Origin of the sequence: Vogesella sp. LIG4 (genome assembly GCF_900090205.1) — a bacterium.
GTDB lineage: Bacteria > Pseudomonadota > Gammaproteobacteria > Burkholderiales > Chromobacteriaceae > Vogesella.
Map to the genome: position 1 here is coordinate 2792928 of NZ_LT607802.1, position 111492 is coordinate 2904419.

The 111492-nt window shown below is 64.0% G+C and carries 106 protein-coding genes and 1 pseudogene (1 of these 107 cut by a window edge); 75 read left to right on the plus strand and 32 right to left on the minus strand.

Annotation, left to right across the window (positions count from 1 at the left end; translation table 11 throughout):
- Positions 1-11 precede the first annotated feature (11 nt).
- The 5 genes from PSELUDRAFT_RS20120 to PSELUDRAFT_RS13150 all read left to right on the plus strand — a co-directional run bounded on the left by PSELUDRAFT_RS20120 (position 12) and on the right by PSELUDRAFT_RS13150 (position 6257).
- Positions 12-125, plus strand: coding sequence for a DUF3138 family protein (locus PSELUDRAFT_RS20120; RefSeq protein WP_369800119.1), 114 nt, complete (start codon positions 12-14; stop codon positions 123-125).
- A gap of 245 nt (positions 126-370) precedes the next feature.
- Positions 371-1840, plus strand: a complete 1470-nt coding sequence (locus PSELUDRAFT_RS13135) for an amino acid permease (RefSeq protein ID WP_157725124.1) — start codon at positions 371-373, stop codon at positions 1838-1840.
- 212 nt (positions 1841-2052) lie between these two features.
- Positions 2053-2529, plus strand: a complete 477-nt coding sequence (locus PSELUDRAFT_RS13140; RefSeq protein ID WP_088967264.1) for a FecR domain-containing protein — start codon at positions 2053-2055, stop codon at positions 2527-2529.
- The gene (locus PSELUDRAFT_RS13145; protein WP_088967265.1) at positions 2526-3116 is read left to right on the plus strand and encodes an OmpA family protein; all 591 of its coding nucleotides are present in this window, start codon (positions 2526-2528) and stop codon (positions 3114-3116) included. The genes PSELUDRAFT_RS13140 and PSELUDRAFT_RS13145 overlap by 4 nt, the downstream gene beginning before the upstream one ends.
- A gap of 18 nt (positions 3117-3134) precedes the next feature.
- Positions 3135-6257, plus strand: a complete 3123-nt coding sequence (locus tag PSELUDRAFT_RS13150) for a CHASE2 domain-containing protein (protein WP_088967266.1) — start codon at positions 3135-3137, stop codon at positions 6255-6257.
- A 3-nt stretch (positions 6258-6260) separates the two neighbouring features.
- Here PSELUDRAFT_RS13150 and PSELUDRAFT_RS13155 read toward each other — a convergent pair whose 3' ends face one another.
- From PSELUDRAFT_RS13155 to PSELUDRAFT_RS13175, 5 genes are read right to left on the minus strand one after another with little or no spacing between them, the layout of a single operon-like run.
- A complete protein-coding gene (locus PSELUDRAFT_RS13155) occupies positions 6261-7013 on the minus strand; it encodes a proteasome-type protease (protein ID WP_088967267.1) in 753 nt (250 codons plus the stop codon).
- Positions 7010-7804 (minus strand): transglutaminase family protein, encoded by a 795-nt coding sequence (locus PSELUDRAFT_RS13160; protein ID WP_088967268.1) that lies wholly within the window; start codon positions 7802-7804, stop codon positions 7010-7012. The genes PSELUDRAFT_RS13155 and PSELUDRAFT_RS13160 overlap by 4 nt, the downstream gene beginning before the upstream one ends.
- Before the next feature lie 9 nt (positions 7805-7813).
- Complete coding sequence (locus PSELUDRAFT_RS13165) at positions 7814-8326, minus strand: arsinothricin resistance N-acetyltransferase ArsN1 family B (protein WP_179947544.1); 513 nt, start codon at positions 8324-8326, stop codon at positions 7814-7816.
- Positions 8323-9246: an alpha-E domain-containing protein gene (locus tag PSELUDRAFT_RS13170; RefSeq protein ID WP_197693863.1), complete on the minus strand. Its 924-nt coding sequence runs from the start codon at positions 9244-9246 to the stop codon at positions 8323-8325. The genes PSELUDRAFT_RS13165 and PSELUDRAFT_RS13170 overlap by 4 nt, the downstream gene beginning before the upstream one ends.
- Positions 9247-9248: 2 nt before the next feature.
- Positions 9249-10676, minus strand: coding sequence for a circularly permuted type 2 ATP-grasp protein (locus tag PSELUDRAFT_RS13175; protein WP_088967269.1), 1428 nt, complete (start codon positions 10674-10676; stop codon positions 9249-9251).
- A gap of 254 nt (positions 10677-10930) precedes the next feature.
- Between PSELUDRAFT_RS13175 and PSELUDRAFT_RS13180 the strand changes: the two genes are divergently transcribed.
- On the plus strand, positions 10931-12529 hold the full coding sequence (locus PSELUDRAFT_RS13180; RefSeq protein ID WP_088967270.1) for a diguanylate cyclase: 1599 nt from the start codon (positions 10931-10933) through the stop codon (positions 12527-12529).
- A gap of 267 nt (positions 12530-12796) precedes the next feature.
- On the opposite strand, the gene PSELUDRAFT_RS13185 is transcribed toward PSELUDRAFT_RS13180, so the two are convergent.
- Positions 12797-13399, minus strand: a complete 603-nt coding sequence (locus PSELUDRAFT_RS13185) for an FMN-dependent NADH-azoreductase (protein WP_088967271.1) — start codon at positions 13397-13399, stop codon at positions 12797-12799.
- A gap of 122 nt (positions 13400-13521) precedes the next feature.
- Here PSELUDRAFT_RS13185 and PSELUDRAFT_RS13190 point away from each other — a divergent pair, with 122 nt between their 5' ends.
- From PSELUDRAFT_RS13190 to PSELUDRAFT_RS13240, 13 genes and pseudogenes are all read left to right on the plus strand, one after another.
- Positions 13522-14460, plus strand: coding sequence for a LysR substrate-binding domain-containing protein (locus PSELUDRAFT_RS13190; protein ID WP_088967272.1), 939 nt, complete (start codon positions 13522-13524; stop codon positions 14458-14460).
- 773 nt (positions 14461-15233) lie between these two features.
- Entirely contained in the window at positions 15234-15893 is a 660-nt protein-coding gene (locus PSELUDRAFT_RS19455) for a hypothetical protein (RefSeq protein ID WP_157725125.1), read from the plus strand.
- 484 nt (positions 15894-16377) lie between these two features.
- Positions 16378-16647: a hypothetical protein gene (locus PSELUDRAFT_RS13195; RefSeq protein WP_197693864.1), complete on the plus strand. Its 270-nt coding sequence runs from the start codon at positions 16378-16380 to the stop codon at positions 16645-16647.
- A gap of 19 nt (positions 16648-16666) precedes the next feature.
- Positions 16667-17137 (plus strand): lytic transglycosylase, encoded by a 471-nt coding sequence (locus PSELUDRAFT_RS13200; RefSeq protein ID WP_157725126.1) that lies wholly within the window; start codon positions 16667-16669, stop codon positions 17135-17137.
- A 192-nt stretch (positions 17138-17329) separates the two neighbouring features.
- On the plus strand, positions 17330-17626 hold the full coding sequence (locus PSELUDRAFT_RS20125; protein ID WP_197693865.1) for a DUF4304 domain-containing protein: 297 nt from the start codon (positions 17330-17332) through the stop codon (positions 17624-17626).
- 50 nt (positions 17627-17676) lie between these two features.
- Positions 17677-18717, plus strand: a complete 1041-nt coding sequence (locus tag PSELUDRAFT_RS13210) for a hypothetical protein (RefSeq protein ID WP_157725127.1) — start codon at positions 17677-17679, stop codon at positions 18715-18717.
- Between the two features lie 675 nt (positions 18718-19392).
- Positions 19393-19464: pseudogene (locus PSELUDRAFT_RS20130) on the plus strand (hypothetical protein); the annotation flags it as partial.
- Between the two features lie 62 nt (positions 19465-19526).
- Positions 19527-19691, plus strand: a complete 165-nt coding sequence (locus PSELUDRAFT_RS20135; RefSeq protein ID WP_197694001.1) for an ankyrin repeat domain-containing protein — start codon at positions 19527-19529, stop codon at positions 19689-19691.
- A gap of 535 nt (positions 19692-20226) precedes the next feature.
- Positions 20227-20976, plus strand: a complete 750-nt coding sequence (locus tag PSELUDRAFT_RS13220; RefSeq protein WP_197693866.1) for an MgtC/SapB family protein — start codon at positions 20227-20229, stop codon at positions 20974-20976.
- A gap of 90 nt (positions 20977-21066) precedes the next feature.
- A complete protein-coding gene (locus PSELUDRAFT_RS13225; RefSeq protein WP_088967275.1) occupies positions 21067-21828 on the plus strand; it encodes a fumarylacetoacetate hydrolase family protein in 762 nt (253 codons plus the stop codon).
- Positions 21829-22449: 621 nt separating this feature from the next.
- Positions 22450-23190, plus strand: a complete 741-nt coding sequence (locus PSELUDRAFT_RS13230; RefSeq protein WP_088967276.1) for a methionine ABC transporter ATP-binding protein — start codon at positions 22450-22452, stop codon at positions 23188-23190.
- The gene (locus tag PSELUDRAFT_RS13235; RefSeq protein WP_088967277.1) at positions 23191-23877 is read left to right on the plus strand and encodes a methionine ABC transporter permease; all 687 of its coding nucleotides are present in this window, start codon (positions 23191-23193) and stop codon (positions 23875-23877) included.
- 42 nt (positions 23878-23919) lie between these two features.
- Positions 23920-24729 carry a MetQ/NlpA family ABC transporter substrate-binding protein gene (locus PSELUDRAFT_RS13240; RefSeq protein ID WP_088967278.1) on the plus strand — a complete coding sequence of 270 codons (810 nt, stop codon included), beginning with the start codon at positions 23920-23922 and terminating at the stop codon, positions 24727-24729.
- A gap of 171 nt (positions 24730-24900) precedes the next feature.
- Here PSELUDRAFT_RS13240 and PSELUDRAFT_RS13245 read toward each other — a convergent pair whose 3' ends face one another.
- The 3 genes from PSELUDRAFT_RS13245 to PSELUDRAFT_RS13255 form a co-directional block, all read right to left on the minus strand.
- Positions 24901-25377 carry a hypothetical protein gene (locus tag PSELUDRAFT_RS13245; RefSeq protein WP_157725128.1) on the minus strand — a complete coding sequence of 159 codons (477 nt, stop codon included), beginning with the start codon at positions 25375-25377 and terminating at the stop codon, positions 24901-24903.
- A gap of 19 nt (positions 25378-25396) precedes the next feature.
- Positions 25397-25873, minus strand: a complete 477-nt coding sequence (locus PSELUDRAFT_RS13250; RefSeq protein ID WP_088967280.1) for a hypothetical protein — start codon at positions 25871-25873, stop codon at positions 25397-25399.
- A gap of 167 nt (positions 25874-26040) precedes the next feature.
- Entirely contained in the window at positions 26041-27714 is a 1674-nt protein-coding gene (locus tag PSELUDRAFT_RS13255) for a long-chain-fatty-acid--CoA ligase (RefSeq protein WP_088967281.1), read from the minus strand.
- 292 nt (positions 27715-28006) lie between these two features.
- On the opposite strand from PSELUDRAFT_RS13255, the gene rimP reads away from it, so the two are divergent.
- The 7 genes from rimP (at position 28007) to pnp (ending at position 37010) form a co-directional block, all read left to right on the plus strand.
- Positions 28007-28432 (plus strand): ribosome maturation factor RimP, encoded by a 426-nt coding sequence (gene rimP, locus PSELUDRAFT_RS13260; RefSeq protein WP_088967282.1) that lies wholly within the window; start codon positions 28007-28009, stop codon positions 28430-28432.
- Positions 28433-28480: 48 nt separating this feature from the next.
- Positions 28481-29956, plus strand: a complete 1476-nt coding sequence (gene nusA, locus PSELUDRAFT_RS13265; protein ID WP_088967283.1) for a transcription termination factor NusA — start codon at positions 28481-28483, stop codon at positions 29954-29956.
- 47 nt (positions 29957-30003) lie between these two features.
- Positions 30004-32916 (plus strand): translation initiation factor IF-2, encoded by a 2913-nt coding sequence (gene infB / locus PSELUDRAFT_RS13270; RefSeq protein WP_088967284.1) that lies wholly within the window; start codon positions 30004-30006, stop codon positions 32914-32916.
- 78 nt (positions 32917-32994) lie between these two features.
- Positions 32995-33420 carry a 30S ribosome-binding factor RbfA gene (rbfA, locus tag PSELUDRAFT_RS13275; protein WP_088967285.1) on the plus strand — a complete coding sequence of 142 codons (426 nt, stop codon included), beginning with the start codon at positions 32995-32997 and terminating at the stop codon, positions 33418-33420.
- Positions 33417-34337, plus strand: coding sequence for a tRNA pseudouridine(55) synthase TruB (truB, locus tag PSELUDRAFT_RS13280; RefSeq protein ID WP_088967286.1), 921 nt, complete (start codon positions 33417-33419; stop codon positions 34335-34337). The genes rbfA and truB overlap by 4 nt, the downstream gene beginning before the upstream one ends.
- A gap of 93 nt (positions 34338-34430) precedes the next feature.
- Positions 34431-34700: a 30S ribosomal protein S15 gene (gene rpsO, locus PSELUDRAFT_RS13285; RefSeq protein ID WP_088967287.1), complete on the plus strand. Its 270-nt coding sequence runs from the start codon at positions 34431-34433 to the stop codon at positions 34698-34700.
- Positions 34701-34862: 162 nt separating this feature from the next.
- Positions 34863-37010, plus strand: a complete 2148-nt coding sequence (gene pnp / locus PSELUDRAFT_RS13290; protein ID WP_088967288.1) for a polyribonucleotide nucleotidyltransferase — start codon at positions 34863-34865, stop codon at positions 37008-37010.
- A gap of 160 nt (positions 37011-37170) precedes the next feature.
- On the opposite strand, the gene prpF is transcribed toward pnp, so the two are convergent.
- The 6 genes from prpF to prpB form a co-directional block, all read right to left on the minus strand.
- Positions 37171-38370 carry a 2-methylaconitate cis-trans isomerase PrpF gene (gene prpF, locus PSELUDRAFT_RS13295; RefSeq protein WP_088967289.1) on the minus strand — a complete coding sequence of 400 codons (1200 nt, stop codon included), beginning with the start codon at positions 38368-38370 and terminating at the stop codon, positions 37171-37173.
- Positions 38371-38529: 159 nt separating this feature from the next.
- Entirely contained in the window at positions 38530-41127 is a 2598-nt protein-coding gene (gene acnD / locus PSELUDRAFT_RS13300; protein ID WP_179947545.1) for a Fe/S-dependent 2-methylisocitrate dehydratase AcnD, read from the minus strand.
- A 27-nt stretch (positions 41128-41154) separates the two neighbouring features.
- The gene (locus PSELUDRAFT_RS13305) at positions 41155-41742 is read right to left on the minus strand and encodes a putative glycolipid-binding domain-containing protein (RefSeq protein WP_088967291.1); all 588 of its coding nucleotides are present in this window, start codon (positions 41740-41742) and stop codon (positions 41155-41157) included.
- Positions 41743-41747: 5 nt separating this feature from the next.
- Entirely contained in the window at positions 41748-42899 is a 1152-nt protein-coding gene (gene prpC, locus PSELUDRAFT_RS13310) for a 2-methylcitrate synthase (RefSeq protein WP_088967292.1), read from the minus strand.
- Between the two features lie 2 nt (positions 42900-42901).
- Positions 42902-43279, minus strand: a complete 378-nt coding sequence (locus PSELUDRAFT_RS13315) for a cupin domain-containing protein (protein ID WP_088967293.1) — start codon at positions 43277-43279, stop codon at positions 42902-42904.
- A gap of 3 nt (positions 43280-43282) precedes the next feature.
- Entirely contained in the window at positions 43283-44155 is an 873-nt protein-coding gene (gene prpB / locus PSELUDRAFT_RS13320; RefSeq protein ID WP_088967294.1) for a methylisocitrate lyase, read from the minus strand.
- A gap of 442 nt (positions 44156-44597) precedes the next feature.
- On the opposite strand from prpB, the gene rpoE reads away from it, so the two are divergent.
- From rpoE to nagZ, 15 genes are all read left to right on the plus strand, one after another.
- Complete coding sequence (rpoE, locus tag PSELUDRAFT_RS13325; protein WP_088967295.1) at positions 44598-45197, plus strand: RNA polymerase sigma factor RpoE; 600 nt, start codon at positions 44598-44600, stop codon at positions 45195-45197.
- A gap of 4 nt (positions 45198-45201) precedes the next feature.
- Positions 45202-45684 (plus strand): sigma-E factor negative regulatory protein, encoded by a 483-nt coding sequence (locus PSELUDRAFT_RS13330; RefSeq protein WP_088967296.1) that lies wholly within the window; start codon positions 45202-45204, stop codon positions 45682-45684.
- On the plus strand, positions 45684-46628 hold the full coding sequence (locus PSELUDRAFT_RS13335) for a MucB/RseB C-terminal domain-containing protein (protein WP_088967297.1): 945 nt from the start codon (positions 45684-45686) through the stop codon (positions 46626-46628). Before PSELUDRAFT_RS13330 ends, PSELUDRAFT_RS13335 begins: the two co-directional genes overlap by 1 nt.
- 117 nt (positions 46629-46745) lie before the next feature.
- On the plus strand, positions 46746-48164 hold the full coding sequence (locus PSELUDRAFT_RS13340) for a DegQ family serine endoprotease (RefSeq protein ID WP_088967298.1): 1419 nt from the start codon (positions 46746-46748) through the stop codon (positions 48162-48164).
- Entirely contained in the window at positions 48164-48439 is a 276-nt protein-coding gene (locus tag PSELUDRAFT_RS13345) for a glutaredoxin family protein (RefSeq protein WP_088967299.1), read from the plus strand. The genes PSELUDRAFT_RS13340 and PSELUDRAFT_RS13345 overlap by 1 nt, the downstream gene beginning before the upstream one ends.
- A gap of 214 nt (positions 48440-48653) precedes the next feature.
- Entirely contained in the window at positions 48654-50447 is a 1794-nt protein-coding gene (gene lepA, locus PSELUDRAFT_RS13350; RefSeq protein WP_088967300.1) for a translation elongation factor 4, read from the plus strand.
- Positions 50448-51410 (plus strand): signal peptidase I, encoded by a 963-nt coding sequence (lepB, locus tag PSELUDRAFT_RS13355; RefSeq protein WP_088967301.1) that lies wholly within the window; start codon positions 50448-50450, stop codon positions 51408-51410.
- A 20-nt stretch (positions 51411-51430) separates the two neighbouring features.
- Positions 51431-51805 (plus strand): DUF4845 domain-containing protein, encoded by a 375-nt coding sequence (locus tag PSELUDRAFT_RS13360; RefSeq protein ID WP_088967302.1) that lies wholly within the window; start codon positions 51431-51433, stop codon positions 51803-51805.
- A 3-nt stretch (positions 51806-51808) separates the two neighbouring features.
- Positions 51809-52522, plus strand: a complete 714-nt coding sequence (rnc, locus tag PSELUDRAFT_RS13365) for a ribonuclease III (RefSeq protein ID WP_088967303.1) — start codon at positions 51809-51811, stop codon at positions 52520-52522.
- Complete coding sequence (gene era / locus PSELUDRAFT_RS13370; protein ID WP_088967304.1) at positions 52519-53409, plus strand: GTPase Era; 891 nt, start codon at positions 52519-52521, stop codon at positions 53407-53409. The genes rnc and era overlap by 4 nt, the downstream gene beginning before the upstream one ends.
- 27 nt (positions 53410-53436) lie before the next feature.
- Entirely contained in the window at positions 53437-53802 is a 366-nt protein-coding gene (locus tag PSELUDRAFT_RS13375) for an antibiotic biosynthesis monooxygenase (RefSeq protein WP_088967305.1), read from the plus strand.
- The gene (gene recO / locus PSELUDRAFT_RS13380; protein ID WP_088967306.1) at positions 53783-54514 is read left to right on the plus strand and encodes a DNA repair protein RecO; all 732 of its coding nucleotides are present in this window, start codon (positions 53783-53785) and stop codon (positions 54512-54514) included. The genes PSELUDRAFT_RS13375 and recO overlap by 20 nt, the downstream gene beginning before the upstream one ends.
- Positions 54515-54545: 31 nt before the next feature.
- The gene (gene pdxJ / locus PSELUDRAFT_RS13385; RefSeq protein WP_088968498.1) at positions 54546-55277 is read left to right on the plus strand and encodes a pyridoxine 5'-phosphate synthase; all 732 of its coding nucleotides are present in this window, start codon (positions 54546-54548) and stop codon (positions 55275-55277) included.
- A gap of 10 nt (positions 55278-55287) precedes the next feature.
- On the plus strand, positions 55288-55683 hold the full coding sequence (gene acpS, locus PSELUDRAFT_RS13390; RefSeq protein ID WP_088967307.1) for a holo-ACP synthase: 396 nt from the start codon (positions 55288-55290) through the stop codon (positions 55681-55683).
- A gap of 7 nt (positions 55684-55690) precedes the next feature.
- A complete protein-coding gene (gene nagZ / locus PSELUDRAFT_RS13395) occupies positions 55691-56776 on the plus strand; it encodes a beta-N-acetylhexosaminidase (RefSeq protein ID WP_088967308.1) in 1086 nt (361 codons plus the stop codon).
- Positions 56777-56863: 87 nt separating this feature from the next.
- On the opposite strand, the gene PSELUDRAFT_RS13400 is transcribed toward nagZ, so the two are convergent.
- Positions 56864-57676 carry an ABC transporter substrate-binding protein gene (locus PSELUDRAFT_RS13400; RefSeq protein WP_088967309.1) on the minus strand — a complete coding sequence of 271 codons (813 nt, stop codon included), beginning with the start codon at positions 57674-57676 and terminating at the stop codon, positions 56864-56866.
- A gap of 498 nt (positions 57677-58174) precedes the next feature.
- On the opposite strand from PSELUDRAFT_RS13400, the gene PSELUDRAFT_RS13405 reads away from it, so the two are divergent.
- Positions 58175-59158: an ABC transporter substrate-binding protein gene (locus PSELUDRAFT_RS13405; protein WP_088967310.1), complete on the plus strand. Its 984-nt coding sequence runs from the start codon at positions 58175-58177 to the stop codon at positions 59156-59158.
- A complete protein-coding gene (locus PSELUDRAFT_RS13410; protein ID WP_088967311.1) occupies positions 59158-61992 on the plus strand; it encodes an EAL domain-containing protein in 2835 nt (944 codons plus the stop codon). Before PSELUDRAFT_RS13405 ends, PSELUDRAFT_RS13410 begins: the two co-directional genes overlap by 1 nt.
- Positions 61993-62061: 69 nt before the next feature.
- Here the strand turns inward: PSELUDRAFT_RS13410 and trpE are convergent, their stop codons facing one another.
- Together trpE and PSELUDRAFT_RS13420 are read right to left on the minus strand one after the other, a co-directional pair.
- Positions 62062-63528 (minus strand): anthranilate synthase component I, encoded by a 1467-nt coding sequence (trpE, locus tag PSELUDRAFT_RS13415; RefSeq protein ID WP_197694003.1) that lies wholly within the window; start codon positions 63526-63528, stop codon positions 62062-62064.
- 225 nt (positions 63529-63753) lie between these two features.
- Complete coding sequence (locus PSELUDRAFT_RS13420) at positions 63754-64449, minus strand: phosphoglycolate phosphatase (protein WP_088967313.1); 696 nt, start codon at positions 64447-64449, stop codon at positions 63754-63756.
- A 114-nt stretch (positions 64450-64563) separates the two neighbouring features.
- Between PSELUDRAFT_RS13420 and PSELUDRAFT_RS13425 the strand changes: the two genes are divergently transcribed.
- Positions 64564-65670 (plus strand): hypothetical protein, encoded by a 1107-nt coding sequence (locus PSELUDRAFT_RS13425; protein WP_088967314.1) that lies wholly within the window; start codon positions 64564-64566, stop codon positions 65668-65670.
- A gap of 218 nt (positions 65671-65888) precedes the next feature.
- On the opposite strand, the gene PSELUDRAFT_RS13430 is transcribed toward PSELUDRAFT_RS13425, so the two are convergent.
- Both PSELUDRAFT_RS13430 and rpe read right to left on the minus strand, forming a co-directional pair.
- On the minus strand, positions 65889-66614 hold the full coding sequence (locus tag PSELUDRAFT_RS13430) for an SDR family NAD(P)-dependent oxidoreductase (RefSeq protein WP_088967315.1): 726 nt from the start codon (positions 66612-66614) through the stop codon (positions 65889-65891).
- Positions 66611-67297 (minus strand): ribulose-phosphate 3-epimerase, encoded by a 687-nt coding sequence (gene rpe / locus PSELUDRAFT_RS13435; protein ID WP_088967316.1) that lies wholly within the window; start codon positions 67295-67297, stop codon positions 66611-66613. The genes PSELUDRAFT_RS13430 and rpe overlap by 4 nt, the downstream gene beginning before the upstream one ends.
- 109 nt (positions 67298-67406) lie before the next feature.
- Between rpe and apaG the strand changes: the two genes are divergently transcribed.
- Positions 67407-67784, plus strand: coding sequence for a Co2+/Mg2+ efflux protein ApaG (gene apaG, locus PSELUDRAFT_RS13440; RefSeq protein WP_231895219.1), 378 nt, complete (start codon positions 67407-67409; stop codon positions 67782-67784).
- Positions 67785-67885: 101 nt separating this feature from the next.
- A complete protein-coding gene (locus tag PSELUDRAFT_RS13445; RefSeq protein WP_088967317.1) occupies positions 67886-69682 on the plus strand; it encodes an ABC transporter ATP-binding protein/permease in 1797 nt (598 codons plus the stop codon).
- A 61-nt stretch (positions 69683-69743) separates the two neighbouring features.
- Here PSELUDRAFT_RS13445 and PSELUDRAFT_RS13450 read toward each other — a convergent pair whose 3' ends face one another.
- Positions 69744-70304 (minus strand): hypothetical protein, encoded by a 561-nt coding sequence (locus PSELUDRAFT_RS13450; RefSeq protein WP_157725130.1) that lies wholly within the window; start codon positions 70302-70304, stop codon positions 69744-69746.
- A 96-nt stretch (positions 70305-70400) separates the two neighbouring features.
- Between PSELUDRAFT_RS13450 and PSELUDRAFT_RS13455 the strand changes: the two genes are divergently transcribed.
- The 11 genes from PSELUDRAFT_RS13455 to PSELUDRAFT_RS13505 all read left to right on the plus strand — a co-directional run bounded on the left by PSELUDRAFT_RS13455 (position 70401) and on the right by PSELUDRAFT_RS13505 (position 81558).
- Positions 70401-71198 carry a basic amino acid ABC transporter substrate-binding protein gene (locus PSELUDRAFT_RS13455; protein ID WP_088967319.1) on the plus strand — a complete coding sequence of 266 codons (798 nt, stop codon included), beginning with the start codon at positions 70401-70403 and terminating at the stop codon, positions 71196-71198.
- Between the two features lie 301 nt (positions 71199-71499).
- The gene (gene gyrA / locus PSELUDRAFT_RS13460; RefSeq protein WP_088967320.1) at positions 71500-74154 is read left to right on the plus strand and encodes a DNA gyrase subunit A; all 2655 of its coding nucleotides are present in this window, start codon (positions 71500-71502) and stop codon (positions 74152-74154) included.
- 2 nt (positions 74155-74156) lie between these two features.
- Entirely contained in the window at positions 74157-74627 is a 471-nt protein-coding gene (locus PSELUDRAFT_RS13465) for a PaaI family thioesterase (RefSeq protein WP_088967321.1), read from the plus strand.
- Positions 74624-75070: a PaaI family thioesterase gene (locus PSELUDRAFT_RS13470; protein ID WP_088967322.1), complete on the plus strand. Its 447-nt coding sequence runs from the start codon at positions 74624-74626 to the stop codon at positions 75068-75070. The genes PSELUDRAFT_RS13465 and PSELUDRAFT_RS13470 overlap by 4 nt, the downstream gene beginning before the upstream one ends.
- 68 nt (positions 75071-75138) lie before the next feature.
- Positions 75139-76224, plus strand: a complete 1086-nt coding sequence (gene serC, locus PSELUDRAFT_RS13475) for a 3-phosphoserine/phosphohydroxythreonine transaminase (protein ID WP_088967323.1) — start codon at positions 75139-75141, stop codon at positions 76222-76224.
- Between the two features lie 153 nt (positions 76225-76377).
- A complete protein-coding gene (locus tag PSELUDRAFT_RS13480; RefSeq protein ID WP_231895220.1) occupies positions 76378-77589 on the plus strand; it encodes an MFS transporter in 1212 nt (403 codons plus the stop codon).
- Positions 77590-77709: 120 nt separating this feature from the next.
- Positions 77710-78300, plus strand: coding sequence for an O-methyltransferase (locus PSELUDRAFT_RS13485; RefSeq protein ID WP_088967324.1), 591 nt, complete (start codon positions 77710-77712; stop codon positions 78298-78300).
- Between the two features lie 3 nt (positions 78301-78303).
- On the plus strand, positions 78304-79377 hold the full coding sequence (pheA, locus tag PSELUDRAFT_RS13490) for a prephenate dehydratase (protein ID WP_088967325.1): 1074 nt from the start codon (positions 78304-78306) through the stop codon (positions 79375-79377).
- A gap of 95 nt (positions 79378-79472) precedes the next feature.
- The gene (locus PSELUDRAFT_RS13495; RefSeq protein WP_088967326.1) at positions 79473-80060 is read left to right on the plus strand and encodes a TIGR00730 family Rossman fold protein; all 588 of its coding nucleotides are present in this window, start codon (positions 79473-79475) and stop codon (positions 80058-80060) included.
- Between the two features lie 9 nt (positions 80061-80069).
- A complete protein-coding gene (gene aroF, locus PSELUDRAFT_RS13500; protein ID WP_088967327.1) occupies positions 80070-81086 on the plus strand; it encodes a 3-deoxy-7-phosphoheptulonate synthase in 1017 nt (338 codons plus the stop codon).
- A 19-nt stretch (positions 81087-81105) separates the two neighbouring features.
- On the plus strand, positions 81106-81558 hold the full coding sequence (locus PSELUDRAFT_RS13505) for an OsmC family protein (RefSeq protein ID WP_088967328.1): 453 nt from the start codon (positions 81106-81108) through the stop codon (positions 81556-81558).
- An 84-nt stretch (positions 81559-81642) separates the two neighbouring features.
- Here PSELUDRAFT_RS13505 and PSELUDRAFT_RS13510 read toward each other — a convergent pair whose 3' ends face one another.
- Genes PSELUDRAFT_RS13510 through dapF form a run of 3 tightly spaced genes read right to left on the minus strand, consistent with a single transcriptional unit; the run spans position 81643 to position 83707 of the window.
- A complete protein-coding gene (locus PSELUDRAFT_RS13510; RefSeq protein ID WP_088967329.1) occupies positions 81643-82209 on the minus strand; it encodes a hypothetical protein in 567 nt (188 codons plus the stop codon).
- Positions 82206-82841 carry a DUF484 family protein gene (locus PSELUDRAFT_RS13515; RefSeq protein ID WP_088967330.1) on the minus strand — a complete coding sequence of 212 codons (636 nt, stop codon included), beginning with the start codon at positions 82839-82841 and terminating at the stop codon, positions 82206-82208. Before PSELUDRAFT_RS13515 ends, PSELUDRAFT_RS13510 begins: the two co-directional genes overlap by 4 nt.
- Positions 82842-82876: 35 nt before the next feature.
- A complete protein-coding gene (gene dapF, locus PSELUDRAFT_RS13520) occupies positions 82877-83707 on the minus strand; it encodes a diaminopimelate epimerase (RefSeq protein ID WP_088967331.1) in 831 nt (276 codons plus the stop codon).
- A gap of 143 nt (positions 83708-83850) precedes the next feature.
- Between dapF and PSELUDRAFT_RS13525 the strand changes: the two genes are divergently transcribed.
- From PSELUDRAFT_RS13525 to PSELUDRAFT_RS13535, 3 genes are read left to right on the plus strand one after another with little or no spacing between them, the layout of a single operon-like run.
- Positions 83851-84447 carry a TetR/AcrR family transcriptional regulator gene (locus PSELUDRAFT_RS13525; RefSeq protein ID WP_088967332.1) on the plus strand — a complete coding sequence of 199 codons (597 nt, stop codon included), beginning with the start codon at positions 83851-83853 and terminating at the stop codon, positions 84445-84447.
- 35 nt (positions 84448-84482) lie between these two features.
- The gene (locus PSELUDRAFT_RS13530; protein WP_088967333.1) at positions 84483-84986 is read left to right on the plus strand and encodes a DUF4442 domain-containing protein; all 504 of its coding nucleotides are present in this window, start codon (positions 84483-84485) and stop codon (positions 84984-84986) included.
- A gap of 4 nt (positions 84987-84990) precedes the next feature.
- Entirely contained in the window at positions 84991-85803 is an 813-nt protein-coding gene (locus tag PSELUDRAFT_RS13535) for a crotonase/enoyl-CoA hydratase family protein (RefSeq protein ID WP_088967334.1), read from the plus strand.
- Between the two features lie 97 nt (positions 85804-85900).
- Here PSELUDRAFT_RS13535 and PSELUDRAFT_RS13540 read toward each other — a convergent pair whose 3' ends face one another.
- Together PSELUDRAFT_RS13540 and PSELUDRAFT_RS13545 are read right to left on the minus strand one after the other, a co-directional pair.
- Complete coding sequence (locus PSELUDRAFT_RS13540; protein WP_088967335.1) at positions 85901-86554, minus strand: response regulator transcription factor; 654 nt, start codon at positions 86552-86554, stop codon at positions 85901-85903.
- The gene (locus PSELUDRAFT_RS13545) at positions 86551-88455 is read right to left on the minus strand and encodes a type IV pili methyl-accepting chemotaxis transducer N-terminal domain-containing protein (RefSeq protein ID WP_088967336.1); all 1905 of its coding nucleotides are present in this window, start codon (positions 88453-88455) and stop codon (positions 86551-86553) included. The genes PSELUDRAFT_RS13540 and PSELUDRAFT_RS13545 overlap by 4 nt, the downstream gene beginning before the upstream one ends.
- 179 nt (positions 88456-88634) lie before the next feature.
- Here PSELUDRAFT_RS13545 and mobB point away from each other — a divergent pair, with 179 nt between their 5' ends.
- Genes mobB through PSELUDRAFT_RS13560 form a run of 3 tightly spaced genes read left to right on the plus strand, consistent with a single transcriptional unit; the run spans position 88635 to position 89841 of the window.
- Entirely contained in the window at positions 88635-89129 is a 495-nt protein-coding gene (gene mobB / locus PSELUDRAFT_RS13550; RefSeq protein ID WP_088967337.1) for a molybdopterin-guanine dinucleotide biosynthesis protein B, read from the plus strand.
- Complete coding sequence (locus PSELUDRAFT_RS13555) at positions 89126-89377, plus strand: MoaD/ThiS family protein (RefSeq protein WP_088967338.1); 252 nt, start codon at positions 89126-89128, stop codon at positions 89375-89377. Before mobB ends, PSELUDRAFT_RS13555 begins: the two co-directional genes overlap by 4 nt.
- A 2-nt stretch (positions 89378-89379) precedes the next feature.
- Positions 89380-89841, plus strand: a complete 462-nt coding sequence (locus PSELUDRAFT_RS13560; protein ID WP_088967339.1) for a molybdenum cofactor biosynthesis protein MoaE — start codon at positions 89380-89382, stop codon at positions 89839-89841.
- Between the two features lie 125 nt (positions 89842-89966).
- On the opposite strand, the gene PSELUDRAFT_RS19665 is transcribed toward PSELUDRAFT_RS13560, so the two are convergent.
- Complete coding sequence (locus PSELUDRAFT_RS19665) at positions 89967-90878, minus strand: PliI family lysozyme inhibitor of I-type lysozyme (RefSeq protein WP_088967340.1); 912 nt, start codon at positions 90876-90878, stop codon at positions 89967-89969.
- 195 nt (positions 90879-91073) lie between these two features.
- On the opposite strand from PSELUDRAFT_RS19665, the gene PSELUDRAFT_RS13570 reads away from it, so the two are divergent.
- The 6 genes from PSELUDRAFT_RS13570 (at position 91074) to PSELUDRAFT_RS13595 (ending at position 99208) form a co-directional block, all read left to right on the plus strand.
- On the plus strand, positions 91074-92336 hold the full coding sequence (locus PSELUDRAFT_RS13570) for a nitrate/nitrite transporter (RefSeq protein WP_088967341.1): 1263 nt from the start codon (positions 91074-91076) through the stop codon (positions 92334-92336).
- A gap of 54 nt (positions 92337-92390) precedes the next feature.
- Positions 92391-93770, plus strand: coding sequence for a NarK family nitrate/nitrite MFS transporter (locus PSELUDRAFT_RS13575; protein ID WP_179947547.1), 1380 nt, complete (start codon positions 92391-92393; stop codon positions 93768-93770).
- A 300-nt stretch (positions 93771-94070) separates the two neighbouring features.
- Complete coding sequence (locus tag PSELUDRAFT_RS13580) at positions 94071-95687, plus strand: methyl-accepting chemotaxis protein (RefSeq protein ID WP_088967342.1); 1617 nt, start codon at positions 94071-94073, stop codon at positions 95685-95687.
- A gap of 271 nt (positions 95688-95958) precedes the next feature.
- Positions 95959-97158 carry a sugar MFS transporter gene (locus PSELUDRAFT_RS13585; protein ID WP_088967343.1) on the plus strand — a complete coding sequence of 400 codons (1200 nt, stop codon included), beginning with the start codon at positions 95959-95961 and terminating at the stop codon, positions 97156-97158.
- A gap of 186 nt (positions 97159-97344) precedes the next feature.
- A complete protein-coding gene (locus PSELUDRAFT_RS13590; RefSeq protein WP_162291262.1) occupies positions 97345-97908 on the plus strand; it encodes a helix-turn-helix domain-containing protein in 564 nt (187 codons plus the stop codon).
- Between the two features lie 79 nt (positions 97909-97987).
- Positions 97988-99208, plus strand: coding sequence for a Xaa-Pro peptidase family protein (locus PSELUDRAFT_RS13595; protein WP_088967345.1), 1221 nt, complete (start codon positions 97988-97990; stop codon positions 99206-99208).
- A gap of 181 nt (positions 99209-99389) precedes the next feature.
- Here PSELUDRAFT_RS13595 and PSELUDRAFT_RS13600 read toward each other — a convergent pair whose 3' ends face one another.
- The gene (locus tag PSELUDRAFT_RS13600; RefSeq protein ID WP_088967346.1) at positions 99390-101030 is read right to left on the minus strand and encodes an acyl-CoA synthetase; all 1641 of its coding nucleotides are present in this window, start codon (positions 101028-101030) and stop codon (positions 99390-99392) included.
- Between the two features lie 346 nt (positions 101031-101376).
- Between PSELUDRAFT_RS13600 and PSELUDRAFT_RS13605 the strand changes: the two genes are divergently transcribed.
- Both PSELUDRAFT_RS13605 and PSELUDRAFT_RS13610 read left to right on the plus strand, forming a co-directional pair.
- Positions 101377-103413 carry a PAS-domain containing protein gene (locus PSELUDRAFT_RS13605; RefSeq protein ID WP_088967347.1) on the plus strand — a complete coding sequence of 679 codons (2037 nt, stop codon included), beginning with the start codon at positions 101377-101379 and terminating at the stop codon, positions 103411-103413.
- The gene (locus PSELUDRAFT_RS13610) at positions 103395-104132 is read left to right on the plus strand and encodes a response regulator transcription factor (RefSeq protein WP_088967348.1); all 738 of its coding nucleotides are present in this window, start codon (positions 103395-103397) and stop codon (positions 104130-104132) included. Before PSELUDRAFT_RS13605 ends, PSELUDRAFT_RS13610 begins: the two co-directional genes overlap by 19 nt.
- Before the next feature lie 473 nt (positions 104133-104605).
- Here the strand turns inward: PSELUDRAFT_RS13610 and PSELUDRAFT_RS13615 are convergent, their stop codons facing one another.
- Complete coding sequence (locus tag PSELUDRAFT_RS13615) at positions 104606-105085, minus strand: YbaK/EbsC family protein (protein WP_088967349.1); 480 nt, start codon at positions 105083-105085, stop codon at positions 104606-104608.
- Between the two features lie 263 nt (positions 105086-105348).
- On the opposite strand from PSELUDRAFT_RS13615, the gene PSELUDRAFT_RS13620 reads away from it, so the two are divergent.
- Both PSELUDRAFT_RS13620 and tatA read left to right on the plus strand, forming a co-directional pair.
- The gene (locus PSELUDRAFT_RS13620) at positions 105349-105657 is read left to right on the plus strand and encodes a high-potential iron-sulfur protein (protein ID WP_088967350.1); all 309 of its coding nucleotides are present in this window, start codon (positions 105349-105351) and stop codon (positions 105655-105657) included.
- Positions 105658-105727: 70 nt separating this feature from the next.
- Complete coding sequence (tatA, locus tag PSELUDRAFT_RS13625) at positions 105728-105901, plus strand: twin-arginine translocase TatA/TatE family subunit (RefSeq protein ID WP_088967351.1); 174 nt, start codon at positions 105728-105730, stop codon at positions 105899-105901.
- A 176-nt stretch (positions 105902-106077) separates the two neighbouring features.
- On the opposite strand, the gene PSELUDRAFT_RS13630 is transcribed toward tatA, so the two are convergent.
- The 3 genes from PSELUDRAFT_RS13630 to PSELUDRAFT_RS13640 are packed head-to-tail and all read right to left on the minus strand — an operon-like array spanning position 106078 to position 109216.
- The gene (locus tag PSELUDRAFT_RS13630) at positions 106078-106725 is read right to left on the minus strand and encodes a TetR/AcrR family transcriptional regulator (protein WP_088967352.1); all 648 of its coding nucleotides are present in this window, start codon (positions 106723-106725) and stop codon (positions 106078-106080) included.
- A 3-nt stretch (positions 106726-106728) separates the two neighbouring features.
- Positions 106729-107592 carry a mechanosensitive ion channel family protein gene (locus PSELUDRAFT_RS13635; RefSeq protein ID WP_088967353.1) on the minus strand — a complete coding sequence of 288 codons (864 nt, stop codon included), beginning with the start codon at positions 107590-107592 and terminating at the stop codon, positions 106729-106731.
- Positions 107593-107605: 13 nt separating this feature from the next.
- Positions 107606-109216 carry a peptide chain release factor 3 gene (locus PSELUDRAFT_RS13640; RefSeq protein ID WP_088967354.1) on the minus strand — a complete coding sequence of 537 codons (1611 nt, stop codon included), beginning with the start codon at positions 109214-109216 and terminating at the stop codon, positions 107606-107608.
- Between the two features lie 183 nt (positions 109217-109399).
- Here PSELUDRAFT_RS13640 and PSELUDRAFT_RS13645 point away from each other — a divergent pair, with 183 nt between their 5' ends.
- Together PSELUDRAFT_RS13645 and ribBA are read left to right on the plus strand one after the other, a co-directional pair.
- Positions 109400-110014, plus strand: a complete 615-nt coding sequence (locus PSELUDRAFT_RS13645; RefSeq protein WP_088967355.1) for a riboflavin synthase subunit alpha — start codon at positions 109400-109402, stop codon at positions 110012-110014.
- Between the two features lie 373 nt (positions 110015-110387).
- On the plus strand, positions 110388-111492 hold the 5' portion of the coding sequence (gene ribBA / locus PSELUDRAFT_RS13650; protein ID WP_088968502.1) for a bifunctional 3,4-dihydroxy-2-butanone-4-phosphate synthase/GTP cyclohydrolase II. The gene runs 11 nt beyond the window's last position; the window shows 1105 of its 1116 coding nt (coding positions 1-1105); its start codon is at positions 110388-110390; its stop codon lies beyond the right edge, outside the window.

Here is a 111492-nt window from a genome sequence, read left to right on the forward strand (position 1 = left end):
ATCAGGTAACCGTGAAGATGGAATACCGTCACGACTGGGCCAACCAGGGTGTGTTCCAGAAGGCCGATGGCAGTGCCAGCAAGAACAACGACATCTTTGGCATGCAGATGATCTACGCGTTCTAAGTTGGCCGCATGGCATCACCGCAAAGGCAGCGAGCAATCGCTGCCTTTTTCTTTGCGCGCTTTGCCAGATGGATATTTTTACAGCGATAAATATGTAATTAGGTTTGCTTTTTGCATAAAAACCCATGCCGATGTGCTGGCAATAAATCCTTGTCGCTTTTGTGTATCGACATTTGCCGCAGATGTCGCCAAGGTGACGCACCCCGCGACAAGGGGGGTGATAGAGCACACACATGGAGAAAAAAATGCAAACACAGCACAGCGAAACCGGGCTGCGGCGGGAGCTGAAAGCCCGCCACCTGTCGATGATCGCCATTGGCGGTTCCATCGGCACCGGCCTGTTCCTGGCCTCCGGCGCCACGGTGGCCACGGCTGGCCCCGGTTCGGCCCTGCTGGCCTACGGTGTCATCGGCATCATGGTGTATTTCCTGATGACCAGCCTGGGTGAAATGGCTGCCTACCTGCCGGTATCCGGCTCGTTCCAGGTTTACGGCTCGCGTTTCGTCGATCCGGCATTCGGTTTTGCCCTGGGCTGGAACTACTGGTTCAGCTGGGCGGTAACCGTGGCGGTGGAGTTGGCCGCAGCATCCATCGTGATGGGCTACTGGTTTCCGGGCGTGCCCGGCCTGGTGTGGAGCGCGGCCTTCCTCGGCATCGTGTTCCTGTTCAACTATATCTCGGTGAAGGGTTTCGGCGAGTCGGAGTACTGGTTCTCGCTGCTGAAGGTCATCACCATCATCGCCTTCATCGGCACCGGCACGCTGATGATCTTCGGCATCATGCATGGTGACCATGCGGCCAACTTTGCCCCTGGCCTGCACATGTTCGAAATCGGCGATGCGCCGTTTGTCGGCGGCATGCCGGCCTTCATTTCCGCCGCCATGGTGGTGGGCTTCTCTTTCATGGGCACCGAGCTGATCGGTGTGGCTGCCGGCGAGTCCGCCGACCCGGCCACCACCATTCCGCGTGCGGTAAAGCAGGTGTTCTGGCGCATCCTGATGTTCTACGTGCTGGCCATCGTGGTGATCAGCCTGATCCTGCCGTACAACGACCCGTCGCTGCTGAAGAACGGCATGGAAGACGTGGGCGCCAGCCCGTTCACCCTGGTATTCAAGCGCGCCGGCTTCGCGCTGGCCGCCGGCATGATGAACAGCGTGATCCTTACCGCCATTCTGTCGGCGGGCAACTCCGGCCTGTATGCCTCCACCCGCATGCTGCACAACATGGCGCAACACGGCATGGCACCGCGCGTACTGGCCAAGCTGTCGCCGGGCGGCGTGCCGCGCCGCGCGCTGATCGCTACCACGGTGGTGGCCGCGCTATGCTTCCTGACATCGCTGGTGGACGAGAAGGGCGTGTACCTGTGGCTGCTCAACGCCTCGGGCATGACCGGCTTCATCGCCTGGCTGGGCATTGCGGTTTGCCATTACCGCTTCCGCCGCGCCTACCTGCACCAGGGCGGCGAACTGCATGAGCTGCCGTACCGTGCACGCTGGTTCCCGCTGGGCCCGGTGCTGGCTTTCGGCATCTGCATGCTGGTGATGCTGGGGCAGAACTACGCCGCCTTTACCGGCAGCCGTGTCGACTGGATGGGCGTGATTGCCACCTATATCGGCATTCCGCTGTTCCTGGTGCTGTGGCTGGGTTACAAGTGGCGTCATCGCACCAGCGTGGTGCCACTGGCAGATGTCGACCTGGTGAGCAGCCGGGCGTAACTCCCGAACGGCCAACCCTAGCGGTTGGCCGTTTTGCTTTCAGCGGTATCAGCTGTGATAAGCAGCTGCCGAATTTGCAGATTCTGCTGGTGAATTTGACAGGCTGTCTTACAAAAAGAGAGTGGCCGGGCAAACATGGCGGATGCGTAAGCATCTGTCACGATCTTTTGGCAGGTGTTGCCTGCGGACGTTATCCAGTTGGGGGCAAGCAGATGAAGCGGAAAGAATATGGTGGTGTACGGGCCGGCTGGCTGTGCTGGCTCTGCCTGCTGCTGGTGCCGGCGGCGATGGCGGAGGAGGCGGGTATTGGTACCGTCAAGACGGTAAGCGGCAATGTGCAGATCAAGCGCGGCACGCAGGCGGTGCCGGCGGTGCCAGGGCAGACCCTGCAGGTGGCCGACCAGGTGCAGACCGGGGCCGCCAGCGCGGTGGGCATCATGCTGCGCGACAAGACGATGCTTTCCGCGGGGGCGATGTCGTTGCTGCAGCTCGATAAATTCAACTTCGACAACAAGACACAGCAGGGGGCGCTGCAGGCCACGCTGAAGAAAGGCCGGCTGGGCGTGATTTCCGGCGCCATTGCCAAGCACTCGCCAGAGTCCGTGCAGTTCCGCACTTCGACCATGACCCTGGGGGTGCGCGGCACCGAATTCATCATCGAAGCGCAGGACCGGGGGGATACGCCATGAACGGAGCAGTCCTGGTATTGCTGGCGGGCATAGTGGCTTTTCTGCAGCATCCGGCGCCGGATCGGGTAGTGCTGTTGCCGGCACCGGATGGAAGCGTGGGCAAGGTCATCGTCAGCACTGCCGGCGGCGAGAAGGAAATCGCGCAGGCCTATGCCACGGCGGCGGTCACGCCCGGTGGCGGCGTGCAGAGCGGTAGCGCGGCCGAGACCGAGGTGGCCACGCGTTACGCTGACGTGCTGCAGGCGCGGCCCAGACGGCCCGCCAGCTATCTGCTGTACTTCCAGAACGACAGCGACCAGCTGACCGATGCATCGCAGGCTACGCTGGAGGCGCTGAAGCAGGATGTGGCCAGCCGGCCGGTGCCGGAAATCCTGGTGATCGGCCACACTGACCTGGTGGGCAGCAGCGACTACAACGACAACCTGTCACTGCAGCGGGCGCAGGTGATTGCCGGCATGCTGCAGCAGCTGGGCGTACAACCCAAGTCGCTGGAGGTAACCGGCCGCGGCATGCGCGAGCCGCTGGTGCCGACCGCCAACGGCGTGGAGGAACCACGCAATCGCCGGGTGGAAGTCTCGGTGCGCTGAGCTGACAAGTGGGGTGCCATGTCCTTTCCGCTGCGTTCACAAAACATGTTGCGCCGCCTGCTGACAGGGGGCCGTGGCCGGCCGGTGGCTGCCTTGCTGCTGGCGATCCTGCTGTTGCTGCAGCTCGCCACCCAGCTGCCGCCCACCTGGCCCCAGCTGTCGCCGCCGCTACCGGCAGTGCTGGCCGTGGCGGGCGCACCGCTGGATGCCGCCCGCACCTGGCTGTTCGACAGCTTCCAGAAATTGATGCCGCGCAAGGTGCACAATCAGCCGGTGACCATTGTGGCCATCGACGAGAAAAGCCTGCGGCAAGTGGGGCAGTGGCCATGGCCGCGCGACAGGTTGGCCGCATTGATCGACAGCATCCACCGCCGCCAGCCAGCGGCACTGGGGCTGGATATCTACATGCCGGAGGCGGATCAGAGCTCGCCCGACCTGCTGGCGGCGCGCCTGCCCGCCAGCCAGCATGCGCTGGCCGACCAGCTGCGCGCCTTGCCCGGCAATGACCGCGTGCTGTCCCAGGCACTGGCTGCCGCGCCGACGGTGCTGGGCGCTGCGGGTTTCGACTTTCGTGCCTACACCACCAGCACCGGCATGCGCAGCGTGCCGATGCGCGTGATGGGGGCCGACCCGCGGCCCTTCGTGCGTCACTATCCGCAAGTGCTGGCCAGCCTGCCGCAGCTGCAGGCCGCCGCCAGCGGCCAGGCGCTGTTGAGCGTGGATGCGCAGAGCGGCGGCGTGCGGCGCGTTGCCATGCTGGCCACGGTGGGCGAGCAGCTGGTGCCGGGGCTGGCACTGGAAATGTTCCGCGTCGGCACCGGCGATGATGCGATCCGGGTGAGCAGCAACGCGCATGGCGTGACATCGGTGCGGGTGGCCGAGCTGGAGGTACCCACCCAGGGCAATGGCGACATCTACCTGCACTTTGCCCGCCAGGCCGACGGCATGGCGCGCTATGTCTCGGCGGTGGATGTGATGCAGGGCCGGGTGGATGCCTCGATGCTGGCCGGCAAGCTGGTACTGGTGGGGCTGACCGGCTCCGGGCTCAACGATATGCGCTACACCGCGCTGCAGGAGCTGGTGCCGGGTATCGAGATCCAGGCCCAGGTGATGGAGACGCTGTACGACGGCACCTTCCTGCAGCGGCCCTGGTGGTTCCTGTGGGCGGAGTTGGGCACGGGGCTGCTGCTGGGCATGACCCTGCTGTGGCACATTCCGCGTGGCGACAGCGGCCCGGCGCGCTGGCTCAAGCAGCAGCCGCAGCGCGCGGTGTGGCTGAGTGTGGGCTTGGCATTGCTGGCCTATGCGCTGGGGCTGGCACTGTTCCAGTATCGCGGCCTGCTGCTGGATGTCAGTGCCATCGTGATCGAGCTGGTGCTGCTGCTGGCGGTGCTCTTGGGTAGCGGCATGCTGGCCAGCCTGGCCGATGCCCGCGTCAAGCTGGCTGGCCTGGTGGAAAGCGGCCTGGCGCTGGGGCGGCTGCAGCAGCGCGACAGCCTGTTGCGCACCACGCTGAATGTGGCCTGCGAGATGAGCTACTGCGAAGGCGCGGCGGTGCTGCTGCGCGGGGAGGACAATAGCCTGCGCTACGTGCTGCACACCTATCCGGGCGAGGTGCCGGCTAACGCACGATGGCGGCACAGCCTGCCGGGGCAGGTGCTGGCCAGTGGCGAATCGTGCCAGCTTGTCGGGCTGGCCGAAAGCGACGACAAGCTGGCGGCCAATACTTACGAGCTGCTGCGGCAGGTCGGCATTGAGGCGGACTCACTGCTGGCACTGCCGATGAAGGCGCACGCGGACGAGGTGGTCGGGGTGATCCTGCTGTGCAATGCCCGCGATGACTACAGCAAGGAGCTGATTCCCTTCGACCCCAAGCTGCTGCCGTTCATGGAAGCGTTGGCCGCACAGGCGGCAGTGGCGATGGAAAACCTGGAGCTGGTGGAATCGCAGAAAGCGCTGATGGACGCGATGATCCGCATCATCGCCGGCGCCATCGATGCCAAGAGTCCGTACACCGGCGGCCATTGCGAGCGGGTGCCGGAGCTGGCCTTCATGTTGGCCGAGGCTGCCTGTGCTGTGGAGCAGGGGCCGCTGGCCGATTTTGCCTTCCGCAACGAGGACGAGTGGCGCGAGTTCCGCATCGGCGCCTGGCTGCACGACTGCGGCAAGGTCACCACCCCGGAATACGTGGTGGACAAGGCCACCAAGCTGGAGACCATCTACAACCGCCTGCACGAGGTGCGCACCCGCTTCGAAGTGCTGTTGCGTGACGCGCGCATTGCCCGGCTGGAGGCCATCCATCTGCATGGCGCGGACCCGGAGCAGGAAGATGCAAGGTTGGCCGCACGCGAGGCCGAACTGCATGACGACTTCGCCTTCGTGGCAAGCTGCAACCAGGGTGGCGAATTCATGGCGCCGGAACGCATCGCACGGCTGCAGCGCATTGCCGCGCAAAGCTGGTGGCGCCATTTTGACGACCGGCTGGGGCTGTCGCAGGAGGAGGAACTGCGCTGCGCCGGCATGGCGCCGCAGGCCTTGCCGGCCGAGGAAAAACTGCTGGCCGACAAGGCGCAGCATCTGTTCGAGCGCCCGCCCAGCAAGGCGCTGGACCCGAAATACGGCTTCCGGCTGCAGGTGCCGCACTATCTTTACAACCAGGGCGAGCTGTACAACCTCAGCGTCGGCCGCGGTACGCTGACCGAGGAGGAACGCTTCAAGATCAACGAGCACATCATCCAGACCATCGTGATGCTGGATCAGATGCCGCTGCCCAAGTCACTGCGACGGGTGCCGGAATACGCAGGCACCCACCACGAAACGCTGATCGGCAGCGGCTACCCGCGCAAGCTGGCCGCAGACGAGCTGTCGATACCGGCGCGCATCATGGCCATTGCCGACATCTTCGAGGCGCTTACCGCGTCGGACCGGCCGTACAAGCGCGGCAAGACGCTGTCCGAGTCGGTGGCCATCCTGTACCGCTTCAAGCAGGACAAGCACATCGACCCGGTGCTGTTCGACCTGTTTCTCACTTCCGGCATCTACCGCCGCTATGGCGAGCGCTACCTGCGGCCGGCGCAGCTGGACGAGGTGGATATTGCCCGCTACCTGGGGCCGCTTGACACCGTACCGCAGCCGGGCTGAGCGTCAGCCGCCGTCACCATCGCCATCGCAGAACCACACCGCATCCGGCAGCTGGCCGAACACCTGCTGCAGGCCCTCGCCCCAGCCCTGGCGCAGGGCCTGGAAGTAGGGGTCGTCCTCGGTAACGCGGTGGCGTGGTGCAAAGTCGAAGTTGTCCCGCTGCTGCCACAGCAGGTCGATGGGCAGGCCCACCGACAGGTTGGAGCGGATGGTGGAATCGAACGAGACCAGCGTGCACTTGATCGCCTGCGCCAGTGAGGTGTCGTGGTGGATCACCCGGTCGATGATGGGCTTGCCGTACTTGGCTTCGCCTATCTGCAGATAGGGCGTGTCCGGTGTGGCTTCGATGAAATTGCCCTGCGGGTAGACCTGGAACAGCCGCGGCGCCTCGCCCTTGATCTGCCCGCCCAGCAGAAAGCTGCAGCTGTAGTCCACGCCCTGCGACTGGGTCTGTCCGTCGCCGTCGCGGGCGATCACCTCGCGCACGGTGCGGCCCAGCAGCTCCGCCGCTTCGTACATGCTCTGCACGGTGTGCAGGTTGGCCGCATGGTGCTGCAGCCGGCTTTTCAGCAGGCTCACCACGCTCTGGGTGGTGGCGAGGTTGCCGGCGCTCAACAGCACGATCTGCCGCTCGCCCGGCACCGGGATCACGGTCATTTTGCGGAAGGTGGCCACGTGGTCCACCCCCGCGTTGGTGCGCGAATCGGAAGCGAAGATCAGCCCCTCGTTCAGCACCATGCCGACACAGTAAGTCATTGCTGATCCGCCTCCGTTACCTGGGCGCGTGCCTGCAGCGCCTCGCTGCCGCCGCCGCGGCGCACACCGCGCACCGGGCTGGCGTCGGTGTAGTCCAGCCCCACCGCCAGCTTCAGGTGGTGGCGGTCCGGCAGCATGCGGTTGCTGATGTCGAAGCCCTGCCAGCGGCCGTCGGCATGTACCTCGGCCCAGGCGTGGCTGGCAACGTGGGTGTCGCGCTCGCTCAGCAGATAGCCGCTGACATAACGCGCCGGCAGGCCCAGGCTGCGGCAGGCGGCAATGAACACGTGGCTGTGGTCCTGGCATACGCCGGCCCCCAGCGCGTAGGCGTCGCTGGCGGTGGTCGTGGCGCCGGTGACGCCGCCGGTGTAGGGCATGGCATCGGCTACTGCCAGCATCAGCGCGGTGAGGCCGCTGCCGGCATCGGCGGCGATGGCCTCGGCATGGTTGGCCGCAAGCTGGCGGATGGCGGCGTCGGGCTCGGTGAGTGCGCTGTCGCGCAGGAATACCGACGGCAGCAGCACCTCGGCCTCGTCCGACCAGTCGTCACAGGTTTCCACCACGCCATGGGCGCGCAGGTGGATCTCGCTGTGCGGCGTGTCCAGGGTGAGCACGTGCAGGATGTTGCCATAGGCATCGGTGCTCTGGCTGGCGGCCACCGGCAGCTCCAGCTGCCAGCTGATGATGCGCTGGTGGCTGTTTTCCGGCGGTGTCAGCCGCAGGTACTGGGTGCTGTGGCTGACGGTGCCGTCGTAGCGGTACACGGTTTCGTGGTCGATGGTCAGTTGCATGATGCCTCCTTAAGTGGGTGAGGACAGTGATCGTTGCCAGTAGGCCACGTCCAGCCAGCGGCCGAACTTGCGGCCAACCTGTTCGAACTGCGCCACCTGCTTGAAGCCCAGTGCGCGGTGCAGCGCATCGCTGGCCGGGTTGGGTTGCGCCACGCCGCCGATCACCGTGCGCAGGCCGAGGTCGGTGAGCCGCTGCAGCAGCTCGCGGTACAGCAGCTTGCCCAGGCCCTGGCCCACGGTGGCCTGGCGCAGGTAGATGCTGGCTTCCACGCTGTGGCGGTAGGCCGGGCGCACGCGCCAGCGGCTGGCATAGGCATAGCCGAACAGCTCGCCGTCCTCGGCTTCGGCCACCAGCCAGGGCAGCCCCTGCGCCTGGGTGCCGGCGATGCGCTCGGCCATCTCGGCCACGCTTACCGGCTGTTCCTCGAAGGAGATGGTGGTGTACTCGATGTAGGGGTTGTAGATGGCGCAGACGGCGGCGGCGTCGTTCGGGCTCGCCTCGCGGATGATCAATTGACTCATGCGGCCTCCAGGTAGGCGCCGTGCACCGCCGCGCCCAGCGCGTGGATCTGGTTGAGAAACTGCGCCAGGTAGGCGTGCAGCCCGCCGGCGAGGATGTTGTCGATCTGGTCGTAGCTCAGCTCGGCATGCAGGGTTGCGGCCAACCTTTTGGCGCGGTGGTCGGTATCGCCCTGGATGCGTGGCAGCAGGTAGGCGATCTCGTCCACGCAGGCGCGCAGCGAGCGCGGCACGTCCGGGCGCAGGATCAGCAGCTCGGCCACCCGCCGCGCGCTCAGGCTGTCGCGGTACAGTTCGTGATAGGCCTCGAAGGCGCCCAGCGAGCGCAGCAGCGCACCCCACAGGTAGAAGTCGGCGGCGCTGTCGTCCAGTTCGTGGCCGATCAGGTGCGACTTCATGTCGATCAGCCGCGCCGTGCTGTCGGCGCGCTCCAGGAAGGAGCCCAGGCGGATGAAGGAATAGGCGTCGTTGCGCTGGATGGTGCCGTAGGTGGTGCCGCGGAACTGGTTGACCCGCTCCTTCACCCAATCGAAGAAACCGGCCAGCGGGCGGCCCTCGGCCGCCATCTGCCGTGCTTCCAGCCAGCTGGCGTTGATGCTTTCCCATACCTCGCCGGAAATCTTGCCGCGCACGGCGTGGGCATTTTCGCGGGCGCGCTTCAGGCAGTTGATGATGCTGCTGGGGTTGGCCGCATCGAAGGCCATGAAGTGCAGTGCATCGCCGGCCGCCAGCTGGGGGTGGCGGGCGCGGCAGGCGTCCAGCGCGCCGGTGGTGGTCAGCGCGGCGACAATGTCCGCGCCGCCGCGGGACTGCGGCAGCAGCGACAGGCTGAGGGTTACGTCCAGCAGCCGTGCCAGGTTTTCGGCGCGCTCCATGTAGCGGCTCATCCAGTACAGCTGGGAAGCGGTGCGCGAGAGCATCATGATCAGTCCTCCAGTATCCAGGTGTCCTTGGTGCCGCCACCCTGCGACGAATTCACCACCAGCGAGCCCTGCTTGAGCGCCACCCGTGTCAGCCCGCCGGCCACCATATTGATTTCGCGGCCGGACAGTACGAAGGGGCGCAGGTCGATGTGGCGCGGCGCGATGCCGGCTTCCACAAAGGTGGGGCAGGACGACAGGCACAGCGTGGGCTGGGCGATGTAGTTGGCCGGGTCGGCGAGGATGCGCTGGCGGAAGTCTTCGATCTCGGCGCTGCTGGCCGCCGGGCCGATCAGCATGCCGTAGCCGCCGGCGCCGTGGACTTCCTTCACCACCAGGCTGGCCAGGTTGCTCAGCACGTGCTCCAGCTCGGCCGGGCGGCGGCACATCCAGGTGGGCACGTTCTGCAGCAGCGGCTCCTCGCTCAGGTAGAAGCGGATCATGTCCGGCACATAGGGGTAGATGGATTTGTCATCCGCCACGCCGGTACCGATGGCATTGGCCAGGATCACCCCGCCGCTGCGGTATACCGACAGCAGCCCCGGCACGCCCAGCATGCTGTCGGCGCGGAAGGCCAGCGGGTCGAGGAAGGCGTCGTCGATGCGGCGGTAGATCACGTCCACCTGCTTGTGGCCGGCGGTGGTGCGCATGTACACGCGGTTGTGCTTCACGAACAGGTCCTGGCCTTCCACCAGTTCCACCCCCATCTGCTGCGCCAGGAAGGCGTGCTCGAAGTAGGCGCTGTTGTGGTGGCCGGGGGTGAGCACCACCACGGTGGGGTTTTCCGCCAGGCTGGCGTGGCGCAGGGTGTGCAGCAGCAGGGTGGGGTAGTGCTGCACCGGCGCCACCGCGTGGCTGGCGAACAGCCCCGGGAACAGCCGCATCATCATCTTGCGGTTTTCCAGCATGTAGGACACGCCGGAGGGCACGCGCAGATTGTCTTCCAGCACGTAGAAGTTGCCGTCGCTGTGGCGGATCACGTCCACGCCGGTGATGTGCGCATAGATGCGGTGCGGCAGGTCCAGCCCCTGCATTGCCGGCTGGTACTGGCTGTTGGAGAACACCTGCTCGGCGGGAATGATGCCGGCCTTCACGATGTGCTGCTCGTGGTAGATGTCGTGCAGGAAGGCGTTCAGCGCGGTGACGCGCTGACGCATGCCGGCTTCCAGCGTGTGCCAGTCGCTGGCCGGGATGATGCGCGGCACGATGTCGAAGGGAATCAGCCGCTCGGCGCCGGAATCGTCGCCGTATACGGCGAAGGTGATGCCGACGCGGTGGAACATCAGGTCGGCTTCGGCGCGCTTGCGTGCCAGGGTCTGTGGCGTCAGCGAGTGCAGCCAGTGGGCAAAGTCGCGGTAGTGCGGGCGGATCCCCCCGCTGGCGAGCAGCATTTCGTCGTAGTGGTGCGCTTCGGGCAAGGTCAGGGCATGCATGTCGCGTCCTTTTCCTTTTAAGGGTGGGTAGTCACCCTAAACCCAACAGCAATAGCTGTACCAGCGACCTATTTATTGAAATATGGGGTGTGTAACAATGGTTTTATAGAAATGATGCAGCAGGGGGTGGATATGCCGTCTCAATATGGTGCAGCGTGCCCCATCTTGGCACCCGGAACGTGCGGCTGCTACAGCTTGCCGCCACGCTTTACCTGCCCGTATATTGCGCAATATCAATTATTGAAATAACCGCTATGCCGCCAATCTTTACCGAACAATCCCGCAGCCCGGGCAGCACGGTCGTCGGTGTATACCGGCCGTTGTCGCTGGCGGTGCTGTGGCAGGGCGGTAATGTGGCGGCACGCTGCTATCTGCTGCTGGCCTGGCTGTTGTCGCTGGGGCTGTGCCTGTGGCTGGGCGTGGTGCAGCTGTATGGCGGCTGGTACGGTTTTCAGGCGAATGTGGGCGAGCTGTCCTTCGTCATCAGCATCTACCCGCCGCTGACCATCGCCACGCTGTGGGTGCTGTGGTTCGGCTATGCCTGGGGCGCGCTGCTGGCCTATCTCACCACGCTGATGATCGGCGTTCTCTCCGGCTTGTCACCGGGCTGGTGCGTGCTGTTTGCCTTTGCCAACCCGCTTGGCCTGCTGGTGATGGCGCAGGTCTATCACCATGTCAATGTGCGCTATGTGCCGTCGTCGCTGGCATCGCTGCTGTTTTTCGTGACGGTCTGCTTCATTTCCGGCGTGTCCAGCGCCACCGGTTCCTTCATCTGGAGTTACAGCAACAAGCTGTCGGCACTGGGCGCGTTCCAGGCCTGGCAGGGCTGGTGGACCGGCAACTTCCTGCAGACGGTGCTGACCTGCGGCCCCTTGCTGCTGCTGACGCCGTGGTTGCAGCGCTGGCGCGACTACCGTTGGCCGCAAGTCGGGGACAGGCCGATGCTGCAATCGCACTGGGTGCGGCTGCTGGCACTGTTGTCGCTGGCGGGGGTGCTGGCTTTCCTGTGGCTATCCTTCCTGCTGGCGGATCGCAGCGTGATGACGCTGGGCGGTGACAGCTCCGGCGCCTGGCAGCAGCGCGCCATGCTGTACCGCGATTCGGCAATGGCGGTGTACTGGGTGCTGTCGGTGCTGCTGTTTGCCGTGGTGTTCCTTGGCTACCGCCTGTTCCGCCAGCGCACCTTGCAACTGAAACTGGCCGCGGAGCGGGTAGCCTATGAGCGCGACCTGGCGCTGCGGCGGCAGAGCGAATCGGAAGTGGCGCGCCAGGCCTTGCACCAGCTCAACCTGGAGTTGGCCGCACGCATGAACGAGGTGGAGCAGTTGCAGGCGCAACTGCACGAACAGGCCAGCCGCGACCCGCTCACCGCCCTGTACAACCGCCGCTATCTGCACCAGCGCCTGCCGCAGCTGCTGCAGCGCGCCGAGCGCAACGGCAAGCCGCTGTGCCTGGTGCTGATCGACCTGGATCATTTCAAGGTGGTGAACGACCAGCACGGCCACGCCATTGGCGATGCCGCGCTGAAACAGTTTGCCGCGCTGTTCTGTGGTCTGCTGCAGCCGGAAGACATTGCCGCGCGCTACGGCGGCGAGGAGTTCTGCCTGGTGCTGCCGCAGCGCAGCGTCGAGCAGGTTGAGGTGCTGCTGCACAATCTGCAGGCCGCCTATGGCGGGCTGCGCATCGCCTGCAAGCAGGGGGAGCTCAGTGGCTTGAGTTTTTCCGCCGGCATTGCCTTCATGGATGGAACGCAGAGCGAAGACGCGCTGCTGCAGCAGGCGGATGCCGCGCTGTACCAGGCCAAGGCGCAGGGCCGCCATACCTGGCGCCTGTACGAGCCCTGGCTGGAATAAGGGCAGCGCGCACCGCTGGCCGCGGCATGCGGCCAACCATGGCGGGCGACAAAACAAAAGTGCCCCGCACGGGCGGGGCACAACAGGAGCAGGAGGAGGGCGGCTGGTGTTAGCTAGCCAGAGAGTGCCGACAAAGTCCTTTCGCACCGCGAAAGGACTTTGTTTTATAAACAGGAAGGCTGCCGATTCAGCAACTTGGCTGGAGCGGCCCGGCTGTGCCGGGTCCGGTAGAGCCAGCGCGAAGTAGCTGGCCAGCAGCCTGCTGCATCAGGCTGCGGCGATGGCGGCCTTGGCAGCGGTGAGTGCCGCTTCACGGGCGTCGCCACCCATGGCCACACCTTCGGCGCGGATGAACTGCACGTCGGTAATGCCGAGGAAGCCGAGCACGGTCTTCAGGTAGTCTTCCTGAAAGTCCATCAGCTTGCCCTGCTCATTGCTGTAGACACCACCACGCGACGACACCACGTATACCTTCTTGCCACCGGCCAGGCCTACCGGGCCGTTTTCGGTGTACTTGAAGGTGCGGCCGGCTACGGCTACGCGGTCGATCCATGCCTTCAGCTGCGACGGGATGGAGAAGTTGTACATCGGTGCGCCGATCACCAGAATCTCGGCAGCCATGAATTCGCCGATCAGCTGCTCGCTGCGGGCGGCTTCCTTGCGCTGCAGCTCGTTCCAGTCGGTCTGTTCGGTAAAGGCGGCGCCGAGGATTTCGCCGGACAGGTGCGGAATCTCGCTCTGAGCCAGGTCGTGGTACACCACGTCGGTTTTGCCGTGGCGGTCGAGCAGGGTGTCCACCAGTGCCTGGGTCAGGCCACGGGAAACGGAATTGGCGGCGAGGATGCTGGAATCGAGGTGCAGGATTTTCATGTTGCGGCTCCGGGGTGGTTGATTGCCGCGCACTGCGGCGATGGGTGTACTGTAGAACCGTTACCAATTCGCCACTAGACGGCTAAAATCGGATTCATTGTTCCATCGGTGGGATAATCGCCATGCAAGACCTGAATGACCTGCTGTTCTTCGCCAAGGTGGTGGAGCATGGCGGCTTCAATGCCGCCAGCCGCCAGCTGGGCATCCCCAAATCGCGGCTGTCGCGGCGGGTGGCGGAGCTGGAAACGCGGCTGGGGGTGCGCCTGCTGCAGCGGACCACGCGGCGGCTGGCGCTCACCGAAGTGGGCGCCCAGTACTACCAGCACTGCCAGGCCATGCTGGCCGAAGCCGAGGCGGCGGCGGATACTATCGCCCGTCACACCGCCGAGCCGCGCGGCCTGGTGCGCGTCAGCTGCCCGGAGTTGCTGGCCAAGTCGCTGTTGTCCGGCCTGCTGCCGGAATTCATGGCGCGCTACCCGCAGGTGCGCATCGTGCTGGAAGTGACCGGCCGCCGCGTCGACCTGATCAACGACGGCATCGACGTGGCACTGCGCGTGCGGTTGAAGCTGGACGACAGCGCCAGCGTGGTGGCCCGGCCGTTGTCACAGAGCGAGAGTGCGCTGGTGGCCAGCCCGGCGCTGATTGCCGAGCTGGGGGAGCCGCAGCAGCCGGCGGCGCTGGCCGGCTGGCCAGCACTGGTGATGAGCCGCCCCGACGGCCGCGCCGAATGGCCGCTGCTGGATGAAGTTGGGCAGCTGTACAAGGTGGACATCGCCGCACCACGGCTGATGACCGACGACCTGCTGGTGCTGCGCGAGGCGGCCATTGCCGGCAGCGGCGTGGCACTGCTGCCGCTGATGGTGTGCCACGACGCGCTGGCCGACGGCCGCCTGCAGCGGCTGCTGCCGGGCTACAGCACGCCGGACGGCATCCTGCACCTGGCCTTCACCGGCCGCCGTCACCTGATTCCGGCAGTGCGCGCCTTCATCGACTTCCTGGTGGACACCGTACCGACGCGCCTGGAAAGCAGCATGGTGCAGGTGATGGCCTGCCCGCAGTAGGAGGAGGTTGGCCGGGGTGGACAGTCTGTCCAGTGGTGGCAATGTTCGCTACCGGCCAGGAGCGGACGTCGGGGAAATTGCTCCAAAGCAGCCATAGGCAAGAGATGCTCACAGGATGACAACTGAGAGTGCGGCTGGCACAATCCCTACGTCATTGGCTGCGCCACGTATGACTGCCATATATTCTCGTAGATATTGCCTGGAATCTTCAGGTTGCCTGTATCGGCAAGGCTTCCTAGCTGCCGTGCTATCCAGGATATACAGCACTCTGCCAGTATTATGCGGCTGAAATGCCATCTATTTTACGTTAGGCATCACATCACTTAGCAAGTTACGTATCACAATCAATAAGGGAGAATTGCATATGATTATTTGGGGGTCGGGTGGTGGAGGTGCTGACCTTGGCCAAGTTGAACTTCGCCAGTGTCTCACCTGTGAGAAAGAGCGACCGTTCAAGCTCATTCTTCAATACCGGTATGCGCACCTCTACTACTTGCGTTGGGTCACAGAAAAGAAATACCACTTGGCGTGCGATGTCTGTCGACGAGGGTGGGAACTCAACACCGAAGAAGTCGAGGCGAAACTCGAAAAAAGTCCAATTCCTTTCATGACTCGTTACGGCTGGACGTTTCTTGTCGGGTTTGTCGCGTTGGTAATAATTGCGGTAAATCTAGGTAGTCACTGATCTTCAATTAATCATTCCGTCGGACCTGCGCGAAAAATCGCGCAGTCCGGTGAATTAAGACGTTAGATAACCGAGTAAGGGGAAATCTATGCAAAGAGGGTTGTGTTTAAAAAAATGCAGCTGGTTCGTTGGCATAGTGTTATTGCTATTACTGGCCTCTGGCTGTGCAACGTTAGACCCGTCTGCTAAAAAATATACGCTCAAAGATATTGATTCGTCGAAAGGGGTTGTTGTCGGTACTGTATTTGAGCGCTCGGTATTTACACCTTATGGTGCCTATTTCTATATTCAATCTCCCAATGGCGAAAAAGTGGTTCTTTCCAGTGGAGCAGGCTCCGGGTGTTGCGCGATCATCAATACTCCCCCTAAAATACCTAAAGGTGTGGGTAGCCCATTTGCGCTTCAACTTCCTCCCGGAAAATATCAAGTTGTCGGTTGGGCTCTTGACTATGGTAGTTTTAACAAGTCGTCCCTTTCCCCAGAAACCCCTGTTGAATTCGAGGTGATTGCCGGTGAGGTTGGCTATCTAGGGCGATTTGATGCCAATAGGTTCTTAGAAATTGCCTCGATTCACGACAACTTTGAAGAGGATATTGTCTACATCAATAAGAGCTTTCCCCCTCTAAACAGCGCTCCGATTACGAATCACGCAATCGGCATAAAGGGATGGTGGTTGCCGAATCCTGCAGGCAAAGAAGTTCTTGAAAGAATGGGCACGCAAAGCAACTCTTGTGAACAGTGCAAGTGATCAACCCATTCACTCCTCCAGGCTGCACGAAAAGCCGGGCGGTCCGGTTATTTTCACGTTAGCCCCTGGGCTAGGTTGGCCGCAAGCTTAGCACTCAGCACCGCACAGTGGCAGCACATGACCGTCTGCTTTTTAGGGGCCGGTCTTACTTGGCCTTCGCAGCAAGAGGGCCACATCAGGGGCTGGGTTGCCGCGGTGGCTCCGCATGGGTGCGCTCATAACGCAATACCTAACACTTCATTCCAGCGGACCGCCAAAAAGTTGTGCTTTTTGTCGCCCGATGAATTCAAACGTTAATCGTCCGCTTTCCGACGTGCCGACCGTCGCCTTTGGGTTGACAATTGCCGCATAGCTGGAAGTATTTGTTCGAATGGAAAGACATATCCAATGTGAGCATGCCTGCTAACACTGCATTCAACCCTGACGCGCCAAAGCACTTCGGTTAATTTGAAAATTAGAAACTATGGCAGTTTACGCATATGACTTGGAAGTCATTCTTCCCCGAATTGTCGGCCCCTTGCGAGAAATTTTGGAAGCGGAACTGAAGGCTGGGAATTCTGTTCAAGAGGTTACTGCACCGTGGCCGATGAAACAGGCCAATGTGTGGTTGGCTCAGCGATTTCACAAGGATTATGCTACCGACTACCCTTCGCTTCGCTACACCTACTTGGGCGACCCAAGGAACTGGATTGAAGAATATGCGGATATTGAAAATCAAATCATGGTGGCTGTAAGTGGTTCTGCTCGCTTCTAAACACTGTTAGCAGGTAAAAATGAGCACTGTTTCTTTCAGCAAGGGGTGGTTCCGGGCCAAGAAGCTATCTTTGGAGGCTTATACCTATGAACAGGCCCAAGCCCTTCATCAAAAAGGCGAGTTCTATTGCGCTCTCATTGGGTCGGTCGCTAGCCCCTTATGCTTCCTCGAAATAAAGCACGGCTTTGTCGGAGTAGGCTTCCTAGATGAAGCACTTAGAGAGAGTCTGACTTACGCTTTTCAAGAAAAACAGCCTGGCAAGCTGTTCCTCTCAATGGCGACGTGGAGAGAATTTGAAGGCAACAGCGACAAGGTCAGTAAAGGAACAACGTATTTGTTCCAGCCGGACGGAACGCTCACGATTCGTAGAGAATGCTTCATTCCTGTGCATAGCCTAGAAACCTCAAGCAGTTCCGCTGACGTGAGTGGCAATTGGGAACAGCTCCCCGATTTTGGCCGCTATGAACGCTTTACGAGAACGGAGCGCTAATACCTGCCACCAGGGCATCACGCGGACGCCCCCGCCTCGCTCAGGTGCTGCCGCGGCTTATGCTTGGCGTTGACGTCAGGTTTCAGGCTGAAACAGGACATTCATCTTGCGTATAACTGTTCATTCATGCCGACATTGCATGGTGGCTCGGAATAATTCACACATCAGCCAGACCCTATGAAGCCTGACAAAATGAAGGAAGCGCTGAAGTTGATCTTTGTCCAGAGGCTCCGAGATTTGGGATTTTCAGGCCTGTTGCCACACTTTCGCAGGAGAAGGGAGGCAGGCATCGATCTCCTGACCTTGCAATTCGATCGAAATGGAGGAGGTTTCGTAGTCGAGATCTCACGATGTTCTCCGGACGGAGTAATGACACACTGGGGTAAACATATTCCACCCACAAAGGTCACGGCCCATGATCTGCCCCCAGACCGTCGACACCGGCTTGGCTCGCCTCGACCGGGTTCCGACGGATACTGTTCGGTTTGATAATGACTCCACAGCACTCCAAGTTGCCGAGTCCCTGTGTACGTATCTCGATGAAGCTGAACTTTGGTGGTCCGCTGGCTAACAAACAGTTGAAGCTGACGGTGCCGCCGCTTCAAGTCAAATCGTTAAACGTCTGCTTTCCCCGAAACCTACCTTCTGGTTTGGGTCGATACCTGGCGCAAGACCAACGCATTCCACTCAGCCGAAGCACGTTGTTATGCTATTGTGCTAGCATGGCAGCTGACGGCCAGAAGCAGCCGCTACACTGGTATGTCACAAAGCAGTCGGCCACAGCAATAAAAAGGTTAACTCATATGAAGATGTATCTGCTTGCGATACTGCTTGCAACCCTGGCGCTGGTTGGATGCGACCAACAAGCAATTTTCGACAAATTTATTCCCCAAGGCGAGGCTGAGTTTTCGAAAAATTACTTGGCTCTGTTTCCTGCACAAGATTTCAATGCTATTGAAGCCAAGATAGACCCAGCGCTCAAGGATGTCTCGCTTCGGGAAAAATTAAAAGCCATTGCAGATTCCTTCCCTGCAGGAAAACCGAAAGATATAAAAGTGGTTGGTGTTCATACTTTTACACACAACAACTCGTCTCAGCTCAACCTTTCGTTTCAATATGAATACCCAACCAAATGGCTTCTCGCCAATGTTACCCTGGAAAAAACCGGCGACGTTATAGTTGTAAAGGGGGTGAATGTTGAGCCGCTAGTAGATTCTCTTGAAAACATAAACCGATTTTCATTTGATGGAAAAGGCATTGCACACTACATTATATTGATTTCTGCAATGGCTATACCAATCTTTATACTTATTTCTCTTGTGCTTTGCATCCGTACACCAATTCCAAAGCGAAAGTGGTTATGGGTGATTTTTGTCCTTTGCGGTTTTTTTCAGTTCTCTCTTAACTGGACCACTGGTGTTCTGAATATTAACCCCTTGTTCTTTCAGCTGTTAGGGGCTGGTTTCTTTAAGCCGTACCCATTTGGCGCTGTTGTTATCTCTGTCTCGCTGCCTATAGGGGCGCTTATCTTCCTTTGGCGACGCAAGCAATGGCTGTTGGCACCCGTCTCGGAAGGCTAAGTAGCGTTATCGCCGACCGACTGAAGCGGTGTGCATCTGGCAACAATGGGTCGATTGCTGGCGGCACAAAGCAGTCTGCCATGCCATTGTGATAGCACGGCTGTTGTCGGCCAAGAGTTGTTGCTTGACCATCTTGCCGTTAAGCAGTCACTCGAACGTACTGCTATGTAAAGGTAGTCATCACTTCCCCATTAGTGACTTTACTCCCATGACGACTTGCACTCGGAAATACTTATTGCTTGGGCTAGGAGTATTGTTCTCGGCGGAGGTCATATTGACACTCTTCGTCATGTTCAAGGCCGGTTGTACTGGTGACCCAAAGGGTGGGTCACTTGGTAATCCGCTCCGTGCAGCAGAGCTTGAGGAGGCCGGTCTTCTTCCTTTGTTTCTTAGCGCAGTCTCGGGCGCCGCTGCATTCTGCTTGGCATCACGGTCGATTCATCGAGTTGTGCATGGAGGTGTCTTTGGTATTCTCGTACTTATTGGCTTGTGGCTTGCTGGCATGCAATTCGAGGTTTTAGGCATTCAATGGTGTTTCATACGCTAGCATGACACTCACAGGAATACGTTAGGTATCTAATGGCAAAGCGACCGAAGCAACGTGCCACGCTGGCAGTAATCTTGGCTTCCACATCCGATGTCCTATTTCCAGAACACCTCGGCAATGCTCCAGTAATGCTCGATAGCGCAGGATGCGATGGTGACACGCCGCTGCATGTCGTGGTGCGGCGAAATGATCTCTATGCAGTCCAAACCCTCCTTCAAGCCGGAGCAAAGGTCAACGCAATTGGCGACATGGCGAAACCCCGCTGCACGTTGCCGTCGGGCAGGAGAACACTGCCATCATCGAAGCTCTTCTTAGGGCCGGGGCGCATTCTGATGTTCGTTCCGAGTTCGGTGAAACCGCGGCCGAGCGCGCAGCCAGAATGGGAGGTGAAGTTGCCAAGATTCTTGCTCGCAAGCGTGACACCTAACGTTAGTGTCCGCTTTTCCATGAAAGCATCGACTGTTTGGGGTCGGTAACTGCCATGCACAAACAAAGACTTGGCTGCCCGCTCCGACCGGGCCTTTGCCATTCCCTCTGGTTTCCTTACTCCGGATAGCCATGCGACCAACCTCGCCAAGCGTCAGCCGAAGCGATTGAGCGATTGCTTTATTCGCCATGGATTGCACTTCACTTCATTCAATTTGCTATCCAGATGCCGGCGGTGCGGTGCAATGCTTCAACAGCGTCTTGCTGGGCGCGGTGTCATTGCCGCCGGGCTTGCTGTATGGCACAGGTGAAGACACGCCCGTCGCCGCTGTTTGCAGGCCGTCAGCAGGGTGCCCCCTCATGCAGGTCGGGCGGCATCCCCATTTATGCCAGCATGCAGTGCGGTTCCTGCCCTATCATGTCCATGACAATTCTTGATTCAACCCTTTGCAAATAGCGATGCGTGATAGCCGGCGGCAACGTTGGCCGCAAGCACGCATGCTTGCCACGTGCACCTTTACAAGCTGTTGCCCGCCATGAACATGATTTCCTTACAACACCTTGCCGACTACTGGTCGCTGCAGGAGATCACCACCAACCTGGTGGTATTTTTCAACCTGCTGGGAGCGCTGCTGCTGGGCATGGTGGTTGGCTACGAGCGCACCTACCATGGCCGTGCCGCGGGGATGCGCACCTACGGGCTGGTGGGCATGACTGCCGCCGCGCTGACCTCCATCGCCGGCTTTCCCGAGCTGTGGTTCGGCGGCCACGCCCCCAATATCGCCCTGGCGGACCCGACCCGCGTCATCCAGGGCATCGTCACCGGTATCGGTTTCCTGGGCGCCGGCATGATCATGAAGGACGGCCTCAACATCAGCGGCCTCACCACCGCCGCCTCGATCTGGGCATCATCCGCCATCGGCGTGCTGGTGGGGGTGGGCTTCTATGCCTCGGCGATACTGCTGACCGCTTTGTCGGTGGTGTGCATGATGTGGATGTCGCGGCTGGAGCAGTGGCTGCCCACCCGCCAGGCGGTAGCGGTGGACATCGTGTTTCACGGTGATGTCATCCCGCGGCGGGATGTGCTGGAAGAGGCCGTGCAGCGGCTGGGCTACTACATTGCCTGGGGTTCGCTGACCATCAAGCACCAGGAACACGCCATCGAATGGCACTTTGTTGCCGTGGCACACAGCAAGGAGCATTGCAGTTCCCTGCCGGAAATCTCCCAGATGCTGGCCGACCACCAGGCGGTGGCGAGTTTCTCCCTGGCCTACGCGCGTAACTGAGCGCCAGGTGGCCGCAGCCATGAACGACTGCCTTGCCAAACCCGGTATGCACGGGTAGAACAGGCAATCTTTTCAATCCGGATAATTACCATGCTTGCCGATGCCATCCGTTCTGCCGCCGTCATTCTTGCTGCCCGCCGCCTGAGCGGCCAGCCTGGGCCCCTGCTGGCCGGCGGGCTGGAGCCGCTGACGGTGGAGGATGCGCTGGACATCCAGCGCGATGTCAGCGAGATGCTGGGCAACAGCGTGGCAGGCTGGAAGTGCGGCATGCCGGGCGATGGCCGGGTGTCGGTGGCGCCGATTTATGCCAGCACGGTGTTCGACGCATCGCCGTGCCCGGTGTGGGTGCGCGAGGGCCAGGTGCGGGCCGAGCCGGAGCTGGCGTTCGTGTTTGCCGAGGGCCTGCCGCCGCGTGAGCGGCCGTACAGCCGTGACGAAGTGCTGCTGGCGGTCAGCAAGGTGCACCTGGCGCTGGAGCTGATCGACAGCCGCTTCTACGCCGACGCCAAACCACCGTTCCTGCAATCGCTGGCCGACGGCCTGGTGAACCAGGGGCTGCTGCTGGGGCCGGCCGTCAACATCACCCATGCGCTGACCGCCGGCAAACTTGCCATTCGCGTGCAGCAGGGCACGCGTGACGAGGAGCTGGCTGGTGTACACCCGGCCGGCGACCCGCTGGCGCCGCTGCTGTGGCTGGTGGAGTTCCTGCGTCAGCGTGGCCAGGGCTTGCTGCCAGGGCAGGCGGTGATTACCGGCTCCTATGCCGGCGTGGTGAACTTGCAGCCGGACGTGCCGGCCAGCCTGCAGTTTGGCGCGCTGGGCGAGCTGCGGGCGCTGTTCCACAACCGCTGAACGGTGGTCGCCAGAGTAGGGCGGCAATGGCCGGGCGTGATGCCCGGCTTTTTTATTGGCTGAAGGTTGGCCGCAAGCGCTGCGGACGTCCCTCGGGTCATGGCCTGGCGAGCTGGCGCTGGGCGGGCGAACAGCGGGGGGCGTGGAGCTTGCAGGCGGTCAATATGCCCTCCGTAGCCAAACCCGTGGAGCAGCATTTCACCACGCCGCAGTTGTAAGCAGGTGCTGACAAAACGGCTGGGCCTGCGCGGCACCTGCCCGCCGTAGCCGTTGTCCGGCCTGTTTTGGTGCGCCCTGGCGCCGTAGTGCAGCCTGGTCTGGCCGCTGCTTATTCTGTATGCAGTATGTAAATAGCAGGAAATTCTATAAAGATATGGCTTTACGTGTGGCCGCTATATGGCTACTATTTGTGCATTGCAGCGACTGAACGCAAGCGAACAAACAATGTTCGAATGTGATTGGTTGCTAGATTCAACGCCGATTTGAACACAGCTTGCGGGCGTAAAACAGCTAAAGCGTGGGGTTTGTCACCATGACATTCCTCCAATTTTCGAATTCGAAGATTCCATGCTTAAAGCCCGCCAGCTCTGCCCGGCGGGCTTTATTGCTTTGGAGTCCAGGATGATTCAGCTCAACAACGTGCACAAACGTTTCCAGCGCCCGGAAGGCGGCTGGTTCGACGCGGTGCGCGATACCACCCTCCACGTCAAGGAAGGGGAGATTTTCGGCCTGATCGGCTTTTCCGGTGCCGGCAAATCCACCCTGCTGCGCCTGATCAATCTGCTGGAACGCCCGGATAGCGGCGAGGTGGTCGTGGACGGCCAGAAGCTGACCGCACTGTCCGCCCGCGAACTGCGCCGTGCACGCCAGAACATCGGCATGGTGTTCCAGCAGTTCAACTTGATGGCCAACCGCACCGTGGCCGACAACGTGGCCTTTCCGCTGGAGATTGCCGGCTGGAGCGCAGCCCAGATCGAGCAGCGCGTGGCGGAGTGCCTGGACATCGTCGGCCTTACCGACCGCGCCGGCCACTACCCGGCGCAGCTGTCCGGCGGCCAGAAGCAGCGCGTCGGCATTGCCCGGGCGCTGGCGCCGCGCCCGCACGTGATCCTGGCCGACGAGCCGACCTCGGCGCTGGACCCCAAGACCACGCAATCCATTCTCGACTGCCTGCAGGACATCAACAGCCGCTTCGGCGTTACCGTGGTGATCGTTACCCACGAGATGCACGTGGTGCGCTCCATCTGCCATCGCGCCGCGCTGCTGGACGCCGGCCAGGTGGTGGAAACCCTGCTGGTGGACCAGCAGCACGGGGTGCAGGCGCAATCGGATCTGGCCAAATCCCTGCTGGAGGCCGCGTAAATGGAACAACTGACTTTTGCCCAGGGGCTGGCCAATGTGCTGGCCATGTCGCCGGAGATCTGGCAGGCCTGCCTGGAAACCGGGCTGATGCTGGCAGTAGGCCTGAGTGCCGCCATCCTGCTGGGCGGCCCGCTGGGCGTGCTGCTGTACCTGACACAGCCTGGCCAGCTGTTCGCCCACCGTGCGGTGAACGGCGTGCTGGGCTGGCTGGTGAACCTGGTGCGTTCCTTCCCCTTCATCATCCTGATGGTGTCGCTGGTGCCGCTTACCCGTGTGCTGGTGGGCTCCACCATCGGCCCGGTGGCCGCCGCGGTGCCGCTGTCGTTTGCCGCCATCCCGTACTTTGCCCGCCTGGTGGAGCAGACCCTGCGCGAGATACCGCGCGGCGTGGTGGAGGCGGCAGAGGCCATGGGTGCCAGCCCGGCGCAGATCATTTTCAAGGTGCTGATCAATGAGGCCCGTGCCGGCCTGATTTCCAGCCTCACCATCCTCACCATCAGCTTTCTGAGCTACTCGGCGGTGGCCGGCGTAGTGGGCGGCGGCGGCATTGGCGACCTGGCCATCCGCTACGGCTACTACCGCTTCCAGACCGAGGTGATGGTGGCCATGGTGCTGCTGCTGGTGGTGATCGTGCAGATCATCCAGTTGGTAGGCAACCGCCTGGCCGCGCGCCTGGATAAACGTTAACCCCCCGTAAAACAAAGAGATCACTCTCACAAGGAGCTAATAATGCGTCGTTTTGTACTGAAATCGCTGGCAGTTGCTGCCCTGGGCCTGACTTTTGCGGCCAACGTTCAGGCCGCCGATCCGGCCAAGAAGGAAATCGTCATCGGCACCACCGTGGGTGACTTTGGCGACATGGTGAAGCAGTCGATCAAGCCGATTCTGGAAAAGCAGGGCTACAGCGTGAAGCTGGTGGAATTCACCGACTACGTGCGCCCGAACCTGGCGCTGCAGGAAGGCTCGCTGGACGTGAACGTATTCCAGCACAAGCCTTACCTGGACAACTTTGCCAAAGAACACAAGCTGAGCCTGAAAGAGGCGTTCCAGGTGCCGACCGCACCGCTGGGCATCTACCCGGGCAAGCTCAAGTCGCTGAAGGACGTGAAGCCGGGCAGCACCGTATCCGCGCCGAACGATCCGTCCAACTTCGCCCGCGCGCTGGTGATGTTTAGCGACCTGGGCTGGATCAAGCTGAAGAAGGGTGTCAACCCGCTGACCGCCTCCGAGCACGATATCGACGTGAACGTGAAGCAGATCAAGATCGTATCGCTGGAAGCCGCTCAGCTGCCGCGTTCGCGTAACGACGTGGACTTCGCGGTGATCAACGGCAACTACGCCACCAGCTCCGGCATCAAGCTGACCGAAGCCGTGTTCCAGGAAAAGAGCTACGCCTACGTGAACTGGGGCGTGCTGCGCGCCGGTGACGTGAGCAAGCCGTGGGCCAAGGACGTGGTAGCGGCTTACAACTCCAAGGATTTCCGTGGCTGGGCTACCCAGAAGTACCCGGGCTACAAGCTGCCGGCCAGCTGGAAGTAAATCGCTGTATGGCGCGGCGGGTGGTGGCGGGTACGCAAGTACAACAGGGGTGCCTCCACCGGCCGTGCCGGCCGCTTGCGGCCAACCTTTTCCTTGAAACACTCCTGGCATTCAAGGCTTCTCCGCGGACTTCGGTCCGCTTTTTTTTTGCGTGCTCGGGCTGGCGGCTGTTCAGGGCGCGGGGGCTGATGGCTTTGCCAGGGCCTTCAGTTCCTGTACGTAGTTGCCGAACTGCAGCGGGCCGGTACTGGCGAATACCTGTGGTAGCCGCCTGGTGCAGAAAGTGTCGTCCTTGAGGCTGCTGACATTCTGCGGGAAGGACAGTGGTGCCAGCACCGTGGCAGCGGTTTCCCGGAGCGAGGCAATGGCATTGTCGGCCTCGTCGGCCTTGCCGGGTTGCTCTTGCAGCAGCATTCGGCGAATCAGTTGCTGCAGTTCCTGCTGGTGTACGCCGTGCTCGCGCTGCCATTGCGCATACTGTTGCTGCAGAGGTGCCACGCTGGCGGGGGCTGCCCTGGCGCAGGCGGCCAGGGTCTTGGGGAACAGTCCCGCTACATCCAGGTAGGCGGTAATGAAGATTTGCAGCCCGCCTATCTCATGCGCCATGGCCATCTGGCAGAGCAGCGGTGTCAGTAGTAAGGCGCGCATATCGGTTCCGGATCGATGTTCAGGGGGCGGGTGCTGATTGCTTGGCCAGGTCGGCTTTCATTTCCTGCACATACTTGCCGAATTGCAGGTCCAGTCCACCTTCCGTGCCTTTGAAATCCAGTGGCAGTAGCCTGGTGCAGAAATAGTCATCCTTGAAGCTGTAGTTCTGCGGGAAGTGCAGTGGCGCCAGCTCCTTGGCGGCGCTCTCCCTGAGTGAGGCAATGGCCTCGTCGGCCTTGTCGGGCTGGGCTTGCTGCAGCAGCTGGCGAATCAGCTGCTGCAGCTCCTGCTGATGTACGCCATGTTCGCGCTGCCACTGCGCATACTGTTGCTGCAGCGGTGCCACGCTGGCGGGGGCGGCCCTGGCGCAGGCGGCCAGGGTATTGGGGAACAGGCCCTGTACATCCAGATAGGCGGTATAGAGGATCTGCAGCTTGCCTGTATCGCCGGCCATGGCCATGGGGCAGAGCAGCAGTGTCGGCAGTAAGGCGCGCATCTTGGCTCCAGATCGGTGTTCCGGGGGAGTCACGACTGTCTGCTGCCAGGTCGCAGGAAGCAAGCCGGTTTAGAAAGCTTTGAATTGCCGTGCCGGCCGGCGCAAAAGCAAACCGCCCCGCCGGCTTGCGCAGGCGGGGCGGTCTGGCTTGCGGCCAACCTTTACGCTCAGGCTTTCACCTCGGCATCGCGCAAGGCGCGGCGCAGGATCTTGCCGACGTTGGTCTTGGGTAGTTCGCTGCGGAACTCCACGTACTTGGGCACCTTGTAGCCGGTGAGGTTTTCGCGGCAGTGGTGCAGGATGTCCTGCTCGGTCAGCTTCGGGTCCTTCTTCACCACGAATATCTTCACCACCTCGCCGGAGCGCTCGTCCGGAATGCCGATGCAGGCCACTTCCAGTACGCCGGGGTGCAGTGCCACCACGTCTTCGATTTCGTTCGGGTACACGTTGAAGCCGGACACCAGGATCATGTCCTTCTTGCGGTCCACCAGCTTCACGTAGCCTTCCGGTGTCAGCATCGCCATGTCGCCGGTGGCGAGGAAGCCCTGCGCGTCGATCACCTTGGCGGTTTCGTCCGGGCGCTGCCAGTAGCCCTTCATCACCTGTGGGCCGCGGATGCACAGCTCGCCGGATTCGCCCACGCCCAGCGCATGGCCGGTACTGTCGCGGATTTCGATCTCGGTGGAGGGAATCGGCAGGCCGATGGTGCCGTTGTATGCCTGCATGTCCAGCGGGTTGATGCAGGCGGCAGGGCTGGTCTCGGTCAGGCCGTAGGCTTCCACCAGCGTGGTGCTGGTGAGTTGCTTCCACTTGTCCGCCACCGCCTTCTGCACCGCCATGCCGCCGCCCAGCACCAGGCGCCAGGTGGAGAAGTCCACGCTGTGGAAGTCCGCGTTGTTCAGCAGCGCGTTGAACAGGGTGTTGACGCCGGTGATGGCGGTAACCTTGTACTTCTTCAGCTCCTTGACGAAGCCGGGGATGTCGCGCGGGTTGGTGATCAGCACGCTCATGGCGCCGATTTCGGTAAACACCATCAGGTTCGCGGTGAGGCAGAAGATATGGTACAGCGGCAGGGCGGTGACAATCACTTCCTCGCCCTCGCGCACCGCCGGTTTTATCCACTCGCCGGCCTGCAGCATGTTGGCCACGATGTTCTTGTGGGTGAGCATGGCGCCTTTGGAGACGCCGGTGGTGCCGCCGGTGTACTGCAGGAAGGCGATGTCGTCATGACCGACCGCCACCGGGGTGTACGGTTTGGCCGCGCCCAGCGACAGGGTGGTATTGAAGTCGATGTGGCCGGCGATGCGCCACGGCGGCACCATCTTCTTCACCTTGCGCACCACGAAGTTGACGATCAACCGCTTGGGGAAGCCCAGCAGGTCGCCGATGCTGGCAACGATCACGTTCTTCACCGGGGTGTGCGGCAGTACCTGCTCCAGCACATTGGCGAAGTTTTCCAGGATCAGGATGGTTTCGGCGCCGGCGTCCTTCAGCTGGTGTTCCAGTTCGCGCGGCGTATACAGCGGGTTCACGTTCACCACGGTGCAGCCGGCGCGCAGGATGCCGAACACGGCAATCGGGTACTGCAGCAGGTTGGGCATCATGATGGCGACGCGGGCACCCTTCTGCAGCTTGAGTTCGTGCTGCAGGTAGGAGGCAAAGCGGGCGGACAGGGTGTCGAGTTCCTCGTAGCTCAGCACCTTGTCCATGCAGGCCAGCGCCGGGCGGTCGCGAAACTTGTCGGCGCTGCGGGCGAATACCTCGTTGATCGACTGGAATGCATTGATGTCGATCTCGTGGGCAACCCCCGCCTGGTAATTTTTCAGCCAGATCTTTTCCATGGCGTATGGCTTCTCCGTCGTGTTGGAATTTTGTGCCGCCTTCTTTGTGTTATGGCTTGCTGCGTGGCGAAGGCGTGCGCGTCTGTCAGGCAGACTTGAACTATAGGTAATTATGATAAAACGCCCGTTTGGCAGGCGCGGGTCAACTCTACCCGATGTCGCCGCCGGTGCAAAGCTGGCCCCGTCCACAGGGCGGGGTCTTGGTTTTCTTTTGCCGCAGAATGGTTTATAATCGCGGCATTTTAGGGATGGGCGGGTTTCGCCCATTTTTTATTTCTGGAATCTGATGCCCATGGATGTACGTTTGCTGCTCGAGAACACGCTGCCGGGTCTTGGCTATGAGCTTGTGGATTTTGAAATGACCCCTGGAGGCGGTTTCCGTGTGTTCATGGATAAACCGGGTGGCATTACCGTTGAGGACTGCGTGTCGGTGAGTAATCACCTGACCCGTCTGTTCATGGTGGAAAACGTCGATTACGAGCGCCTGGAAGTGTCTTCTCCGGGCCTGGATCGCCCGCTGAAGAAAGAGGCGGACTACGTGCGCTTCACCGGCAGCCTGGCCAAGATCCGCACCCGTCTGCCCATCGATAACCAGAAACGCTTCCAGGGTCGCATCACCGGCATCGCCGACGGTGTGGTGTCGCTGGAAGTGGACGGCCGTACTGTTGCCATTCCCCTGTCGAATATCGACAAGGCCCGGCTGGAGCCGGAGTTCTGATCGTCAGGACGTTGGCCGCATAAAAGAATACGAAATTCGGAGGATTGAATGAGTCGCGAGATTTTGTTGTTGGTTGATGCGCTGGCAAGCGAAAAGAACGTCAACCGCGAGGTGGTGTTCTCGGCGCTGGAAATGGCGCTGGCATCCGCTACCAAGAAGAAATTCAACGATGAGGAAATCGACGTTCGCGTAGAGATCGACCGTCACAACGGCCAGTACCAGAGCTTCCGCCGCTGGACGGTGGTGGATGCCGAGGCGCTGGAGTACGAAGACCGCGAACTGAGCCTGGAAGATGCCCGCGAGCGTGACCCGCGTGCCGAAATCGGCGGCGTGGTTGAAGAGCCGATGGAAGCGGTGGAGTTCGGCCGTATCGGTGCACAGGCCGCCAAGCAGGTGATCCTGCAGAAAATCCGCGACGCCGAACGTGAGCAGGTGCTGAACGACTTCCTGCAGCGTCGCGAAAGCCTGATCAACGGCACCATCAAGCGCATCGAACGCGGCAATGCCATTGTCGAGTGCGGCAAGCTGGAAGCCGTGCTGCCACGTGACCAGATGATCCCGAAGGAAAACCTGCGCGTGGGCGACCGCGTCAAGGCTTGCCTGCTGCGCATCGATCGCCTGGGCCGCGGCCCGCAGCTGATCCTGTCGCGCACCTCGCGCGACTTCCTGGTGAAGCTGTTCGAACAGGAAGTGCCGGAAATCGACGACGGCATGCTGGAAATCAAGGAAGCCGCTCGTGACCCGGGCATGCGCTCCAAGATGGCGGTGAAGTCCAACGACCCGCGCCTGGATCCGCAAGGCACCTGCATCGGCATGCGCGGCTCCCGCGTACAGACCGTGACCCAGGAGCTGGCTGGTGAGCGCATCGACATCGTGCTGTGGTCGCCGGATCCGGCGCAGTTCGTGATCAACGCACTGTCCCCGGCAGAAGTGAACCGCATCATGGTGGACGAAGACAGCCACACCATGGACGTGGTGGTGGAAGAGGAGCAGCTGGCGCTGGCCATCGGCCGTGGCGGCCAGAACGTGAAGCTCGCTGCCGAGCTGACCGGCTGGAACCTGAACATCCTCACCGTCACCGAGGCGGAAGAGAAGCACCTGGAAGAAGACGCCAAGCTGCGCGATCACTTCATGCAGCACCTGGGTGTGGACGAAGACATCGCCACCACCCTGGTACAGGAAGGTTTTGCCACCCTGGAAGAAGTGGCTTATGTGCCGATTTCCGAAATGCTGGAAATCGACGGTTTTGACGAGGCTCTGGTGAATGAGCTGCGCAGCCGAGCCCGCGACGCCATCCTGACCCTGGCCATTGCCTCGGAAGAGAAGGTCGAGGATGTCGCCGAAGACCTGAAGAGTATGGAAGGTCTGGACAGCGAGCTGGTACGCAAACTGGCCGAAAACGGCGTGACCACCCGTGACGACCTGGCGGACCTCGCCGTTGACGATCTGGTCGACATGACCGGCATGGAAGCCGATGCGGCCCGCGCCCTGATCATGAAAGCGCGCGAGCACTGGTTCAACTGACGAACCGGCCGCATACGGAAGATTGCTAGAAGGAATTAGGAATACGCATGGTTTTGACGAACGTAAAACAGTTTGCGAGCGAGTTGAGCTTGCCCCCGGAACGGCTGCTGGAGCAGCTGAAAAACGCCGGTGTGCACAAGCGCAGCCTCGATGACGCGCTCACCGAGCAGGACAAGAAACAGCTACTGGACTTCCTGAAGTCCTCCCACGGCGCACGCGATGAAGGCAAGATCACCCTGACTCGCAAGCAGACCAGCGAAATCCATACCGCCGGTGGCAGCACCGTGACCGTGGAAACCCGCAAGAAGCGCGTGTTCGTGCGTCCGGAAGACGAGGCACCGAAGCCTGCTGCCGCTGCAGCACCGGCCCCGGTAGCCGAGCCGGCCCCTGCGCCGGTGGTGGAAGAGAAGCCTGTTGCCGCACCGGCCCCGGTTGCCGAGCCGGTAGTGGTTGCCGAAGCCCCGAAAGTGGAAGCCGCCAAGCCGGTAGCCGCCAAGGTGGAAAAGCCGGTCGACAGCAAGCCGGTAGAAACCAAGGTCGAGGCCAAGGTGGCCAGCAAGCCGGAAGCCAAGCCGGCCGCTGATGCCCCGGTTGCCCCGGTGAAACAGCCGACGCTGAGCCGTCCGGCCTCCATCCTGTCGGATGAGGAAATGGCCTCCCGCGCGGCAGAAGAAGCCCGCCAGGCCGAGTTCCGCGCCCGTCAGCAGGCACTGCTGCGCGAAAAGCAGGAGCGTGAAGCCCGCCGTCTGGCCGCGCGTGCCGAAGCTGCCGCGCCGAAGCCGGTAGCCGCGCCGGCCGCCAAGGCTGAAGACCTGCCGCGTTCCGCCAAGCCGACCCAGCCGCGCATGCAGCCGGCTGAAAGCGCTCCGCGTGAGGCGGGTGCCCGCGACGGCGCTCGCGATGGCAACCGTTCCGCACGTCCGGGCAGCCCGTCCGCTCGTCCGGCAGCAGGTGCCGGTGCTCGTCCGGCGCCTGGTGCTGGCGCCGCGCCGGCCCAGGCTGCAGCCCCGGCTGGCGATGCCCGCCGTGGTGCTGGCCCTGGCAAGAAAGGCCCGGGCGGCCGTGACAGCTGGAGCGATGGCAAGAAGGGCAAGGGCCTGAAGACCCGTGGCGGCGATGCCAGCAATGACTGGAAATCGCGCAAGGGTGGCAAGCACAAGGGCGGCAACAACGCCCACGCTTTCCAGGCACCGACCGAGCCTATCGTGCATGAAGTGCTGGTACCGGAAACCATTACCGTTGGCGATCTGGCTCACCGCATGGCCGTGAAGGCCGCCGAGGTGATCAAGACCCTGATGAAGATGGGCATGATGGTGACCATCAACCAGGTACTGGACCAGGAAACCGCGCTGATCGTGGTGGAAGAAATGGGCCACGTCGGCAAGGCCGCTCAGGCGGACGATCCGGAAGCCTACCTGGGTGGCGATGCCGAGGTGAGCACTGGCGAGGCGCTGCCGCGTCCGCCGGTGGTAACCGTGATGGGTCACGTCGACCACGGCAAGACCTCGCTGCTGGACTACATCCGTCGCGCCAAGGTTGCGGCGGGCGAAGCCGGCGGCATTACCCAGCACATCGGTGCCTACCACGTGGAAACCCCGCGCGGCATGATCACCTTCCTGGATACCCCGGGTCACGAGGCGTTTACCGCCATGCGTGCCCGCGGTGCCAAGGCCACCGACATCGTGGTGCTGGTAGTGGCTGCCGACGACGGCGTAATGCCGCAGACCATTGAAGCGGTACACCATGCCAAGGCTGCTGGCGTGCCGATCGTGGTGGCAGTGAACAAGATCGACAAGCAGGGTGCCAACCCGGAACGTATCCGCCAGGAACTGGTTGCCCACGAAGTGGTGCCGGAAGACTGGGGTGGCGATACCCAGTTCATCGAAGTGTCGGCCAAGATGGGCCAGAACATCGATGCGCTGCTGGAAGCGATCCTGCTGCAGGCCGAAGTGCTGGAACTGACCGCACCGGTGGAAGCGCCGGCCAAGGGCATTATCGTGGAAGCGCGCCTGGACAAGGGCCGCGGCCCGGTGGCCACGCTGCTGGTACAGAGCGGTACCCTGAAGAAGGGCGACATCGTACTGGCCGGCACTGCCTTCGGTCGCGTACGTGCCATGATCGACGAGAACGGCAAGCCGATCGACGAAGCCGGCCCGGCCATCCCGGTGGAAATCCTGGGTCTGTCCGACGTGCCGTCCGCTGGTGAAGACGCCATGGTTCTGGCCGACGAGAAGAAGGCGCGTGAAATCGCCCTGTTCCGTGCCGGCAAGTTCCGCGACGTGCGTCTGGCCAAGCAGCAGGCCGCCAAGCTGGAAAACATGTTTGCACAGATGTCGGAAGGCGAAGTGCAGAGCATGTCCGTCATCATCAAGGCCGACGTACAGGGTTCCTACGAAGCGCTGGCTGGCAGCCTGCAAAAGCTGTCCACCGACGAAGTTCGCGTCAACATCCTGCACTCCGGTGTGGGTGGCATTACCGAATCCGACATCAACCTGGCGATTGCCTCCAAGGCCATCGTGGTTGGCTTCAACGTACGTGCCGATGCCGCCGCCCGCAAGCTGGCGGAAGGCGAGGGCGTGGAAATCCGCTACTACAACATCATCTACGACGTGGTGGATGACGTGAAGGCGGCCATGTCCGGCATGCTGGCGCCGGAGAAGAAGGAACAGATCATCGGTACTGTCGAGATCCGTCAGGTGATCACCGTGTCCAAGGTGGGCAACATCGCCGGTTGTATGGTGACCGACGGTATGGTGAAACGCAGCGCCTCGGTACGCCTGATCCGCCACAACGTGGTGGTGCACACCGGCGAACTGGACTCGCTGAAGCGCTTCAAGGATGACGTGAAGGAAGTGAAGCAGGGCTACGAATGTGGCCTGATGCTGAAGAACTACAACGACATCCAGGAAGGCGACCAGCTGGAAGTATTCGAAATCGTCGAAGTGGCTCGTACACTGTAAGGCGATGGATAAGGGCGGGTGCAAGGTTGGCCGCAAGGCCGGCCTTGCCCCGCCTTTTTGAATTTGAGGTTTGTCATCATGGCCAAAGCCAAAAAAGGTTTTTCCCGCTCGGACCGCGTGGCCGAGCAGATCCAGCGCGAGCTGGCCGAGCTGATCCGCAAGGGCCTGAAAGACCCGCGCGTGGGTTGGGTCACGCTGACCGCGGTGGAAGTCACCCGTGACTACTCGCACGCCAAGGTGTTCTACACCGTGATGGACGAGAACAAGCGCGAGATTACCCAGGAGGCGCTGGACAGTGCCGCCGGCTTCCTGCGCAACGAGCTGGGCCGCCAGATCCGCCTGTTCAGCATGCCGCAGCTGCATTTTGTCTACGACGACTCCATCGCCCGCGGCGTATACATGAGCCGCCTGATCGACGACGTGGTGGGCAATGCGGCCAACCCGGCCGAGGCGGAAGACGAAGCCGGCGACGACGAGCAGCAAGAGGACGCGGATAAGGCATGAGCGCGCCGCGTCGCATCAAGTTGAACATCAATGGCGTGCTGCTGCTGGACAAGCCCTACGGCATCAGCAGCAACGGCGCGCTGCAGAAGGCGCGCTGGCTGTACAGCGCCGCCAAGGCCGGTCACACCGGCGTGCTCGACCCGCTGGCCACCGGCCTGTTGCCGGTGTGCTTCGGCGAAGCCACCAAGTTTTCCTCCTACCTGCTGGATGCCGACAAGGGCTATCGCGCCACGGTGCAGTTCGGCGCGGTGACCACCACCGGCGACGTGGAAGGCGAAGTGGTGCTGCAGCGCCCGGTGGCGTTCGATCGCGCCGCGCTGGAAGCGGCCATCGCCGCACACACCGGCCCCATCAGCCAGGTGCCGCCGATGTATTCGGCGCTCAAGCATCAGGGCAAGGCGCTGTATGAATACGCACGTGAGGGTATCGAGATCGAGCGCGAGGCGCGCAACGTCACCATTCACCGCATCGAGCTGCTCGAATTCAACGGCGACAGCGCGGTGATCGACGTGCTGTGCAGCAAGGGCACCTATATCCGCACCCTGGCGCAGGACATCGGCGAGATGCTGGGCTGCGGTGCGCACCTGACTGCACTGCGCCGCACCACCACCGGCGGTTTCCGCCTGGACGATGCGCACACGCTGGATGCCATCGAGGCCTTGCCGGCGACCGAGCGCGGCGGTCTGCTGCTGCCGGTGGACGTGCTGGTGTCGCATTTTCCCGCCGCAACGTTGGTCGCAGGCGAAGCCGCGCGTTTTTGTCATGGCCAGGCCGTGCGTGCGCAGGAAAAGTGTGAGACAATGCTGCGCTTTCGCGTATACCACGCGGATACACAAGAATTCCTCGGGTTGGCCGACGCGACGCCGCAAGGCCTGCTGCAGCCGGTCCGGGTAATGGCAGCGCAAGCTGCCCAGTAGCGAAGTGCGGATGGGTTGGCGATGGCGACATCGCAGGCTCGCTGCACTTGTCGGGTGGCAACACCCTAAACCGAATATTTGGAGTAATTCCACATGGCAATGACCGCAGAACAGAAAGCCCTGATCGTTAAAGACTTCCAGCGTAAGGAAGGCGATACCGGTTCCACCGAAGTTCAGGTTGCTCTGCTGACCGCTCGCATCAACGACCTCACCCCGCACTTCAAAGCCAACACCAAGGACCACCACAGCCGTCGTGGCCTGCTGAAGCTGGTGAGCCGTCGTCGTCGCCTGCTCGACTACCTCAAAGGTACCGATGCAGAAGGTTACCGCGCCCTGATCACTCGTCTGGGCCTGCGCAAGTAATCGGTTAGAATACGGAAAAGTCGCAGCCAGTCTGCGACTTTTTCGTTTCTGTCGTTCTTTATTGTCACAACGGGGGGAGCCTCTACGAGCCGGCGTTGGCCGCAGCGTCTGCTACGTAGGGGTTCCCGTTGTAATCCTTCGATCCTGATACAAAGGACCTCCATGTTTAACAAAGTTACCAAGTCGTTCCAGTACGGCCGTCATACCGTCACCCTGGAAACCGGCGAAGTTGCCCGCCAGGCCTCCGGTGCCGTGCTGGTATCCGTAGAAGACACCGTGGTACTGGTGAGCGTAGTTGGCTCCAAGAACGTAAAACCGGGCCAGGACTTCTTCCCGCTGACCGTGGACTACCTGGAGCGTACCTACGCTGCCGGCAAGATCCCGGGTGGCTTCTTCAAGCGCGAAGGCAAGCAGTCCGAGAAAGAAATCCTGACCAGCCGCCTGATCGATCGCCCGATCCGCCCGCTGTTCCCGGAAGGCTTCTACCACGACGTACAGATCGTGGCCACCGTGATGTCGCTGAACCCGGAAGTGGATTCCGACATCCCGGCCATGATTGGTGCCTCCGCGGCCCTGGCCATCTCCGGCCTGCCGTTCAACGGCCCGATCGGTGCTGCCCGCGTGGGTTACGCCAACGGCGAATACATCCTGAACCCGACCAAGACCGAGCTGGAAACCTCGGAAATGGACCTGGTGGTTGCCGGTACCGAACGCGCCGTGCTGATGGTTGAATCCGAAGCCAAGGAACTGTCCGAAGCCGTGATGCTGGGCGGTGTGGTATACGGTCACGACCAGATGCAGGCTGCCATCAAGGCCATCAACGAGCTCGCCGACGAAGTGAACCCGGTAATGTGGGACTGGGAAGCGCCGGCCAAGAACGAAGAGCTGATCGCCAAGATCCGCGACATCTCCGGCGAAGCCATCGCCAACGCCTTCCGCATCCGCCAGAAGGGCGCCCGCTCCGAAGCGCTGAACGCTGCCTGGGCCGCCGTGAAGGCCGCACTGATCACCGAAGACACCGACACCCTGGTGGCCAACGAGATCAAGGGCATCTTCAAATCGCTGGAAGCCGAGATCGTTCGCGGTCAGATCCTGAACGGCGAGCCGCGCATCGACGGCCGCGACACCCGCACCGTACGCCCGATCGCCATCCGCACCGGCGTACTGCCGCGCGTACACGGCTCCGCGCTGTTCACCCGTGGCGAAACCCAGGCCATCGTGACCGCCACCCTGGGCACCAAGCGTGACGAGCAGATCATCGACGCGCTGGCCGGTGAATACACCGACCGCTTCATGCTGCACTACAACTTCCCGCCGTACTCCACCGGTGAAGCTGGCCGCATGGGCCCGCCGAAGCGTCGTGAAATCGGCCACGGCCGTCTGGCCAAGCGTGCGCTGGCACAAGTGCTGCCGTCGGAAACCGAGTTCGGCTACACCATGCGCGTGGTTTCCGAGATCACCGAATCCAACGGCTCCTCGTCGATGGCTTCCGTGTGTGGCGGCTGCCTGTCGCTGCTGTCCGCCGGCGTACCGCTGAAAGCCCACGTGGCCGGTATCGCCATGGGCCTGATCCTGGAAGGCAACCGCTTCGCCGTGCTGACCGATATCCTGGGTGACGAAGATCACCTGGGCGACATGGACTTCAAGGTAGCCGGTACTGCCGCTGGCGTGACCGCCCTGCAGATGGACATCAAGATCCAGGGCATCACCAAGGAAATCATGCAGATCGCGCTGGAGCAGGCCAAGGACGGCCGTATCCACATCCTCGGTCACATGAAGGAAGCCATCGAAGGCCCGCAGGAGCTGTCCACCCACGCACCGCGCCTGTACGTGATGAAGATCAACCCGGAGAAAATCCGTGAAGTGATCGGTAAGGGTGGCGAAACCATCCGTGGCATCACCAAGGACACCGGTTGCGAGATCAACATCGAGGAAGATGGCACCATCACCATCGCTTCGGTTTCCACCGAGAGCGCAGAAGCAGCGAAGAAGCGCATCGAGGAAATCACTGCCGAAGTGGAAGTGGGCAAGGTGTACGAAGGCCCGGTAGTGAAGATCCTGGACAACAACGTGGGCGCCATCGTGTCCATCATGCCGGGTAAAGACGGCCTGGTGCACATCTCCCAGATCGCCCATGAGCGCATCAAGAACGTGAGCGACTACCTGCAGGAAGGCCAGATCGTCAAAGTGAAGGCCATCGAGATGGACGACCGCGGCCGCGTTCGCCTGTCCATCAAGGCCCTGCTGGACAACCCGGCTGCCGCTCCGGCTGCTGCCCAGGGTGAATCCTCCTTCGGTCTGAAGAACTAAGTTGTTGCCGGCGCAAGCCGGTAGCCACTGACAACGCCCGTCGCGCAAGCGGCGGGCGTTTTGCTTTGTGGCGCAGGGCTTGCGGCCAACCTTGCGGGTCATGGCAGCATGAAAAAGCCCGGCACAAGGCCGGGCGCTCTGGGCTGGCGTGGCTGGCGCATCAGAACGCGTCGGATGGCAGCCGTACCCAGCCTTCCATCAGGATGCGGGCGCTGCGGCTCATGATCGCCTTGGTGACAACCCACTGGCCGTCGATCTGCCGGGCTTCGGCGCCCACGCGCAGCGTGCCGGACGGGTGGCCGAAGCGCACTGCCTGCCGCTCGCCACCACCGGCCGCCAGGTTCACCAGCGTGCCGGGAATGGCGGCGGCGGTGCCGATGGCCACCGCGGCGGTGCCCATCATGGCGTGGTGCAGCTTGCCCATGGACAGCGCGCGTACCAGCAGGTCGATCTCGCCAGCCTTGATCTGCTTGCCGCTGGAGGCGGTGTAGTCGGCCGGCGGCGCCACGAAGGCGATCTTCGGCGTGTGCTGACGGGTGGCGGCTTCCTCCGGCGTTTTGATCAGCCCCATGCGCAGCGCGCCGGCCACGCGGATGGCCTCGAATTTCGCCAGCGCCGCCGGGTCGCTGTTGATGGCCTCACGCAGCTCGGTGCCGCTGTAGCCGATGTCGGCCGCATTGACGAACACCGTGGGGATGCCGGCGCTGATCATGGTGGCCTGGAAACTGCCGACACCGGGCACCTCCAGCGTGTCGACCAGATTGCCGGTGGGGAACATGCTGCCGCCTTCGTCGCCGTCATCCGCCCCCTTGTCGGATGGGTCGATGAATTCCAGCACGATCTCGGCCGCCGGGAAGGTCACACCGTCCAGCTCGAAATCGCCGGTTTCCTGCACCTGGCCGTTGGTTACCGGTACATGGGCGATGATGGTCTTGTGGATATTGGCCTGCCAGATGCGCACCACGCACACGCCGTTGTCCGGAATGCGCGCCGGGTCCACCAGGCCGGCATGGATAGCAAAGGCGCCGGCGGCGGTGGACAGGTTGCCGCAGTTGCCGCTCCAGTCCACGAAGGCCTTGTCGATGGCGACCTGGCCGTACAGGTAGTCCACGTCGTGCTCGGGCTGCGTGCTTTTCGACAGGATCACGCACTTGCTGGTGCTGGAGGTGGCGCCGCCCATGCCGTCGATGTGGGCGGAGTAGGGGTCCGGGCTGCCGATGACACGCATGAACAGTTTGTCGCGCGCCGCGCCAGGCTGCTGGCAACGTTCCGGCAAATCCTGCAGCCGGAAGAACACGCCCTTGCTGGTGCCGCCACGGATGTAGGTGGCGGGGATGCGGGTCTGGGGAGAGTGAGCCATGGTCGCTCCTGAGTGTATGGGGTGAAGGCTTCAATGCGTAGGGTGGGCAAAGCGCAGCGTGCCCACCAATAACATTTTGCCGGTGGGCACGGCCTATGGCCTTTGCCTACCCTACGCGCCGCTTGCGGCCAACCTTTGCAGGTTGGCCGCAGCGCACGATCAGGCGTGGGCCTGCAGGAAGTCCTTGGCAAAGCGTTGCAGCACGCCGCCGGCTTCGTACACCGACACCTCTTCATCCGAATCCAGGCGGCAGGTCACCGGCACCTGCACACTTTCGCCGTTACGGCGATGGATCACCAGTGTCAGCTCGGTGCGCGGCGTCAGCTTGCCGGTCACGTCATAGGTTTCGGTGCCGTCGAGGCCCAGCGTCTTGCGCGTGGTGCCGGGCTTGAACTCCAGCGGCAGCACGCCCATGCCGATCAGGTTGGTGCGGTGGATGCGCTCGAAGCCTTCGGCCACGATGGCTTCCACGCCGGCCAGGCGCACGCCCTTGGCGGCCCAGTCACGCGAGCTGCCCTGGCCGTAGTCGGCGCCTGCCACGATGATCAGCGGCTGCTTGCGGTTCATATAGGTTTCAATGGCTTCCCACATGCGCATCACCTTGCCTTCCGGTTCCACGCGCGCCAGCGAGCCTTTCTTCACTTCGCCGTCCACCACGGCCATTTCGTTCACCAGCTGCGGGTTGGCGAAGGTGGCGCGCTGCGCGGTGAGGTGGTCGCCGCGGTGGGTGGCGTAGGAGTTGAAGTCCTCCTCCGGCAAGCCCATCTTGTGCAGGTATTCGCCGGCCGCCGAGTTCATCAGAATGGCGTTGGACGGCGACAGGTGGTCGGTGGTGATGTTGTCCGGCAGCAGTGCCAGCGGGCGCATGCCGCGCAAGGTGCGCTCGCCGGCCAGCGCGCCTTCCCAGTACGGCGGGCGGCGGATGTAGGTGGACATCTCGCGCCAGTCGTACAGCGGCGAGGCGGCCTTCTCGGTGGCGTGCTTCTCGAACATAGGGATGTAGATCTGGTTGAACTGTTCCGGCTTCACCGCGCGTGCCACGATGGCGTCAATCTCCTCGTCGCTCGGCCAGATATCCTTGAGGCGGACTTCCTTGCCGTCCACCACGGTCAGCACGTCCTGCTCGATATCGAAGCGCACGGTACCGGCGATGGCGTAGGCCACCACCAGCGGCGGCGAGGCCAGGAAGGCCTGCTTGGCATACGGGTGGATGCGGCCGTCGAAGTTGCGGTTGCCGGACAGCACCGCGGTGGCGTACAGGTCGCGGTCTATGATTTCCTGCTGGATTTTCGGGTCCAGTGCGCCGGACATGCCGTTACAGGAGGTGCAGGCGTAGGCGACGATGCCGAAGCCCAGCGCCTCCAGATCCTCCAGCAGGCCGGCTTCTTCCAGGTACAGCTTCACTACCTTGGAGCCAGGGGCCAGCGAGGTTTTTACCCACGGCTTGCGTACCAGGCCGAGTTTGCGGGCGTTACGCGCCAGCAGGCCGGCGGCGATCACGTTGCGCGGGTTGCTGGTGTTGGTGCAGCTGGTGATGGCGGCGATGATCACTGCGCCGTCCGGCATCTGGCCGTGGGCTTCCTGCTCGCGGGCGGCCGCAAGGTTGGCCGCAATACCGCGTTCGGCCAGCGCAGAGGTCGGCAGGCGCTTGTGCGGGTTGGACGGGCCGGCCATGTTGCGGGTGACGCTAGACAGGTCGAAGCGCAGCACGCGTTCGTACTGCACCTGGCGCAGGCTGTCGGCCCACAGGCCGGCCTGTCTGGCATAGGTTTCCACCAGCTTGACCTGCTCGTCGCTGCGGCCGGTGAGGCGCAGGTAGTCCAGGGTCTGGCTGTCGATGGCGAACATGGCGGCGGTGGCGCCGTATTCCGGGGCCATATTGGAAATCGTGGCGCGGTCACCAATAGTCAGGCTGGCGGCGCCTGCGCCGTAGAACTCCAGGTAGGCGCCGACTACTTTTTCCTTGCGCAGGAATTCGGTGAGCGCCAGCACCACGTCGGTGGCAGTGATGCCGGGCTGGCGGCGGCCAGCAAGCTCAACACCGACGATGTCCGGCAGCCGCATCCACGAGGCGCGGCCCAGCATCACGTTCTCGGCCTCCAGCCCACCCACGCCCACCGCGATCACGCCCAGCGCGTCTACGTGCGGGGTGTGGCTGTCGGTGCCGACGCAGGTATCCGGGTAGGCCACGCCGTTGTCGGCGTGGATCACCGGCGACATCTTCTCCAGGTTGATCTGGTGCATGATGCCGTTGCCGGCCGGGATCACGTCCACGTTGTCGAACGCGGTCTTGGTCCAGTTGATGAAGTGGAAGCGGTCTTCGTTGCGGCGGTCTTCGATGTCGCGGTTCTTCTGGACGGCGTCCGGGTCGAAGCCGCCGCATTCCACCGCCAGCGAATGGTCGACGATCAGCTGTACCGGCACCACCGGGTTGACCTTGGCCGGGTCGCCGCCCTGGTCGGCAATGGCGTCACGCAGGCCGGCCAGATCCACCAGCGCGGTCTGGCCGAGGATGTCGTGGCACACCACACGCGCCGGGAACCAGGGAAAGTCGCGCTCGCGCTTGCGTTCGATCAGCTGCAGCAGGCAGTCGTTGATGATGGCCGGGTCCGCACGGCGGACGATGTTTTCGGCGTGCACGCGGGCGGTGTAGGGCAGGCCGGCCCAGGCACCGGGCTTGAGGGCTTCGACGGCGGCTTGCGCGTCGAAGTAGTCGAGGGCGGTGCCGGGCAGGGGTTTGCGGTATTGGGTGTTCATGATGATCTCTCGACCGGTGCCTGATGTTCAGGCGTGTTGTTCTGGCTTGCTGTCAGCGGCCAGCCGCTGCAGAAAGTCGCTGTAGCAAAGGGTAAGACCGTGGCAATCCACCGAGATTTCGGCGCTGAAACCGGGTGACTGATAGCGGTAGCGCGCGTGCCCTTGTGCGTCGTCCGCCAGCCGGGTGTACCGCTGCGGGCAGATTTCCAGCGTCAGCTGCGGCAGGCGCACGAACAGCACCTGCAGCTGCGCGCTGTCGCCGGGCGCCAGTTGCAGGCGGCGGATCGGCAGTGCGTTGGTCAGGCCGCCGCACTGCAGGTCCAGCTCGCTGCAGCTGTCGAACGCCGGCATTGCCACGCCGTCGGCGTGCCAGCGGCCCGCCACGTTGCGCAGCAGGTTCAGCGTGCGCGGCCCGGGGGCGTGCAGGGTGAACTCGGCATTGTCCACCAGGCCGGTGCGGCCAACCTGCAGCCGGTAGCTCAGGCAAACCGGCTGCGCTGCCGGGTGCAGCAGGTGGCCGCTGGCGCTGAAGGCCAGTTGCTCGCCTGCTGTCAGGCTGACGGTTTCCAGCCCCGGCGCGTCGGTGCGCTGCCAGCTGGCGACGGGCGGCAGCATGCGGCTCAGCGCTGCGCCAGCGGTACGAAGGCCTGGTCTTCCGGCCCGGTGTAGTTGGCCGACGGGCGGATGATCTTGCCGTCGATGCGTTGCTCGATCACGTGCGCGCTCCAGCCGCTGGTACGGGCAATCACGAACAGCGGGGTGAACATGGCGGTGGGCACGCCCATCATGTGGTAGCTCACGGCGCTGAACCAGTCCAGGTTGGGGAACATCTTCTTGATGTCCCACATCACGCTTTCCAGACGCGCGGCGATGTCGAACATCTTGCTGTCGCCGGCAGTCTGTGACAGCTCGCGCGCCACTTCCTTGATGACCTTGTTGCGCGGGTCGCTGATGGTGTACACCGGGTGGCCGAAACCGATCACGACTTCCTTGCGCTCCACGCGGGCCTTGATGTCGGCCTCGGCCTCGTCCGGCGTTTCGTAGCGCTTCTGTACTTCGAACGCCACCTCGTTGGCGCCGCCGTGTTTCGGGCCGCGCAGCGCGCCGATGGCGCCGGTGATGGCGCTGTACATGTCGGAGCCGGTGCCGGCGATGACGCGGGCGGCGAAGGTGGAAGCGTTGAATTCGTGCTCGGCGTACAGGTTGAGCGAGGTGTGCATGGCGCGCACCCACTGCTCGGACGGCCTCTGGCCATGCAGCAGGTGCAGGAAGTGGCCGCCGATGGAGTCGTCATCGGTTTCCACTTCGATACGCTTGCCGTTGTGGCTGAAGTGGTACCAGTACAGCAGCATCGAACCCAGGCTGGCCATCAGGCGGTCGGCGATGTCGCGGGCACCGGCCATATTGTGGTCGTCCTTCTCCGGCAGCGCGCAGCCCAGCGCGGATACGCCGCTGCGCATTACGTCCATCGGGTGGGCAGCAGCCGGCAGCGCTTCCAGTACCGCTTTCACCGATGCCGGCAGGCCGCGCAGGCTCTTCAGTTTTTTCTTGTAGCCGGTGAGTTCGGCCTGGTTTGGCAGCTTGCCGTGCACCAGCAGGTAGGCCACTTCCTCGAATTCGCAGTGCGCGGCCAGATCCAGGATGTCGTAGCCGCGGTAGTGCAGGTCGTTGCCGCTGCGGCCAACGGTACACAGGGCGGTGTTGCCGGCGGCAACGCCGGACAGGGCGACGGATTTCTTGGCTTTGGGAAGCACTTGGAGGGTCTCGCTCATCTTTACTTCTCCTGCTGCTGGTGTTGATTGGGGTTGTGTTCGGCTGGCTCGGCGTCATGGAAGATCGCCAGCCATACGGTATCGGTGTCGGCCGCGGTGGCGGCCACGCGGTGACGGCGATGCGCCGGAATCAGCACCGCGTCGCCGACTTGCAGCGTTTGCCGCGCCGCCGGTGCGTCGTATTCCAGCTCGGCATGGCCGGACAGCAGCAGCACCCATTCGTGCTGCGGCTGCTCGTACCAGAAGCCGGGCGGCGATACGTGGCCGCGCGACACGATGCGCTCGACGCGAAAGCCGCGCGTGCCGGCCAGCAGGGTGTCGAACTGCTCCTGCGGCAGTGTGGCCGGAATGTCGGCCAACAGGTTGCGCGGCGGGGTCATCGCTTATTTTTCCTGACGGAACAGCGCGTCCAGCTTCTGTTCGTAATCGTGATAGCCCAGGTGGTCGTACAACTCCATGCGGGTCTGCATCTTGTCGATCACGTTCTGCTGGGTGCCGTCCTGGCGGATGGCGCCATAGACTTCCAGCGCCGCCTTGCTCATGGCGCGGAAGGCGGACAGCGGGTACAGCACCAGGCTCACGCCGTTGTCGCCCAGCTCCCGGGTGGTGTACAGCGGGGTGGCGCCGAATTCGGTGATATTGGCCAGCACCGGCACCTTCACCGCGGCGGCGAACTGCTTGTACATCGCCAGGTCGGTCATGGCTTCCGGGAAGATCATGTCGGCGCCGGCGTCCACGCAGGCCACCGCGCGTTCGAGGGCGGCATCCAGGCCTTCCACCGCCAGCGCATCGGTGCGCGCCATGATCACCATGTCGTGCTTGCGGGCGTCTACCGCAGCCTTGACGCGGTCCACCATCTCGTCCTGACCGACGATGGCCTTGTTCGGGCGGTGGCCACAGCGCTTCTGCTGCACCTGGTCTTCGATATGCACGGCGGCTGCGCCGGCTTTTTCCAGGCTGCGTATGGCGCGGGCGATGTTGAAGGCGCCGCCCCAGCCGGTATCGATGTCCACCAGCAGCGGCAGCTCGGTCACGTCGGTAATGCGGCGCACGTCGATCAGCACGTCTTCCAGCGTGGTGATGCCCAGGTCGGGAATGCCGCAGGAGCAGGCCGCCACGCCGCCACCGGACAGGTACAGCGCCTTGAAGCCGCTGTGTTCGGCCAGGCGCGCGGCGTAGGCATTGACAGTGCCTACCACCTGCAGGGGTTTTTCATTGGCGACTGCGTCGCGGAAACGTTGGCCGGCGGTGGTCATTGGAGTCTCCTAACCTTTGAGTGGAACGTTATGGGTGAAATTCTAGCAAGTGCTTGGTTATTTGGAAAACAACTTTTTGTCGCGGTGGCTGTGAGGTCAGGTAACAGGCTGGCGGCGTGCCGGCCGGCGTGATTCAATGGCGCACCTGCGTGGGTATAACTCAAGCGCCCGTTCAATGCCTGCCATGGCGGCAACCGGGGTGGCTTGCCCCGCAACTGGCCGGCGGTGACGTTGGCCGGCCTGGTTTTGGCGCGCCCGGTGGCGGTTTTCTGCCTGGCATCCGGTGGTTTGCCGGGCCGGCGCAGTGGCCAGAAAACATTGAACAGGCTCTAACAATAGCGGTGAACTAAGCGAATGGCCCTGGGTCATACGTGTGCCCTGTGCTGCCGCAAGGTGGCAACAAACAAGAACAGCGGGGCGAATCAGGGAGCTAATGACAACGATGAGTGATCGAGAACTCGATCAGCAATTGGTGGAGCGTGCCCAGCGCGGCGAAAAGCGTGCGTTCGACTTGCTGGTCAGCAAGTATCAGCGCCGCCTGTCGCGGCTGTTGTCCCGCTTTTTGCGGGATTCGGCCGATATCGAGGACGTGACGCAGGAGGCCTTTGTAAAGGCCTACCGCGCCTTGCCATCGTTCCGCGGCGAAAGTGCGTTCTATACCTGGCTGTACCGGATCGGTATCAATACGGCCAAGAACTTTCTGACCTCTGCCGGGCGGCGTCCGGTGGTCAGTGCCGAGGTGGAAGACGAGGACGGCGAAAGCCTGGACCTCTCCGCCCAGGTGCCGGACTACCACACGCCGGAAGCGGAGATGATGAACCAGCAGATATTGGCCGCGGTCAATGCAGCCGTGGACCGTCTGCCGGAAGAATTGCGTACTGCGATCACCCTGCGCGAAATGGAGGGCCTCAGTTACGAGGAGATCGCGGTGGCAATGAATTGCCCGATCGGTACCGTGCGTTCGCGCATCTTCCGCGCACGCGAAGCGATTGCGGCAGAGTTGCGTCCGTTGCTGGATACGGCAAAAAACAAAAGATGGTGAGCAGATGATGAATGAAAAACTATCCGCCCTGATGGACGGTGAGTTGGCCGACAGGGACGCCGCGCCACTCATCAGGCAACTGGCCAGCGAGAGCGAACTGCAGCAGCTGTGGCAGGAGTACCACGTGATCGGTGACGCCATGCGCAACAGTTCGCTGTTGTCGGTGGATGTGCGTCAGGCGGTCAGCCAGCGACTGGCGGACGAGCCGACGGTGTTCGCACCGCGGCCGCGCGCCAGGCTAGCGACCAGACCGGCGGCGCGCTTTGCCGTGGCCGCCTCGGTAGCGCTGGCCGGCGTGGTGGGCTGGTACAGCTGGCAGAGCCATTCGGTGGATGCCGGCCTGGTGGCGCAGGCGGTGCCTGCTGGCCAGGTGCAGGTGGCGGCCGATGGTAGCCAGCAATACCTCGACGCCCATCAGGATGGCGCGCTGGGGGATGGCCTGACCCGTGTCGGCCTGGTTCAGCCGGCGGCAGGGGGTGGGCATTGATGCGTCGGTTTGTTGTCTGTGTGTTGTTCACCGTGCCGCTGCTGGCACAGGCCGAGGATGACTGGTCGCTGCTGCGCCGTGCGGCGGTAGCCGGTCAGTCCCTGACTTTCACCGCTGCCTATTCCCACCAGCTGGGCGGGGAGCTCGAAACCTTCCGCATCTACCGCGCCAACGATGATGGCCTGCTGCGCGAGCGGCGCGAGTCGCTCGATGGCTTGCCGCGGGAAATCGTGCGCCATGGCGGCGAGCTTACCTGCTACGCGCCGGATACCAAGTCCCTGAGCGCTGCCAAGCTCAGCGCGGTCAAGCTGTTCCCGGCCATCCTGCCGGATGCGCAGACCGACCTGGCTGCGGCCTACAGCATCAGCCGTGGCGGCAGCGACCGGGTGGCGCAGCGCGACTGCCAGTGGCTGCAGCTCAAGCCGCGCGAGAGCAATACCCGCTACACCCAGAAGCTGTGCGTCGATACCGTATCCGGCTTGCCGCTGAAAGCAGTGACCATGGGCGTGCGTGGCGAGGTGATCGAGCAGTTTGCGTTTACCGAGCTGGATCTCACCGGCGAGCGCGACAAGACCCTGCTCAAGCCTCGCTACAAGCAGGCGCTGCCGCTGGGCAGAGGTATTGCTACCCAGCCTTCGGCGGTGCCGCCGCTGGAGGTGAAGGGCATGCCGGCGGGCTTTCACCTGCTGCGCTACATGAGCCGGCCGCTGCCGGGGCATGAACAGGCAGTGCAGCACTATGTGTATACCGACGGGTTCGCCAAGCTGTCGCTGTTCGTGGAAGAAGCGGGCAACGATACCGCGACCCATCCGGTGGTGATCGCGCCCAACGGCATCGGCGTTGCCTCGCGCCGGCTGGGTGAGCAACTGGTGACGGTGGTGGGCGATCTGCCCGAGGCCGGCCTGCAGTCCGTGCTCAAGAACATCCGCCTGGTTCCAAAATAAACAGCGAAGCCAAAGCCGGTACGCCACAGTTGGCGCCCGGCTTTGCCGGCTGGTGCCAGGGTCGCATGTCGCCAGTCGCACCGCCTACCCACCATTTTCCATGGAGATTGTCACAACATGCCGATCAAGAAGCTGATTGCCGCCGCCATGCTGACGGCCGGATTGTTGACCAGCCCGGTTGTCCTGTCTGCGCCCTTGTCCTCGCTGCCCGATTTCACCCAGCTGGTGGAAGAGCAGGGCAAGGCCGTGGTGAATATCCGTACCGTGGGTACGGTGCGCCAGATGGTGCGCGAGTTGCCGCCGGGAATGGAAAACGACCCGTTTTCCGAGTTCTTCCGCCAGTTTGCGCCGCCGCAGCTGCGTGAGTACCGCACTGGCGGTCTGGGCTCCGGTTTCATTCTGTCCGCCGACGGTTACGTGCTGACCAATGCGCACGTGATTGCCGATGCCGACGAGATGATCGTTACCCTGGGCGACCGCCGCGAGTTCAAGGCCAAGGTAATCGGCTCGGATGCGCGTACCGATGTGGCCTTGCTGAAGATCGACGCCAAGGGGCTGCCGTTCGTGCAGCTTGGTAAATCGGATGCGCTGAAGGTGGGCGAGTGGGTGCTGGCTATCGGTTCGCCGTTCGGTTTTGAAAACACCGTCACTTCCGGCATTGTCTCCGCCAAGGGGCGCCACCTGCCGGATGAAAGCTATGTGCCGTTCATCCAGACCGATGCGGCAGTGAACCCGGGCAACTCCGGCGGCCCGCTGTTCAATATGAAGGGTGAAGTAGTCGGCATCAATTCGCAGATCTACAGCCGCTCGGGCGGCTTCATGGGCATCTCCTTTGCCATTCCCATCGATGTGGCGATGACGGTGGTGGATCAGCTCAAGCAGGGCGGTAAAGTCAGCCGTAGCCGCATCGGCGTTGGCATCCAGCCGCTGAACAAGGAACTGGCTTCCTCCTTCGGCCTGCAGGATGCCAAGGGCACGCTGATCAGCAACGTGGAAAAAGGCGGCCCGGCCGACAAGGCGGGCATCAAGTCCGGTGATGTGGTGCTGCGCCTGAACGGCGAGCTGCTGGACAGCAGCGACGATCTGCCGCGCATGCTGGGCAGCATCCGCCCCGGCAGCAAGGTGGACATGGAGCTGTGGCGCAACCGCAAGCTGCTCAAGCTGTCGGTGGTGACCGCCGAGCTGCAGGACGAAGACCCGCGCACCGCCGAACGTGCCTACCGCGGCAAACCGCAGGGCGAGGAGAGCGTGGGCAACCGCAGCGGCCTGTCGGTGCAGGCGCTGCCTGCAGCGCAGCTGCAGAAGCTGGGCGTGAAGTTCGGCCTGCTGGTGCGTGGCGTGCAGGGGCCGGCTGCCGATGCCGGGATGCAGGCGGGCGATGTGATCGTGGGTGTGTCCGGCGAGGATCTCGCCAGTGTGGGGCAGCTGCAGCAGGCGATCAATGCGGTGCCGGCTGGTGGCAGCGTGGCGCTGCGCGTGTTACGCCAGGGCGAGCCGCTGTTCATTGCCCTGAAACCGGAAAAGGCCAAGCCCTGATGCAACTGACCCTGTATTTTCGCGAGTATTGCAGCCTGTGCCACGACATGCTGGCACGACTGCGCCCCTGGCAGCAGCAGTACGGCTTTGCCATCGACGTGGTGGACGTGGATGCCGACCCGGTGCTGGAGGAACGCTTCAACGAACTGGTGCCGGTGCTGATGCACGGCGAGCAGGAAATCTGCCACTGGCACCTGGACGAAGCAAGGTTGGCCGCATACCTGACAACACCGCAGCCGGAACACTTGGCTGCACAGGGCGGCGAAATCGGCTAGAATCCGCGCCAGTGTTTATAAAGGGCATTTGTGTGCCCGGCGATTGTTGACAAAGCCCTTGCGCACTGCGGAAGGGCTTTGTGATGCAAACAGGAAGGCTGCGGGGGCAATAACCTGGCAGAAGCGGCCCGGCTTGCCGGGTTCGATAGAACTTGAACCAGGCACTTTGCAGCCTGAGGGCACTTTGTGTGCCCTTAATTTTTGCTGGATTCCGATGAAACATATCCGAAATTTCTCGATTATTGCCCATATCGACCATGGCAAATCGACGCTGGCCGACCGCTTCATCCAGTTTTGCGGTGGCCTGGAACAACGTGAAATGAGTGCTCAGGTGCTCGACTCGATGGATATCGAGAAAGAGCGCGGCATCACCATCAAGGCGCAGACCGCGGCGCTGCAATACAAGGCGCGCGACGGCCAGGTGTACAACCTGAACCTGATCGACACCCCGGGTCACGTGGACTTCTCCTACGAAGTGTCGCGTTCGCTGTCCGCCTGCGAAGGCGCGCTCTTGGTGGTGGATGCCTCGCAGGGCGTGGAAGCGCAGACCGTAGCCAACTGCTACACCGCCATCGAGCTGGGTGTGGAAGTGGTGCCGGTACTGAACAAGATCGACCTGCCGGCGGCCGACCCGGAGCGCGTGAGCCAGGAGATCGAGGACATCATCGGCATCGAGGCCATCGATGCGGTGCGTGCTTCCGCCAAGTCCGGCATCGGCATCGAGGACATCCTCGAAACCGTGGTCAGCAAGATTCCGCCGCCGGAAGGCAACCCGGATGGCCCGCTGAAGGCGCTGATCATCGACTCCTGGTTCGACAACTACGTCGGCGTGGTGATGCTGGTGCGCGTGATCGATGGCCAGCTCAAGCCCAAGGACAAGATCAAGTTCATGGCCACCCAGGCCGAGCACCTGTGCGAACAGGTGGGCGTGTTCACGCCGAAATCGGAACAGCGCGAGGCGCTGAGTGCCGGTGAAGTGGGCTTCGTGATCGCCGGTATCAAGGAACTGAAATCTGCCAAGGTGGGCGACACCATCACCCTGATGAACAACCCGGCCGCCGAGCCGCTGCCTGGCTTCAAGGAAGTGCAGTCGCAGGTGTTCGCCGGCCTGTACCCGGTGGAAAGCCACGATTACGAATCGCTGCGTGACGCGCTGGAAAAACTGCAGCTGAACGATGCTTCGCTGAAATACGAGCCGGAAGTGTCGCAGGCGCTGGGTTTTGGCTTCCGTTGCGGCTTCCTCGGTCTGTTGCATCTGGAAATCGTGCAGGAACGTCTCGAGCGCGAGTTCGACATGGACCTCATTACCACCGCGCCAACCGTGATCTACGAAGTGGTGATGAAGGACGGTACGATCAGTGAAGTGTCCAACCCGTCCAAGATGCCGGAAGCGGGTAAGTACGATGAGCTGCGCGAGCCCATCATTACCGCCACCATCCTGGTGCCGCAGGACTACGTCGGCTCGGTGATGACCCTGTGCAACCAGAAGCGTGGCGTACAGCGCAATATGCAGTACATGGGCCGCCAAGTAATGCTGAAGTACGACCTGCCGATGAACGAAGTGGTGATGGACTTCTTTGACAAGCTCAAGTCCACCAGCCGTGGTTATGCCTCGCTGGACTACGAGTTCAAGGAGTTCCAGGCGGCTGATCTGGTGAAGCTGGATGTGCTGGTCAATGGCGAAAAGGTGGATGCCCTGAGCCTGATCGTGCATCGTGCCACCAGCGTGTATCGTGGCCGCGAGCTGGTAGCCAAGATGCGTGAGCTGATTCCGCGCCAGATGTTCGATATCGCGGTGCAGGCAGCCATCGGCAGCCATATTATTTCGCGCGAAACGGTCAAGGCGCTGCGCAAGAACGTACTGGCCAAGTGTTACGGCGGTGACATCACCCGTAAGAAAAAACTGCTGGAAAAGCAGAAGGCCGGTAAGAAGCGCATGAAGCAGGTGGGCAACGTGGAAATCCCGCAGGAGGCTTTCCTGGCAATTCTGCAGGTAGGGGACAAGTAAATGGGTACGAACCTGGTGTGGGTATGGCTGGTGCTGGCCGTTGTCGGCGTACTGCTGATCGTGTTTGCGGCCAAGAACGAAGACGGCTCGCCGGCTGCCTCGGTGGAGTGGGGCTATCTGGCCCTGCTGGGTGGCGTGTTCGGCCTGCTGTCGGATTACATGAGCTTTGGCGCGGTGATGCTGATCATCGTGCTGGTGACCGGTGTGATCTGGGCGCTGGACAAGTGGCTGCTGGCCAGAAAACGTGCACCGGGCGAGCGTGCTCCGCACTACATCGACTTCCCGCGCGGGTTCTTCCCCATCATCGCCGTGGTGTTCCTGCTGCGCTCCTTCGTGGCCGAGCCGTTCCAGATTCCGTCCAGCTCCATGCGGCCGGGCCTGGTGGTGGGCGATTTCATCCTGGTGAACAAGTTCAACTACGGTCTGCGCGTGCCGGTGGGTAACCAGGTGATGCTGCCGATGGGCAAGGTGCAAAGCGGCGACGTGGTGGTGTTCAACTACCCGGAGAACGAGCGCATCAACTTCATCAAGCGCGTCATCGGCACGCCGGGTGACGTGGTGGTGTACCGCGACAAGCAGCTGAGCCTTAACGGCAAACCGGTAGCCCACGTGGCCGCCGGTGAAGTGGAATATCTGGAAAAAGGGCTGGCGATGATTCGCGCCCAGCAGTTTACCGAGCAGATCAGCGGTAAATCCTTCCACACCCTGGTGGAGCCGGACAAGCCGGTGTATTTCCCCAATGGTGTGCGCCCGTTCCCGGGGCATGAAAACTGCGAGTACCGCGATGACGGTTTTACTTGCAAAGTACCGCAAGGTCAGTATTTCATGATGGGTGACAATCGTGACAACAGCGAGGACAGCCGTTACTGGGGCTTTGTCGAAGACCGTCTGCTGGTAGGCAAGGCCTTCCTGATCTGGATGAACTTCGGCGACCTGTCGCGTATTGGCACCCGTATTCACTGAGTAATCGGAAAGGGCTGGAGATGAAGCGTTCGCAGGGCGGTTTTTCCTTCCTGGTGGTGCTGGCATTCGCCATGGTGGCAGCAGTGGTGCTGTTCGGTGTGTTGAAGGTGCTGCCGGTATACACCGAGTACGGCACCATCAAGCGTACGGTTGACGAAATTTCTGTCGACCAGGAGCAGACGGAACCCGACGTGCGTCGCGCATTCGAGAACCATGCCACTGTGCAGGATATCAAGGCGGTGAAGACGCGTGATCTGCTGGTAACCAGCTCCGGCGGCAAGCTGGGGGTTGGGGTACGTTACGATACCGACGTGCCTATCGTGAAAGACATCAAGCTGGTATTCCACTTCGAGTATCAGGCAGGCTCTGTACCGGTACTGGACCAAACCAAATAAACCGTGAATCAACAAGACAACCGCTTCCGGCGCCTGAGTACGGCGCTGGATTATTTTTTTGAGAAGCAGGAGCTGCTGAAGCAGGCGCTGACCCATCGCAGTTTCGGCATGCCCAACAATGAACGCTTCGAGTTCATTGGTGACAGCATTCTCAACTACACCGTGGCGCGCATGCTGTTCGATCAGTTTCCCAAGCTGAGCGAAGGCGAGCTGTCGCGCTTGCGTGCCAACCTGGTCAACCAGAACACCCTGGCCGAGATCGCGCAGGAGCTGAAGCTGGGCGACTACCTGTACCTGGGCGAGGGCGAGCTGAAAAGCGGCGGCTACAACCGGCCGTCCATCCTGGCCGATGCAGTGGAGGCCACCTTTGCCGCCATCAGCTTCGACCGCGATTTCCAGGCCGCCGAGCAGGTGGTGCGCCGGCTGTATGCTGGCCGCGTTGCCGGCATCGACCCCACCCGTCATGCCAAGGACGCCAAGACCCGGCTGCAGGAGGCATTGCAGGCGCGGCGTCTGCCGCTGCCGCGCTACACCATCCTGGCGCAGAACGGCGAAGCGCACGAGCAGTCGTTCCGCGTGCAGTGCGACCTGGGCGAACTGGCCATCATCACCACCGGCGAGGGCAGCAGCCGTCGCGGTGCCGAGCAGCAGGCCGCCGATGTGGCGCTGCAGCTGCTGGAGCAACATTTTGCCGCAGGCAAGAAAAAGACATCATGAGTGACATCCCGTACCGTTGTGGCTTCGTCGCCATCGTTGGCCGCCCCAACGTCGGCAAATCCACGCTGATGAACCATCTCATCGGCCAGAAGATCAGCATCACCTCCAAGAAGGCGCAAACCACGCGCCACCGCGTCAACGGCATCTACACCGAGCCTGCTGCGCAGTTCGTGTTTGTCGATACCCCCGGCTTCCAGACCTACCACAAGGGCGCGCTGAACGAGACGCTGAACAACAGCGTCAAGGATTCGCTGGCCAACGTGGACTGCGTGCTGTTCGTGCTGGAAGCGATGCGCCTGTCCGCGGCCGACCGCGAAGTGATCGCACTGCTGCCGAAGAAAACCCCGGTGATCCTGGTGCTGAACAAGCTGGACAAGGCCAAGGATCGCCTGGCGCTGTCCGCCTTCATCGAGGAGGCCCAGGCCGAGTTCCCGTTCGCCGATGTCGAGGTAGTCAGCGCCAAGCACGGCCAGCGCCTGGGCGAACTGCTGGAAAAGGTGCGCCCGCACCTGCCGGAATCGGTGCCGCTGTACCCGGAAGACATGGTCACCGACAAAACCCAGCGCTTCCTCGCCGGCGAGATCGTGCGCGAGAAGCTGTTCCGCTACCTGGGCGAGGAACTGCCGTACGAGATGAACGTGGAAGTGGAGTCGTTCGAAGTTGACGGCAGCATGTTCCGCATCTACGTGGCGGTGCTGGTGGACAAGGAAGGGCAGAAGCCCATCGTCATCGGCCGCGGCGGCGAGAAGCTGAAGAAAATCTCCACCGAGGCACGCCTGGACATGGAGCAGCTGTTCGACTGCAAGGTGTTCCTGGAAGTGTGGGTGAAGGTGAAATCCGGTTGGGCCGACGACGTGCGCTTCCTGCGCGATTTCGGCATCAACTGAGCCACAAGCCACAGCAAGGTTGGCCGCATGTTTGCGAATACTCCCGAACCGCCGTACTGGGCGGTGATCTTCAGCAGCCAGCGCACTACCGGTGATGGTGGTGGCGACGACGGCTATGGCGACATGGCCGCGCGCATGGTGCAGCTGGCCGGCGAGCAGCCGGGCTTTCTCGGTGCCGAGAGCGCGCGCGATGCCGACGGCTTCGGCATCACCGTCTCCTACTGGGCCAGCGAACAGGCGATTGCCGCCTGGAAGGCCGATGCCGAGCACCGCCTGGCGCAGCAGCAGGGCTTTGCCCGCTGGTATGCCGGCCTGGCGCTGCGGGTAGCGCAGGTGGCGCGCGCCAAAGTCTGGCAGCGGCCGGAGCGGGGCGATGCAGCCGGGCAAGGTTGACCGCCAGCCGGCCTACGTACTGCACACCCAGCCCTACAAGGAAACCAGCCTGCTGGTGGAGGTGCTGAGCCGCGATCACGGCCGTTTCACCCTGGTGGCACGCGGCGCACGTCGCCCGCGCTCCGACCTGCGCGGCCTGCTGTTGCCATTCCAGCCGCTGCAGCTGTCCTGGTTCGGCAAGGGCGAATTGCGCACCCTGCACGTGGCCGACTGGCGCGGCGGTGTGCCGCAGTTCGCCGGCGAGCGCCTGGTGTGTGGCTACTACCTGAACGAACTGGTGCTGCGCCTGGCGCCGCGCGACGACCCGGCGCCGGAACTGTTCAAACTGTACGATCGCAGCGTGCGCACCCTGGCTGGCGACGAAACATTCAGCAATGTACTGCGCCGCTTCGAGCTGGCGCTGCTGGCCTTGCTGGGCTATGCGCCGGAGTTGGCCGCAGACACCGCCGGTCAGGCGCTGCAGCCGGAAGCCAGCTATCTGTGCCGCTTCGGCGAGGCGCCGCAGCGGGTGGCGCCGATCGAACGTCCGCCGGCCCGCAGCTGCGTCCTGAGCGGTGCCAGCCTGCTGGCACTGGCGGCGGGAGACCTCACCCTGGCGCAGACCCGGCGCGATGCCCGCCTGCTCACCCGCGTGCTGCTGGACGAGCTGCTGGGGCAGCAGCCGCTGGCCACCCGCGAATTACTGACCACTTTATACGCGCTGGCCGAGTAGCCGGCGCAGTCACGGAGAGAGACAAATCATGATCCTGCTCGGTGTCAACATCGACCACGTCGCCACCCTGCGCCAGGCGCGCGGCACCCGTTTCCCCAGCCCGATCGAGGCTGCACTGGTAGCCGAATCCAGCGGCGCCGACCTGATTACCCTGCACCTGCGCGAGGACCGCCGCCACATCCAGGATCACGACGTGGACGCCATGCGCGCCACCATCAAGACACGCATGAACCTGGAAATGGCCCTGACCGACGAGATGCTGGCCAATGCGCTGCGCGTGAAGCCTGAAGACGTATGCCTGGTGCCGGAAAAGCGCGAGGAAGTCACCACCGAAGGCGGGCTGGACGTGATCCGCTACTTCGATCTGGTGCGCGACTTTACCCGCCAGATGACCGAGGCCGGCATCCGCGTGTCCATCTTCATCGACCCGGACCAGGAGCAGATCCAGGCCGCCTGGGATGCCGGCGCACGGGTGATCGAGCTGCACACCGGCGCCTACGCCCATGCCGACTTCAAGCACGAGGAGCAGGCAGCCGAGCTGGCGCGCATCCGCGACGCCGCGGTGTTCGGTGCGCATCTGGGCATGGTGGTGAACGCCGGCCACGGCCTGAACTACCATAACGTGAAGCCGATCGCCGCCATCGCGGAAATCGCCGAGCTGAACATCGGCCATGCGCTGGTGAGCCACGCGCTGATGGTGGGCTTTGCCAACGCGGTGCGCGAAATGAAGGCGCTGATGATCGAAGGCCGCCAGGGCCAGTAAGGCGGTAGCGATGATCTACGGCATCGGTACCGATATCGCCCGCATCGAACGCTTCGAGGCGATGTATGCGCGCTGGGGGCAGGAAATCGGCCGCCGGCTATTGGCCGCGCCGGAGCGCGAAGAGCTGGCGCAGGCGGCAAAGCCGGCGCGCTTCCTGGCCAAGCGCTTTGCCGCCAAGGAGGCGCTGGGCAAGGCGCTGGGCACCGGCATCCGCGAGCCGGTGCTGCTCACCGCCATCGCCGTGACCCACGACACGCTGGGCAAGCCGATGTTCGCCTTCGACGAGCCGCTGAAGGCGTATATCGAGGCACGCGGCATTGTCAGCGTGCACCTGTCGATTTCCGACGAACAACAACATGCACTGGCGTTCGTGGTTTGCGAAACCGCCGGTGCGGCCAACCTGTGAGCCAGACATGACGACAAAGCAACTGCCCTGCGGCCCGGTAATGGCGGACGTGGCCGGCTTCAGCCTGAGCGACGAAGAACGCCAGCGCCTGTGCCACCCGCTGGTGGGTGGCGTGATCCTGTTCCGCCGCAATTTCCAGGATATCGAGCAGCTCAAGGCGCTCACCGCCGAGATTCGCGCCTTGCGCAGCCCGGCGCTGCTGATCGCCGTCGACCACGAAGGCGGCCGTGTGCAACGCTTCATCGACGGCTTCACCCGTCTGCCGCCGATGCAGCTGCTGGGCCAGTTGTGGGACAGCGCCGGCGCGACAGCGGCGGAAGCCGCCGCCGACAACGTCGGCTACGTGCTGGCCGCCGAACTGCGCGCCTGCGGTGTGGACCTGTCGTTCACCCCGGTGCTGGACCTGGACTGGGGCCAATGCGCGGTCATCGGCAACCGCAGCTTCCACCGCGACCCGGCGGTGGTATCGGCACTGGCCGTGGCGCTGCAGCGTGGCCTGCAGCGCGGCGGCATGGGCAGCTGCGGCAAGCACTTCCCCGGCCACGGCTTTGTCGAGGGCGACAGCCACCACGTGATTCCGGTGGATGCGCGCAGCCTGGACGCGCTGCGTACCGACGACCTCAAGCCGTTCGCCGCGCTGGCCGCCGCCGGCATGGCCTCGGTGATGCCGGCGCACGTGGTGTATCCGGCGGTGGACAGCCAGCCGGCCGGTTTTTCGCGCGTGTGGCTGCAGGACATCCTGCGCGCCGAGCTGGGCTTTGACGGCGCCATCTTCTCCGACGACCTGACCATGGAAGGCGCCGCCGGTGTCGGCGACATCGTGGCGCGCGCCGAAGCGGCATTTGCCGCCGGCTGTGACATGGCGCTGGTGTGCAACCGCCCGGAGCTGGCCGACGAGCTGCTGGCGCGGCTGGTGCCGCCGCAACTGCCCAAGCTGGCCGAGCGTCTGGCGCGCATGGCCGGGCAGGGCGAGGTGGCCGACTGGCAGGCGCTGCTGGGCAGCGAGGCATTCCGCGCCGCGCAGCAGGCGGTGCTGCAACTGGGGCTGCCGCGCGAAACGCTGCAGGGGCCTATCGTCGGTGAGGCCTACTGAGCCGCATCCGGCTGTCGTCATGCAAAAGCCCAACCGTATGGTTGGGCTTTTTGCTTGTCGGGCCATGGCAAGGTTGGCCGCAAGGCGCTAGTTGCCTTCCTCGCGCCAGCGCTGCTGGTTCTTTTCGATCAGCTGCTCCATCACCTTGCTGTCCACCAGCTTTTTCATCGCCTTGTTCAGGCGCTGGTACAGCTCGTCGCTGAAGCAGGACGACTGGTGGCCCAGCGTCAGGTACAGCGGCTCGCGGGTGATGGTGCCGCTGGCGGTTTTCAGGTTCTGCAGCCCCAGGCGGTTGGCGTAGGCCTGGGCCGGTGCGTCCTCGTAGATCAGGTAATCGGCGCGGCCCATGCTCAGCATGCGCAGCGCATTTTCCACACTGCCCACGGTTTCGATGTTCAGGCTGTGCTCGGCAAAGCGGTCGAATTCTTCGCCGAAGCTGTTGTTCACCACGGTAACGCCGCGGTAGCCCACCAGGTCCAGCCAGCGGGTGTAGTTGAACGGCTTGCTGTCGCGCATCCAGATCGCGGTGCGGGTGATGGTGAGCGGCGTCTGGATGTAGCTCATGTACTGGCGGCGCGGCTGGGTGAAGAAGGCGCCGGCAATCAGGTCGATGCGGCCATCGCGTACCGATTTCTGCACCCGCGCCCATGGCCCGCCGTAGTTGATGCTGATCGGAATGCCGACTTCACGCGACAGCATCTGCATCATGTCGGCGGCGGCGCCGATCAGGCGCTTGTCGTCATTCGGGTCCACCCACAGGTATGGCGGGTACTCCGGGTTGCCGGAAGCAACCAGGCGCGCACAGGGGACCGAGGCAATGGCTTGCTGACACGCCAGCAGGCCTGCAACGGCGAGCAGTGCATGCAGGTGGTAAGGCAGCAAACGCTTGAAAATTCGCATATTGGGTGGGCTGTACTTCGATTACAGCTCGTCAGTCTAGGTAAGCGGCAGGGGGAGGGCAAGCGCGCAGGCTTTGATTATTTGATCCAATTAAAAGAATTTTTGCATTGTGCGCCGGCGGCAACTGCCATGGCGCCGTGCCGTACTGACAAGCTGCTGTTTAGGCTGGCGCATATCCATAATGGGTTATCGATAGGTATTAATTGTATCGGTTGTCATTTTGCAACTGTTTGAACTTTGTCTGACAATATTCTGCTGGGGCGCCGACAGGGGTGGATGGTGCTGCATGCCCTGCTGGCTCGCGCGCAGTCCGTTGCCGCCATGCCGGCCGCTAGCGTGCCGTTTCGCAGCGGCCGGCGCCGGCATTTGCCGCTGGAAGTGCGGCGGTGGCCAGCAGGGCTGATGCCGATCATTCGATGGCTACATTTAATGCTACGTTCGTTTTCGATATGTCTGATACTGATGGTATTGCCTTTTTGACCGTTTTTCACATTTAGGATGCCGCCTCCTCCATCCCCTTACCTGTCACGCCGCGACTGCCTGCATGCGGTACTGCTGGCCGTGTTGTCCGGCGCCGTGGCGGCTTGCCGGCCGCCGGTGCCGCTGCTGCGGGTCGGCAGCAACGGCTGGCCTGGTTACCTGATGCTGGAGTTGGCCGCACAAAGCGGGCTGTATGCGCCCGAGCAGATTCGCGTCATCCGCTTTCCTTCCTCCACCCTGGTCATGCAGGGCCTGTCTTCCGGTGCGCTGGAAGCGGCCTGCCTGACGCTGGACGAAGTGCTGAGCATGCGGGCGGAAGGGGTGCCGCTGCAGGTGGCGGCAGTACTGGATATTTCCGCCGGTGCTGACATGCTGCTGGTGCGGGATGGCATTGCCACATTGGCGCAGCTGGCCGGCAAGCGCATCGGCGTGGAGCAGAGCGCGGTGGGCGCGGTGATGCTGGACGCGGTGTTGCAGCAGGCGCATCTGCAGCCGGCGGACATCACGCTGGTGCCGTTGCTGGCGAACCGGCATGAGCAGGCGTTCCTGTCCGGCGAGTTGGACGCGGTGGTGACGTTCGAACCGCATGCCAGCCGACTGATGGCCGCCGGGGCAAAACTGCTGTTTTCCAGCATGGCGATTCCCGGTCGCATCCTCAATGTGCTGGCGGTACGCAGCGATGTGGTGGATGAACAGCACCGGCACCTGCAACTGCTGCTGGACGGCCACTTCCGCATGCTGACCGGTTTCATCCAGCAGGAGCGCGGCGTGCTGTCCGGCCTGGCCACGCTGCTGGCCACCGACGGGCAGGCGGTGAAGTCGCTGTACTGGGGGCTGCGCATGCCGGACCGGCAGGAGAACCAGGACTGGATCACCGGCCAGTCGCCGCTGCTGCTGCCGGCGGCCAGGCAGCTGCAGCAGGTGATGCAGGCAGCTGGGCTGCTGCGCAGCAACGCGTCGCTGGACCAATTGCTGCTGCCATTGTCGGGTGGCGCATCGTGATGCGCGTCGGCTCCTTCAAGCTGCTGTCCAGCCTGGCGGTGATAGGCGTGGTGCTGCTGACCCTGGGCGGCGCCTTTTTCATTGCGGTGGACAGCCGCACCCAGTCCGAATACATCGATGCCCAGCGCGACGGCCTGCAGGACGTATTCCGCCTGAGCCAGCTCGCCCAGAGCGAGAGCAGCCACAGTGAAATCGACAGCGAGCTGGCGATGCTGGCCACCGATCCGCGCGTGCGCCAGGTGCTGCTGGCCGATCCGCAGCATGTCATCCGCTATGCGCTGGACCGCCAGCTGCTGGGGCAGGGCCTGGACAGCCAGGACGGCATCACGCCGGAGCTGCTGCAGGCGCTGCACGACAGCAGGCTGGGCACGGCGCTGGTGGACAAGTCGCAGCAGTCGGTGCTGGTGGGCATCGGCTATACCCCGCTGGAAAAGGACACCGTGCGCAGCAGTCAGCGTGGCCTGGTGCTGATCCGCTTCCAGCTGCACGACACGCTACGGCAGATGAGCTGGCAGGTGGCACAGGTGTTTGTCTGGCCGGCGGCGATGCTGTTGCTGCTCGTGCTGCTGCTGGGCTGGCTGGCGCAGCGTTACGTGCTGGGGCCGCTGGGGCGGCTACGCCTGGCCGTGCTCGACTATGCGGCCAACGGTAGTTTGCAGCCGCTGCCGCAACAGGGCGTGAGCGAGGTGCGCGGCTTGCTCAAGGCCTTCAACGCCATGCAGCAGCATCTGCAGGATACGCTGGACATGCTCAAGACCCAGCGCTTGGCCGCAGCGCAGCTGGCGCAGGAGCGCGAAGCCTTGCTGCAGGCGATTCCCGACCACCTGTTCGAAATGTCGCCGGAAGGGCGCTTCCTGCAGGTGTGGTCCAGCAGCCAGCGCGGGCTGGCCGAATCGCGCGAGCAGCTGCTGGGCAAGCTGGTGCACCAGGTAATGCCGCTGGATGCGGCCGATACGGTGTGCCAGGCGATTGGCGAGGCCCTGGCCGAGGGCGTGTCGCGCGGGCGGCGCATCTGCCTGTTTGTCGATTGCCAGCCGCGCTGGTTCGAGCTGTCCGCCGCGCGCAAGGAAGCCGCCGGCAGCGAGGTCAGCTGCATCCTGCTGGCGCACGACAGCACGCTGCGCAAGCACGCCGAAGACGAGCTGCAGCTATGGGCGCAAGTGTTCGCCGCCGCGCATAACGGCATCCTGGTCACCGACAGCTTCCGCAACATCGTGCAGGTGAACGCCGCCTTTACCCGCATTACCGGCTACGCGGCGGAGGACATCGTGGGCAAGACGCCGAGCATCCTGTCCTCCGGGCGGCACGACCAGGCGTTCTATCACCGCATGTGGCAGGAAATCACCACCCGTGGCCACTGGCAGGGCGAAATCTGGAACCGCCGCAAGAGTGGCGAGATCTTTCCGGAGTGGCAGTCGATTTCCGCGGTACGTGGCGAGGATGGCGAAATCAGCCACTACATCAGCGTGTTCAGCGACATCAGCAGCCAGAAGGAGGCCGAGCAGTACATCCGGCGGCTGGCCTATTTCGACAGCCTTACCGGGCTGCCCAACCGCGCGCTGCTGCAGGATCACGCCAGCCAGGCGCTATCGCTGTCGCGGCACGACGATACACCGCTGGCGCTGATGTTCATCGACCTGGACCGCTTCAAGAACATCAACGACACCCTGGGTCACAGTATCGGCGACCAGTTGCTGGTAGAGGTTGGCCGCAGGCTGCTGGCGCTGCTGCAGGAAAAAGACACCCTGACGCGGCTGGGCGGTGACGAGTTCATCATCCTGCTGCCGGAAACCGATGAATCCGCCGCCGGCCACCTGGCCGAGCGGGTAGTGCGGGAGCTGTCCACGCCGTATCACCTGAGCGGCTACGAGCTGATCACTACACCGTCCATCGGCATCGCCATGGCGCCGGTGGATGGCAGCAACCTGGAGGAGCTGCTGCGTGCCGCCGACGCTGCCATGTACCGCGCCAAGGCCGAGGGGCGCAGCACCTTCCGCTTCTTTACCGCGCAGATGCAGCAGCGTTCCGCAGCGCGGCTGAAGCTGGAGGCCGAATTGCGCCGCGCGCTGGAAAAGCGCGAGCTGCAGCTGTACTACCAGCCGCAGAGCGATATGCACGGCCACTTGATCGGCATCGAGGCGCTGCTGCGCTGGCAGCATCCGGAACTGGGCATGGTGGCGCCGGTGGAATTCATTCCGCTGGCGGAAGAAAGCGGCCTGATCGTGCCCATCGGCATGTGGGTGCTGGAAGAAGCCATTGCGCAGATGCGCAACTGGCGCGAACGCGGCATCCACGTGCCGATAGTGGGCGTCAACCTGTCGGCGCTGCAATTCCGCCAGCCGATGCTGGTAGAGCAGGTGGCACGCCTGCTGCACGAGGCGGCCTTGCCGGCGGAGTGCCTGGAGCTGGAGCTGACCGAAAGCCTGGTGCTGGATGATCCGGACGATGCGCTGGGGCTGATGGAGCGCCTGCACCAGCAGGGTGTGCGGCTGGCCATCGACGACTTCGGTACCGGCTACTCCTCGCTCAACTACCTGCGGCGCTTCCCGGTGGACCGGCTGAAGATAGACCGCAGCTTCGTGCAGGATCTGGCGCAGGGGCGGGGTATCGCCATCGTGCGCGCCATCATCAGCCTGGCGCATTCACTGGGCTTCGTCACCATTGCCGAGGGGGTGGAAACGCCGGAGCAGCTGGAGCAGCTGCGGCGGCTGCGCTGCGACCAGGTGCAGGGCTTCCTGTTCGCGCGGCCGATGTCGGTGCGCAACCTGGAGGACTGGCTGCTGCGCCACCGCAGCGTGGGGCCGGATGGCGAAAGCTGGACCTTCGACATCTGAGCCTGAGGTTGGCCGCATGCAAAAGGCCCGCCGATGGCGGGCCTGGTCATTGCAACACGGTAAGGGCGATCAGGCGTCCAGACCCTGCTGCACCAGCGCGGCGGCGCGTACTACCGCGCGCGCCTTGTTCTGGGTTTCCTGCCATTCCGATTCCGGCACCGAGTCGGCGACGATGCCGGCGCCGGCCTGCACGTACAGGGTGTCGTTCTTGATCACCGCGGTGCGGATGGCAATCGCCATGTCCATGTCGCCGGTAAAGCCAAGGTAGCCGACGGCGCCGCCGTACACGCCGCGCTTGGTGGGCTCGAACTGGTCGATGATTTCCATCGCCCGCACCTTGGGCGCGCCGGACAGCGTACCGGCCGGGAAGGTGGCCTTGAGGATGTCGATGTTGGACACCGCCGGCTTCACCGTGCCTTCCACGCTGGAGACAATGTGCATCACGTGCGAGTAGCGCTCGATCACCATATTGTCGGTGATGCGCACGCTGCCGGTGTCGGCCACGCGGCCAACGTCGTTGCGGCCCAGGTCCATCAGCATCACGTGCTCGGCGATTTCCTTCGGATCGGCCAGCAGCTCGTCGGCCAGTGCCTGGTCTTCCTCGCGGCTCTTGCCGCGCGGGCGGGTGCCGGCGATCGGGCGCACCGTCACGGTATCGTCCTCGCGACGCACCAGGATCTCCGGCGAGGCGCCCACCACGTGGAAGTCGTCGAAGTGGTAGTAGAACATGTACGGCGACGGGTTCAGGCTGCGCAGCGCGCGGTACAGCGACAGCGGTGCGTCGGTGTAGGGCATGCTCATGCGCTGCGACAGCACCACCTGCATGATGTCGCCGTCCAGGATGTATTGCTTGGCTTCGCCCACCGCCTGCTTGAACGGCTCCTGGCCGTATTCGGATACCGCCTCGGTGGCCGGTGACGGCAGCGACAGCGGAATGCTCACGTTCTCACGCAGCTTGCCGCGCAGCTGGTTCAGGCGCGTCTGTGCCTTCTGCAGCGCGTTGGGTACCGCCGGGTCGGCGTAGACCACCAGGTAGAGCTTACCGGACAGGTTGTCCACCACGGCCAGTTCTTCCGACAGCATCAGCAGGATGTCCGGGGTGCCGATCGGGTCCGGCTTCTGCGTTGCGGCCAACCTTTTCTCGACGTAGCGCACGGTGTCGTAGCCGAAATAGCCCACCAGGCCACCGGTAAAGCGCGGCAGGCCGGTGATCGGCGGGGTGTTGAAGCGCGCCATGAAGCTGTCGATGAAACCCAGCGGGTCGCCTTCGTGGCGCTCGATCACCTTGTCGCCGTACTCCACCTGTACGCTCTGCCCCTGCACGCGCAGGCGGGTGGTGGCCGGCAGGCCGATGAAGGAGTAGCGGCCGAAGCGCTCGCCGCCCACTACCGATTCCAGCAGGTAGGAGTAGGGCTGGTTGGCCAGCTTCAGGTAGACCGACAGCGGGGTGTCCAGGTCGGCGAACAGTTCCAGGGTGACGGGGATGCGGTTGTAGCCGGCAGCGGCCAGCTCGGCAAAGCGTTGTGGCGTCATGATGATGAATCCGGGAAACGTCAGATAGGCGAAAGGCGCGGCGCGCCAGGTACGGTCAGGGCGGAGGGGCGCTTAGTGTTGCCATCGCCAGCTGGCGCGGTTGGGCAGGAATTTCATCGCGGATCGGATAAGAGTCATCAACAGAATATGCCGGGGCATTGTGGCGGCGCGGGCGCTTGTTGGCAAGCCCGGCGGGCTTGCCAACAAGCGCCCGGCGCCTTGCCATACTCAGTCGCGGCGGTGCACGTGCGGGTCGCGCGATTGCTTGAGCAGGCTGTACAGGTCCACCAGGCTGCCCACAATCAGGTCGGCGCCCAGCGTGGCGGCATCGCGGTAGCCGTAGCTTACCGCCGCTGCCACTGCGCCGGCCCTGCGTGCGCAGGCGATATCGTTTTCCGAATCGCCCACCAGCAGCATCTCCTGCGGTTTCACGTCCAGCACCGTGGCGGCGTGCAGCAGCGGCAGCGCGGAGGGTTTTTTCTCGTCCAGGCTGTCGCCGCCGAGGATCATGCTGAAGGCGCTGTCGATGCCCAGTTGCTGCAGCAACGGCACGGCCAGGAACTGCGATTTGTTGGTGATCACCACCAGCGGCAGGTCCAGTGAACGCAGCAGGCCCAGCGCGTCGGCCACGCCGGGGTACATGCGGGTGTGCACGGCAAGGTGCTGGCGATAGTGGCGGATGAACAGGTTGAAACCCTGGGTCCAGGTGGCTTCGTCGCTGTGCTGGTCGAAGCTGTCGGTCAGCGTGCGGTGCACCAGGCTGCCCACGCCGTCGCCCACGTAGCTGGCAACGCGCGCTTGCGGCAGCGGTTCGAGGTTCATGGCTTCGCGCATGGCGTTGGCGCTGGCGGCCAGGTCGGCGATGGAGTCCACCAGGGTGCCGTCCAGGTCGAAGGCGACGGCTTTGATGTGCTTCAGGTTCATGGTTTCTATCGAAAAGCGGGGAATGCCGCATTGTACCCGATGGTGACAAACTTGTTCCGCGGCTGCCTTCGAGGCTAGCATGCGTGTTTCCATTGTCATCCGAGGTTGTTGCTCATGCCGTTCCGCCCCAGAAGCCGGCGCCTGCTGCCCGCGGCGCTGCTGCTGCCCGTGCTGCTGGCTGCCTGCGCCGTGTCGCCACTGGAAGGCAAGCGCGCCGACCAGGCGGCCGTCTACACCCTGTATCACCACACCGCCGATGCCCGCTACAACTTCAGCGGCGAATCGCGCCTCACCAGCCTGCACGTGCCCGGCAAGCGCGGCGAGGAGGAGGCGGCATTGCTGCAGGAGGTGGCCGGGTCGTTCCACATGCAGTACGACGGTGCGGTGGACATGGCGCAGCATCGCGTCGAGCTGATTCCCACCCTGCGCTTTGCCCGGCCCAATGCCGAAGCCTGGGTGCGCTTCCCCCTGCTGCTGCAACTGGACACCCTGACGCTGTATCTGGATGCCTCGGCGGCAGATCTGTGGTTGCCGGCGCTGAGTCACAAGCTGGTCAAATTCCAGCTGCCGGAAGACAAGCTGCGTGAAATTCCGGTGGCCGCGGTGCTGGCTGACTTGCCCGATATCGTGCAGCGAGTCTATTCCGCGGTGGAGAAGAAGGCGTACAGCTACCAGCCGCTGAGCAGCGCGGACGAAAAGCTGGGCGCGCGCTACCGCATCCGCCTGGCGCTGGATCCGGTGGCCGGCCGCGTGCTGTCGCGGCAGATGGTGGCCGAGCTGGTGAACAGCCTGCGCAGCCATGGCGCCAGCCAGCAGGTGCTGACCGTGGCGCAGCGCGTGCTGCAAGGGGCGGAAAGCGGGCAGTTCCAGCAGCAGAGCCGCACCGATCTGCTGGTGAGCAGCGCCGGGAGGCTGCTGGCGGTAGAGGAGCAGCGCAGTATGGCGCTGCCGGGGGATGATCCGCTGCGTTTCGCCTTTACCACCAGGCTGAATATCAGCAACGACGGCAAGCCGGTGTTCACCCTGCACCCGGTTGCGGCCAACGTGGTGGATTACCGCGAGGTGAAGCTGCCGGCGTGGATGACGCCGCCGACCCCGCCCGCCGCCGCGGCCAGCGCGCCGGGTGGCGTGGCGCCGCCCCAGCCGGCGCAACCGGTGCCGCCGGCGATCAAGCCCAAGCCGGGCAAGCCGAAAAAACTGCTGGCGCCGGTGATGTACTGAGCTGCGGTTTATTGCGCGCGCTGCAAACAAAACACCCCGCATTGCGGGGTGTTTTCATATGGCGCTGGCGGGAGCGTAGAACCTGTTTACGATCTGGCGAGCTAGGGCGAGACAAGGCGAAAACGGCTGAGGAAGCGGAATTGACATGAAGTCAATGAGCATTCCGAAGGTGTTTTTAACGCCGTATCGCCGACGCGTAGCAGATCGTAAGCGGGTTCTTAGAGCTGGCGGATATCCAGCACCGACTGGCTGCCAAACGCCGGGCTATCGAGATAGCCGACGATGCGCGCCGCGGCGGCCTCCGGCGTGGTCAGTTCGCCATCCGCCTTCAGTGCCTCGAAGCGCGGGCGGCCCGGAAATGCCGACGGGTCGGCAGAGCGGATCTCTGCCTGCATGCCGGTATCGATCACACCCGGATACAGCGATACCGCCAGTGCCGGCACCTCGCGTGCAGCCTGTTCCACTGCCAGGGTGCGCGTGAAGTGGTCCAGCCCGGCCTTGGTGGCGCAGTACACCGCCCAGCCCGGGTAGGGGTTGGCCGCAGCGCCGGAGGAGATGTTGATGATGCGGCGCTGGCTGCTGGCCGGCGTGTGCGCCAGAAAGTGGCTGCATAGCAGCATCGGCGCGGACAGGTTCAGCGCCACCGCCTGCAGCGTGGCGGCATCCGGCAGCGCATCGGCGCTGGCGATCGGCTGCACGGTGCCGGCGTTGTTGATCAGCGTGTAGCTGGCGCAACTGCCCAGTGCTGCCAGCGCGCGCTCCATGATCAGCGGCAGCAGCTGGCTGTCGGCCAGGTCGGCGTCCAGCGTGATCAGCTGCGGGTGCTGCGGCAGGCTGCCGCAGTCGCGGGCGATGGCCGCCACGCGGTAGCCGTCGGCCAGCAGCTGCGCGCTCAGCGCGGCGCCCAGGCCGCGCGAGGCGCCGGTGACGATGGCTGCCTTCACGCGCGTTGCACCCTGGCCAGTTCGGCGCGCATGGCGTCGATCACCGCCTTGTAGTCCGGCTGGCCGTAGATGGCGCTGCCGGCCACGAAGGTGTCGGCGCCGGCGGCCGCCACTTCGGCGATATTGTCCACCTTGATGCCGCCGTCCACTTCCAGCCAGATCTCGCCGCCGTGCTGGGCGGTGTACTCGTCGATGCGCTGGCGCACCGCGCGCACCTTGGCCAGCGTCTGCGGGATGAACTTCTGGCCGCCAAAGCCAGGGTTCACCGACATCAGCAGCACCATGTCCAGCTTGTCCATCACGTGGTCGAGGAAGGACAGCGGCGTGGCCGGGTTCAGCACCAGGCCGGCCTTGCAGCCGGCGTCCTTGATCAGGCCCAGGGTGCGGTCGATGTGGTCGGACGCTTCCGGGTGGAAGGTGATGATGTCGGCGCCGGCCTTGGCAAATGCCGCCGCCAGATTGTCCACCGGCTTCACCATCAGGTGCACGTCGATGGGTGCGGTGGTGTGCGGGCGGATGGCCTGGCAGAACATCGGGCCCATGGTCAGGTTGGGCACGTAGTGGTTGTCCATCACGTCGAAATGGATCACGTCGGCGCCGGCGGCGATGACGTTGCGCACTTCATCGCCCAGGCGGGCAAAGTCGGCGGACAGGATGGACGGGGCGATACGGAACTGGCTCATGGCGTGTGCGGAATGCGGTTCGGAAAATGGCGGTCATTGTACGCGATAGCAGCCGGGCGGCGCGACGTGGCGTAGAATCAGGTATCAGTTGTTGCCACGAGGAATCACCGTGAGCCAGAAATATCACATCATTGTCGAGGCCCAGGCTTTCTACCTGGAGGAGCACTCCAACGCCATCGACGACCAGTACGCCTTTGCCTACCGCATCACCATCCGCAATGGCGGCGAAATACCGGCACGGCTGCTTACCCGCCACTGGTACATCACCGACGCCAACGACCACGTGCAGGAAGTGCGCGGCGCCGGCGTGGTGGGCGAGCACCCGCACCTGGCGCCGGGCGAGGAATTCACCTATACCAGCGGCGCCACCATCCGCACGCCGTACGGCACCATGCGCGGCAGTTACCAGATGGAGGCGGACGACGGCACGCGTTTCGATGCCGACATTCCCGAGTTCCACCTCATCGCCCCGCGCGTGCTGCACTGACCTTGTTCACTACTGGTTAGAGCCTGTTGACGATCTCGACCGTAAACAGGCTCTGAAGGTTGGCCGCATGGCCGGCCGCTGCCGCTAACCCTGCCCGACACATGCGACATTACGCCCATAGCTCCGGGTCGGCGCCTGCCGACCGCAACGATCTGCAAACCCTGAAAACCCTGCTGCCCTACCTGTGGCGCTTCAAGTGGCGCGTGCTGCTGGCGCTGGTGTGCCTGATCGCCGCCAAGGTGGCCGGGGTGATGACGCCGCTGTACCTGAAGGACATCGTCGACCAGCTGTCGATCCGCAACGTGGTGCTGGCCTTGCCGCTGCTGGCGCTGGCCGGCTACGGCCTGGCGCGGCTGTTGTCCAGCGTGCTGGGCGAGCTGCGCGACGCCATCTTTGCCCGCGTGGTGCAGGGTGCGGTGCGCAGCGTGGCGCGCGAGGTGTTCGCCCACCTGTTCCGGCTGTCGCTGCGCTTTCACCTGGAGCGCCAGACCGGCGGCATGAGCCGCGACATCGAGCGCGGCACCAAGGGCATCGGCTTCCTGCTCAACTTCACCGTGTTCAACATCCTGCCCACGCTGGTGGAGATTTCGCTGGTGATCGGCATTCTGCTCAAACGCTACAGCGTGTGGTTCGCGGTGGTGAGCTTCGGCACCATTGCCGTCTATGTGGCTTTCACGCTGCTGGTCACCGAGTGGCGCACGGTGTTCCGCCGCAGCATGAACGATCTGGATTCACGGGCCAACAGCAAGGCCATCGACGCGCTGCTCAACTACGAGACGGTGAAGTACTTCGGTAACGAGAATTACGAGAACCAGCGCTACGACGCCAACCTGGCGGCGTGGGAGCGCTCTGCGATCAAGAACCAGGTGTCGCTGTCCGGGCTGAATGCCGGGCAGGGCGCCATCATCGCCACCGGCGTCACGCTGGTGATGTGGTTGGCCGCACGCGGCGTGGTGCGCGGCGAGATGACGGTGGGTGACGTGGTGCTGGTGGCTACCTTCCTTACCCAGCTGTGGGCGCCGCTGCACTTCCTAGGCTTCATCTACCGCGAGATCAAGCATTCGCTGGCCGACATGGAGCGCATGTTCACGCTGCTGAGCGTGGGTGCCGAAGTGGCCGACCGCCCCGGTGCGCAGCGGCTGGACAGCCGCGAGGTGGGCATCCGTTTCGAGCAGGTGAGCTTCGGCTACGACGCCAAGCGCCAGATCCTGCACGAAGTGGATTTCGACATTCCCGCCGGCCAGACGGTGGCGGTGGTGGGCGCCAGCGGCGCCGGCAAGTCCACGCTGTCGCGGCTGCTGTTCCGCTTCTACGACGTGTCCGGCGGCAGCATCCGCTTCAACGGCGTGGACAGCCGCGACATCAGCCAGGACAGTCTGCGCGCCCACATCGGCATCGTGCCGCAGGACACGGTGCTGTTCAACGACAGCATCTACTACAACATCGCCTACGGCCGGCCGGACGCCAGCCGCGACGAGGTAATCGAGGCGGCCCGCTCGGCGCATATCCACGACTTCGTGATGAGCCTGCCGGACGGCTACGACACCACGGTGGGCGAGCGCGGGCTGAAGCTGTCCGGCGGCGAGAAGCAGCGGGTGGCGATTGCGCGCACCATCCTGAAGAACCCGCCGGTACTGGTGTTCGACGAGGCCACCAGCGCGCTGGATTCTCGCACCGAAAAGGCGATCCAGGCCGAGCTGATGAGTATTGCGGCCAACCGTACCACGCTGATCATCGCCCACCGGCTGTCCACCATCGCCGACGCCGACTGCATCCTGGTCATGGAGCAGGGCCGCATCATCGAGCGCGGCACCCACCGCGAACTGCTGGCCACAGACGGGCGCTATGCGCAGATGTGGCGGCTGCAGCAGGAAGGCGAGCAGCAGGAGCTGGCCTGAGCGATGCCGTAAAGCAAAACGCCCCGCATTGTGCGGGGCGTTTTGCTGTGGCCTGCCGGGCTTACTGGGCAGCCTTGTGTTTGCGCAGGCGCTTGTGGTGGCGCAGCGCTTTCTTGCTCTTGCCTGTCGCCGGCTTGCCGGCCTTGTGAACGGCGGCCTTGGCGGTTTTGGCCGGAGCAGCGGCGTGATGCACCTTGCCGTGGCGGGCCTTGGCGTGTGCCTTGCCCTGCTTGAGCGGGTGCTTTGCCTTGCTGGCATGGCTGGCAACCTTGCTGGCGTGATGCTTCACGCGGCCGGATTTGCCAACCCGCGGCTGCTTGCCGGCGGAGTGTGCTTTAGCCGCCTTGTGTTTGGCGTGCTTGCCGCTGGCTGCGTGCTTGCGCGGCGTGCCGGCGTCGGCGGTACCTGCCGCCGGCTTGATGCTGGCAGCCGGCTGCGGTTTCGCTTTCGCCTGCTTCACCGGTTGCGCCGGCTGGAAGTCGCCAGGCAGCGGGATGTCTTCGTTTTCTGCTTGTGCAACGCCAGCGGAAAATGCCATGACGGCAAACAGTGCGGCGGCAAGGGTGCGGTTCAATTCCATTGGTCCGGATCTATAAATCTTAGTGATTTCAATAACAAACAAGGGCCGTTTGTGGCCCCTGGGTGAGGTTGCTATATTAGCACGCCACTGCCGTTGCATGAGCAACCTTGCCGCTTTCGCGCCCGGAGAACTCGTCGAGTGATACAGACAAGAACAATACTGCTGGCCGGTCTGCTGCTGGCGCTGTGTACGCTGCCCGGTTGCGACGCGCAGCAGGCGGCCCCGCCAGCCGCGCAGCCGGATGCGGCGACAAGCGGCAAGCTGTACGTGGTGGGTACCGATGCCAGCTATGTGCCGTTCGAATTCCAGAACGAGCAGCGCGAAATTGTCGGTTTCGACGTGGAGGTGCTGACGGCGGTGGCTGCCAAGGGGGGCTTTCGCGTCCGCTTCGTGAATACCGCGTGGGAAAGCATCTTTACCGCCCTGGCGCAGGGCGACCGCGACATCCTGGCTTCCGCCATCAGCATCACCGAGCCGCGCCGGCAGCAGATGGATTTTTCCGACCCGTATTTCGTGGCGCGCCAGCTGATTGCGGTCGGCAAGGGCAATGCCGCCATCCGTCATCTTGCCGACCTGAAGGGGCGCAAGGTTGCGGTGCAGGCCGGTACTACCGGCGACGAGGCGTTGCAGCAGTTGCAGGGCGCGGTCGATGTCCGGCGGTTTGCCAGCATGCTGCAGGCCTTGCGGGCTGTGGAGAGCGGCGAGGTCGAGGCGATGGTGGGCGATAACGGCGCGGTGGCCCACTATGTGGCCAGCAATCCGCGGCACAAGTTGGCCGCAGTGGCGGACGACGCCAGTTTCAGTCCCGAGTTCTACGGTTTTGCCGTGAAGAAGGGCAACCGGGCCTTGCTGGACAAGCTCAATATCGGCATCGCCGCCATCAAGGCGGATGGCAGCTACGACCGTATCTACCGGAAATATTTCAGCGGGCTGTAAGCCTGTTTGGCGCTGCCGGGGCAAGAAGCTGCGGGCAGGCTTGCGCACGCAGCTTGCAGGAATGGCCGGATACCCCGGCCATTGAGAGGTTTGGCAAATGGGAAGGCTGTCGATTCAAAGGCTTGTCTGGAGCAGCCCGGCTTGGCCGGGTCCGGTAGAGTCTAAACGGGGCACTTTGTCAGCAGCCTGAAAGGCCGGAAACCCCGGCCTTTTTTGCGTCCGTCATCCCCTGTGGCTGCCGCGTCGGGCGGGGCTTTGTGGTAGAATGCGACGATAATTTTGCTCAAGTTAACGGATTTCCATGACCGATCAGCTTTTTGCCAAGGAAACACTCCCGATTAGCCTGGAAGAGGAGATGCGCCGTTCCTATCTCGATTACGCCATGAGCGTGATCGTAGGCCGCGCCCTGCCGGACGTGCGGGATGGCCTGAAACCGGTGCATCGCCGCGTGCTGTTTGCCATGCACGAGCTGTCCAACGACTGGAACCGTGCCTACAAGAAGTCCGCCCGTATCGTGGGCGACGTGATCGGTAAATACCACCCGCACGGCGACTCGGCGGTGTACGACACCATCGTGCGCATGGCGCAGGACTTCTCGCTGCGCTACCCGCTGGTGGATGGCCAGGGCAACTTCGGTTCGGTGGACGGCGATAACGCCGCGGCCATGCGATACACCGAGATCCGCATGGCGCGCATCGCGCACGAGCTGCTGGCGGACATCGACAAGGAAACTGTCGACTTCGGCCCCAACTACGACGGCTCCGAGCATGAGCCGCTGATCCTGCCGTCGCGCATTCCCAACCTGCTGATCAACGGTTCGTCCGGTATCGCGGTGGGCATGGCGACCAATATCCCGCCGCACAACATCACCGAAGTGATCAACGGCTGTCTGGCGCTGCTGGACAACGGCGAGCTGACCATCGACGAGCTGATCGACATCATCCCGGCGCCGGACTTCCCCACCGCCGGCATCATCTACGGTACCGCCGGCATCAAGGAGGCGTACCGCACCGGCCGTGGCCGCGCCATCATGCGCGCCCGCGTGCATTTCGAAGACATCGGCAAGGGCGACCGCCAGGCCATCATCGTCGACGAGATTCCGTACCAGGTGAACAAGGCGCGCCTGCTGGAGCGTATCAGCGAGCTGGTGCGCGACAAGCAGATCGAGGGCATCTCCGACCTGCGCGACGAGTCGGACAAGTCCGGCATGCGCGTGGTGATCGAACTCAAGCGCGGCGAAATGCCGGAAGTGGTGCTCAACCACCTGTACAAGCAGACCCAGCTGCAGGACAGCTTCGGCATCAATATGGTGGCGCTGGTGGATGGCCAGCCGCGCCTGCTGAACCTGAAGCAGATCATCGAAGAGTTCCTGCGCCACCGCCGCGAGGTGGTGACCCGTCGCACCATTTTCGAACTGCGCAAGGCGCGTGAACGCGGCCATATCCTGGAAGGTCTGGCCGTGGCGCTGTCCAACGTGGACGAGATCATTGCGCTGATCAAAGCTTCCGAAGCGCCGCCGCAGGCCAAGGCCGCGCTGATGGCCAAGGCCTGGCGCTCCGAGCTGGTGGAAAGCATGCTCGCCCGCGTGGACCAGAGCCAGGCGCGCCCGGACGGGCTGGCCGAGAACTTCGGCATCAAGCCGGAAGGCTACTACCTGTCGGAAACCCAGGCCCAGGCGATTCTGGACCTGCGCCTGCAGCGCCTTACCGGCCTGGAGCAGGACAAGATCGTCGGCGAATACCGCGAGATCATGGACACCATCATGGATCTCATCGACATCCTGGCCCGCCCGGAGCGCATCAACCAGATCATCCGCGACGAGCTGAACGCCGTCATGCTGCAGTATGGCGATGGCCGCCGCTCCGAGATCGAGCCGTTCGGCGGCGACATCAATATCGAAGACCTGATCACCCCGCAGGACATGGTGGTGACGGTCACCCACGGCGGCTACCTGAAGGCGCAGCCGGTGGACGACTACCAGTCGCAGCGTCGCGGTGGCCGTGGCAAGCAGGCTGCCGCCACCAAGGACGACGACTTCATCGACACCCTGTTCGTGGCCAATACCCACGACTACGTGCTGTGTTTCTCCAGCTTTGGCCGCTGCTACTGGATCAAGGTGTACGACATGCCGCAGGGCGGTCGCACCAGCCGTGGCAAGCCCATCGTCAACGTACTGCCGCTGGCCGAGGGCGAGAAGATCAACGCCATGCTGCCGGTGAAGGCTTTCACCGGCAACGAGGCGGAGCTGGACGACGACGCCGAGGTGAGCGACAAGGTCAAAGGCCCGTTCGTGTTCATGTGTACCGCCAACGGCACCGTGAAGAAGACCCCGCTGGAAGCGTTCTCCCGTCCGCGCAGCGCCGGCATCATCGCGGTGAAGCTGGACGAGGGCGACAAGCTGGTGGGCGTGGCGCTGACCAGCGGCAGTGACCAGATCATGCTGTTCTCCGACGCCGGCAAGGCAGTGCGCTTCGATGAAGCCAATGTGCGCGCCATGGGCCGTACCGCCGGCGGCGTGCGCGGCATGGCGCTGGGTGAAGGTCAGCAGCTGATCTCGCTGCTGGTAGCCAACAGCGACGAGCAGCAGGTGCTCACCGCCAGTGATGGCGGCTACGGCAAGCGTACCCGCGTCGGCGAATTCCGCCATACCAGCCGCGGCACCCAGGGCGTGATCGCCATGGACCTCACCGACAAGACCGGCCTGGAGCTGGTGTCGGCCAGTCTGGTGGAAGACAGCGACGACGTGATGCTGATCACCACCGGCGGCGTGCTGATCCGCACCAAGGTGGCGGAAGTGCGCGAAACCGGCCGCTCGGCACAGGGCGTGCGCCTGATCAACCTGGACGACGGCGAGAAGCTGATCTGCCTGGTGAAGGTGGCCGAGAGCGAAGACAGCTGCGAGGACGAAGCCGAAGGCGAGGGCGACGAGTCTGCGGCCAACGTTGAGGAAGTCTGAGCATGAGCGAGGCACCGGCTAACGCGGCACTGCTGCAGGCGATGGGGGAGTTGTTCGTCTCCTTCCCGCACTGCGTCACCCTGGGGCTGCAGTACCTGGGCGCCGTGGGCCGCAAGCCCACGCTGAAGGTGGAATGGCGCGACGACCTGGTGGGCAACCCGGCCACCGGCGTGGTGCACGGCGGGGTGATCACCTCCATCGTCGATACCTGCAGCGGCATTGCCGTTACCGCGCACATGGACGAACTGGAAACCATCGCCACGCTGGATTTGCGCATCGACTACCTGAAGGCGGCTACGCCGGGCAAGGCCATCTACTGCACCGCGGAGTGCTACCGCATGGCCAACCAGATCGCCTTCACCCGCGCGGTGTGCTATCACGACAGCCCGGATGATCCGATTGCCCACGGCGTTGCCACCTTCATGCGCGACTCCAACCCGAAACCGATGCTGCCGAAGGAGGGTGCGGCATGAGCACCTTCATGGAGACTTTCGCCCAGCTGCGCGACGAGAAGCGCTACGATGAAATCATCGCCGCAGTACCGTACGCCAGGCTGATGGGCGTGGAGTTCGGCGAGGACGAGCAGGGCGAGCTGCTGTTTCGCCTGCCGTTCCTCGAACGCAATGTGGGCAACGTAACGCTGCCGGCACTGCACGGCGGCCTGATCGGCGGCTTCTTGGAAAACGCCGCGCTGCTGCACCTGATGTGGAATCGGGAATCGATGACCACGCCGAAGATCGTCGACTTCTCGCTGGACTACCTGCGCTCCGGCCGGGCGCAGACCCTGTACGCGCAGTGCGAGATCACCAAGCAGGGCAAGCGCGTGGCGCATGTGCTGATCGAAGCGTGGCAGGAAGACCGCAGCAAACCGGTGGCGGTGGCGCGTGCCCACTTCCTGCTGAGTCCCGGCAGCTAGCAACAACAAAGCCACGCTAAGAGCGTGGCTTTTTATTCGAATCAGAGACAAAGAGATTGGGAACTGACATGGCAAAGGTGTACAACTTCTCCGCCGGCCCGGCAGTGTTGCCGCACGAGGTGCTGGCCACGGCACAGGCGGAACTGCTGGACTGGCATGGCTCCGGCATGTCGGTGATGGAAATGAGCCATCGCGGCAAGGAGTTCATGGAGATCATCCACGAAGCCGAACAGGATCTGCGCGAGCTGCTGCAGGTGCCGGCCGGCTACAAGGTGCTGTTCCTGCAGGGGGGCGCCTCGCAGCAGTTCTCCATGGTGCCGCTGAACCTGGCGCCGGCCAATGGCGTGGTCGATGTGCTGGATACCGGCCACTGGTCCAAGCTGGCCATCAAGGAAGCCAAGCGCTACACCCATGTCAACGTGGTGGCCAGCAGCGCCGACCGCAACTATGCCTACGTACCGGCGCCGGACACTTGGCAGCGCAGCCCGGAAGCCGCCTACTTCCACTACACCTCCAACGAGACCATCGGCGGCCTGCAGTACAGTGATATCCCACAGCTGGGTGATACCCCGCTGGTGTGCGACATGTCGTCCGACTTCCTGTCGCGCGAGATCGACGTATCCAGGTTCGGCCTGATCTACGCCGGTGCGCAGAAGAACATCGGCCCGTCCGGCCTGGTGGTGCTGATCGTGCGCGAGGACCTGCTGGGGCACGCCCAGCCGCAGACGCCGACCATGCTGAACTACCAGATTCACGCCGATGCCGACTCCATGTACAACACCCCGGCTACCTATCCGATCTATATCGCCGGCCTGGTGTTCAAGTGGCTGAAGGCGCGTGGCGGCATCAAGGGCATTCAGGCGCGCAACGAGGAAAAAGCCGGCCTGCTGTACCACGCCATCGATAGCAGCGACGGTTTCTACGGCAGCCATATCGACGCGCCGTTCCGCTCCAAGATGAACGTGGTGTTCAGCCTCAAGGATGCGTCGCTGGAAGAGCAGTTCCTGTCCGAGGCCAAGAAGAACGGCCTGGTGCAGCTCAAGGGCCATCGTTCGGTGGGCGGCATGCGTGCCTCCATCTACAACGCCATGCCGATCGAGGGTGTGAAGTCGCTGGTGCACTTCATGCTGGACTTCGCCCGCCAGCACGGCTGATCGCACCGCTTGCGGCCAACCTTTGGCCATCAGACAATCCGGCCCGCCTGCGCGCGGGCCGAATTGTTCTTAATGCTGATCAAGCTGTTTTCGCCGTGGGCTGGCGATGGTGGCCGAATGGTTGCACCATGCAGGAAACAATCGGAAAGCATTATGAAAATCTCTCCCCTGGCCAGCCTGTTGCTGGCCGCCAGTGCCATCGTGTCGCTCAGCATGGGCGTACGGCATGGTTTCGGCTTTTTTCTGCCGCCGATGACGCAGGCGTTTGGCTGGACCCGTGAAACCTTCGCGCTGGCGCTGGGTTTGCAGAACCTGGTGTGGGGTGCATCGCAGCCGTTTGCCGGCGCCTTTGCCGACCGTTACGGGCCGGGCAGGGTGCTGGTAGCCGGCGGCGTGCTGTACTCGCTGGGGCTGGCGCTGATGACGGTATCGGCCAACGGCTGGCTGCTGTCGGGCTCCGCCGGGCTGCTGATCGGCCTGGCGCTGTCCTGTACCACCTACAGCGTGGTGTACACCGTGATCGTACGCGCGGTGCCGGACAGCTACCGCTCCAGTGCCATGGGGCTGACCGCCGCGGCCGGTTCCTTCGGCCAGTTCATCATGGTGCCCGTCGAGCGCGGCCTGATCGACGGCATGGGCTGGCTGCCGTCGCTGCTGGTGCTGGCGGCGGTAGCGGCGCTGCTGGTACCGTTGGCCGCACCGATGCAGCGCGCCTATGAACGCGCACCGCTGGTGGTGGCGTCTACGCGCGGCGTATGGCACGGCATCGTGCAGTCCTTCAGCGACGCCTGGCGGCAGCGTTCCTTCCGCCTGCTGATGGCCGGCTACTTCGTGTGCGGCTTCCAGGTGGTGTTCATCGGTGTGCACCTGCCGGCCTACCTGCGCGACCACGGCCTGAGCGGCAATATCGCCAGCACCGCGCTGGCGCTGATCGGCCTGTTCAACGTGTTTGGCACCTACTGCTTCGGCAAGCTGGGCGGGCGTTATTCCAAGCCCTACCTGCTGGCTACGATCTACCTGGTGCGCAGCGTGGTGATCGCGCTGTTCCTGATGCTGCCGCTGAGCGGCACCTCGGTGGCGGTGTTCGCCGCCGCGATGGGCTTTCTGTGGCTGTCCACCGTGCCGCTGACCAATGGCGTGATTGTCGGCATGTTCGGCATCCGCAACCTGGGCATGCTCTCCGGCGCGGTGTTCTTCTCGCACCAGGTGGGCAGCTTCCTCGGCGTATGGCTGGGCGGGCTGATCTATGACCGCACCGGCAGCTACAACCTGGTATGGGGCATGGCCATCGCGCTCGGTGTGGCGGCGGCACTGGCCAACCTGCCGGTGAAGGAAGCGCCGGTCGGCGCTGGCGTGCAGGCATGAAGCTGCTGGCCTGGGGGCTGCTGACCGCCATCGCGGCGCTGGGCTTCTGGGCCTATCTGCAGCCCCTGTTTGTCGTCAAACTGGGTAATATGCTGTCAGCCTGTTTTTAAGGAGTACGACATGCTGACTGCTGCCCATCGCAATCGCTTGCAGCAACTGTGGCAGGAGGGCGAGGCGCATGATGCGCGCCACAGCGCCCGCGCCGACAAGCGACTCAACATCACGCCGGATACCGGGCTGTTCCTCTACCAGCTGGCGCGCGCCCGCAAGGCGATGGCGCTGCTGGAGATCGGCACCTCCAACGGCTACTCCGCGGTATGGCTGGGCCTGGCGGCGCAGGCCAACAAGGGCCGGCTGCGCAGCGTGGACAACAGCGCGCACAAAACGGCGCTGGCCAGCGCCATGCTGGACTCTTTCGGCCTGCAACAGAGTGTGAGCCTGCATACTGCGGATGCCTTCGAGCTGCTGGCCGCCTGTGACGACGAATCGGTGGATATGCTGTTTCTGGATGCCGATCGGTCACGATATGCCGGCTACTGGCCGGAAATTGCCCGCATCCTGGCTCCGCGGGCGGTACTGGTGATGGATAATGCCGTTTCCCATGCCGAAGAGTGTGCCGATTTCCGTGCTGCGGTGCTTGCGACGCATGGCTATCTCGCGGAAACTTATCCTATCGGTAAAGGCCAGTTTGTCATCCTGAAAGACCTCTGAATCGTGTCGGAAGAACTGCTCAAGCAACATCGCGATGCTATCGACAGCATCGATATCCAAATTCTCAACCTGCTCAACCAGCGTGCCCAGCATGCCCGCGACATCGGCGAGATCAAGGGCGGCGGCATCATCTACCGCCCGGAGCGCGAAGCCCAGGTGCTGCGCCGCATCAAGGACCAGAACCCCGGCCCGTTGCCGGGCGAATCGGTGGCGCGGCTGTTCCGTGAAGTGATGTCGGAATGCCTGGCGCTGGAAAAGCCGTTGTCCATCGCCTACCTGGGGCCGGAGGGTACCTTCACCCAGCTGGCGGCGCTGAAGCACTTCGGCCATGCCGCGCGCACCGTGGCCTGCGGCTCCATCGACGAAGCCTTCCGCCTGGTGGAATCGCGCACCCTGGACTACGTGGTGGCACCGGTGGAGAACTCCACCGAGGGCGCCATCGGCCGCACCCTGGACCTGATGGTCAGCTCGCCGCTGAAGATCTGCGGTGAAGTGGTGCTGCGCATTCACCACCACCTGCTGCGCAAGGATGCCGCCATGGATGGCATCCGCCGCGTGTACGCCCACGCCCAGGCGCTGGCGCAGTGTCACGAATGGCTGAACAAGAACCTGCCGGACAGCGTGGAGCGCGTGTCGGTGGCCAGCAATGCCGAGGCGGCCAGGTTGGCCGCAGAGGAGCCGGACTGCGCCGCGATTGCCGGCCAGGCCGCCGCCGAGCGCTACAGCCTGATCAAGCTGGCGGAAAACATCGAGGACGAGCCGAACAACACCACCCGCTTCCTGGTGCTGGGCCACCAGGACGTGGGCCCCACCGGCCAGGACAAGACCTCGCTGGTGGTGGCGGCGCCGAACCGCCCGGGCGCGGTGCACTACCTGCTGGAGCCGCTGGCGGCCAACGGCGTGTCGATGACCAAGTTCGAATCGCGCCCGTCGCGCGCCGGGCTGTGGGATTACGTGTTCTTCATCGACATCGAAGGCCACATCCAGGACGCCAACCTGACCCAGGCGCTGGAGGGGCTGCGCGAGCGCACCGCCTTCGTCAAGGTGCTGGGAGCCTACCCGCAGGCGGTACTTTAAGTTGCTGTCGCTCGCCGGGCCTGTGCCCGGCGAGCTGTTTCTGACGCCTTGATTCATTTGTGGAGAGCCCGCCAACAGCGGGCGCAAAGCACATCATGACCATTCAATCCATCTGTCTGTTCTGCGGTTCCAACAGCGGCGGCAATCCCGCCTATGCCGAGGCCGCGCGCGATCTGGGCGGCGAGCTGGCCGCACGTGACATTACCCTGGTGTACGGCGGCGGCAATATCGGCCTGATGGGCATCGCCGCCGACGCTGCTCTGGCCGCCGGTGGCCGCGTCATCGGCGTGATTCCCGGCTTCCTGCGCGACAAGGAAGTGGCGCACGACGGGCTGTCCGAGTTGCACATCACCCAGACCATGCACGAACGCAAGGCGCTGATGGAAGACCTCTCCGGCGGCTTCATCGCACTGCCGGGCGGCTTCGGCACCTACGACGAACTGTTCGAAATGCTGACCTGGGGCCAGCTGTCGGTGCACCAGAAGCCGATCGGCCTGCTCAACGTGGCCGGCTTCTTCGACCCGCTGCTGGCCATGGTGCAGCACGGCGTGCGCGAAGGCTTCATCCACGAGGCCAACCTGGCGCTGTTCGTGGTGGCCGACACGCTGCCGGTGCTGCTGGAGCGCATGAACCAGTACCGCGCCAACCCGGCAGCCAAGTGGCTGTCGCACGACAGCATCTGAGGCCGCGCGATGATCATCGTCATGGCCGCTGCCGCCACGGCAGCGCAGATCGACGCCGTGGTTGGCCGCATCCGCGCAGCGGGGCTGAGCGAGCACATCTCGCGTGGCACCGAGCGCACCATCATCGGCGCGGTGGGCGACGAACGCTCGCTGAGTGCCGACATGTTCGAAACCATGCCTGGCGTGGAGCGGGCGATGCGGGTGGTGAAGGACTACCGCATCGTGTCGCGCGAGGTGAAGCCGGACAACAGCGTGGTATCCATCCGTGGCGTGCCCATCGGCGGTGCGCAGCTGCAGCTGATCGCCGGCCCCAGCGCCATTGAGGATGCCGCGCAACTGGCCGCGCTGGCGGCAGAATTGCACGGCCAGGGTGTGCGCCTGCTGCGCGCCGGCGCCTACAAGCCGCGCACCAGCCCGTATGCCTTCCAGGGCGTGGGCGAGCCCGGGCTGGAATACCTGCAGCAGGCGGCGCGTGCGCAGGGCATGCCGATGATCAGCGAGATTCTCGACGTGCGGCTGCTGGATACCTTCCTGGAATACGACGTCGATGCCATCCAGGTCGGCCCGCGCAATATGCAGAACGTGCCGCTGCTGCGTGAACTGGGGCGCATCAACAAGCCGGTGCTGCTGTACCGCGGTGTGTCCGCCACGCTCAGCGAATGGCTGATGGCGGCCGAGTACATCGCCATCGGCGGCAACCACAATATCGTGTTCTGCGAGCGCGGCGTGCGCAGCGTCGAGCCGGCCACGCGTAACGCGCTGGACATCACCGCCATACCGCTGCTCAAGCGCGAAACGCACCTGCCGGTGCTGGTGGACCCGAGCCATGCCGGCGGACGCGGCTGGCTGGTGCCGCCGCTGGCAGCCGCCGCGGTGGCCGCCGGTGCCGACGGCCTGCTGCTGGAAGTGCATCCGTCGCCGCAGGACGCCTGGTGCGATGCCGAGCAGGCGATCACGCCGCAGGCGCTGCAGGCGCTGCGCGCCCAGTTGCAGCCGCTGGCCGCCGCAGTTGGCCGCAGCCTGTAACCCTTACCGTGGAGAGCATATGAGCGAGAACACCGTTGTCAGCCTGCAGCAGATCGAAAACTACCGCTTCGACAACAGTTTTGCCGAGGGCGACTACCGGCTGCAAAGCGACGAACCGGCACCGCTGGGTGCCGCCAGCGGCCCGTCGCCCACCCAGCTGCTGGCAGCGGCGGTGGCCAACTGCCTGAGCGCCAGCCTGCTGTTCGCCTCGCGCAAGTTCCATATCGATTTCGAGCCGCTGTCCTGCGAGGCCAATGCGCTGGTGGACCGCAACGAACGCAACCGCCTGCGGGTGCAACGCATCGACGTGGTGCTGCGTGCCGGCAAGCCGGTGGCCGCTGCGGCCAACCTGGAGCGCCTGCTGGGCAGCTTCGAGGACTTCTGCACCGTGTCGCAGAGCGTGGGGCTGGGCATTCCCATCCACGTCAGCGTGCTCGATGCCGACGGCACGCTGCTGAAGCAGCAGGAGTGATCCCCTCGCTGTAGAAGACAAAACCCGCCGTCTGGCGGGTTTGTCACGTCTGGCGTGGCTGGATAGTGCGGCCAGGGTTGGGCGCTAGATGTAGCGCAGCAGCAGCGGCACCAGCAGCTCGGCAGTCCAGCCCAGCACCAGCGGCGCGGCGACGGCGGTGAGGGCGACGCCAGGCCAGGACAGCCAGCCCTCATTGCGCCGGCTCAGTTGCAGACACAGCCGGTACAGCAGGTAGCCGCTGACGGCCACCAGCGGCGGCAGCATGGCATAGGCCTGCAGCGGGCGGTCGGCCAGTACCGCGCTGAGGGTGATCAGCCCCAGGTGCAGGCATAGCTGCGATAGCGCGTAGGCGGTCAGCAGTGGCGGCACGCCATCCAGTCGCAGGCCGTTGCGGCCAACCTGCAGCGTGCCGCTGGCCAGCAGCAGTGCGGCAATGCCGGTCCAGGCGTAGGGGTAGAGGAAGGGCAGCCAGATCGGCACCACCGCCAGCGTGGGCAGGGTGAGGCGGAACAGGATGGCGCAGATGAAATAGCCGCCGACAAAGGCGAACGCTGCCGGCAGACACTCGCTGGCGATCAGCCGCCACAGCGCATGCAGGATGTACAGCGCCAGCGGTGCCAGCAACAGCAGGCTGGAAATGGCCGGACTCATGCCTTGCCCAGCACCCTCAGCAAGGCTTGCGACATCAGTTCGCCCATCTGTGCCAGGTAGTGGGTCTGCATTTCCAGCGTGAAGCGCTGCGGATCGTCGCTGGCGATCACCAGCATGCCGAACGGCTCGGTGCCGTCGCGCAGCGCCACCTGGGCAAAGGATTGCAGCACCGGCGTGGCCGGAAACCAGCCGATGATCTCGTCGTTGGCGTACGGGCCGCAGTAGGGCGCCGACAGGTTGCCGGCCAGCAGGCGGATGTCCTGGCGGCTGTTGTACAGCTCGCTGTTTTCCGCCGCAGTGTGCCACAGCCGCAGCGCCACGCGCTGCAGCCCGAAGTGCTCGGCAAAAATGTGCTGGATGGCGTGATTGACCTCGGCCAGGGTGTGGCCGCGCAGCAGCGCTACCGCCAGGCGGTGGCTGCGCGCCACGATCTGGTCGTTCTGCTCGCCGTGGCGGATCAGCTGCGTCAGCCGGGCTTCCAGCTGGCGGTTGCGGTCCTTCAGGTCCAGCATCTGGCGGTCGGCGAACGATACCACGCGTTCCTGCAGCGGCTTCAGGCCATAGCGCGGAGCGTGGCTGGCCAGGAAATCCGGGTTTTCGTCGAGGTAGGCCAGAATGTCTTCAGCTTGCACACCACACTCCTTGCGTTACGTTGGCCGCAGGGCCGCTAGATTTCGATTTCGCCGTTGAACACGGTAACCGCCGGGCCGGTCATCTTCACCGGCAGGCCGGGGCCGCCCCAGGCAATGGTCAGGTCGCCGCCACGGGTGTGCACCAGCACCACCTTGTCCAGCAGGCCGCGGCGGATGCCGGCCACCACCGCTGCACAGGCGCCGGTGCCGCAGGCCAGCGTTTCGCCGGCGCCGCGCTCGTACACCCGCAGGCGGATCTCGCCACGGCCGACAATCTGCATGAAGCCGGCGTTGACGCGCTCCGGAAAGCGGCTGTGATGCTCGATCAGCGGGCCCTGCTGCGCCACCGGGGCGGTGTCCACGCTGCTGACCACCTGCACCGCATGCGGGTTGCCCATCGATACCACGCTGACGTCCACCGACTGGTCGGCTACCTGCAGCGGGTGGCTGATGGCGTCGCCTTCGGCGATGAAGGGGATGTCCAGCGGTGCAAAGCGCGGCACGCCCATGTCCACGGTGATCAGGCCGTTGTCGTCCATCATCGGTACGATCACGCCCTTGGCGGTTTCCACGCGGATGGCGCGCTTGTTGGTCAGCTTCTGCTCGGTGACGAATTTCACGAAGCAGCGCGCGCCGTTGCCGCACTGTTCCACTTCGCTGCCGTCATTGTTGAAGATGCGGTAGCGGAAGTCGTTCTCTGCCGCCTGCGGCGCTTCCACCAGCAGCAGCTGGTCGAAGCCGACGCCGGTGTGGCGGTTGCCCAGCTGACGCAGGCGCTCCGGGGTCAGCTGCACCGTCTGGCGCACACCGTCGATCACGACGAAGTCGTTGCCGAGGCCGTGCATCTTGCTGAATTTGAATTTCATGATTGTGCTGAATATGGGGGGATCTTGTTTCGCCATCATAACCGATTCACCCGTGCTGTCATGCAGTTTGCCGCATATGGATGACTGTCGATAAATTCAAACGCTTGATTGACACCTTACTGACCAGTAAGTAGAGTCGCCGCATGACTGCGGACCTCGACGCGCGCCACGATACGCGCAAGAAAATTCTCGACCTGGCGGAAACGCTGCTGCTGACGCGCGGCTTCAATGCCTTCAGCTACCAGCACATCAGCGCCGAGCTGGGAATGCGCAATGCCGCCATCCACTACCACTTCGCACGCAAGACCGACCTGGGCGTGGCGCTGATCGAGCGTTACCGCCGCCGCTTTGCCCGCTTCATCGCCGCGCAGGCCGGCCTGGCGCCGGCCGAACAGCTCACGCGCTACTACGCACTGTCCGACAGCTACCACCAGCGGCAACAGATCTGCCCCAGCGGCATCCTGTCCGCCGAGCTGCATACGCTGCCGGCGGAAATGCAGCAGGCTGCCGGCGCCTTCGTGGCCGAGATGCGTGCCTGGGCGGTGGACATCGTGGCGCGTGGCCGTGCCGACGGCAGCATGCACTACGCCGGCAGCGCCGAGGGCATGGGCGCGCTGGTATTCGCCGCCATGCAGGGCGCGCTGCAGCTGGCGCGCTTCGATGCGGCCGCCATCGGCGGCGTCACGCAGCAGCTGGCCGCCTTGCTGGGCCTGGCAACGGTGGGCAATAACAAGGAATAACAGTAGCAAACAACAACACGACACGAGGAAACAAGATGAGCACAACAAAGAACAGCATGTGCCGCATGGTGGACAAGACAGCTGCGCTGCCCGCCGGCCTGCGCAGCTGGGTGATTACCCGCATGTTCGGCCGCTTCGTGCCGTTCCTGGGAACCGCCGGGCTGGTATTCGAGCAGGTAAGCCGCGAGCTCATGGTGGTCAGCGTGAAAAACCGCCGCAAGGTGCAGAACCACATCCAGGGTCTGCACGCCGCCGCCATGGCGCTGCTGGCGGAGACCGCCACCGGCTTCGTGGTGGGCATGAACGTGCCGGACGACAAGCTGATGCTGCTCAAGTCGATGAAGGTGAGCTATTTCAAGCGCGCGCAGGGCGATATGCGCGCGGTGGCCACGCTGAGTCCGGAGCAGGTTGGCCGCATGTTCAGCGAGGACAAGGGCGACGTGCTGGTGGACGTGGTGGTGACCGACCAGTCCGGCGAATCGCCGATTGCCTGCGAAATGGTGTGGGCCTGGGTGCCGAAGAAGCGCAAGGAGGGCTGAGGCCATGGATTACAGCACGCTGACGCTGAACGTGGATGGCCATGTCGCCCACGTGGCGCTGAACCGCCCGGACAAGGCCAACTCGCTGAACGAGGCGATGTGGCAGGAGCTGCAGGCGGCACTGGAGTGGTGCGATGCCGAGCCGCAGGTGCGCGCGGTCGTGCTGTCCGGCAACGGCAAGCACTTCTGTGCCGGTATCGACCTCACCATGCTGATGGGCATGCAGCAGGCGGTGGACGATAGCTGCGAGGCGCGCAAGCGCGAAAAGCTGCGCCGGCTGATCCTGCGGCTGCAGGGTAGCGTCAACAGCCTGGAGCAGTGCCGCAAGCCGGTGATCGCCGCCATCCACGGCGCCTGCGTCGGCGGTGCGCTGGACATCGTGCTGGCCGCCGATATCCGCATCGCCGCCGCCAATGCAGTGTTCAGCGTGCGCGAAGTGGCGGTGGGTATGGTGGCGGATGTGGGCACGCTGCAGCGCCTGGCGCGGGTGGTGGGCGAGGGTCACGCCCGCGAGATGGCGCTGACCGCGCGCGACCTGCCGGCCGCCGAGGCCGAGCGCATGCACCTGGTGAACCGCGTGCAGCCGGATGCCGAATCCGCACTGGCCGACGCACTGGCCACCGCGGCGCAGATCGCCGCCATGTCGCCGCTGGCGGTGCGCGGCACCAAGGAAATCCTCAACTACAGCCGCGACCACAGCGTGGCCGACAGCCTCAACTACGTGGCTACCTGGAACGCGGCGATGCTGCTGTCGGATGACATCCAGCAGGCGGTGATGGCGGCGGTGAGCGGTGGCAAGGCGACGTTCCGCGACTGAGCTGCGGTGCCGGTGAGTTGACATGCAAAAGGTTGGCCGCATGCTTGCGGCCAACCTTTTTTGTGCTCACTGCCTGCTGCGGGCGATAGGTGGCGGCTTACACCTTGTCCAGCCCGTGCTCCACCGCGTACACCGCTGCCTGCACCCGGCTGGACAGGTTCAGCTTGCGCAGGATGTTCTGCACGTGCACCTTCACCGTGCTTTCCGCCAGGTCCAGTGCGCGGGCGATTTCCTTGTTGCTGACGCCGCGCGACAGCCAGGCCAGGGTTTCGCGTTCGCGCGGGGTGAGGCTTTCCAGCTCCAGGTTGCGCGTTTCGCTGGCCGGTGCGCGCAGCCGCGCCACCAGCTTGGCGGTCATTTCCGGCGACAGTACGCTGTCGCCATCCACCGCGCGGCGGATGCTGGCGAGCAGGAAGTCGGCGTTGATGTTCTTCAGCAGGTAGCCGCGGGCGCCGCTCTTCATGCACTCGGCCAGGTCATCGCCGTCCTCGGACACGGTGAGCATCAGCACCGCCAGCTGCGGCTGGGTTACCAGGATCTGCGCCAGTGCTTCGCGACCGTTCATCTGCGGCATGTCGATGTCCAGCAGCACCACGTCCGGTTTCAGTTGTTCGGCCAGCTTGACGCCTTCCAGGCCGTCGGCGGCTTCGCCGACGATGTCGAAATCGGGCTGGCGCTGCAGCAGTGCCTTGAGGCCGCTGCGGAACAGGGTGTGGTCGTCTACCAGCAGGATGCGTATGCTCGGGTTCATGCGGCTTGTCTTTCTGTGTGGGGCAGGGTGAGGCTGACTTCGGTGCCGGCGGCGGGCAGCGGGCGGATGGCGATGTGGCCATGAATGCGCGCCGCGCGTTCCTGCATGATGGACAGCCCGACATGGCGGCTCTTGCGTGCTTCGAAGCGTTGCTGGTCGAAGCCGCAGCCGTCGTCGCTGATGGTCATCACGAAGTCGGCCTCGTTACGGATATCGATAATGACGTGCTGCGCCTGGGCGTGTTTGCGCACGTTGGACAGCGCCTCCTGCAGGATGAAGATCACCTGCAGTTGCTGCTGCGGGTCCAGCGGCAGGCCGTTGCCCTGCATGTTCAGCTGGGTGGCCACGTGTGCCTGCTGCTCGAAGCGCGACAGCAGGGTGCGCACCGCATCGGCGAAGTCTTCCTTGTTGATGCGGGTGCGGAAGTTCAGCAGCAGCTCGCGTACGTCCTCGTAGCATTCCTGCACCCCGGTGCGGATGAAGCCCAGGTTTTCCTGCGCCTGCTCCGTTTCGTCACCGTCCAGTGCCGCTTCCAGCATCTGTACCTGCAGGTTGAGGAAGGACAGCGACTGCGCGATGCTGTCGTGCAGGCCCTGCGCCATCAGGTTGCGCTCCTCGGCCACCGCGAACTGGCGGTCGCGCGCGGCCAGGCGCAGGTTTTCGATGGCGATGCCCAGGTGGCTGCCCAGGGTTTCCAGCAGGAACTGGTCCTGTGGCGACAGCGGGGTGACCTGGCGGAAGTACAGCGTGAAGATGCCGACATTGCCCTGGTTGTAACGGATGTGGAATACCGAGATTTCCTGGTAGCCGGCGCGCTGGCAGTGTTTTTCCTCGGCGTGCTGCATGCGGTCGAAGCGGCGGATCACCGCGAACGGCTGCGGCACCGCCTCGCCGCAGTAACAGCCTTCCAGTGGCGCGCAGTGGTCGTCCTCCAGCATCTCCGGCGGCAGGCCGCGCTGGGCGATCAGCTCCAGCCGGCCGCGCTTCACATCCACCAGCCGTACGCTGCCGGCGTCGGCGCCGGTCAGCTCCATCAGCCGGCCGATGAAGCCGTCGCACATCGGCTCCAGCTCATGCGATTCGTGCAGGAAGGCGGTGGTGCCGTACAGCGCGGTGAGGTGGCGGTTCTTTTCCTCCACCGAGCGGGTCTTGTCCTCCACTTTCTGTTCCAGTGTGGCGTACAGTTCCTGCAGGTGGCTGGCCATCTGGTTGAAGCCGGTGGAGATCAGTGCGAATTCGTCATTGCCGCTGACTTCCATGCGCGCATCCAGCTCGCCGTCGCGCAGCCGGGCGATGCCTTCGCCCAGGGTGTTCAGCGGGCGGATCACCAGCAGGAACAGCAGGAACATCATGGCGAAGGAGCCGACGATGGCCATGGCGATCAGCGCCATCTGGAAGAAGCGCAGCAGGGTGGTATTGCGGGCGTTGTCTTCCTCGATCAGCTTCACCAGCCGGTCGATGTGATCGACGAAGCCGGAAACGTCGGGGCGCGCCTGGCTGCCCGGCTGGTGCGGCTGGCTGGCCGCCAGCTCCAGCCGGGGCAGCAGCTCCTTGCGCCAGTGCTGTTCGATCTCGTTTGCCTGCAGGCGCACTTCGTCATTGTCTGGCAGGAACAGCGGCCGTGCCGGGTCGCCCTTGCGCAGGCTGGCCAGGGTGTCGCTGAAGTGCTGGTTCTCCGCCTGTACCGTGGCCAGCGGCGCGCCTTCGCTTACCAGCATGGCCACCCGGTAGCTGCGCATGCGCAGGCTGCCGGCGTCGTTGATGGCGGCGGCGCCGCCTTCCAGCTTCCACGACAGCACCAGGGTGTAGCCGATGGAGGTCATCGCCAGCAGCAGCCAGGCAATGGTCAGGGTGAGCAGCTTGCTGGACAGGCTGCGCATGTGCGGCGGTTGGCTGAGCATGGTTAGGTCGTCCGGTGGATGGTCAGCGCCGGCAGGGCACGGCACAATGACTGACAGCCCGGTGTTGCAGGCCGGGCGGTGGTAGCGGAGCAGGACATGGCTTTGATTTGTTGACAATGCTGACAGCTCAACGATAGCAGCCCGTGCCGCGCTGCCACAATCCACCAAAAGGAGAGGATGTGCAGAAAGTTCTGGGCATTGCCGGCTGGTCCGGCAGTGGCAAGACCACGCTGATCGAGGCGCTGCTGCCAAGGTTGGCCGCACGCGGCCTGCGGGTGTCGGTAATCAAGCACAGCCACCACGATATCGAGCCGGATGCGGCGGGCAAGGATAGCTGGCGCCACCGCCGGGCCGGCGCCGCCGAGGTGATGCTGCTGTCGCCGCGGCGGGTGGCGGTATTCGCCGAACTGGCCGAGGAGCTGACGCTGGACGCGCAGCTGGCACGGCTGCAGCCGGTGGACCTGGTGCTGCTGGAAGGGCAGAAATGGCAGCCGGTGCCCAAGCTGGAAGTGCACCGCCCGGCGCTTGGCAAGCCGCTGCTGTGCGCCGAGGACAGCCGGGTGCTGGCGGTGGCCAGCGATGCCGCGCTGGAGATTGCGCTGCCGCAACTGGCGCTGAACGATCATGACGCCATCGCCGATTTCATCGCGCGCTGGCTGGAGGAAAGCAAGTGAGTATCCGCATTCTGTATTTTGGCCGCCTCAAGGACGCGCTGGGCCGTGGCGAGGAAACCCTGGACTGGGCCGGTGGCGACACCGCCGCACTATTGGCCGCATTGCGCGGCCGTGGCGCGGACTGGGCCGAGGCGCTGGCCGCCGGCAAGGTGTTCCGCCTGGTGGTGAACCAGCAGGTGGTGCGCGGCGAGGTGATGATTCCGGATGGCGCCGAGGTGGGCATCCTGCCGCCGGTGACCGGGGGCTGAGCATGCACTGCCATATCACCGTACAACACGAGCGTTTCGACCTTGCCGCCGAAGAAGCGGCGCTGCGTGCGCAGGCCGGCGATGCCGGTGCGCTGGTGGCATTCCAGGGCATGGTGCGCGGCCACGATGCCGCCACACCGTTGGGCGCATTGTTCCTGGAGCACTACCCCGGCGTGACCGAGGCCGAGATCGAGCGCATCGCCCAGGATGCCGCCACGCGCTGGCCGGTGAGCGCGGTGCGCGTGGTGCACCGCGTGGGGCAGCTGGTGCCGGGCGAGCAGATCGTGCTGGTGCTGGTGGCTTCCGCCCACCGCAAGGCGGCGTTTGCCGCCGCCGAATACCTGATGGATTACCTCAAGACCGAGGCGCCGTTCTGGAAGCGCGAGGATTTTGCCGACGGCAGCAGCCGCTGGGTGGATGCCAAGGCCAGTGACAGCGAGGCGGCGGCCGGCTGGCAGGGCTGACTGACGATCTGTTGCGCGGCGGCGATACGCTGGCGGGTTCGATTCAGGGGGCGCGTTGACTTCATGTCAATTCCGCGCCCCTCGCGTTTTCGCCTTGTCCCGCCGCGGCTTGCCTGCTCGTAACTCTAATTGCCGAACGGGCGCTCCAGCTGCAGCCGCCAGCCGCCGGGGCCGCGCTCCAGCCGGTAGGACAGCTGACGCATGCCGCCGGTAGGCATGGCGTTGCCGTCGCCATCGCGGTACAGCGGGAAGCGGCGCAGCAGGCGCTGGCCGCTCAGCGTGAACTCGTCGTGCCCCATATAGCCCGCCATGGCATCCGGATAGTCGTCCGGCGGCGGCAGGCTGATGCTGTTCAGCCGATTCCACTCATCCACCACGAATACCAGCACATTGCCGTAGGAGCCGCTGCCGGCGGAACGGGTAAACAGGTACAGCTCCGGCTTGCCGTCGCCGTTCAGGTCCGCCACCCGCACATCGGTGATGGTGCCGTCCACACTGCCTTGCAGCGGCTGCATCGGCTGCAGCAGTCCCTCCACCGCCAGCTGCCAGCTGCCTATCGAGCCCTCGCAGTCACAATCCAGCATGAAGCGGATGCCCTGCCATGCCAGTGTGCGGCGAAGGTGGTCGCGGCGGGGCTCGTCGAAGGTATCGCCCAGCACCCTGGCCTGCAGGGTGTAGCGGCTGCTCTCGCCGCGGCGTGCGGCACCGGGCAGCACGTAGACGTGCACGGTGTAGCTGCCGCTATCCGGAATGAAACCGTGGAAACCGCTGCCGGCCGGGCCGTTGAACAGCAGCTTGCCCTGCGGCGAGTGCAGCTCGAAGTAGGTGCCGCGCGGGGCGGCATCCAGCCGCAGTGACAGCCGCTGCCCCTGCTGCAGTTGCAGCTGGTAGTCGTGGAAGTCGTTGTCGAACAGCCGGTCGCTGAGCCGGGTGGTCTGGTTGATGCGAGGCCACACGGTGGTGCTGGCCGGTGCGGCGACGGCGGGTAGCGCCGTCAGCAGGCCGCAGACGGCAAGGCTGGGGAGCAGGAGGCGCATGAAAACTCCCGGCCGGGCAGGCCGGCGGCAGGTGGCGATGAGCTTGGAAGCTACGCCTTCCGAACTAGTTCCCCCCGCCGAATGGGGTGGTTCGGATAATCCCTAATCGGCACAGGGTTTCCACTACCGGCCAATGTTGGCCGCATGAGCGAGCGCGTACTGTGAGAGCGTCTCAATAGAGCGGATAAAAACATCATGGCCTCACAAAGCTACAAACAGTACGCGGTGCTGGCATCCAGCACGTTGTCGTTTACCGTGTGCTTCATGATCTGGATGATGTTCGCGGTGCTGGGCATTCCGATCAAGCAGCAGCTGGGGCTGAATGAAACCGAATTCGGCATCCTGGCCGCCACGCCGGTGCTGTCCGGCTCGCTGATCCGCGTGCCGCTGGGCATCTGGACCGACCGTTTCGGCGGCCGCATCGTGCTGTTCGTGCTGATGCTGGCCTGCGTGGTGCCGATCTTCGTCATGCAGTACGCCACCCAGTTCTGGCATTTCCTGGCCATCGGCCTGTTCGTCGGCCTGGCCGGCGGCGCGTTCTCGGTGGGCACGCCCTACGTGGCCCGCTGGTTCAAGAAGGAGCAGCAGGGCCTGGCGATGGGCATTTTCGGCGCCGGTAACGCCGGTTCCTCGCTGACCAAGCTGATCGCCCCCAGCATCATCGCTATCGGCGGCTGGCAGCTGGTGCCCAATGTCTACGCCGCGGTGATGCTGGTTACCGCCATCCTGTTCTGGTTCTTCTCCTATCACGACCCGAAGCACCTGGTGTCCAGCAAGGTAAGCCTGGGCCAGCAGCTGGCGCTGATGAAGAACCCGGCCGTGCTGCGCTACTGCCAGTACTACTCGGTGGTGTTCGGTGGCTATGTGGGCCTGGCGCTGTGGATGACCAAGTACTACGTGGCCGAGTACGGCTTCGACATCAAGCACGCCGCCTTCCTGGCCGCCTGCTTCTCGCTGCCGGGCGGCGTGCTGCGCGCACTGGGCGGCTGGCTGTCCGACAAGTACGGCGCCTACAAGGTGACCTGGGGCGTGATGTGGGCGTGCTGGGTGGCCTTCTTCATCCTGTCCTACCCGCAGACCCACCTGATCATCCAGACCGTGAAGGGCCCGCTGGGCTTCAACATCGGCCTGAGCGCCACCGTGTTCACCCTGGTGCTGTTCGGCGTGGGCGTGGCCATGGCCATCGGCAAGGCTTCGGTATTCAAGTTCATTGCTGACGAGTTCCCGGACAACATCGGCGCGGTATCCGGCGTGGTGGGCCTGGCCGGCGGCCTGGGCGGCTTCCTGCTGCCCATCATGTTCGGTGCGCTGGTGGACCTGACCGGCGTGCGCTCCAGCTCCTTCATGCTGCTGTACGGCACCGTGTGCGTGGCCCTGGTGTGGATGCACTTCTCCTTCCGGCCGGTAGCCCGCGCCGAAGAAGAGAAGGAAGCCCGGCTGGCTACCGCCACCCGCTGATCGATTTCGATGGTATTGGGGCGGCAGGGGCCGCCCCGCAGAGAGGATGACATCATGTCTTATATAGTGACCCGCTGGGAGCCGGAAAACACCGCCTTCTGGCAACAGGACGGCAAGTCCGTGGCACGTCGCAACCTGTGGATCTCGATCCCGGCGCTGATGCTGGCCTTCGTCATCTGGCAGGTGTGGAGCGTGGCGGTGCTGAACATGCCGAATATCGGCTTCAGCTACACGCAGAACCAGCTGTTCTGGTTGGCCGCATTGCCGGCGCTGTCCGGCGCCACGCTGCGCATTTTCTACAGCTTCATGGTGCCGATCTTCGGCGGCCGCAAGTGGACTGCCATTTCCACCGCCAGCCTGCTGATTCCGGCGATGGGCATCGGCTTTGCGGTACAGGACCCGAGCACCAGCTATGTCACCATGGTGATCCTGGCGCTGCTGTGCGGCTTCGGCGGCGGCAACTTCAGCTCCTCGATGTCCAACATCAGCTTTTTCTTCCCGAAAGCCGAAAAAGGCACCGCGCTGGGCCTGAACGCCGGCCTGGGCAACCTGGGTGTGTCGCTGGTGCAGTTCGTGGTGCCCATCGTGATCACCATGGGCCTGTTCGGTGCCTTTGGCGGCGAGCCGCAGACCTGGGTGAAAGGCGCGGTAACCAAGCACGTATGGCTGCAGAACGCCGGCTTCGTGTGGGTGCCGTTCATCGTGCTGTCCACCATTGCCGCCTGGTTCGGCATGAATGACCTGGCTTCCGCCAAGGCTTCCTTCGCCGATCAGGCGGTGATCTTCAAGCGCAAGCACAACTGGCTGATGTGCTGGCTGTACATCGGTACCTTCGGTTCCTTCATCGGCTTCTCCGCCGGCTTCCCGCTGCTGGTAAAAGGCCAGTTCCCGACCATCGACCCGACCAAGTACGTGTTCTTCGGCCCGCTGGTGGGCGCGCTGGCCCGCCCGATCGGCGGCTGGCTGTCCGACAAGATCGGCGGCGCCAAGGTTACCCAGGTGGTGTTCCTGCTGATGATCGCCGCGGTGTTCGGCGTGGTGGGCTTCCTGCCGCACGGCGGCCAGGGTGGCAGCTTCCAGGGCTTCTTCGCCATGTTCCTGTGCCTGTTCGCGCTGACCGGCATCGGTAACGGCTCCACCTTCATGCAGGTGCCGGCCATCTTCCTGACCCTGCACAAGCGCATGGCCGGCAAGAGCGAAACCGCACAGAAACAGGCCGTGGCCGAAGCCACCAAGGAGGCCGCTGCCGTGCTGGGCTTCTCCGGTGCCATCGGTGCCTACGGCGGCTTCTTCATTCCGAAGAGCTATGGCACGTCCATCGCCCTGACTGGCGGCGTGGAAGCGGCGCTGTATGCCTTCATCTGTTTCTACATGACTTGCGTGCTGATCAACTGGTGGTTCTACGCCCGTAAAAACGCCGAGATTCCGTGCTGATCTGTTCTGTTCTCCAAGCTGCAGACTGGCTTCTGCATCTTCTTGAGCGCCCCGAAAGGGGCGCTTTTTTTGTGCGCTGCACAGCAAACCGGTACTGATTTTCTGGATATGGATCAAGGCCGTGGCGCCGCGCGCCGGCTATATGTCGGAGCGCCCGGAATGAAGGCGGGCAGGGTGCTTGCCCTGCCGGCAACACAAGAGCACGGCAACAGCCGGCCGCACCGGGCGGCATGACAGGACACCCAGGAAGCGCACTGCCCCCTTAATCCAACCGGCTGCAACGCCACCGGGATACCGACCATGACCATCAAACTGAAGTTGCTGTGTTTTACCGTTCTGGCCCTGCTGGCGGCGCTGGTGCCCAGCCTGGTGGGGCTGAAGGCGCTGCGCGATGCCGACGCCAAGCTGGCGGTGGTGAACGACCGCCTGATTCCGCGGCTGGGGCTGGTGGCGAACATCCGCAGCACGTTCAAGGATCTGCGCATCGACGACATCCTGCAGCTGTACGAGCAGGACCGTAATTTCCAGCTGCAGGCGCGGCTGCGCAACCGCCAGACCGGGCAGAAGCTGCACGACTTGCTGGCACAGCTGAAAGGCGAGCTGCGCCGCCCCGAGGACCTGGCGCACGTGCAGCAGTTCGAGACGATGTTCCAGCACTACCTGCAGCTGCTCGACCGGGTGCAGGCGGTGCGGGTGGCGCCGGGGGCGACAGTGGTGCAGATGTCGGCGGCAGCCGAGCCGTGGCGGGTGGCCGGCACCGAGCTGGGCGCTTCGGTTACCGCCATCGTGGGCGACGTGCTGGCCGAGGCGCGGCATAACCGCGACCAGGCGCAGGCGGAAATGGCGGCGGCCAGAACGCTGTTCGCCGCCTCGCTGCTGCTCTCCATGCTGCTGCTGTTCGGCTGCGGCTGGCTGATCCTGCGCAGCATCAACCGCCCGGTGCAGTCCGCGGTGCTGGCGGTGCGCGGCATCTCCGACCGCCAGGACCTGTCGCAGCGGGTGGCGGTGCACAAGAACGATGAAATCGGCGGCTTGCTGCACGCTTTCAACCAGCTGCTGGGCAAGATGCGCGACTCCATCCACCAGATCGGCCACCACTCGCACGCGGTATCCATTGCCGCAGAAGACCTGAGCGTGGCATCCGACCAGGTGCAAAGTGGTGCGCGCCATGCCAGCCAGTCTGCCGCGGAGATGGCGGCCACCATCGAGGAGGTGACGCAGAGCATTGCCAGCATCGCCGGGCGCACCCGTGCCGCGGACGCGCTGGCGGCGGCCTCCGGGCAGCAGGTGCTGGTCAGTGCGGCGGTGATCGGCGACACGGTACAGTTGATCGAGGGCATTGCCGTGGCGGTGCGCGATACCGCCAGCCACGTGCAGGCGCTGCAGGGCCGCAGCGAATCGATCGACGCGGTGGTTGGCGTGATCGGCGACATTGCCGGGCAGATCAACCTGCTGGCGCTGAATGCGGCGATCGAGGCGGCGCGCGCCGGCGAATACGGCCGCGGCTTCGCGGTGGTGGCCGACGAGGTGCGCAAGCTGGCCGAGCGCACCACTGCCTCCACCGGGCAGATCCACAGTACCGTGACCAGCATCCGCGAAGGCTCGGAGGCGACGGTGCAGCTGATCGGTGACGTGGTTGGCCGCATGGAGCACGGCGTGGCCAAGGTGCGGCAGGCGGGGGAGGCCATGGACGAACTGCGGACACTGGCCGGGCAGGTGGGGCAGCAGGTGGCGGAAATTGCCAGCGCCATCCACGAACAGAGCGAGGCCAGCGCGCGCATTGCGCAGAAGGTGGAAGGCATTGCCCAGGTGGCGGAGCAGAGCAGCGTGGCGGCGCAAAGCACCGCCAGCAATGCGCTGCGGCTGCATGAGTTGGCGCAGGACATGCGCCGCGACGTGGCCTGTTACACCACCTGAGCCTTGTTCTTGCCCGGGTTGGCGGTGCCGGCTGGCATGTATGGTAGTTTTCTTACATTAAACTTACAGAAATTTTGCCAGCTTGCACCGCTTTGCCGCACGTGCACCAGGATATGATTCCGTCAAGGTTATGAATAAACAGGATTTATCTGTGCCGTGTGCACAATTCTGGTGATATTGCATTGTAAGAATCATGAAAGGAATCGAGTACAAGCGCGCTTGCCACTAGACTGACGCTCCTTTGCCCAATAACACAGGGAGCACTCGCAACATGCAAGCGCATGTCGATACGCAAAACCACGGCAAATCGTTGACCGTTCTGACTTCGCTGTTCTTCATGTGGGGTTTGATCACCTCGCTGAACGACATTCTCATTCCGCATCTGAAAGGCGTGTTCGCGCTGAACTATGTGCAGGCCGCACTGATCCAGTTCAGCTTCTTCACCGCCTACTTCATTGTGTCGCTGCCGGCCGGCCGCCTGGTGCAGGCGCTGGGTTACCAGCGCGGCATCGTGGTGGGGCTGTCCATCGCCGGTGCCGGCTGTCTGCTGTTCTACCCGGCGGCGGCGGGGCTGTCCTACGCCGCCTTCCTGGGTGCGCTGTTCATCCTGGCGGCCGGCATCACCGTGCTGCAGGTTGCGGCCAACCCCTACGTTGCCCGCCTGGGGCCGGCACGCACCGCCTCCAGCCGCCTCAACCTTACCCAGGCGTTCAACTCGCTGGGCACCACGCTGGCGCCGCTGCTGGGCTCGCTGCTGATTCTCGGTGCCACCAGCGGTGCCGGTGCCGCCAGGGCGGTGCAGTGGCCCTACCTGGGGCTGGCGGCCACGCTGTTCGTCATCGCGGCGGTATTTGCCTGCCTGCGCCTGCCGGCGGTGCAGGATGAGACGAGCAGCAGCCAGGGCATGCGCCAGGTGCTGCGCCATCGCCACCTGGTGCTGGGCGCCATCGGCATCTTCGTCTACGTGGGCGGGGAGGTCGGCATCGGCAGCTTCCTGGTAAGCCTGATGCAGCAGCCGGGCATTGGCGGCCTGAGCCAGGCGGCCGCCGGCAAGCTGCTGGCGCTGTACTGGGGCGGCGCCATGCTTGGCCGCTTCGTCGGCAGCGCGGTAATGCGCCGCGTGGCAGCCAACCGCGTGCTGGCGTTCAACGCACTGCTGGCCGTGCTGCTGATCGCTACCGCCATGCTGGCCGGCGGCAAGCTGGCGATGTACAGCCTGCTGGCGGTGGGGCTGTGCAACTCCATCATGTTCCCCACCATCTTCTCGCTGGCGCTGAACGGCCTGGGCCGCGACACCGGTGCCGGCTCCGGCGTGCTGTGCATGGCCATTGTCGGCGGCGCGCTGCTGCCGCTGTTGCAGGCCGGCGTGGCCGATGGCATCAGCCTGTTGGCTTCGTTCGGCGTGCCGCTGCTGTGCTACCTGTTCATCCTGTTCTACGGTGCTGCCGGCTACAAGCCGCGCCAGGCCTGAGTCCACGTCTTGCCCGCCATGCCGCCCCCAGGGGCGGCATTTTTGTTTTTGCAGTGGAATTCAGGTATCGCTGGATAAAATTGAAGTATCACTTCAAAAATGTGCTAATTTACCTGCGTGGCTGGCGCCCGCAGCGCCACCGGACACAGCGAAGCGGAAAGCGGGAGCACGATGCAGGACAAGGATATGGCCAGCGCCCAGGGCGGGCTGGAAACCGGGCAGCGAATAAAACTGCTGCGCAAGCAGCTGCGCAGAACGCTGCAGGACATCGCCGCGGCCACCGGGCTGTCGGCCAGCTTTCTGTCGCAGGTGGAGCGCGGCGTGGCCGGGGTGTCGCTCACCTCCGTCAAGGCCATTGCCGAGGCGCTGGGCGTGCCCTTGAGCCGCCTGCTGGACCAGCCGCCGCAGGCGGATGCGCACACCCGCAACGGCGTGCGGCCAACCTTTGCCGCCAGCAAGGCGCAGCAGCGCTTCGAGCGGCTGTCGGCTAAGTTCCCGGGCAGCGTGCTTGAGGCGCTGAAAGTGTATCTGCCGGTGGGCTTCTGCTCCGACTTCGTGGCGCACGACGGCGAGGAGCTGGTGTACGTGCTGGCCGGCCAGGTGCGCTACCACCTGGAGGATGGCGATTACGAGCTGGCACCCGGCGACTCTATCCACATCGATTCGCATCGTCGCCACCAGCTCAGCAATACCGGCACGGTGGAGGCGGTGATCATTTCCGTGGGCACCCTGCCGCTGTTCGATGCATGACAGCGCGGCAGGCAAGCCACATGGCAACCCCGGTTGCGGCCAACCCTGTGCCGTAGCCGCCAGCGAGAGAGGAAACGACATGACTATCGGAGTAGGCGGCAGCAGCGCGGAACAGGCACTGGCCACCTTGCAGGACATGACCGCGGGCGCCACGCCCATCGGCCTGGACGAATACCGCCAGCGCATCGCCACGGCACAGCAGCGCATGCGCGAGCTGGGCATGGACGCGCTGTATCTGCATGCCGGCAGCAGCCTGAAATACTTTACCGGCCTGCAGTGGTATCCCAGCGAACGCATGGTGGGTGCGCTGCTGCCGGCCAGCGGCGAGCTGCAGTACATCGCGCCGTGGTTTGAGCTGGGCACGGTGCAGGACTTCATGCAGCTGCCGGGCACAGTGCAGAGCTGGCACGAACACGAAAGCCCGTATGCCTTGCTGGCCAGCCTGCTGCAGGCACTGCCGCGCCAGGGTGGGCAGCCGGTGCTGGGCATGGACGAGAGCGCGCCGTTCTTCACCGTGGACGGCATTGCCAAGAGCTGCCCCGCGGCCCGGCTGGTGAATGCCAGCGCGGTTACCGCCTGGTGCCGCATGCGCAAATCGGCCGCCGAGCTGGCGCTGATGCAGCGCGCCAAGGACATGACGCTGGCGGTACACCAGGCCACCGCCAGCATGCTGCACGCCGGCATCACCACCACCGAAGTACAGGCCTTCATCCAGCAGGCACACCGCAAGGTGGGTGCCGCTGGCTCCACCTTCTGCATCGTGCTGTTCGGTGCCGCCACCGCCTTCCCGCATGGCGTGAAAGAGGCGCAAACGCTGCGCGACGGCGACATGGTGCTGATAGACACCGGCTGCGCGCTGCATGGCTACCTGTCCGATATCACCCGCAGCTACGTGTTTGGCACGCCGGATGCGCGCCAGCGCCAGGTGTGGAACGCGGAAAAGGCGGCACAGGCGGCGGCGTTTGCCGCGGCGCAGCCCGGCGTGGCCTGCGGCGAGGTGGACCGCGCCGCGCGGCAGCAGCTGGAGCAGGACGGCTTCGGCCCCGGCTATGCACTGCCGGGCCTGCCGCACCGCACCGGCCACGGCATCGGCCTCGACATCCACGAATGGCCCTACCTGGTGAGCAGCGACGCCACGCCGCTGGCGGCCGGCATGTGCTTCAGCAACGAGCCGATGATCTGCGTGCCCGGCGAGTTCGGCGTGCGGCTGGAAGACCACTTCTACATGACCGAACACGGCCCGCGCTGGTTTACCCCGCCCAGCCACAGCATCGACGACCCGTTCGGCTTGCAGGCTTGAGGTCATGATATGCGGCCAACGTTGGCCGCAAAAAAAAACGCCCCGCCGAAGCGGGGCAGAGTGGGGAATGATTGTGGCAGCCGGGCCGGCACCACAGTTTGCCGCCCAGCCGCTGCCGGGGCATCGCCAACACCCCTGTTGGATGCGACGACCCGGCGGCGGCTGGGCAAACTCGGGACCGCTACTCGATGGCAGCGGCGGCGTTGGTCTGCTGGCGCAGCAGGAATTTCTGGATCTTGCCGGTGGAGGTCTTGGGAATCGGCCCGAAGATGATGCGCTTGGGCACCTTGAAGCGCGCCAGGTGGGCGCGGCAGTGTTCGATTACCGCCGCTTCGTCGCCGGCCACGCCGTCCTTCAGCTCGATGAAGGCGCACGGCACCTCGCCCCATTTCGGGTCCGGCAGCGCCACCACCGCGGCGGTGATCACGCCGGGGAAGCGGCACAGCACGTCTTCCACCTCCAGCGAGGAGATGTTCTCGCCGCCGGAGATGATGATGTCCTTGCTGCGGTCCTTGATCTTCACGTAGCCGTCGGGCTGGATCACCGCCAGGTCGCCGGTGTGGAACCAGCCGCCGGCCAGCGATTCGCGGGTGGCGGCCGGGTTCTTCAGATAGCCCTTCATCACCAGGTTGCCGCGGAACATGATCTCGCCCATGGTTTCGCCGTCGTGCGGCACCTCGCTCATGGTGGCCGGGTCCATCACCGTCATGCCTTGCTGCATGGTGTAGCGCACGCCCTGGCGGCCGTTGCGCTCGGTGCGCCCGCCAATGTCCAGCCCGGCCCATTCTTCCTGCTTGGCGCATACCGCCGCCGGGCCGTAGGTTTCGGTCAGGCCGTAGACGTGGGTGATGTTGAAGCCCAGCTTTTCCATGCCCTCGATCACTGCCGACGGCGGCGCGGCGCCGGCCACCAGGCAGTTCACCTCGTGTTTGATACCCTGTTTGCAGTCGTCCGGCGCGTTGATCAGCATGTTGTGCACGATGGGCGCGCCGCAGTAGTGGCTTACCTGGTGCTGCTTGATCAGCTCGAAGATCAGCCGCGGGTCGACGCGGCGCAGGCAGACATTGGTGCCGGCGTTGGCCGCCATGGTCCACGGGAAGCACCAGCCGTTGCAGTGGAACATCGGCAGCGTCCACAGGTAGGTGGCGTGGCGCGGCATGCCCCATTCCATGATGTTGCACACCGCGTTCAGGTAGGCGCCGCGGTGGTGGTAGACCACGCCCTTGGGGTTGCCGGTGGTGCCGGAGGTGTAGTTGAGCGCGATGGCGTCCCATTCGTCGGCCGGCAGCTGCCAGTCGTAGCCGGGGTCGCCGCCGGCGATGAAGGCTTCGTATTCGATGCTGCCCAGGCGCTCGCCGGGGCCGGCGTATTCCGGGTCGTCCACGTCGATCACCAGCGGCGGGGTGTCCAGCATGGACAGCGCCGGGGCGATGGTGAAGGAGAACTCGCGGTCGGTGATCAGCACTTTGGCCTCGCCGTGGCGCAGCATGAAGGCGATGGCTTCCGGGTCCAGCCGGGTGTTGAGGGTGTTGAGCACCGCGCCGCTCATCGGCACGCCGAAGTGGCAGTCCACCATGGCCGGGATATTGGGCAGCATCACCGCCACGGTGTCGCCGCGGGCGATGCCGGCCTTCACCAGCGCGGAAGCCAGCCGGCGGCTGCGGGCATAGGCTTCGGCCCAGTTGTAGCGGATGGCGCCGTGGATTACCGCCGGGTGGGTGGGGTAGACGTTGGCCGCACGCTCGATGAAGCTCAGTGGCGACAGCGCCACGTGGTTGGCCGCGGTTTGCGGCAGGTCTTGCTGGTATGCCTGCAGGGACATGCTGTGCTTCTCCTCTGGTCTGGGCATCTCGAAAAACTCCCGCTTTCATCGCGATACTGCGTTGCTCACGAAAAATTTCTCCTGACATATCAAACATATGCTGCGTCGAAATTTTTCGCTCTCGCCTTGTCTCGCTTGGAAATCCGGGTTTTTCGAGGCGCCCGGCTGTCGCCGCGCCGTGCCTTGCAGGCCTGGCGGTCGTCATGTTGTGCTCTGTTATGGGGTCGATGATTGCCGCCCAACCTTGCACAACTATGTGGCAAATGTAACGAATGATTGCAGTGCCCCCTTGCCGGGCGGGCTTGGCCTAGAATCAAAACTTTCGAATTGTTACCGGGTGACCGTCATGTCCCAAGCCTTTCCAGCCGATGCCGACCCGGCACAGCGTGGCGCCATGCTGCTGGCCGGGCTGGATCTGCTGAATCAGGGCGTGACGGTGTTCGACGCCGACCTCAGGCTGGTGGCCTGCAACCAGCGCTTCCTGCAACTGCTGGACTTCCCGGCCGCGCTGGGGCAGGTGGGCACGCCGTTCGAGGCATTCATTCGTTATAACGCGGAACGCGGCGAATACGGCCCGGGCGATGCCGGCCAGCAGGTGGCCGAGCGGGTGGCGCTGGCACGGCGCTTCGAGCCGCACGACACCGAGCGCATGCGCCCGGATGGCTCGGTGCTGCGGGTGCGCGGCGAGCCGCTGCCGGGTGGCGGCTTCATCTCGCTGTACACCGACAAGACCGAACAGCAGGCTTACGAGCGCCTGCTGCAGCAGCAGAAGCAGGATCTGGAATGGCATGTGGGCGCACGCACCGCCGAGCTGGAAGCCGCCAACCGCCAGCTGCGCGAGGCCGATGCGGCCAACGCCCAGATCACCGCCGCGCTGCGCCGCAGCGAGGAGCGGCTGCGGCTGATCACCGACACCATTCCGGCGCTGATCGCCTACTTCGACAAGGATCACATCTACCGCTACGCCAACCGCGGCTACGCCGACTGGTTCGGCCGCCGCAACGAGCACATCGTCGGCCGCCACATCGAGGCGGCGCTGGGCAGCAAGTTCTACGCCGCGGTGGTGGGCTATGTGAACGAGGCGCTGTCCGGCAAGCAAATCACCTACGAATACTCGATGGACAAGGACGACGGCAGCACCATCTTCGCGCGCAGCACGCTGGTGCCGGAGATCGCGGCGGATGGCCAGGTACTGGGCTGCTTCGTGCTGTCCTTCGACATCACCGAACAGACGCAGACCCAGGCGGCGCTGGTGCAGGCGCAGAAGATGGAGGCGGTGGGCCAGCTGTCCGGTGGCATGGCGCACGACTTCAACAATATGCTCACCGTGGTGATAGGCAACCTGGCCGAGCTGCAAAGCCGCCACCAGCACGATGCCGCGGTGCGCGACTACCTCGACCCGGCGCTGCAGGCCGCCGAGCGCGGCGTGGCGCTGGTGCGCCGGCTGCTGACCTTTGCCCGCCAGCAGCCGCTGGCGCCGCGCGCGGTGAACATCGCCAGCCTGTTCCAGGACATGCTGCAGCTGATCCGCCGCTCGCTGCCGGAAAACATCGCGGTGAGCACGCAGCTGCCGGTGGAGGCGCTGCACGCGCTGGCTGACCCGCACCAGCTGGAAAGCGCCATCCTCAACCTGGTGCTCAACGCGCGCGACGCCATGGGCGAGGGCGGCCAGCTGACCTTGGCCGCAAGCCGCATCACGCTGGCGGAGCGCGACAGCGAACTGCACCTGCAGCCCGGCAACTACGTGCGGCTGGAAGTGCGCGACAGCGGCAGCGGCATGAGCCAGGAAGTGCAGCTGCGGGTGTTCGAACCGTTCTTCACCACCAAGCGCTTCGGCTCCGGCAGCGGCCTGGGGCTGGCCATGGTGTACGGCTTTGCCCGCCAGTCCGGCGGCGCGGTGCAGGTGGCCAGCGCGCCGGGGCAGGGCACGGTGTTCAGCCTCTACCTGCCGCTGACGCAGCCGGAGGCGGCGCTTACCGGGCGGCTCAACTTCAGCGGCAAGGCCGGCGGGCGCGAGCGGCCGCTGGTGTTGCTGGTGGAGGACGACCCGGACGTGCGCCGCGTGGTGCGGCTGCAGCTCACCGGGCTGGGCTTCCCGGTGCTGGAAGCGGAAAGCGGCGACGAGGCGGCGGTGATGGTGGCCAGCATCGACGACATCGGCCTGCTGCTCACCGACATCGTGATGCCCGGCCAGCTGGACGGCCGCGCCCTGGCGCAGCGCGCGCGCCAGCTGCGGCCGAAGATGCGCATCGTGCTGATGAGTGGTTACGACGAGGCCGGCCGCGGCGCTGCGGCCAACTTCCCCAAGCTGGAAAAACCCTTTACCCCGGCCCAACTGGCCGCTTTGCTCGACGAGGTGATGCTGTGTCCGCCCCAACCCTGAACCCGGCCACCGACGCCGACAAGCTGATCTACCTGGTGGAAGACGACCTGGCGGTGGCACGGCTGATCGGCAACGTGCTGCGCGACTATCACTTTCGTTGCGAGGTGTTTCACAGTGGCAGCGAACTGCAGCGCCGGCTGCGGCAGCAGCTGCCTGACCTGGTGATCCTCGACCTTGGGCTGCCGGACATGGACGGCATGAGCCTGGTGAGCGAGATCCGCGCCCACGGCCGCTGCGGCGTGGTGATCCTCACCGGCCGCGGCCATGTCGGCGACCGGGTGATGGGGCTGGAAAGCGGCGCCGACGACTACATCATGAAGCCGTTCGAGCCGCGTGAACTGGTGGCGCGGGTGCGCAGCATCCTGCGCCGCTGCGACGGCCGCCAGGAAGCGCCGGCCAGTGGCGGCGGGCGGGTGGCCAGCTTCGCCGGCTGGCGTTACGAGGTGGACAGCTACACGCTGATTGCGCCGGATGGCGGCGAAAAGGCGCTCAGCGCCGGCGAGGGCCAGATGCTGCAGCGCTTCCTGGAGCGCCCCAACCGCGTGCTGCCACGCGAGCAGCTGTTGGGGCAGGACGATATGTCGCCGTACGATCGCAGCATCGACGTGCGCATTTCGCGGCTGCGGCGCAAGCTGGAGGACGACTCCTACAGCCCGCGCATGATCAAGACGGTGTACGGCGCGGGGTATCTTTTTCTGGCTGCGGTGAGCTGGGAGTAGCCCGGCAGTAGGGCGGATGCCCCAAAGGGGCGATCCGCCATCGCTGCAGCCACGGCAGGTCACAGGATTGGCGGAACGCCCGGTGAAGCGGGCTTCCGCCCTTGCCATGTAGGTTGCGGCCCGGCGTAGCGAAGCCCGAAGTTTACCGTGCCGGGTTTTGTATCCGCTGCGCGGATGTTGTTTGAAGTCGCCGGTTCCGCCCGGCGGACGGGCCAGGGGGCGTGCCGCCGCCCCCTCGCGACCCCGCTCGCCGGATGGTTCAATAGGGTGGTCCGCGAAACCCCGGCCAAAAAGGCATTCGCCAGGCGCCGGCAATTCGCCGTTTGCTAACGTCAAACGGCTCAGCTGCCGTCTTAAAACCTGGCGAACACCATTTTGACCGGCGCTCCCCGTGGGGCAGTTTGGGTGCCACACAACGTTGGCCGCATCCTTTGTCGTGGCTTGACCGCCAAGACGGTACTACTACAGGGGCCTCACACCCCGGCGGTTTCCAGCGTCTGGCACACATCCACCCATTGCCCGTCCACGATGCGCGCCAGCTCCGCCGGGCTGATGCGCACCGCGGTGTGCACATCGCCGGCGGCCGGCAGCACTTCTTCGTATACCTGCAGCGAGCTGTCCACGTATACCGGCAGCGGCTGCGCCAGGCCGAACGGGCACACGCCTCCCACCGGGTGGCCGGTCAGCTCGTGCACTTCCTCCGCCGGCAGCATGCGGCCCTTGCCGAAGGCATCCTTGAACTTGCGGTTGTCGATGCGGGCATCGCCGCGTGCCACCAGCAGCACCACGCGGCTGTCGGCCAGGCGGAAGGCCAGGGTCTTGGCGATGCGGCCCGGCTCCACGCCGTGTGCCTCGGCCGCCAGCGCCACGGTGGCGGTGCTGGTGTCCAGTTCTATGATGGGGATATCAAGCTGGCGTTCTGCAAAGAACGCGCGTACCGATTGCAAGCTCATGCCGGCCTCGTGAGTGAAAGACAGCCTACGATTATCGCCATGCCGGCGCCGGCTGCAAGCCCGTACGACTTTTGGCGAATGGTGCCGGCTGGCGGATTTCTGTAAAAAGATTGAGTTTGGCCAAAGGTTTTTCTGCGCTGCTGTGCAACATTGGCAGCCGGGCCAGCCGCCGCGGCTGGCAATAGCCGGGCATCGTGCCGGTCGGCTGTACCATCTTTTTCCGCAATCGCCGGTGTTGCCGGCACTTAAAACAGGAGTCGAATATGCAATCGCGTCGCAGTTTTCTGATTCATAGCGTGGGTGTGGTTTCCGCCCTGGCAATGGCCCGTACCGCATTGGCTGCCAGCCCGAAGGTGGACGAGAAGGACCCGGCCGCCGTATCCCTGGGTTATGCCGCCGACGCCAGCAAGATGGACAAGGCCAAGCATCCGAAATACGCCGCTGGCCAGTCCTGTAGCAACTGCCAGTTCTTCCAGGGCAAGGCCGGCGACGCTTTCGGCCCCTGTCCGATGCTGGGCGGCAAGCAGGTTTCCGCCAAGGGCTGGTGTAATGTGTATGCCAAGAAAGCCTGATTGACGGGCTGTCGCCACGGTTGGCCGCAAGGCCGCCGTGGTTTTTCGTGGTGGCAACAAGGAAGCAATAATGGGTGAATTCAGTCTGATGCACTGGCTGATCGTGCTGCTGGTGGTGATGCTGGTGTTTGGCGGCAGCAAGCTGCGCACCGCGGGCGAGGACCTGGGTGCGGCCGTGCGCGGCTTCAAGCGCGGCATGCGCGGCGACGATGCGCCCCGTCACGGTGACGAACCGGGCGCGTGAGTTCCGCGCTACACGCGCCAGCGCTGGCGTGTTTTTGATCATGGTCCGCACTGCGGGCCATTTGTTTTTGCGGCTGCCGGTGCTGCTTGCCGCAGGGGCCGGGAGGTGCGCGTCAGCGCGTCATGCGTGATCGCGCGGTTCGGTGGGTATGGGCGGCCTGGGTTGGCCGCAAGCCCTCATGCCGCCGGGTGGCGGGCCTGCAGTTCGGTAAAGGCCGGCAGGAATTCCGGGGTGACGTAGGGCTTGAGCAGCGCCAGAACCTGATGCACGCCGCGGTGGCCGGAGGCTTCGGTGATCGGCGCCTTGGGGCGTGCGGTCTGCTCGAAGGCGAACCAGAATTTCACCACCAGCCAGATGTTCACCGATACCGCTTCGATGTCTTCCAGCGCCATCTTCAGCAGCCCCAGGTGGATGAATTGGCGGAAGTGCTGTTCCAGCATGGTTTTCAGCTCGCTGTTGACGAACTGGTGGTAGTCGGCCTGCAGCTGCGGGTTGCGCGCGATCAGCCCCGGCAGGTCGTAGAACATGAAGCGGAAGCGCCACATCGCCTCGAAGGCGGTTTCCAGGTAGTTCACCAGGTCGTTCACGTCCATGCTGCGGCCTTGCGGTACGGCCAAACGTTCGGTGATGAAGCGGCGGTAGTGCAGGAAGATCTGGTAGACGATCTCTTCCTTGTTGCGGAAGTGGTAGTACAGGTTGCCCGGGCTGATGCCCAGGTGGGCGGCGATGTGGTTGGTGGTGATGCTGCGCTCGCCGTGCTCGTTGAACAGCGCCAGGCTTTCTTCAACGATGCGGTCGTAGGTCTTGATCCGGGGCTTGGGCATGGCTCAGTGGTGGTCGGCGTGGGTGTCGGGTTGGCTGCCGTTTTCCGGGAAGCAGTCAAACAAAAAGCGCCGCAGTATGGCCTGCTCGACGCGCTGCCTCTCGCGCGGCGGCACGGCGTAGCGCAGGATGATGCGGTATTCCTTTTCGCTGGCCGGCTGCAGCGAGATGCGCGGCGTTACCGACGGCGTATCCAGCAGCAGCTTGCTTTCCAGCATGGCCATGTGGGCGCGTGCGCCTTCCAGGTGGGTGGCGCACACTTCGTCGGCGATGGCCTGCAGCAGCCGCTCCGCCCGGGCCGGTTTCAGGCTGTAGGGCAGCGGGATGGTGAGGATGTGCATCACGTAGTCGCCGGTGAAGTTCTCGCGCGCCACCGCCTGGGTGAGCAGCATGCTGTTGGGGAAGCTCAGCATGCGGCCGGTGATCTGGTGCGCGTCGTGGCGCGGGCCGATCTCCAGCACGGAGGTGGACAGCATGGTGATGTCCGTCACCCGGCCGCGCAGGGTGCCGATCTCGATGATGTCACCCAGCTGGTAGGTATTGCCCAGCGAGCGCACCAGGCCGCCGCCCAGGCACATCAGCAGCTCCTTGGTGGCCACCACCAGCGCGGCGGTGAAGGCCACCATCGACAGCGCGATGGTCTGCAGCTCCTGCGCCCAGATCACCACCAGCCCGCCCATGCCGATGATGAGCATGACGTTGCGCACGTTCACCATCCAGCGGCGGCGTACTTCCACCGGTACCTGCTGGTTGGCCGCAATGGTGCGCAGGATGCTGGCGTGCACCAGCAGCAGTACCACGATCAGCACACCGGAGTGGGCGAGGGCGGTACCGTAGAGGTGCAGCAGTTCGGCAAGCCAGGCGGGCATGGGCGTTCCCGGGTCAGTCGTTGAGCTTCACCGCGTGCTCGCGGGTTTCGTGGAACACGATGTCCGGCCAGCGTTCCTGGGTCAGCGCCAGGTTGACGCGGTTGGGCGCCAGGTAAGCCAGGTTGCCGCCGGCGTCGGTGGCGATATTCATCACCAGCGCGTCGCCGAAATCGCCGAGCTTCTTGCGGTCGTCGCAGCTGAACCAGCGCGCCGACCAGATGTTGCAGGATTCGAATACCGCGTCCACGCCGTACTCCGCGGCCAGGCGCGATGCCACCACTTCGAACTGCAGCACGCCTACCGCGCCCAGGATCAGGTCGCCGCCGCTGTGCGGCTTGAATACCTGCACCGCGCCTTCTTCGCCCAGCTGCTGCAGGCCTTTCTGCAGCTGCTTGAGCTTCAGCGGGTTCTTGATGCGCACGCTGCGGAACAGCTCCGGCGCAAAGAACGGAATGCCGGTGAAGGCCAGCTCTTCGCCTTCGCTGAAGCTGTCGCCGATCTGGATATTGCCGTGGTTGGGAATGCCGATGATGTCGCCGGCAAAGGCTTCTTCCACGATCTCGCGGTCGTGCGACATGAAGGTCACCACGCTGGAGGCGGCGATGTCACGATTCAGGCGCAGGTGCTTCATCTTCATGCCGCGCTCGAACTGGCCGGAGCACACACGCAGGAAGGCGATGCGGTCGCGGTGTTTCGGGTCCATGTTTGCCTGGATCTTGAACACGAAGCCGGAGAACTTGCCTTCTACCGGGTTCACATCGCGCAGGGTGGCGTCGCGCACTTGCGGTGCCGGCGCCCAGTCGATCAGCGCGTTCAGGATCTCGCGCACGCCGAAGTTGTTGATGGCGGAGCCGAAGAACACCGGGGTCAGCTCGCCGGCCAGGAATTCGTCCAGGCTCCACTCGTTGGAGGCGCCTTTCACCAGCTCGATCTCCATGCGCAGCTGTTCCATTTCCAGCGGGAACAGTTCGTCCAGGCGCGGGTTGTCGATGCCCTTGATTACCTCGATATCGGTAATCAGCTTCTCGCTGCCGGCTTCGAACAGGATCACTTCATCGGTGAGCAGGCTGTACACGCCACGGAACGACTTGCCCATGCCGATAGGCCAGGTGATCGGCGAGCAGCGGATCTTCAGGATGCTTTCCACCTCGTCCAGCAGTTCCAGCGAATCGCGCACTTCACGGTCGTACTTGTTCATGAAGGTGACGATGGGCGTGCTGCGCAGGCGGCAGACGTTGAGCAGCTTGATGGTCTGCTCCTCCACGCCCTTGGCGGCGTCAATCACCATCAGCGCGCTGTCCACCGCGGTCAGTACCCGGTAGGTATCCTCGGAGAAATCCTGGTGGCCCGGGGTGTCCAGCAGGTTCACCGTGTGCTCGCGGTAATCGAACTGCATTACCGACGAGGCGACCGAGATGCCGCGCTGCTTTTCGATCTCCATCCAGTCGGAGGTGGCGAACTTGCCGCCTTTCTTGCCCTTCACCGTGCCGGCCATCTGGATGGCACCGGAGAACAGCAGCAGTTTTTCGGTAAGCGTGGTCTTACCGGCATCGGGGTGGGAGATGATGGCGAAGGTGCGACGGCGGGCGACTTCGTCGGCAATGCGGGTCAATTCGGCGGACATGGCTCTGGCGGTTGGAAAATTCGGAAAAAACAGCGGATTGTACTTGAGTTTGACGCTGGCGTAGAGGGGAAGGTGCGTAGCCGGCGGCGGCGCGCCCTTGCGGCCAACCTTGCTGCTGTCAGGGTCGGCTTTTATCGCCCGGCACGCTACAATTGCTGCTTTGCCGCAAGGGAGAAACGCCCGATGTTTACCGGTATCGTGCAGGGGATGGCCCGTGTGGTCGCCATCGAGGAACGACCTGGCTTTCGCACCCACCAGGTGGCCTTACCCGCCGAGCTGCTGCCCGGCCTGCAGATCGGCGCTTCGGTAGCGCACAACGGCTGCTGCCTTACCGTGACGCACATCGACGGCGATGTGGTGAGCTTCGACCTGATGGCCGAGACGCTGCGGCTGACCAATCTGGGCGAGCTGCAGGCGGGCGACGCCGTCAACGTGGAGCGCGCCGCGCGCTTTGGCGACGACATCGGCGGCCATGCCATGTCCGGCCACATCATGTGCACCGGCGAGGTGACCGATGTCATCATCACCCCCGACAACCGCACCGTATGGTTCCGCCTGCCGGTGGAACTGGCCAAATATGTGCTGAAAAAGGGCTATATCGGCATAGACGGCTGCAGCCTCACCATCGGCGATGTGCAGGGTGACCGCTTCTGCGTGCACCTGATTCCGGAAACCCTGCAGCGCACGCTGCTGGGTGTGCGCAAGGTGGGCGACCGGATCAATATCGAGATCGACCCGCAGACGCAGGCCATCGTTGATACCGTGGAACGGGTGTTGGCGGCGCGGGCAGGGCAGTAGCGGCGTGGGCTTGTTCGTCGAGGTGCCGGACAGCGCGCGGGGTTTGCAGCAGGAAAATGCCTGGCAGCAGCACTGCCGCGACCTGCAGCTGCCCTGCGTGGTGCTGCGGCTGGGCGGCAAGCACCACGCCGACGTATGCTGGGATCACATCACCTACAACCCGCTGCGCGACCAGCAACTGTTCGACATCGACACGCACGCCGTAAAAATCATTTTTCAGCGCCATGCCGGCAGCCGTTCGCGCTGCTTCATCGAAGACGGCATGGTGACGTTTACCCGGCTGGACATTGACCACGCCCGTGCTGCCGCCGCCGAGCTGTACCGGCTGGTGCAGCGCGCGGCGGGCAAACCGGCGGACGCAGAGGACAACAATATGACTATCTCCCCGATCCAGGACATCATCGCCGACATCAAGGCCGGCAAAATGGTAGTGCTGATGGATGCTGAAGACCGCGAAAACGAAGGCGACCTGGTAATGGCCGCCGAGCACGTGACGCCGGAAGCCATCAACTTCATGGCCAAGTACGGCCGTGGCCTGATCTGCCTCACGCTCACCGAAGAGCGCTGCAAACAGCTCAATCTGCCGATGATGGCCACCAACAACGGCACCAGCTTCGGCACCAACTTCACCGTGTCCATCGAGGCTGCCGAGGGCGTGACCACCGGCATTTCCGCCGCCGACCGTGCGCATACCACGCTGGTGGCGGTGGCGCGCGACGCCCGCCCCACCGACATCGTGCAGCCGGGCCACGTGTTCCCGCTCAAGGCGCAGAAGGGCGGCGTGCTGGTGCGTGCCGGCCATACCGAAGCCGGTTGCGACCTGGCGCGCCTGGGCGGGCTGGAGCCGGCATCGGTGATCTGCGAGATCATGAACGACGACGGCACGATGGCACGCCTGCCGGAGCTGCTGGAGTTCGCCCAGCAGCACGGTCTGAAAGTGGGCACCATCGCCGACCTGATCCACCACCGCAGCCGCACCGAGTGCTTCGTGGAAGAAGTGGGCCAGCGCCTGGCCGAGACCCCGTTCGGCACTTTCAAGCTGCATGTATTCCAGGACGTGCTGACCCGGGCTACCCACCTGGCGCTGGTATGCGGCCAACCCGATGCCGAGCGCGACACCCTGGTGCGCGTGCACGAGCCGCTGTCGGTCATGGATCTGCTGGATCCGATGGGCGGCAAGCACAGCTGGACGGTGCCCAACGCGCTGGAAGAAATCGCCGAACAGGGTTGCGGCGTGGTGATCCTGCTGCACCGCCCGGAATCCGGCACCGACCTGCTGGCGCGTGCGCTGCCGGAACAGGTGGATGCCAACGCTCGCCAGCGCTGGGACAGCAAGACCTTCGGCATCGGCGCGCAGATGTTGCGCGCGCTGGGGGTTGGCCGCATGAAGCTGATGGCCTCGCCGATCAACCTGCCGTCGATGACCGGTTTCGGCCTGGAAGTGACCGGCTTTGCACAGCCGGAACACGTGCACATCG

Excerpts from the sequence above, each read along its gene's own strand:
- PSELUDRAFT_RS13590 (WP_162291262.1), top strand. The coding sequence starts at position 97,345 with ATGGCCAGCGCCCAGGGCGGGCTGGAAACCGGGCAGCGAATAAAACTG.
- nagZ (WP_088967308.1), top strand. The coding sequence starts at position 55,691 with ATGACGACAAAGCAACTGCCCTGCGGCCCGGTAATGGCGGACGTGGCC.
- PSELUDRAFT_RS13570 (WP_088967341.1), top strand. The coding sequence starts at position 91,074 with ATGGCCTCACAAAGCTACAAACAGTACGCGGTGCTGGCATCCAGCACG.
- PSELUDRAFT_RS13620 (WP_088967350.1), top strand. The coding sequence starts at position 105,349 with ATGCAATCGCGTCGCAGTTTTCTGATTCATAGCGTGGGTGTGGTTTCC.
- prpF (WP_088967289.1), bottom strand. The coding sequence starts at position 38,370 with ATGGCTCACTCTCCCCAGACCCGCATCCCCGCCACCTACATCCGTGGC.
- PSELUDRAFT_RS13175 (WP_088967269.1), bottom strand. The coding sequence starts at position 10,676 with ATGCATGCCCTGACCTTGCCCGAAGCGCACCACTACGACGAAATGCTG.
- tatA (WP_088967351.1), top strand. The coding sequence starts at position 105,728 with ATGGGTGAATTCAGTCTGATGCACTGGCTGATCGTGCTGCTGGTGGTG.
- prpC (WP_088967292.1), bottom strand. The coding sequence starts at position 42,899 with ATGAGCGAGACCCTCCAAGTGCTTCCCAAAGCCAAGAAATCCGTCGCC.
- PSELUDRAFT_RS13640 (WP_088967354.1), bottom strand. The coding sequence starts at position 109,216 with ATGTCCGCCGAATTGACCCGCATTGCCGACGAAGTCGCCCGCCGTCGC.
- PSELUDRAFT_RS13445 (WP_088967317.1), top strand. The coding sequence starts at position 67,886 with ATGCGACATTACGCCCATAGCTCCGGGTCGGCGCCTGCCGACCGCAAC.
- aroF (WP_088967327.1), top strand. The coding sequence starts at position 80,070 with ATGATCATCGTCATGGCCGCTGCCGCCACGGCAGCGCAGATCGACGCC.
- PSELUDRAFT_RS13530 (WP_088967333.1), top strand. The coding sequence starts at position 84,483 with ATGAGCACAACAAAGAACAGCATGTGCCGCATGGTGGACAAGACAGCT.
- PSELUDRAFT_RS13240 (WP_088967278.1), top strand. The coding sequence starts at position 23,920 with ATGCGTCGTTTTGTACTGAAATCGCTGGCAGTTGCTGCCCTGGGCCTG.
- PSELUDRAFT_RS13575 (WP_179947547.1), top strand. The coding sequence starts at position 92,391 with ATGTCTTATATAGTGACCCGCTGGGAGCCGGAAAACACCGCCTTCTGG.
- PSELUDRAFT_RS13505 (WP_088967328.1), top strand. The coding sequence starts at position 81,106 with ATGAGCGAGAACACCGTTGTCAGCCTGCAGCAGATCGAAAACTACCGC.
- PSELUDRAFT_RS13340 (WP_088967298.1), top strand. The coding sequence starts at position 46,746 with ATGCCGATCAAGAAGCTGATTGCCGCCGCCATGCTGACGGCCGGATTG.
- PSELUDRAFT_RS13545 (WP_088967336.1), bottom strand. The coding sequence starts at position 88,455 with ATGCTCAGCCAACCGCCGCACATGCGCAGCCTGTCCAGCAAGCTGCTC.
- PSELUDRAFT_RS13375 (WP_088967305.1), top strand. The coding sequence starts at position 53,437 with ATGTTTGCGAATACTCCCGAACCGCCGTACTGGGCGGTGATCTTCAGC.
- PSELUDRAFT_RS13180 (WP_088967270.1), top strand. The coding sequence starts at position 10,931 with ATGCCGCCAATCTTTACCGAACAATCCCGCAGCCCGGGCAGCACGGTC.
- PSELUDRAFT_RS13560 (WP_088967339.1), top strand. The coding sequence starts at position 89,380 with ATGCACTGCCATATCACCGTACAACACGAGCGTTTCGACCTTGCCGCC.
- PSELUDRAFT_RS13225 (WP_088967275.1), top strand. The coding sequence starts at position 21,067 with ATGCTTGCCGATGCCATCCGTTCTGCCGCCGTCATTCTTGCTGCCCGC.
- PSELUDRAFT_RS13425 (WP_088967314.1), top strand. The coding sequence starts at position 64,564 with ATGCCGTTCCGCCCCAGAAGCCGGCGCCTGCTGCCCGCGGCGCTGCTG.
- PSELUDRAFT_RS13245 (WP_157725128.1), bottom strand. The coding sequence starts at position 25,377 with ATGCGCGCCTTACTACTGACACCGCTGCTCTGCCAGATGGCCATGGCG.
- PSELUDRAFT_RS13480 (WP_231895220.1), top strand. The coding sequence starts at position 76,378 with ATGAAAATCTCTCCCCTGGCCAGCCTGTTGCTGGCCGCCAGTGCCATC.
- PSELUDRAFT_RS13210 (WP_157725127.1), top strand. The coding sequence starts at position 17,677 with ATGAAGCTGAACTTTGGTGGTCCGCTGGCTAACAAACAGTTGAAGCTG.
- PSELUDRAFT_RS13400 (WP_088967309.1), bottom strand. The coding sequence starts at position 57,676 with ATGCGAATTTTCAAGCGTTTGCTGCCTTACCACCTGCATGCACTGCTC.
- PSELUDRAFT_RS13540 (WP_088967335.1), bottom strand. The coding sequence starts at position 86,554 with ATGAACCCGAGCATACGCATCCTGCTGGTAGACGACCACACCCTGTTC.
- PSELUDRAFT_RS13150 (WP_088967266.1), top strand. The coding sequence starts at position 3,135 with ATGTCCTTTCCGCTGCGTTCACAAAACATGTTGCGCCGCCTGCTGACA.
- PSELUDRAFT_RS13145 (WP_088967265.1), top strand. The coding sequence starts at position 2,526 with ATGAACGGAGCAGTCCTGGTATTGCTGGCGGGCATAGTGGCTTTTCTG.
- PSELUDRAFT_RS13595 (WP_088967345.1), top strand. The coding sequence starts at position 97,988 with ATGACTATCGGAGTAGGCGGCAGCAGCGCGGAACAGGCACTGGCCACC.
- PSELUDRAFT_RS19455 (WP_157725125.1), top strand. The coding sequence starts at position 15,234 with ATGCAAAGAGGGTTGTGTTTAAAAAAATGCAGCTGGTTCGTTGGCATA.
- PSELUDRAFT_RS13630 (WP_088967352.1), bottom strand. The coding sequence starts at position 106,725 with ATGCCCAAGCCCCGGATCAAGACCTACGACCGCATCGTTGAAGAAAGC.
- PSELUDRAFT_RS13535 (WP_088967334.1), top strand. The coding sequence starts at position 84,991 with ATGGATTACAGCACGCTGACGCTGAACGTGGATGGCCATGTCGCCCAC.
- gyrA (WP_088967320.1), top strand. The coding sequence starts at position 71,500 with ATGACCGATCAGCTTTTTGCCAAGGAAACACTCCCGATTAGCCTGGAA.
- lepB (WP_088967301.1), top strand. The coding sequence starts at position 50,448 with ATGGGTACGAACCTGGTGTGGGTATGGCTGGTGCTGGCCGTTGTCGGC.
- PSELUDRAFT_RS13165 (WP_179947544.1), bottom strand. The coding sequence starts at position 8,326 with ATGAGTCAATTGATCATCCGCGAGGCGAGCCCGAACGACGCCGCCGCC.
- pnp (WP_088967288.1), top strand. The coding sequence starts at position 34,863 with ATGTTTAACAAAGTTACCAAGTCGTTCCAGTACGGCCGTCATACCGTC.
- PSELUDRAFT_RS13235 (WP_088967277.1), top strand. The coding sequence starts at position 23,191 with ATGGAACAACTGACTTTTGCCCAGGGGCTGGCCAATGTGCTGGCCATG.
- PSELUDRAFT_RS13635 (WP_088967353.1), bottom strand. The coding sequence starts at position 107,592 with ATGCCCGCCTGGCTTGCCGAACTGCTGCACCTCTACGGTACCGCCCTC.
- PSELUDRAFT_RS13345 (WP_088967299.1), top strand. The coding sequence starts at position 48,164 with ATGCAACTGACCCTGTATTTTCGCGAGTATTGCAGCCTGTGCCACGAC.
- truB (WP_088967286.1), top strand. The coding sequence starts at position 33,417 with ATGAGCGCGCCGCGTCGCATCAAGTTGAACATCAATGGCGTGCTGCTG.
- PSELUDRAFT_RS13255 (WP_088967281.1), bottom strand. The coding sequence starts at position 27,714 with ATGGAAAAGATCTGGCTGAAAAATTACCAGGCGGGGGTTGCCCACGAG.
- PSELUDRAFT_RS13330 (WP_088967296.1), top strand. The coding sequence starts at position 45,202 with ATGATGAATGAAAAACTATCCGCCCTGATGGACGGTGAGTTGGCCGAC.
- PSELUDRAFT_RS13525 (WP_088967332.1), top strand. The coding sequence starts at position 83,851 with ATGACTGCGGACCTCGACGCGCGCCACGATACGCGCAAGAAAATTCTC.
- PSELUDRAFT_RS13580 (WP_088967342.1), top strand. The coding sequence starts at position 94,071 with ATGACCATCAAACTGAAGTTGCTGTGTTTTACCGTTCTGGCCCTGCTG.
- PSELUDRAFT_RS13420 (WP_088967313.1), bottom strand. The coding sequence starts at position 64,449 with ATGAACCTGAAGCACATCAAAGCCGTCGCCTTCGACCTGGACGGCACC.
- PSELUDRAFT_RS13315 (WP_088967293.1), bottom strand. The coding sequence starts at position 43,279 with ATGACCCCGCCGCGCAACCTGTTGGCCGACATTCCGGCCACACTGCCG.
- PSELUDRAFT_RS13405 (WP_088967310.1), top strand. The coding sequence starts at position 58,175 with ATGCCGCCTCCTCCATCCCCTTACCTGTCACGCCGCGACTGCCTGCAT.
- PSELUDRAFT_RS13470 (WP_088967322.1), top strand. The coding sequence starts at position 74,624 with ATGAGCACCTTCATGGAGACTTTCGCCCAGCTGCGCGACGAGAAGCGC.
- PSELUDRAFT_RS13230 (WP_088967276.1), top strand. The coding sequence starts at position 22,450 with ATGATTCAGCTCAACAACGTGCACAAACGTTTCCAGCGCCCGGAAGGC.
- PSELUDRAFT_RS13305 (WP_088967291.1), bottom strand. The coding sequence starts at position 41,742 with ATGCTGCCGCCCGTCGCCAGCTGGCAGCGCACCGACGCGCCGGGGCTG.
- recO (WP_088967306.1), top strand. The coding sequence starts at position 53,783 with ATGCAGCCGGGCAAGGTTGACCGCCAGCCGGCCTACGTACTGCACACC.
- era (WP_088967304.1), top strand. The coding sequence starts at position 52,519 with ATGAGTGACATCCCGTACCGTTGTGGCTTCGTCGCCATCGTTGGCCGC.
- PSELUDRAFT_RS13645 (WP_088967355.1), top strand. The coding sequence starts at position 109,400 with ATGTTTACCGGTATCGTGCAGGGGATGGCCCGTGTGGTCGCCATCGAG.
- PSELUDRAFT_RS13615 (WP_088967349.1), bottom strand. The coding sequence starts at position 105,085 with ATGAGCTTGCAATCGGTACGCGCGTTCTTTGCAGAACGCCAGCTTGAT.
- PSELUDRAFT_RS19665 (WP_088967340.1), bottom strand. The coding sequence starts at position 90,878 with ATGCGCCTCCTGCTCCCCAGCCTTGCCGTCTGCGGCCTGCTGACGGCG.
- rbfA (WP_088967285.1), top strand. The coding sequence starts at position 32,995 with ATGGCCAAAGCCAAAAAAGGTTTTTCCCGCTCGGACCGCGTGGCCGAG.
- PSELUDRAFT_RS13135 (WP_157725124.1), top strand. The coding sequence starts at position 371 with ATGCAAACACAGCACAGCGAAACCGGGCTGCGGCGGGAGCTGAAAGCC.
- PSELUDRAFT_RS13220 (WP_197693866.1), top strand. The coding sequence starts at position 20,227 with ATGAACATGATTTCCTTACAACACCTTGCCGACTACTGGTCGCTGCAG.
- PSELUDRAFT_RS13360 (WP_088967302.1), top strand. The coding sequence starts at position 51,431 with ATGAAGCGTTCGCAGGGCGGTTTTTCCTTCCTGGTGGTGCTGGCATTC.
- PSELUDRAFT_RS13200 (WP_157725126.1), top strand. The coding sequence starts at position 16,667 with ATGAGCACTGTTTCTTTCAGCAAGGGGTGGTTCCGGGCCAAGAAGCTA.
- PSELUDRAFT_RS13170 (WP_197693863.1), bottom strand. The coding sequence starts at position 9,246 with ATGATGCTCTCGCGCACCGCTTCCCAGCTGTACTGGATGAGCCGCTAC.
- acpS (WP_088967307.1), top strand. The coding sequence starts at position 55,288 with ATGATCTACGGCATCGGTACCGATATCGCCCGCATCGAACGCTTCGAG.
- rpoE (WP_088967295.1), top strand. The coding sequence starts at position 44,598 with ATGAGTGATCGAGAACTCGATCAGCAATTGGTGGAGCGTGCCCAGCGC.
- nusA (WP_088967283.1), top strand. The coding sequence starts at position 28,481 with ATGAGTCGCGAGATTTTGTTGTTGGTTGATGCGCTGGCAAGCGAAAAG.
- PSELUDRAFT_RS13160 (WP_088967268.1), bottom strand. The coding sequence starts at position 7,804 with ATGCAACTGACCATCGACCACGAAACCGTGTACCGCTACGACGGCACC.
- PSELUDRAFT_RS13485 (WP_088967324.1), top strand. The coding sequence starts at position 77,710 with ATGCTGACTGCTGCCCATCGCAATCGCTTGCAGCAACTGTGGCAGGAG.
- lepA (WP_088967300.1), top strand. The coding sequence starts at position 48,654 with ATGAAACATATCCGAAATTTCTCGATTATTGCCCATATCGACCATGGC.
- acnD (WP_179947545.1), bottom strand. The coding sequence starts at position 41,127 with ATGAACACCCAATACCGCAAACCCCTGCCCGGCACCGCCCTCGACTAC.
- PSELUDRAFT_RS13605 (WP_088967347.1), top strand. The coding sequence starts at position 101,377 with ATGTCCCAAGCCTTTCCAGCCGATGCCGACCCGGCACAGCGTGGCGCC.
- PSELUDRAFT_RS13600 (WP_088967346.1), bottom strand. The coding sequence starts at position 101,030 with ATGTCCCTGCAGGCATACCAGCAAGACCTGCCGCAAACCGCGGCCAAC.
- infB (WP_088967284.1), top strand. The coding sequence starts at position 30,004 with ATGGTTTTGACGAACGTAAAACAGTTTGCGAGCGAGTTGAGCTTGCCC.
- PSELUDRAFT_RS13250 (WP_088967280.1), bottom strand. The coding sequence starts at position 25,873 with ATGCGCGCCTTACTGCCGACACTGCTGCTCTGCCCCATGGCCATGGCC.
- PSELUDRAFT_RS13190 (WP_088967272.1), top strand. The coding sequence starts at position 13,522 with ATGCAAGACCTGAATGACCTGCTGTTCTTCGCCAAGGTGGTGGAGCAT.
- PSELUDRAFT_RS13585 (WP_088967343.1), top strand. The coding sequence starts at position 95,959 with ATGCAAGCGCATGTCGATACGCAAAACCACGGCAAATCGTTGACCGTT.
- rpsO (WP_088967287.1), top strand. The coding sequence starts at position 34,431 with ATGGCAATGACCGCAGAACAGAAAGCCCTGATCGTTAAAGACTTCCAG.
- prpB (WP_088967294.1), bottom strand. The coding sequence starts at position 44,155 with ATGACCACCGCCGGCCAACGTTTCCGCGACGCAGTCGCCAATGAAAAA.
- PSELUDRAFT_RS13335 (WP_088967297.1), top strand. The coding sequence starts at position 45,684 with ATGCGTCGGTTTGTTGTCTGTGTGTTGTTCACCGTGCCGCTGCTGGCA.
- PSELUDRAFT_RS13510 (WP_088967329.1), bottom strand. The coding sequence starts at position 82,209 with ATGAGTCCGGCCATTTCCAGCCTGCTGTTGCTGGCACCGCTGGCGCTG.
- PSELUDRAFT_RS20125 (WP_197693865.1), top strand. The coding sequence starts at position 17,330 with ATGAAGGAAGCGCTGAAGTTGATCTTTGTCCAGAGGCTCCGAGATTTG.
- PSELUDRAFT_RS13465 (WP_088967321.1), top strand. The coding sequence starts at position 74,157 with ATGAGCGAGGCACCGGCTAACGCGGCACTGCTGCAGGCGATGGGGGAG.
- PSELUDRAFT_RS13410 (WP_088967311.1), top strand. The coding sequence starts at position 59,158 with ATGCGCGTCGGCTCCTTCAAGCTGCTGTCCAGCCTGGCGGTGATAGGC.
- PSELUDRAFT_RS13495 (WP_088967326.1), top strand. The coding sequence starts at position 79,473 with ATGACCATTCAATCCATCTGTCTGTTCTGCGGTTCCAACAGCGGCGGC.
- PSELUDRAFT_RS13185 (WP_088967271.1), bottom strand. The coding sequence starts at position 13,399 with ATGAAAATCCTGCACCTCGATTCCAGCATCCTCGCCGCCAATTCCGTT.
- rpe (WP_088967316.1), bottom strand. The coding sequence starts at position 67,297 with ATGAGCCAGTTCCGTATCGCCCCGTCCATCCTGTCCGCCGACTTTGCC.
- serC (WP_088967323.1), top strand. The coding sequence starts at position 75,139 with ATGGCAAAGGTGTACAACTTCTCCGCCGGCCCGGCAGTGTTGCCGCAC.
- PSELUDRAFT_RS13140 (WP_088967264.1), top strand. The coding sequence starts at position 2,053 with ATGAAGCGGAAAGAATATGGTGGTGTACGGGCCGGCTGGCTGTGCTGG.
- rimP (WP_088967282.1), top strand. The coding sequence starts at position 28,007 with ATGGATGTACGTTTGCTGCTCGAGAACACGCTGCCGGGTCTTGGCTAT.
- dapF (WP_088967331.1), bottom strand. The coding sequence starts at position 83,707 with ATGAAATTCAAATTCAGCAAGATGCACGGCCTCGGCAACGACTTCGTC.
- PSELUDRAFT_RS13155 (WP_088967267.1), bottom strand. The coding sequence starts at position 7,013 with ATGACTTACTGTGTCGGCATGGTGCTGAACGAGGGGCTGATCTTCGCT.